This is a genomic window from Mesorhizobium sp. B2-4-7 (assembly GCF_006442685.1).
Lineage (GTDB): Bacteria > Pseudomonadota > Alphaproteobacteria > Rhizobiales > Rhizobiaceae > Mesorhizobium.
Genome location: NZ_VFVH01000006.1, coordinates 224,260 through 327,618, shown reverse-complemented (window position 1 = coordinate 327,618; position 103,359 = coordinate 224,260). Strand labels below are relative to the sequence as shown.

At 63.5% G+C, this 103,359-nt stretch carries 83 protein-coding genes, 1 other RNA gene and 1 pseudogene (1 of these 85 only partly in view); 60 read left to right on the top strand and 25 right to left on the bottom strand.

Features of this window, described 5'->3' with window-relative positions:
• Positions 1 to 101: 101 nt before the first annotated feature.
• The 3 genes from FJ946_RS18940 to FJ946_RS18920 form a co-directional block, all read right to left on the bottom strand.
• Entirely contained in the window at positions 102 to 1,127 is a 1,026-nt protein-coding gene (locus tag FJ946_RS18940; RefSeq protein ID WP_140567445.1) for a sulfate ABC transporter substrate-binding protein, read from the bottom strand.
• 559 nt (positions 1,128 to 1,686) lie between these two features.
• A complete protein-coding gene (gene pbpC / locus FJ946_RS18930) occupies positions 1,687 to 3,780 on the bottom strand; it encodes a penicillin-binding protein 1C (RefSeq protein ID WP_140567442.1) in 2,094 nt (697 codons plus the stop codon).
• A 212-nt stretch (positions 3,781 to 3,992) separates the two neighbouring features.
• Positions 3,993 to 9,491: an alpha-2-macroglobulin family protein gene (locus FJ946_RS18920; RefSeq protein ID WP_140567440.1), complete on the bottom strand. Its 5,499-nt coding sequence runs from the start codon at positions 9,489 to 9,491 to the stop codon at positions 3,993 to 3,995.
• Positions 9,492 to 9,764: 273 nt separating this feature from the next.
• Between FJ946_RS18920 and FJ946_RS18915 the strand changes: the two genes are divergently transcribed.
• The 6 genes and pseudogenes from FJ946_RS18915 to FJ946_RS18890 form a co-directional block, all read left to right on the top strand.
• The gene (locus tag FJ946_RS18915) at positions 9,765 to 11,690 is read left to right on the top strand and encodes an autotransporter assembly complex family protein (protein WP_140567437.1); all 1,926 of its coding nucleotides are present in this window, start codon (positions 9,765 to 9,767) and stop codon (positions 11,688 to 11,690) included.
• Between the two features lie 2 nt (positions 11,691 to 11,692).
• On the top strand, positions 11,693 to 17,746 hold the full coding sequence (locus tag FJ946_RS18910) for a translocation/assembly module TamB domain-containing protein (RefSeq protein WP_140567435.1): 6,054 nt from the start codon (positions 11,693 to 11,695) through the stop codon (positions 17,744 to 17,746).
• Positions 17,747 to 18,008: 262 nt separating this feature from the next.
• Positions 18,009 to 19,667, top strand: a complete 1,659-nt coding sequence (locus FJ946_RS18905) for an ABC transporter substrate-binding protein (RefSeq protein WP_140567433.1) — start codon at positions 18,009 to 18,011, stop codon at positions 19,665 to 19,667.
• A gap of 151 nt (positions 19,668 to 19,818) precedes the next feature.
• Complete coding sequence (locus tag FJ946_RS18900) at positions 19,819 to 20,853, top strand: ABC transporter permease (protein ID WP_140521245.1); 1,035 nt, start codon at positions 19,819 to 19,821, stop codon at positions 20,851 to 20,853.
• Positions 20,854 to 20,865: 12 nt separating this feature from the next.
• Complete coding sequence (locus FJ946_RS18895) at positions 20,866 to 22,023, top strand: ABC transporter permease (protein ID WP_140495091.1); 1,158 nt, start codon at positions 20,866 to 20,868, stop codon at positions 22,021 to 22,023.
• A gap of 53 nt (positions 22,024 to 22,076) precedes the next feature.
• Positions 22,077 to 24,278 (top strand): annotated as a pseudogene (locus FJ946_RS18890) (ABC transporter ATP-binding protein); the annotation flags it as partial.
• Positions 24,279 to 24,822: 544 nt separating this feature from the next.
• On the opposite strand, the gene FJ946_RS18885 reads toward FJ946_RS18890, so the two are convergent.
• Both FJ946_RS18885 and FJ946_RS18880 read right to left on the bottom strand, forming a co-directional pair.
• Positions 24,823 to 25,413 (bottom strand): transglycosylase SLT domain-containing protein, encoded by a 591-nt coding sequence (locus tag FJ946_RS18885; protein ID WP_140495095.1) that lies wholly within the window; start codon positions 25,411 to 25,413, stop codon positions 24,823 to 24,825.
• Between the two features lie 16 nt (positions 25,414 to 25,429).
• The gene (locus FJ946_RS18880; protein ID WP_140516680.1) at positions 25,430 to 25,633 is read right to left on the bottom strand and encodes a hypothetical protein; all 204 of its coding nucleotides are present in this window, start codon (positions 25,631 to 25,633) and stop codon (positions 25,430 to 25,432) included.
• Here FJ946_RS18880 and FJ946_RS18875 point away from each other — a divergent pair.
• Positions 25,632 to 27,170, top strand: coding sequence for a trimethylamine methyltransferase family protein (locus FJ946_RS18875; RefSeq protein ID WP_140516678.1), 1,539 nt, complete (start codon positions 25,632 to 25,634; stop codon positions 27,168 to 27,170). The two genes, FJ946_RS18880 and FJ946_RS18875, sit on opposite strands and share 2 nt — an antisense overlap.
• Positions 27,171 to 27,236: 66 nt before the next feature.
• A complete protein-coding gene (locus tag FJ946_RS18870; protein ID WP_140567428.1) occupies positions 27,237 to 29,663 on the top strand; it encodes an FAD-dependent oxidoreductase in 2,427 nt (808 codons plus the stop codon).
• Between the two features lie 21 nt (positions 29,664 to 29,684).
• Here FJ946_RS18870 and FJ946_RS18865 read toward each other — a convergent pair whose 3' ends face one another.
• Positions 29,685 to 30,077 carry a DoxX family protein gene (locus FJ946_RS18865; RefSeq protein ID WP_140516674.1) on the bottom strand — a complete coding sequence of 131 codons (393 nt, stop codon included), beginning with the start codon at positions 30,075 to 30,077 and terminating at the stop codon, positions 29,685 to 29,687.
• A gap of 198 nt (positions 30,078 to 30,275) precedes the next feature.
• Here FJ946_RS18865 and FJ946_RS18860 point away from each other — a divergent pair, with 198 nt between their 5' ends.
• Positions 30,276 to 30,764 (top strand): hypothetical protein, encoded by a 489-nt coding sequence (locus FJ946_RS18860; protein ID WP_140516672.1) that lies wholly within the window; start codon positions 30,276 to 30,278, stop codon positions 30,762 to 30,764.
• A gap of 72 nt (positions 30,765 to 30,836) precedes the next feature.
• On the opposite strand, the gene FJ946_RS18855 is transcribed toward FJ946_RS18860, so the two are convergent.
• A complete protein-coding gene (locus FJ946_RS18855; RefSeq protein ID WP_140567426.1) occupies positions 30,837 to 31,613 on the bottom strand; it encodes a VOC family protein in 777 nt (258 codons plus the stop codon).
• Between the two features lie 300 nt (positions 31,614 to 31,913).
• Between FJ946_RS18855 and FJ946_RS18850 the strand changes: the two genes are divergently transcribed.
• The 5 genes from FJ946_RS18850 to FJ946_RS18830 all read left to right on the top strand — a co-directional run bounded on the left by FJ946_RS18850 (position 31,914) and on the right by FJ946_RS18830 (position 36,139).
• Positions 31,914 to 33,278 carry an NAD(P)-dependent oxidoreductase gene (locus FJ946_RS18850; protein WP_140516668.1) on the top strand — a complete coding sequence of 455 codons (1,365 nt, stop codon included), beginning with the start codon at positions 31,914 to 31,916 and terminating at the stop codon, positions 33,276 to 33,278.
• Positions 33,279 to 33,280: 2 nt separating this feature from the next.
• Positions 33,281 to 34,594 carry an NAD-dependent dihydropyrimidine dehydrogenase subunit PreA gene (gene preA, locus FJ946_RS18845; protein ID WP_140567421.1) on the top strand — a complete coding sequence of 438 codons (1,314 nt, stop codon included), beginning with the start codon at positions 33,281 to 33,283 and terminating at the stop codon, positions 34,592 to 34,594.
• 109 nt (positions 34,595 to 34,703) lie between these two features.
• Positions 34,704 to 35,222, top strand: a complete 519-nt coding sequence (locus tag FJ946_RS18840; RefSeq protein ID WP_140495111.1) for an Rrf2 family transcriptional regulator — start codon at positions 34,704 to 34,706, stop codon at positions 35,220 to 35,222.
• An 11-nt stretch (positions 35,223 to 35,233) separates the two neighbouring features.
• Positions 35,234 to 35,692 (top strand): carboxymuconolactone decarboxylase family protein, encoded by a 459-nt coding sequence (locus FJ946_RS18835; RefSeq protein WP_140495113.1) that lies wholly within the window; start codon positions 35,234 to 35,236, stop codon positions 35,690 to 35,692.
• 69 nt (positions 35,693 to 35,761) lie between these two features.
• Positions 35,762 to 36,139 (top strand): DoxX family protein, encoded by a 378-nt coding sequence (locus tag FJ946_RS18830; protein ID WP_140516666.1) that lies wholly within the window; start codon positions 35,762 to 35,764, stop codon positions 36,137 to 36,139.
• Between the two features lie 9 nt (positions 36,140 to 36,148).
• On the opposite strand, the gene FJ946_RS18825 is transcribed toward FJ946_RS18830, so the two are convergent.
• Positions 36,149 to 36,871, bottom strand: a complete 723-nt coding sequence (locus FJ946_RS18825; RefSeq protein ID WP_140495115.1) for an SDR family oxidoreductase — start codon at positions 36,869 to 36,871, stop codon at positions 36,149 to 36,151.
• A complete protein-coding gene (locus FJ946_RS18820; protein WP_140567419.1) occupies positions 36,868 to 37,710 on the bottom strand; it encodes an SDR family NAD(P)-dependent oxidoreductase in 843 nt (280 codons plus the stop codon). Before FJ946_RS18820 ends, FJ946_RS18825 begins: the two co-directional genes overlap by 4 nt.
• A 101-nt stretch (positions 37,711 to 37,811) precedes the next feature.
• Between FJ946_RS18820 and FJ946_RS18815 the strand changes: the two genes are divergently transcribed.
• Complete coding sequence (locus FJ946_RS18815; RefSeq protein ID WP_140495117.1) at positions 37,812 to 38,684, top strand: helix-turn-helix transcriptional regulator; 873 nt, start codon at positions 37,812 to 37,814, stop codon at positions 38,682 to 38,684.
• A gap of 15 nt (positions 38,685 to 38,699) precedes the next feature.
• Here FJ946_RS18815 and FJ946_RS18810 read toward each other — a convergent pair whose 3' ends face one another.
• Positions 38,700 to 39,335, bottom strand: coding sequence for a TetR family transcriptional regulator C-terminal domain-containing protein (locus FJ946_RS18810; protein WP_140495120.1), 636 nt, complete (start codon positions 39,333 to 39,335; stop codon positions 38,700 to 38,702).
• A 227-nt stretch (positions 39,336 to 39,562) separates the two neighbouring features.
• On the opposite strand from FJ946_RS18810, the gene FJ946_RS18805 reads away from it, so the two are divergent.
• From FJ946_RS18805 to hydA, 4 genes are all read left to right on the top strand, one after another.
• Complete coding sequence (locus FJ946_RS18805; RefSeq protein ID WP_140521238.1) at positions 39,563 to 40,891, top strand: aspartate aminotransferase family protein; 1,329 nt, start codon at positions 39,563 to 39,565, stop codon at positions 40,889 to 40,891.
• A 112-nt stretch (positions 40,892 to 41,003) separates the two neighbouring features.
• On the top strand, positions 41,004 to 41,444 hold the full coding sequence (locus FJ946_RS18800) for an endonuclease domain-containing protein (RefSeq protein ID WP_140521237.1): 441 nt from the start codon (positions 41,004 to 41,006) through the stop codon (positions 41,442 to 41,444).
• The gene (locus FJ946_RS18795) at positions 41,445 to 42,695 is read left to right on the top strand and encodes a Zn-dependent hydrolase (RefSeq protein WP_140567416.1); all 1,251 of its coding nucleotides are present in this window, start codon (positions 41,445 to 41,447) and stop codon (positions 42,693 to 42,695) included.
• 64 nt (positions 42,696 to 42,759) lie between these two features.
• Complete coding sequence (hydA, locus tag FJ946_RS18790) at positions 42,760 to 44,211, top strand: dihydropyrimidinase (RefSeq protein WP_140567413.1); 1,452 nt, start codon at positions 42,760 to 42,762, stop codon at positions 44,209 to 44,211.
• 328 nt (positions 44,212 to 44,539) lie between these two features.
• Here hydA and FJ946_RS18780 read toward each other — a convergent pair whose 3' ends face one another.
• The gene (locus FJ946_RS18780; RefSeq protein ID WP_140495129.1) at positions 44,540 to 44,944 is read right to left on the bottom strand and encodes a cupin domain-containing protein; all 405 of its coding nucleotides are present in this window, start codon (positions 44,942 to 44,944) and stop codon (positions 44,540 to 44,542) included.
• Positions 44,945 to 45,074: 130 nt separating this feature from the next.
• Between FJ946_RS18780 and FJ946_RS18775 the strand changes: the two genes are divergently transcribed.
• From FJ946_RS18775 to FJ946_RS18750, 5 genes are all read left to right on the top strand, one after another.
• Complete coding sequence (locus tag FJ946_RS18775) at positions 45,075 to 45,866, top strand: ABC transporter ATP-binding protein (RefSeq protein WP_140516662.1); 792 nt, start codon at positions 45,075 to 45,077, stop codon at positions 45,864 to 45,866.
• Positions 45,867 to 46,233: 367 nt separating this feature from the next.
• Positions 46,234 to 47,112 (top strand): ABC transporter permease, encoded by an 879-nt coding sequence (locus FJ946_RS18765; RefSeq protein WP_140495135.1) that lies wholly within the window; start codon positions 46,234 to 46,236, stop codon positions 47,110 to 47,112.
• Positions 47,109 to 48,263 (top strand): ABC transporter permease, encoded by a 1,155-nt coding sequence (locus FJ946_RS18760; protein ID WP_140567411.1) that lies wholly within the window; start codon positions 47,109 to 47,111, stop codon positions 48,261 to 48,263. The genes FJ946_RS18765 and FJ946_RS18760 overlap by 4 nt, the downstream gene beginning before the upstream one ends.
• Positions 48,264 to 48,301: 38 nt before the next feature.
• Positions 48,302 to 49,273, top strand: coding sequence for an ABC transporter substrate-binding protein (locus FJ946_RS18755; protein ID WP_140516654.1), 972 nt, complete (start codon positions 48,302 to 48,304; stop codon positions 49,271 to 49,273).
• Between the two features lie 184 nt (positions 49,274 to 49,457).
• On the top strand, positions 49,458 to 49,907 hold the full coding sequence (locus FJ946_RS18750; protein ID WP_140557483.1) for a CHRD domain-containing protein: 450 nt from the start codon (positions 49,458 to 49,460) through the stop codon (positions 49,905 to 49,907).
• 87 nt (positions 49,908 to 49,994) lie between these two features.
• Here the strand turns inward: FJ946_RS18750 and FJ946_RS18745 are convergent, their stop codons facing one another.
• From FJ946_RS18745 to FJ946_RS18735, 3 genes are all read right to left on the bottom strand, one after another.
• Positions 49,995 to 51,644: a thiamine pyrophosphate-binding protein gene (locus FJ946_RS18745; RefSeq protein ID WP_140495142.1), complete on the bottom strand. Its 1,650-nt coding sequence runs from the start codon at positions 51,642 to 51,644 to the stop codon at positions 49,995 to 49,997.
• Complete coding sequence (locus FJ946_RS18740) at positions 51,641 to 52,813, bottom strand: CaiB/BaiF CoA-transferase family protein (protein WP_140567409.1); 1,173 nt, start codon at positions 52,811 to 52,813, stop codon at positions 51,641 to 51,643. The genes FJ946_RS18745 and FJ946_RS18740 overlap by 4 nt, the downstream gene beginning before the upstream one ends.
• Before the next feature lie 80 nt (positions 52,814 to 52,893).
• Positions 52,894 to 53,826 (bottom strand): alpha/beta hydrolase, encoded by a 933-nt coding sequence (locus FJ946_RS18735; RefSeq protein ID WP_140567407.1) that lies wholly within the window; start codon positions 53,824 to 53,826, stop codon positions 52,894 to 52,896.
• Positions 53,827 to 54,013: 187 nt separating this feature from the next.
• Here FJ946_RS18735 and FJ946_RS18730 point away from each other — a divergent pair, with 187 nt between their 5' ends.
• The 4 genes from FJ946_RS18730 to FJ946_RS18715 all read left to right on the top strand — a co-directional run bounded on the left by FJ946_RS18730 (position 54,014) and on the right by FJ946_RS18715 (position 59,081).
• Positions 54,014 to 55,021 (top strand): ribonuclease, encoded by a 1,008-nt coding sequence (locus FJ946_RS18730; protein ID WP_140557505.1) that lies wholly within the window; start codon positions 54,014 to 54,016, stop codon positions 55,019 to 55,021.
• A 173-nt stretch (positions 55,022 to 55,194) separates the two neighbouring features.
• Entirely contained in the window at positions 55,195 to 56,844 is a 1,650-nt protein-coding gene (gene ettA / locus FJ946_RS18725; protein WP_140567404.1) for an energy-dependent translational throttle protein EttA, read from the top strand.
• Between the two features lie 82 nt (positions 56,845 to 56,926).
• A complete protein-coding gene (gene tam, locus FJ946_RS18720) occupies positions 56,927 to 57,742 on the top strand; it encodes a trans-aconitate 2-methyltransferase (RefSeq protein ID WP_140559508.1) in 816 nt (271 codons plus the stop codon).
• Positions 57,743 to 57,959: 217 nt separating this feature from the next.
• Entirely contained in the window at positions 57,960 to 59,081 is a 1,122-nt protein-coding gene (locus FJ946_RS18715; protein WP_140559509.1) for a beta-ketoacyl-ACP synthase III, read from the top strand.
• A 15-nt stretch (positions 59,082 to 59,096) separates the two neighbouring features.
• Here FJ946_RS18715 and FJ946_RS18710 read toward each other — a convergent pair whose 3' ends face one another.
• Positions 59,097 to 59,663 carry an isoprenylcysteine carboxylmethyltransferase family protein gene (locus FJ946_RS18710; protein ID WP_140557515.1) on the bottom strand — a complete coding sequence of 189 codons (567 nt, stop codon included), beginning with the start codon at positions 59,661 to 59,663 and terminating at the stop codon, positions 59,097 to 59,099.
• A gap of 180 nt (positions 59,664 to 59,843) precedes the next feature.
• On the opposite strand from FJ946_RS18710, the gene FJ946_RS18705 reads away from it, so the two are divergent.
• Positions 59,844 to 60,470: an MOSC domain-containing protein gene (locus FJ946_RS18705; RefSeq protein ID WP_140557517.1), complete on the top strand. Its 627-nt coding sequence runs from the start codon at positions 59,844 to 59,846 to the stop codon at positions 60,468 to 60,470.
• 48 nt (positions 60,471 to 60,518) lie between these two features.
• Here the strand turns inward: FJ946_RS18705 and FJ946_RS18700 are convergent, their stop codons facing one another.
• From FJ946_RS18700 to tsaA, 4 genes are all read right to left on the bottom strand, one after another.
• The gene (locus FJ946_RS18700) at positions 60,519 to 61,358 is read right to left on the bottom strand and encodes an SDR family oxidoreductase (protein WP_140557518.1); all 840 of its coding nucleotides are present in this window, start codon (positions 61,356 to 61,358) and stop codon (positions 60,519 to 60,521) included.
• Between the two features lie 135 nt (positions 61,359 to 61,493).
• On the bottom strand, positions 61,494 to 62,450 hold the full coding sequence (locus FJ946_RS18695) for an aminotransferase class IV (RefSeq protein WP_140567401.1): 957 nt from the start codon (positions 62,448 to 62,450) through the stop codon (positions 61,494 to 61,496).
• 131 nt (positions 62,451 to 62,581) lie between these two features.
• Positions 62,582 to 62,896 carry a DUF2293 domain-containing protein gene (locus tag FJ946_RS18690; RefSeq protein ID WP_140495859.1) on the bottom strand — a complete coding sequence of 105 codons (315 nt, stop codon included), beginning with the start codon at positions 62,894 to 62,896 and terminating at the stop codon, positions 62,582 to 62,584.
• Positions 62,896 to 63,417: a tRNA (N6-threonylcarbamoyladenosine(37)-N6)-methyltransferase TrmO gene (tsaA, locus tag FJ946_RS18685; protein WP_140516630.1), complete on the bottom strand. Its 522-nt coding sequence runs from the start codon at positions 63,415 to 63,417 to the stop codon at positions 62,896 to 62,898. Before tsaA ends, FJ946_RS18690 begins: the two co-directional genes overlap by 1 nt.
• Positions 63,418 to 63,596: 179 nt before the next feature.
• Here tsaA and FJ946_RS18680 point away from each other — a divergent pair, with 179 nt between their 5' ends.
• Positions 63,597 to 64,619, top strand: coding sequence for a metalloregulator ArsR/SmtB family transcription factor (locus FJ946_RS18680; protein WP_140567399.1), 1,023 nt, complete (start codon positions 63,597 to 63,599; stop codon positions 64,617 to 64,619).
• A complete protein-coding gene (gene metF, locus FJ946_RS18675) occupies positions 64,619 to 65,536 on the top strand; it encodes a methylenetetrahydrofolate reductase [NAD(P)H] (protein ID WP_140521221.1) in 918 nt (305 codons plus the stop codon). Before FJ946_RS18680 ends, metF begins: the two co-directional genes overlap by 1 nt.
• A 372-nt stretch (positions 65,537 to 65,908) precedes the next feature.
• Here the strand turns inward: metF and FJ946_RS18670 are convergent, their stop codons facing one another.
• The gene (locus tag FJ946_RS18670; RefSeq protein WP_140567395.1) at positions 65,909 to 66,838 is read right to left on the bottom strand and encodes a DMT family transporter; all 930 of its coding nucleotides are present in this window, start codon (positions 66,836 to 66,838) and stop codon (positions 65,909 to 65,911) included.
• Positions 66,839 to 67,046: 208 nt separating this feature from the next.
• Between FJ946_RS18670 and FJ946_RS18665 the strand changes: the two genes are divergently transcribed.
• Entirely contained in the window at positions 67,047 to 68,267 is a 1,221-nt protein-coding gene (locus FJ946_RS18665; RefSeq protein WP_140516626.1) for an alanine racemase, read from the top strand.
• An 81-nt stretch (positions 68,268 to 68,348) separates the two neighbouring features.
• Here the strand turns inward: FJ946_RS18665 and FJ946_RS18660 are convergent, their stop codons facing one another.
• Both FJ946_RS18660 and FJ946_RS18655 read right to left on the bottom strand, forming a co-directional pair.
• Entirely contained in the window at positions 68,349 to 69,527 is a 1,179-nt protein-coding gene (locus FJ946_RS18660; protein WP_140495174.1) for a lytic murein transglycosylase, read from the bottom strand.
• A gap of 185 nt (positions 69,528 to 69,712) precedes the next feature.
• Complete coding sequence (locus FJ946_RS18655) at positions 69,713 to 70,507, bottom strand: GH25 family lysozyme (protein ID WP_140495176.1); 795 nt, start codon at positions 70,505 to 70,507, stop codon at positions 69,713 to 69,715.
• 315 nt (positions 70,508 to 70,822) lie between these two features.
• On the opposite strand from FJ946_RS18655, the gene FJ946_RS18650 reads away from it, so the two are divergent.
• Complete coding sequence (locus FJ946_RS18650) at positions 70,823 to 72,202, top strand: serine hydrolase (protein ID WP_140567392.1); 1,380 nt, start codon at positions 70,823 to 70,825, stop codon at positions 72,200 to 72,202.
• A gap of 4 nt (positions 72,203 to 72,206) precedes the next feature.
• Here the strand turns inward: FJ946_RS18650 and FJ946_RS18645 are convergent, their stop codons facing one another.
• Complete coding sequence (locus tag FJ946_RS18645) at positions 72,207 to 72,872, bottom strand: class I SAM-dependent methyltransferase (protein WP_140567390.1); 666 nt, start codon at positions 72,870 to 72,872, stop codon at positions 72,207 to 72,209.
• A complete protein-coding gene (locus FJ946_RS18640; protein ID WP_246673034.1) occupies positions 72,869 to 74,116 on the bottom strand; it encodes a DUF3419 family protein in 1,248 nt (415 codons plus the stop codon). The genes FJ946_RS18645 and FJ946_RS18640 overlap by 4 nt, the downstream gene beginning before the upstream one ends.
• A 235-nt stretch (positions 74,117 to 74,351) precedes the next feature.
• On the opposite strand from FJ946_RS18640, the gene FJ946_RS18635 reads away from it, so the two are divergent.
• The 7 genes from FJ946_RS18635 to FJ946_RS18605 all read left to right on the top strand — a co-directional run bounded on the left by FJ946_RS18635 (position 74,352) and on the right by FJ946_RS18605 (position 78,333).
• Complete coding sequence (locus FJ946_RS18635; protein WP_140495184.1) at positions 74,352 to 74,561, top strand: hypothetical protein; 210 nt, start codon at positions 74,352 to 74,354, stop codon at positions 74,559 to 74,561.
• A gap of 155 nt (positions 74,562 to 74,716) precedes the next feature.
• Positions 74,717 to 75,436: a DnaJ family molecular chaperone gene (locus tag FJ946_RS18630; RefSeq protein WP_140495186.1), complete on the top strand. Its 720-nt coding sequence runs from the start codon at positions 74,717 to 74,719 to the stop codon at positions 75,434 to 75,436.
• On the top strand, positions 75,433 to 76,188 hold the full coding sequence (locus FJ946_RS18625; RefSeq protein ID WP_140516616.1) for an N-acetylmuramoyl-L-alanine amidase: 756 nt from the start codon (positions 75,433 to 75,435) through the stop codon (positions 76,186 to 76,188). The genes FJ946_RS18630 and FJ946_RS18625 overlap by 4 nt, the downstream gene beginning before the upstream one ends.
• 210 nt (positions 76,189 to 76,398) lie before the next feature.
• The gene (locus FJ946_RS18620) at positions 76,399 to 77,115 is read left to right on the top strand and encodes a transglycosylase SLT domain-containing protein (protein ID WP_140567385.1); all 717 of its coding nucleotides are present in this window, start codon (positions 76,399 to 76,401) and stop codon (positions 77,113 to 77,115) included.
• 65 nt (positions 77,116 to 77,180) lie between these two features.
• Positions 77,181 to 77,590: RNase P RNA component class A (rnpB, locus tag FJ946_RS18615), an RNA gene on the top strand.
• A 168-nt stretch (positions 77,591 to 77,758) separates the two neighbouring features.
• A complete protein-coding gene (locus FJ946_RS18610) occupies positions 77,759 to 78,034 on the top strand; it encodes a type II toxin-antitoxin system ParD family antitoxin (RefSeq protein WP_140495192.1) in 276 nt (91 codons plus the stop codon).
• Positions 78,031 to 78,333 carry a type II toxin-antitoxin system RelE/ParE family toxin gene (locus tag FJ946_RS18605; RefSeq protein ID WP_140567382.1) on the top strand — a complete coding sequence of 101 codons (303 nt, stop codon included), beginning with the start codon at positions 78,031 to 78,033 and terminating at the stop codon, positions 78,331 to 78,333. The genes FJ946_RS18610 and FJ946_RS18605 overlap by 4 nt, the downstream gene beginning before the upstream one ends.
• A gap of 8 nt (positions 78,334 to 78,341) precedes the next feature.
• On the opposite strand, the gene FJ946_RS18600 is transcribed toward FJ946_RS18605, so the two are convergent.
• Positions 78,342 to 79,457, bottom strand: coding sequence for a cystathionine gamma-lyase (locus FJ946_RS18600; RefSeq protein ID WP_140516714.1), 1,116 nt, complete (start codon positions 79,455 to 79,457; stop codon positions 78,342 to 78,344).
• 407 nt (positions 79,458 to 79,864) lie between these two features.
• Here FJ946_RS18600 and mraZ point away from each other — a divergent pair, with 407 nt between their 5' ends.
• From mraZ to ligA, 20 genes are all read left to right on the top strand, one after another.
• Positions 79,865 to 80,323, top strand: a complete 459-nt coding sequence (gene mraZ, locus FJ946_RS18595; RefSeq protein ID WP_140495198.1) for a division/cell wall cluster transcriptional repressor MraZ — start codon at positions 79,865 to 79,867, stop codon at positions 80,321 to 80,323.
• Complete coding sequence (rsmH, locus tag FJ946_RS18590) at positions 80,320 to 81,351, top strand: 16S rRNA (cytosine(1402)-N(4))-methyltransferase RsmH (RefSeq protein ID WP_140567380.1); 1,032 nt, start codon at positions 80,320 to 80,322, stop codon at positions 81,349 to 81,351. Before mraZ ends, rsmH begins: the two co-directional genes overlap by 4 nt.
• Positions 81,352 to 81,355: 4 nt before the next feature.
• A complete protein-coding gene (locus tag FJ946_RS18585; protein WP_140495202.1) occupies positions 81,356 to 81,751 on the top strand; it encodes a hypothetical protein in 396 nt (131 codons plus the stop codon).
• Positions 81,748 to 83,457 carry a penicillin-binding protein 2 gene (locus FJ946_RS18580; protein WP_140495205.1) on the top strand — a complete coding sequence of 570 codons (1,710 nt, stop codon included), beginning with the start codon at positions 81,748 to 81,750 and terminating at the stop codon, positions 83,455 to 83,457. Before FJ946_RS18585 ends, FJ946_RS18580 begins: the two co-directional genes overlap by 4 nt.
• A gap of 54 nt (positions 83,458 to 83,511) precedes the next feature.
• Positions 83,512 to 84,966, top strand: coding sequence for a UDP-N-acetylmuramoyl-L-alanyl-D-glutamate--2,6-diaminopimelate ligase (locus FJ946_RS18575; RefSeq protein WP_140567377.1), 1,455 nt, complete (start codon positions 83,512 to 83,514; stop codon positions 84,964 to 84,966).
• Entirely contained in the window at positions 84,963 to 86,444 is a 1,482-nt protein-coding gene (locus tag FJ946_RS18570) for a UDP-N-acetylmuramoylalanyl-D-glutamyl-2,6-diaminopimelate--D-alanyl-D-alanine ligase (protein ID WP_140567375.1), read from the top strand. The genes FJ946_RS18575 and FJ946_RS18570 overlap by 4 nt, the downstream gene beginning before the upstream one ends.
• 24 nt (positions 86,445 to 86,468) lie before the next feature.
• Positions 86,469 to 87,551 (top strand): phospho-N-acetylmuramoyl-pentapeptide-transferase, encoded by a 1,083-nt coding sequence (mraY, locus tag FJ946_RS18565; RefSeq protein WP_140495211.1) that lies wholly within the window; start codon positions 86,469 to 86,471, stop codon positions 87,549 to 87,551.
• Between the two features lie 9 nt (positions 87,552 to 87,560).
• Entirely contained in the window at positions 87,561 to 88,961 is a 1,401-nt protein-coding gene (gene murD / locus FJ946_RS18560) for a UDP-N-acetylmuramoyl-L-alanine--D-glutamate ligase (RefSeq protein WP_140495213.1), read from the top strand.
• Complete coding sequence (gene ftsW, locus FJ946_RS18555) at positions 88,961 to 90,112, top strand: putative lipid II flippase FtsW (protein ID WP_140516599.1); 1,152 nt, start codon at positions 88,961 to 88,963, stop codon at positions 90,110 to 90,112. The genes murD and ftsW overlap by 1 nt, the downstream gene beginning before the upstream one ends.
• Before the next feature lies 1 nt (position 90,113).
• Positions 90,114 to 91,241 carry an undecaprenyldiphospho-muramoylpentapeptide beta-N-acetylglucosaminyltransferase gene (murG, locus tag FJ946_RS18550; RefSeq protein ID WP_140567372.1) on the top strand — a complete coding sequence of 376 codons (1,128 nt, stop codon included), beginning with the start codon at positions 90,114 to 90,116 and terminating at the stop codon, positions 91,239 to 91,241.
• Positions 91,238 to 92,638 (top strand): UDP-N-acetylmuramate--L-alanine ligase, encoded by a 1,401-nt coding sequence (gene murC, locus FJ946_RS18545; RefSeq protein WP_140495219.1) that lies wholly within the window; start codon positions 91,238 to 91,240, stop codon positions 92,636 to 92,638. Before murG ends, murC begins: the two co-directional genes overlap by 4 nt.
• Positions 92,635 to 93,600: a UDP-N-acetylmuramate dehydrogenase gene (gene murB / locus FJ946_RS18540; RefSeq protein WP_140567369.1), complete on the top strand. Its 966-nt coding sequence runs from the start codon at positions 92,635 to 92,637 to the stop codon at positions 93,598 to 93,600. The genes murC and murB overlap by 4 nt, the downstream gene beginning before the upstream one ends.
• Before the next feature lie 301 nt (positions 93,601 to 93,901).
• Positions 93,902 to 94,828: a D-alanine--D-alanine ligase gene (locus FJ946_RS18535; protein ID WP_140567367.1), complete on the top strand. Its 927-nt coding sequence runs from the start codon at positions 93,902 to 93,904 to the stop codon at positions 94,826 to 94,828.
• Positions 94,816 to 95,757, top strand: coding sequence for a cell division protein FtsQ/DivIB (locus tag FJ946_RS18530; RefSeq protein ID WP_140495225.1), 942 nt, complete (start codon positions 94,816 to 94,818; stop codon positions 95,755 to 95,757). The genes FJ946_RS18535 and FJ946_RS18530 overlap by 13 nt, the downstream gene beginning before the upstream one ends.
• Positions 95,754 to 97,061 carry a cell division protein FtsA gene (ftsA, locus tag FJ946_RS18525; protein ID WP_140495227.1) on the top strand — a complete coding sequence of 436 codons (1,308 nt, stop codon included), beginning with the start codon at positions 95,754 to 95,756 and terminating at the stop codon, positions 97,059 to 97,061. The genes FJ946_RS18530 and ftsA overlap by 4 nt, the downstream gene beginning before the upstream one ends.
• A gap of 66 nt (positions 97,062 to 97,127) precedes the next feature.
• Positions 97,128 to 98,810 carry a cell division protein FtsZ gene (gene ftsZ / locus FJ946_RS18520; protein WP_140567364.1) on the top strand — a complete coding sequence of 561 codons (1,683 nt, stop codon included), beginning with the start codon at positions 97,128 to 97,130 and terminating at the stop codon, positions 98,808 to 98,810.
• A 282-nt stretch (positions 98,811 to 99,092) separates the two neighbouring features.
• Positions 99,093 to 100,043, top strand: coding sequence for a UDP-3-O-acyl-N-acetylglucosamine deacetylase (gene lpxC / locus FJ946_RS18515; protein ID WP_140495231.1), 951 nt, complete (start codon positions 99,093 to 99,095; stop codon positions 100,041 to 100,043).
• Between the two features lie 262 nt (positions 100,044 to 100,305).
• Entirely contained in the window at positions 100,306 to 101,175 is an 870-nt protein-coding gene (locus tag FJ946_RS18510; RefSeq protein ID WP_140567362.1) for an outer membrane protein assembly factor BamD, read from the top strand.
• A 13-nt stretch (positions 101,176 to 101,188) separates the two neighbouring features.
• The gene (gene recN, locus FJ946_RS18505; RefSeq protein ID WP_140567359.1) at positions 101,189 to 102,862 is read left to right on the top strand and encodes a DNA repair protein RecN; all 1,674 of its coding nucleotides are present in this window, start codon (positions 101,189 to 101,191) and stop codon (positions 102,860 to 102,862) included.
• Between the two features lie 211 nt (positions 102,863 to 103,073).
• Positions 103,074 to 103,359: the beginning of an NAD-dependent DNA ligase LigA gene (gene ligA, locus FJ946_RS18500; protein ID WP_140567357.1), read on the top strand. Its footprint extends 1,919 nt past the window's final position; 286 of the gene's 2,205 nt are visible here — the first part of the coding sequence; its start codon is at positions 103,074 to 103,076; its stop codon lies beyond the right edge, outside the window.

Genomic DNA, 103,359 nt, shown 5'->3' with positions numbered 1-103,359 from the left:
AAGCCGAGCGTCAATCCGAAACCCGGAATGACGCTCGGCTGTCGAAACCGCCAACCCGCCCGAGCGGGTGCTGTGATCATATCGTCCTGAATATCGACTGCTTACTGGGGCTTGTAGATCTGGTCGAATATACCACCATCGCCGAAATGGTAAGGCTGTGCTTTCTTCCAGCCGCCGAATTGTGGGTCGTCGATGGTGACCAGCTTGATCGGCGGTAGCTTGGCCAGGTCCTCTGCCGGCACCAGATCGGGCTTGGCCGGACGATAGTGGTTCTTGGCGATGATCGTCTGCGCTTCCTTGGAATAGAGCCAGCCCAGATAGGCTTCGGCGACCTTGCGCGTGCCCTTGGCATCGACATTGGCGTCGACCAAAGCGACCGGCGGCTCGGCCAGGATCGAGATCGGTGGATAGACGATATCGAAATTTTCGGCACCGAACTCGTCGAGCGCTAGATAGGCCTCGTTTTCCCAGGCAATCAGCACGTCGCCCAGGCCCTTTTGCGCGAAGGTCACCGTCGAGCCGCGCGCACCGGTATCGAGCACCGGAGCGTTGGCATAGAGCTTGCCGACGAACTCCTTCGTCTTGGCCTCGTCGCCACCGTCATTGGCGTTGGCATAAGCCCAGGCGGCGAGATAGTTCCAGCGTGCGCCGCCCGATGTCTTCGGGTTGGGCGTAATCACCTGGACGCCGTCCTTGACCAGGTCGTTCCAGTCGTGGATGCCCTTGGGGTTTCCTTTGCGGACGAGGAAGATGATGGTCGAGGTGTAGGGTGCCGAATTGTTATCGAATTTCGTGCGCCAGTCCGGATTGATCTTTTTCGACTTGGAGACGATGGCGTTGATATCGCCTTCGAGCGCCAGCGTCACCACGTCGGCGTCGAGGCCGTCGATCACGGCCCGGGCCTGTGCGCCCGATCCACCGTGCGACTGCTGTATGGTGACCGTTTCCCCTGTCTCGGCTTTCCAGTGAGCGGCGAAGGCCTCGTCATAGGCCTTGTAGAGCTCGCGTGTCGGATCGTACGACACGTTGAGAATGGTGGTATCGGCGAACGCGAAACCGAGCGTGCCGAACTGGACAGACGTGGCGACCAGTGCGCCGAGCAGTCTCCTGAAACGAGGTTTGGTCATTTCTGCCTCCGTTGAACCCGCGTCAAATCTACCGAATTGGTAGAATTTAGATGCATTAAATGTTGCCTTTTTTGTCGTTTTGGAGAAAATCTTGGACCTGATTTCGCGGTGCGGAGAAACATTTTCCCTCAAACGTCCGCTGGCGAATCCCCATCGACCTATCTAGGAACAAGCGGGGCCGAAGCAAGGCTGTGGCATTTGGTCGGCACGCTATCCGGCTGGACTGGGAAATCGAAGCGCTGCTTGGCGGAGGGATCGTGGTTCAGCGTGAAGGTGCCGCCATTCGCGTGCATAGTTCTTGAATCCGGCCGAGTGCATCGCGCCGAGCAGCGGCTTGCGGTTTGCCGTCGCTTCGCTTGCGGTACAGGAAAATTGTCCGTTCCGGCGTAACGGATATCCTGGCGGATCAAGGGGCCGGCAACGCGGACGAAGTCGGCGGGCAGGGCGTCGGCGCGGGCTGGGAGGAGATTGCGGGTAAAGGAACTAGCGTCGCGAGTATTGTCGCGAGGCGCCGTACCTCAGGCGAAGAAGCGCAATCCCCTGAATCGCTTGCGCAATCTTATTCAACAAACACCTTCACACTTGCCGCGCGTCCCGCCGCATCGATTACGGTCAAGGTCGAGTAGCCGGTGCCGTCCGGTTGCCATGTCGCGGTGCGCCGGCGGTCGATGCCGGTCAGCGGCTTGCCGTTGGCCAGCCAGCGGAACGGCGCGCGCCCGCCTTGCAGCTTCAGTACCAGCGGCGAGGCGTCGGCCGAGTTGGTGGCGAGATCGACGCGGGCGCCGTCGGGCGGAAAGATAATGGTCGGCGCGGGCTCTGTGGGGGTCGAGGCCTGAACCAGGCCGTCGGACCCGGCGCCGAAGCGGGCAAGCGTCACAGGCAGGTCGTTACGTCGAGGAGTGAAGGCGCCGGGGGGCTTGCCCGGCAGCGGCACGGTGGCGAGACCCGAGCGGACAAAGCCCTCGAACAGAATTGGGGCTGCCGACACATAGCCGGACAGGCCAGGCACCGCGCCTGCATCGGCCCGGCCGACCCAGACGCCCAGCACGTAACGGCCGTCGAAGCCGACCGACCAGGCATCACGGTAGCCATAGGAGGTGCCGGTCTTGTAGGCGATGCCGCGCTGCAATGCACCCTCGGGCGGCTTGACGCCCGACAGAATGTCGATGATCTGCCAGCTCGCCTGGTCGTCGAGGATGGTCGCGGTGGTGCGGTCGGCATCGGCCGGCTCGGTGCCATCATGCAGCGTGTGCGTCTTGCCGCCATTGGCGAGCCCTGTATAGAGCTGGACGAGATCGCGCAGCGTAATCCCAACGCCGCCAAGGCCGATGGCCAGGCCCGGCGCCTCGTTGACCGGCAGGATCGGGTTTACCCCAGCCTGGCGGAATCGGGCCGTCAGCCGCGCGGGACCGACCGCGTCGAGCACGCGGATCGCCGGCACGTTGAGCGACAGTTGCAGCGCCTCGCGGATGCTGACGTCGCCCTGGTAGCCCATATCGAAATTCTTCGGCCGGTAGCCGCCGAAATCGGCCGGGCTGTCCTCGATCAGCATTTCCTGCGCCACCAGTCCCTGTTCGAAGGCAAGACCGTAGATGAACGGCTTCAGCGTCGAGCCGGGCGAACGCACGACCTTGGTCATGTCGATCCAGCCGGAGCGGCTGGCGTCGAAGAAATTGGCCGAGCCGACTTCACCTAGAATATCGCCGGTGCGGGAATCGGCCAGCACCATGGCGACGGAGAGACGCGCCCCAAGCTTGGCGGCGGCGTCGCGCGCTACCTGTTCCAGCCCTTCCTGGACGCTCTTGCGGATCGTCAGCTTGAGCGGCTGGCCGGGAACCGCCTTGGGCAGCATCGCATAGGCGGCGTGCGCGGCGAGCGCCGGCAAGCTACGGCGCAGGCCAGACACATCGTCGAGCGCGGCGCGCGCGGCCTCGCGTTCGCCAAGCAGGCCAGCCGAGGCCATGCGGGACAGCACGCGGTCGCGGGCGGCGTGCGCGATCGCGAGATTGCGGTCGGGCCGGCGCTTTTCCGGCAGTTGCGGCAGGGCGACGAGAAGCGCGGCTTCCGAGACGGTGAGCCGCTTCGGCTCCTTACCGAAATAGGCGAGCGAAGCGGCGCGCACGCCTTCGAGATTGCCGCCATAGGGCGCCAGCGTCAGATAGCGTTCGAGAATCCCGCGCTTGGACAGCCGCCGCTCGATCTGGATGGCGCGCAGCATCTGCTTGAGCTTGGAGCCGAGGCTGCGGCTGTCGCGCGGCTCGATCAGGCGGGCAAGCTGCATCGACAGCGTCGAGCCGCCGGACACGATGTGGCCGCTGGTGGCGAACTGGCCGGCGGCGCGGGCAAGCGCCAGCACATCGACGCCTTCATGGTTCCAGAAGCGCTTGTCCTCATAGGTGACCAACATGTCGACGAACTGCTTGTCGACCTGGTTGAGGCGGGTTTCGAGCCGCCAATAGCCATCAGGCGTGGCGAAGGCGCGCAAAAGCTGGCCGTCGCGGTCCTGGACTTCCGTCGAGACGGTAAGCTTTTCAGGAAGCGGAGGCGGGAAGGCGCGGTCGAGCTGCCACAGGGTAGCGGCGGAAACAGCAATAACAGCCACCAAGGAGGTGCTAGCGATAGCCGCGCGGCGCAGGAATTTTCTTGAGGGCATGGCGCTGCCCCTCATCCGCCTGCCGGCACCTTCTCCCCGCATAGTGGCGGGGAGAAGGGAGCTGTCGCAATCGTCGGCGCCTTTTCTGTAACGTTGAAAATTGGCGAAAGCCTTGGTGCAGGCCCCTTTCTCCCCGTCACTAAACGGGGAGAAGGTGCCGGCAGGGCAATGAGGGGCAGCGCAAACTTCACGTTCATGTCCGCCGCGACACCTTACGGCGCCTTGACCTCCATCATGCCGGTGGCGGTACGGGCCGAATATTGCGGCCGGTACATATCCTCCACCGTTGCGGCCGGATGGGCGTAGATGCCCGGCGTCACGGCGCGCACGACATAGGCGAGCGTCAGATTGTGGTCGTGGTCGCCGTCGCTGGGGTTGAAGGCGGCGACGAAACGGTCGTCGCGGAATTCCAGATGCGCGGCGTCGGTCTGCGCCAGCCAGGAGAAGTTCGACAATTGCGCGCTGGAGACCAGGCCGGGATTGTCGATCTCGAAGCCGGCCGGCAAAAGGTCGGTAATCAAAAGGCGCGAAGGCCAGTTGTTCTGTTCGTTGACCTTGAGCACGACGACATAGCGTTCGTTCTGGGTTGCCTCCGTCACATTGGCTTCGGTGCCGTCGAGCTTGTAGTAGGTGCGCTCGATAGTGAAGCCGTCACCTCCCGCCGGCAAGGGCTGTACCGGCGACGCCACGGTGGTGACGACGGCCTGCAGCGGGGTCTTGCCGGTGTTGGCGATGGTGAGCGGGCTGTCGGCCAGATCGCTGCCGTTGACCTGGCTGGAATAGCCGCCGGAATGCGGCGCGCCATTGACGGAAAGCGTGATCGAATCATTGCCTTCCTTCAGTGCCCGGGCCGCCAGCAGCATCCAGGATTCATCCTGGGTGCTGGTCCAGCGGACCTCGGCGCGTTGTTTGGTCACCAGCTTGATCAATTCCGGCACGATCGTCGGCGCCGGTTTTGATTCCGCCGCCAGCGCCAGCATCGCGGCGCCGTCCCGCAGCGCCGAGCCATAGTCCGACCGATAATAGTCATAGTCCGTGCTCGACTTGGCGAGCCGCAGCGCCGTCTGGAAGGTCGCTTCCGAACGCTGGGCGTCGCCATAGAGCGCCAGGCTCGCCGCCAGCTGGGCGACAGCCATCGGGCTGGTGAAGGCCTCGAGCTGGGTGTCCGCGTAATAGCGCAGATCGCCGATCGAGGCCTTCTTGTTGCGGGCGAGCACATAGAGCGCGTAGGCGATCTCGCTGCCGCGGTCCTGGACGTCCTGATCGTACCCAAGCGAGTTCTGAAGATTGCCCAGTGCCTGGTTCATGGCGAGCGCCGGCACGTCGTATTTCTGCTCGCGCGCCCTGGTCAGGAAGTCGGTGACATAGGCGTCGAGCCACAGATCGCCGGAGCCCGGGCCCCACAGGCCGAAGCTGCCGCCCGAAGCCTGGTAGCTCAGCACCTTGTAGATCGCGTCCTGGATGCGGCCACGCAGCTCGGGATCGCTCTCCATGCCGACGCCCGAGGCCATTTCGTTGACATAGAGCAGGGGCATCGCCCGGCTGGTGGTCTGCTCGGCGCAGCCATAGGGATAGCGGTCGAGCGTCATCAGGAGCGAAGGCACATCGAAGGCCGCCGCCTGCGAAACGCCGACACTGACCGAAGCGCCGTCGAGCAGGCTTGCCGCCAAAAGCTCCTTGTCGACGCGCAGCGCGCCGCCATCGCCCTTGAGGTCGACCACCATGCGGGTGGTGACCGGCAGTTGTGCCGGACGGACCGGCACGTAGAGCGTCTGCTCGACCTTGGTGCCGTCGGCGTGCGCTAGCTTGATGGTGAGCGAGGCATTGCCTGCCGTCTGTGCGATCAGCGGCACGGTCAGGGTCTGGCGCTTGCCCTGCGCCAGCGTCAGTTTCTGGGGCAGGGGCTTGTCGCCCGTCGAGAGGTCCCCCGTCGTGTCGATCGACAGCGCATAGTCGCCGGCCGGACCGTCGGTGTCCGCAATGTCGAGCCGCATGACGGCGGCGTCGCCGGGCGCCAGGAAGCGCGGCAGGCCGGCGGTGATCACCACCGGATCGCGCACGATCACGTCCGACTGGGCGTGGCCGACCGCTTCCTTGGTCCAGGCGACGGCCATGACGCGAACCGTGCCGTTGAACTGCGGAATATCGAAGTCGACGCGTGCCTTGCCGTCGGCATCGAGCTGCACCGGGCCGGAGAAGAAGGCGACCAGCTTTTCGGTCGGCGGACTGCCCTGCGCCTGCATGTTGGCGCCGTCGCCGCCGGTCCTGAGCTTGCCCATAGTACCGAGAGAGCCGTCGATCAGGCGGCCGTAGAGATCACGGATTTCCATGCCCAGCATGCGCTGGCCGAAAAACCAATTCTCAGGATCCGGCGCCTTGTAGTTGGTCAGGTTGAGGATGCCGACATCGACGGCGGCGACAGTGACATAGGCGTTGCTGCCGGGCTCTACGCCGGCGACCGCGACCGGGATCGACAGCTGCTGGCGCGGCATGGTCTTGTCCGGCGGGGTAAGGGTGACGGCGAGCTTCTTCGAGCCCGGATCGACCTTCAGCCATTTCACGCCGATGGCGCGGGCCGGCATGCGGCTTTCCTGCGCGTCGCCAGGCCGGAACAGGGTTGCCGTGACATAGGCGCCGGCGCCCCAGTCGTCGCCGACCGGGATGTCGACCGTGCCGCCGCCGGCCGGCACCGACGCCGTGACGGTCTTCAACAGCTTGTCGGAACCGATGTTGACCAGAAGTTCGCCGGCAAAATGCGGCGAGACCTTGAGCCTGGCCACTTCGCCGGCGGCATAATTGCCCTTGTCGAGCGCGATCTCGAGACCATCAGGCGTTTCGGTGGTGGTGGAGGAGACATACCAGCCGCCATCGAACTCATAGCTGGTCGCGGGTCCTTCCGGATCCGCCGTCTCGACCTCGAGCCGGTAGCGGCCCCAGTCGACCGGGATCGACACTGTCGCCTCGCCGTCGGCGCCAAGGTCGACCTGGCCATTGGCGATCGATTTGGTGAAGGTGACGGGTTCGTAATTCCATGAGTTGTTGGAGCGGTACCACTGGTAATTGCGCTCGACCTTGACCAGCGACCATTGCGCACCTTTCAGCGCCTCGCGCTGGCCGTCGGGGTCGACGGCGATCAGGCTGAATTTCGCCGTGCCGCCCTGCGGCACTTCATCATCGGCAAAGTCCGGCCGGATGCCGATCATGTGGCCTTGCGGGCGGATGCCGATATTAAGCGAGCGCTCGATTGCGCGGCCGCCGGTCTCACGCATACGGACCGTCACCTTGGCGTCGATGAGCTTCGTGGTCGACGGCAGTTGCTCGACGGAGACCGGGAAGGTCGCCTTACCATCCTCGCCGACCACCGGAAGATCGGTGAACGGGGTGACGGTCGGTTCCGACGACTGCTCGTCGGCAAGGCCAAAGGAATAGCCGTTGAAGCGGTCCCAGTCACGCGCGGTCGACAGGGTCAGTTCGCCTTCGAGCGCGAGGCCAGCAGCCGGTGCGCCATAGAGAAAGCGGCCGTCGACGGTGATGTTGGCGGTTTCGCCCTGCGCGATCTCCTGCTTGTCGGCCTTCATGTCGAATTCGATGCGGTCCGGCACGAAATCCTCGACCAGGAACATCTGGCTGGCGACGGCCGGTTGCTTGGGATCGGTATAGATCGATACCGACCAGGTGCCGCGCATGGCGTTTGGCTGGAGCGGCAGATCGACGGCGTGCCCGCCGGCTGACGCGCCATCGCTGACGATGCGGCGATCCTCGACGCCGTCCGGGCGCGAGAAGATGAAGGTCAGCGGCAGGTTCTCGACCGCCTTGGCGGCGCCGTCACGGGCAAGAGCCGCAACATGCACCTCCTCGCCGGCGCGGTAGATGCCGCGCTCGGTCCAGGCGTAGACATCGAGCGCGCCCGGCGCTGCGCGTCCAGTGACGCCGCGGTCGGACAGGTCGAAACCGGCGCGGGCCATGTCGAGGAAGACAAAGTCGTTATCGCCCTGCCTGGCCATCAGCACGGCCGGCACCATGCCACCGTCGCCGCGCGTCAGGCCGGGATTGAACACGGCATGACCATCGGCATCCGAAGTCGCGGTGCCGAGGATCTCGTTGTTGCGGGCAACCAGCGTCAGTTCGGCGCCCGTTATCGGCTTGGCGCTGCCCAGCGAACGGGCATAGACATTGAGCCCGTCCTGACCGGTATAGGTCGAGAGGCCGATGTCGGAAACGACGAACCATTGCGTGGCCATCGAGTTGTAGTCGTCGCTCTTCTCGCTGACAGCCTGGGCAGTCAGCACATAGACGCCGGGCTTGCGCCGCGGCAGCGCCTCGTCGACCGAGAAGGAGGTGGTGACCTCCTTGTTCAGGTCGTTGGCGATGTCGAGCTGGCCTTCCCAGACCGGCTCGCCCATCTGCTCGGAAATGTTTGAGATGTCGTAGCTGTCGAGCTGATGCAGGAACTGGTAGCCGGACAGAAGCTGGGCCAGCGAGCGGTCGCCGATGCGATAGAGCTTCATCTCGGCGGCGTTCATGTTGACAGTGACGACGGGGATGCCACGGCGCGCGCCGGCCGGCAGCACGAAGCTGTCGCCGGTGAAGCGGGCCGAAGGCGCACGGTCCTGCACATAGATCGACAGCACGACGGGCGCGGCGGTCACTTCGCCGATGGCGGCTGGCAGGCCGGCGCGGAAGGTCACGTCATAATGCTTGCCGTGTTCCAGTCCTTCGACGCAAATCTGCTTGTCCTTGGCTTCAACGCCTTTGGGCGGCTGGTTGTCGACGGTGACGAATTGTGCGTAATCGACGCCGGTCTTGACCAATTCCTCGGAGAATTGGGCGCAGATGCGCGGTGCGCTGGTGTCGGCATCGACGGTGTGGTCGATGACGCGGAAACCCTTGCGAGCCTTGAGATCGGAATAGTCGGCCTGGACCGCAGGCGAGGGCATCAGGGCAAGGCTGGCTTCATAGGCCTGGAGGGCGGGGCGATAGAGGTCGCGCTTGTCGAGGCCGGAGCCGATGAGAGCCAGCGTCTCCGCGCGGGTCCTGGCTGTACGCAGGAGCTTGTAGGCATTGAAGGCGGCCGACGTACCGTTTGCCGGCAAGGTGGAGGCCTCGGATGTGTTGGCCGCCGCCTGCACGGCAAGCGTTTCGCGCGCCAGGTTGAGCCAGAGCTGGCCATCGTCGGGCATGACAGAGACCGCGGCCTCGTATTTCTGCATGGCAGTGCGATGATCGCCGGTGAGCACCGCCTGCTCGGCCGCCGTGGTCAGCGCGGCCATGCCCTCAGTCGGCCTGTCATAGGCCGGGCCGAGCAGCCTATTGCGGTATTGCTGGGCCTGGTCGGCCATCCAGTTGGGGACGAAGGCGAGTTCCGGCGGCGCGCCGATGTCGGGATCGCCGTCGATATTGACGACCTTGCCCGCGACCGCGCCGTTGAAGGGCTTCAACTGGTTATAATCGGATTTGAGGAAGCACCATTTGGCCTTGGTGTTATAGGTGAAGGCGCGGCAGGCGGGATCGCCCAGGCAGGTGGTCTTGCATTGATCGAGCGTGACGTTCTGGTCGGACCGGAGGTCGAAACCGAAATAGTCGGAATTGTCGGTCGTTGCGACTCGCCGTGCTTCGGCCGCTTGCGCGACGTTACCCCAGGCCAAGACATTGGCCCAGGCGAAGAAGAGAAGGATCAGGAAAGACAGACGACGAGCCGCGCGCATTGCCATAACACCCTCCAGACAATTTGCAGACGTCCGGGCATGTTCAAGCTTCACTCAGGCTTGTCAACATGAGGACGCGGCAGGGTTCCGCCTGCCAACGGTTTCCTTTCCGGCCAACAGCCGGTAGTACCTCCATAGGACAGGGGATCACGCATTCTTGCGGCAATGCAAAAGGTGTGAATTCCAAGCCCGTCCTATTTCAGACAATTGGATTGTGGCCCCTTTACGAGCGCTTCAGAACTTCATTCCAATTTTAGGTTTGTAAAGTAGGTTGTCTTAATGCCGGCGTATGAAAGGCAGATGTCAGGGGGTACCGAGCCAAAGCGCGTGCTTTCGCGCGCGCTGCTTCTGGCCGTGATCTGCTGCTCGCTGATCGCCGGGCTGGGACCGGCGGCCGCCTTCGAAATCTTCGGCATCAAGCTGTGGGGCTCATCGAGCGATGAGGATGCCGACATCGTCGATCCGATGCGCTACGCCGTGACCATCTCCGCGCCCGACGCCGACAAGGACCTGGTAAAAAAGCTCGAAAACGCCTCGGCGCTGAAGAGCGACGAAGACCATCCCGTCTCCGGCTCGCTCGGTCTGATGGCCAAGGCGCGCAGCGATCGAGAACAGCTTGTGGCGGCGCTCTACGCCGATGCCCGCTACGAAGGCGTGGTCACCATCACCATCGAGGGCAAGCCGCTGGACGAGTTGCCGCCGGACGCCGAATTCAAGGGTCCGCAGCCCATTCCCGTGGCCATCAACATCGCCGCGGGTCCCAAATTCACCCTCGGCGATATCCGGCTGGAGGGTGACGCCGCTGGACTGATGAGCGCCGATTACGGCCTGATATCAGGCGGCGACGCTGGGTCTGGCGCGGTGCTCAAGGCCGAGGCGCTGATCGTGCGCACGCTGAAGGAGCAGGGCAGGCCGCTGGCCGAGGTGACCAGCAGGCACATCGTCGCCGACCATGACACGTCGACCCTCGACGTGACGCTGACGGTTGCTGCCGGGCCAGTCGCCGGCTATGGCGCGACCACGGTGGAAGGCACCGAGAAGGTCGACCGCGACTTCACCGAATACATGGCCGGGCTGAAACGTGGCCGGCAGTACTCGCCTCAGGAGATCGACGATGCGCGCGACAGGCTGCTGGCGCTCGAGGTCTTCAACAGCGTGACTTTCAAGGAGGCCGACAAGCTCGATGCCGAGGGCAACATTCCGATCGGCGTCCAAGTCAGCGAGCGCAAGCCGCGTTATTTCGGACTGGGCGGCACCTTCTCGAATACGGAAGGGCTGGGGCTGGAGGGGTATTGGGGCCATCGCAACCTGTTCGGCCGGGCCGAGAAGCTGCGCATCGACGGAGCCATCAGCGGCATCGGCAGCAATGACCTGTCCGAATTGAACTACAATGCCGGCATCATGTTCGAGAAACCCGGCGTGATCGGGCCGGCATCTAAATTCTTCGCCGGCATCAAGACCGTGCTCGAACATCCCGACGCCTACGACCATTTCTCGGTCAAGGGCAACACCGGCCTGTCCTATGAACTGACCAAGAACCAAACCGTGTCGGCCGAGGTCGCGCTCGACTATTCACGCATCCACGATTCCTTTGGCAAACATAAATACCTGATCGCCAGCATCCCGCTGCAATATGTCTATGACAACAGGGACGTCAGGCTGAACCCGACCAAGGGCTTCAGGTTGCTGGCCTATGCCGAGCCGAGCTACGACATATTGAGCGGTGCCGCCTTCCTCAAGCTGAAGGGCGAGGGATCGGCCTATCAGTCGCTGGATACCGCTTCGAAATTCGTGCTGGCGGAACGTGTCGCACTTGGCTCGATCGTCGGCACCAGCCTGCAGAACGTGCCTGCTGACCGGCGTTTCTATTCCGGCGGCGGCGGCTCGGTGCGCGGCTATGCCTATCAAGGCATCGGCCCCAAGGATTTCACCGGCCAGCCGATCGGCGGCCTGTCCTTCTTCGAGACCTCGGTTGAGATGCGTATCGCCATCACCGACACGATCGGCATCGTACCGTTCGTCGATGCCGGCACGGTATCGACGAAGTCGTTCCCCGATTTTTCCGACGTCAAGGTGGGCGCCGGTGTCGGCTTGCGCTATGTGACGCCATTCGGGCCGCTGCGTATCGACGCCGCCGTGCCGCTCAACCGCGACCCAGGCGACCCTCATTTCGGCATCTATGCCGGCATTGGCCAAGCGTTTTGAACATGAAGACGGTCTGGCGCATCCTTCGCATTTTTCTCTACACGCTGCTGATCGTGGTAGCAGGCGCCATCGGCGCGCTTTTCGTGCTGACCAAGACCGAGCGTGGACGCGACAATCTCGCCGGCATCATTTCGCGCCTGGCCTCGAGCGACGAGCGTAAGGTCACCGTCAGCGGCATCGACGGTATCTGGTCGGGCGCGCTCAGTGTCGACCATGTCGTGCTGGAGGACCGCGAGGGCGCCTGGCTGGTGGCGCGCAAGGTGGCCATCGACTGGTCGCCGCTGGCACTGTTGTCCAAAAACTTCAGCGCCGACCGCATCGCGGCGGAGCGCATCGAACTTGCGCGTCTGCCGGTGGCCGGCACGCAGCAGCCGGCGCAAGGCGGCGCGACGACGCTGCCGGTTTCCATTGATATCAAGCAGATCGACTTGCCGGAAGTCGCGCTCGGCCAACAACTGGCCGGCAGCGGCATCGCCGAACTCGCCGCCAAGGCCTCGGTGAAGGCCGACGCCGCACCGCTGTCGGTCGAGACGGTGCTCAACATTACCCGCCATGACGGCAAACAGGGCAATGTCGACGCGCAGATCCATTTCGCGCCAGCGGACAACAAGCTCGACCTCAACCTCAAGGCGTCGGAACCGGCCGGCGGCATCATCGCCAATCTGCTCAATCTGCCGGACACGCCGCCGGTCGACATCGTCGTCTCGGGCACCGGGCCGCTGGCCAACTGGAGTGGCGTCGGTACCTTCCTTGTCGATCATCGGATCGTAACCCAGCTCACCGGCCGCCATCAGCTCACCGACAAGGGTAACTATCTCGAAGCCAAGGGCGACGGCGATTTCGCCCGCTTCCTGCCGGAGAACCTGAAACCATTGTTTGCCGGTAAGACCAGCTTCGATATGGCGGGCACTGCCACGACGGCGGGCGGGATCAGTGTCGACCGGGCCAACATCGACAGTGATGCCGTGCACGGCACCGCGACCGGTATCGTCGATCCCGCCGGAGCCAGCGATCTTTCGGTCGAACTCGCCGCCAAGGGGCCACCCGTGGTGGTTAGCGTCGGCAGCAAGGCGCAGCCGATCACGCTGGCGATCAAGAATGCCACCGCCCGGGCGTTCGGCGACGGCAAGGCGCCGGTCGTCGATATCGGCGCCTCCTTCGTTTCGATCGTCGTCGGCGGCACGCGGCTAGACGACCTGGCGGCGCAGATACACTCCGACGGTTTCGACATCCAGAACCGCACCGGGCCGGTTACCGTCAAGCTTGGGGCCGGTGGCCTGAAAACCGACGTCGCGACGCTGGCGCCGCTGGTCACTGGCAAGGTCGATGTCGGCCTGGCTGGTTCCCTCAGCAAGGACGCCATTGTCATCGATCAGGGCACGCTCCGGTCCGATGCGCTCAATGCCTCGCTGACGGCGACCGTGGCGCTCGCCGACCTGTCGATGCAGCTCAAGATGAATGCCGATGCCGTGGCGACCGCCTTCCCGCAGCAGATCGCCTCGGTGCTCGGCGGGCGGGTGAAGTTCTCGGCCACAGCGTCGCGCGATCCGCAGGGCTCGTTCGCCGCCAACTCGATCGAACTCACGTCCGGTTCGCTCAGCGCCAGCGGTACCGCCAGCATGCAAGGTACCGACATCCTGGCCGATATCAAAGGCCGGCTGGGTGATGTTTCGGTGCTGTCGCCGACGGTCGGCGTCCCGGTCGAGGGCGGTGTCGATTTCGCCCTGTCGGCAAGCGGCGCCATGACCGCGCCGGATTTCACGGTTTCCGCCGACAGCGATAGCCTGACGGCCTCGGGCCGCACGGTGAAGGCGATCAAGCTGACCGCGAGCGGCAAGGCCGACATTGCTAGCCCTTCCGCCAAGGTTTCGCTGACCGGCGCCGTCAACGACCAGCCGCTCGACATCAAGGCGGCGCTGGTGACGAGCGAAGGCAAGCGCTCGATCAATGGCTTTGCGGTGTCGCTGGGTGACAACAAGGTGTCGGGCGATCTGGCACTGGATGACAAGTTCATGCCGCTGGGCACGCTCATTCTTTCTGCGCCTGCAATCGATCAGCTTGCGGCGCTGGCCGGCCAGGCGGTGACCGGCGACATCAACGGCACCATTCGCTTTGCCAAGAGTGGCGACGTGCCCTCCGTTGCCATTGACGCGAAGAGCACGTCGATCGCGCGCGGCGAGGTGACGGCCAGCACAATCGCCGTCAATGCCTTGATTGCCAACTATCTCAAGGCGCCGGCGATTTCAGGCTCGATCAAGGCCGATGCTGTGACGTCGGGGACCACCCAAGTCGGCGGCATCATCGTCGATCTGAAGCGCGACGGAGACTGGACGAATTTTTCCGGCGGCGCCACCGTATCCGGCATTCCAGCGAAGGCGGCGGGGCGCGTGAAGATCGCCGATGGCGTCACCAGCGTCGAGATCGCCTCGGGCGAGGCTACGATTCGCGGCATCAAGGCGGCAATTGCCGAGCCATCTATGCTCAGTATCGCCGATGGCACCACCAGCATCGAAAAATTAGCGCTCGATGTCGGCGGCGGCTCGGTGGCGCTGTCCGGTACCGCCGGCCAGACGCTCGATCTCGCGGCAAAGGTCTCCGCCTTGCCGGCTGCCCTTGCCAACGGCTTTTCGCCCGGCCTCGATGCCGCTGGAACGCTTGATGGCAGCGCTGAGGTAACGGGCTCGCCGTCGGCTCCGGACGTCCGGTTCAATGTGCAACTGGCCGGTGTCGAAACAAGCCAAACCCGCCAGACTGGGCTTGGGCAGCTCGCAGTCGACGCGGCCGGCCGCTACACCATGGCCGGCGGCGTCGTCCTCGATCACGCGACGCTCTCCGGTGACAAGGTTTCCGGTCAAGCCGCCGGCACGATCAATCCGAACGGCGCCAGCGATTTCGCCCTTGACCTCGTCTCATCCGGTCCAAGTCTGCCGCTCACGGTCGGAAGCGCCGAGAGTCCCATCAAGATCGAGGTCCGGTCGCTGTCGGCAAAGGTGGCGGGCGAGAGCACGCGGGCCCGATTGGATATGTCCGCGATCCTGCCCTCGATCGCGACGAGACCGGCGAAGGTGGACGGACTGAGCCTGGCATTGCACTCGGATGCGTTCGATCTGAAGAACCGCGCCGGGCCGGTTTCGGGCACAGTTTCGGTGGATAGGGTTGGGCTCGACAATCCCACCATCGCGCCGCTGATCGCCGGCAAGGTCACGGCCGCGCTCAGCGGGCGCCTGTCAGCCGACGCTGTCGCCATCGACAGCGGCTCGCTCAAAAGCGACGCGCTCAACAGCCAGGTCGCCGGCCTGGTGTCGCTGCGTGACGGCGCCATCGACCTCAAGCTGAAGGCGGATGCTCCATCGTCGGCCCTGCCGGCCGCAGCACGCGGCATGCTTGGCGAACGGGCGCAGTTGAGCGCCACGCTGAAGCGCGAGCCCAACGGTAATATCGCCATAGGCGGATTGACGCTGGCCTCCGGCGCGCTGACCGCACAGGGGCAGGCGAGCCTTGCCGACAATACGCTGGCCGCCGACATCAAGGGCGTGCTGGGCGATGTTTCGCTGCTGTCGAAGGATGCCAAAGGCGCCATCGCCTTTGCGCTGAATGCGCAGGGCCCGGCGACCGCGCCGGATCTGTCGCTGACCGTCGACAGCGACAAGCTTTCGGTGGCGTCGCGCGAGATCACCGGGCTCAGACTAACCGCCACCGGCAAAGCCGACGCGGCCAAGCCGGCGGCCAATGTGCAGCTGACAGGCAATGTCGCGGGCCAACCCTTGCAAGGCAGTGCGGTGCTGGCGACCGCGGACGGCAAGAGCGCCATCAATGGCCTGCTTTTGTCGCTGGGCCAAAACAGGATTTCCGGCGACCTGGCGCTGGACGACAAGTTCATACCCGAAGGCACGATCTCTCTCGACCTGCCCGATATAGGACCGCTTGCCGCATTGGCGCTGGAAAAAGCGGAAGGCGATGTGCGCGGCACGATTGCGTTCTCGAAGAACGGTGCCGCACCGCAGGTCGCCATCAAGGCTACGACCGCCTCGGTCACGCGCGGCGATCTTCAGGCGAAGGCCGTGTCGATCGACGCATTGATCGCCAATTACCTCGCCGCTCCGGTCATCTCCGGAAAAATCCATGCCGACACCGTCACGTCGGGCGGCACGGTGATCGGCGGCATCGATGTCGACCTGAAGCGTGACGGCGACTGGACCGGCTTTTCCGGCGGCGCGACGGTGAAAGGAATTCCGGCGAGGGCCGCGGGCCGCGTGAAGGCGGCAAACGGCACGACGACCATAGAGCTTGCTTCCGGCGAGGCGACCGTCCAAGGCATAAAGGCTGCCATCGCGCAGGCTTCGACCGTCACCATCGCCAATGGCACGACGACGCTGGACAGGCTGGTGCTCAACCTGGGCGGCGGCACGGCGACGGTGACCGGCAAGATCGGGCAGGCGCTCGACATCAACGCGGCGCTGGCGCGGGTGCCGATCTCGCTTGCCAACAGTTTTTCGCGGGGTCTCGATGCCGCCGGTTCGATTTCGGGCACGGTGAAGGTCACCGGGGCACCAGCCAGCCCCAGTGCGGCGTTCAACCTCGATGCTGCCGGCGTCCAGACCTCCCAGACCCGCGGCGCGGGGGTCGGTGCGGTGAGTGTCTCTTCCTCCGGCACCTTTGCCGGCAACAAGCTGACCTTCAACGCCAATGTCAGCGATGGGGCCGGCCTTGGTCTCAAGGGGGGCGGCACGGTGACGACATCAGGCACGCCGGCGCTCGCGCTCGACTTCAATGGCGCCGTGCCGTTCGGCATCCTCAGTCAGAAGCTCGCCGCGCAAGGCCTGTCGCTGACGGGGACCGCGAGTGTCAATGTGCAGGTACGCGGTCCCGCGACATCGCCGGTCATCGGCGGCAGCATCAGCACGTCGGGCGCCCGCCTGCTCGACGCGCGTTCCGGGCTTGCGGTCAACGACATCGCAGCCGAAATTTCCATCGGCAATGGCGTCGCCAGGATCAACCGGCTGACCGGGACGCTGTCGACGCGCGGCAGCCTGTCGGCCAGCGGCACGGTCGGTATCAATCCGGCGCAGGGGTTCCCGGCCGATCTGTCGATCAAGCTCACCGACGGCCGCTACACCGATGGGCGGGTGGTCACCGCCAATCTTGGCGGCGACCTGACGATCAAAGGACCGCTGACGTCGGCGCCGGTGATTGCCGGCACCGTCAACCTTGCCAAGACCGTGATCACCGTTCCGGACAAATTGCCAGGTTCGCTTTCGGCGCTCGATGTCAAACACAAGAACGCGCCCGGCGCGGTGAGGGCGCAGGACAAGGCATTGCGCCCGGCCACGACCAGCGGCAAGACGGGTGGCAGCGGCCTTGTGCTGGATGTCACCGTCAACGCGCCGAACCAGATCTTCATCCAGGGCAGGGGCGTGGACGCCGAACTCGGCGGCTCGCTCAGGCTGACCGGTCCGGCCTCATCGCCGCAAGCGGTCGGCACTTTCACGCTGCAACGCGGGCGGCTGTCGATTCTCGGCAAGCGGCTGACCTTCACCGAGGGCACGGTCGGCTTTTCTGGCTCGCTGGTGCCCTATCTCAACCTGACCGCGACAACGACCACGAGCAGCGCAACCCTCACCATCGTGGTGTCGGGCGAGGCGACCAATCCGAAATTCACCTTCACCTCGGTGCCGGCGCTGCCCGAGGACGAGGTGCTGGCGCAACTGATCTTCGGGCGGTCCATGTCGAACCTGTCGCCGCTGCAGATCGCGCAACTGGCCGAAGCCGCCGGGCAACTCGCCGGTGTCGGCGGCTCGACGTCGCTGCTGGAAAACCTGCGCAGCGCGATCGGCGTCGACGATCTCGATGTCACCACCGACGAAAAGGGCGGCACGGCGGTTTCTGCCGGCAAGTACCTCAACGACCGCACCTATGTGACGATCCAGAAAGGCGACAAGCCGGGCTCGGGCAAGGCCACGATCGACCTCAACGTGGGACGTGGCGTCAAACTGCGCGGCGAGGCGACGGACGCCGGCGAAGCCAAGGGCGGCATCTTCTACGAGAAGGAATATTGAAGCGGAGACTTGGGCTGGCCCTCATCCTGGCGAGGGCTGGTCCTGTCGCAAACCGCGCCAATGTCTCAGTTTAATCGCCTGAAGAGATTTAGTGGAAATCCGTCGCGCACTAGCAATTTTGCGCCAAGACTGTCGCTATCACGCGAACCGCTCCCCCTCCAAAGTTGCACATTCGTCAATATGTTCCCAACCATGCCGTCTTTGACATCATGGCCTGGATGCGGAATGTTAATCGGCGGAAAGCCAACAATGGGAGTTAGTCATGACAATCTACAAGAGTAATGGCGATAGCGTTCCGGATCACATCCTGGCCATGGCCGAAGAGGCCAAGTCGGGTAAGGTCGATCGCCGCGAATTCCTCGCGGTCGCCAGCGTCTTCGGCGCTTCGACGGCCATGGCCTATGGCCTTCTGGGGCTCGCCGCCCCGACGCCGGCCAAGGCCGAGGACGTGCAGGGTAAGAAAGGCGGCGTGCTCAAGGTGGCAATGTCGGTCAAGGATCCCAAGGATCCGCGCACGGCCGACTGGTCGGAAATCTCCAATGCCGAGAGGCAGGCGCTCGAGCCGCTGGTGAAATACACCCACCAGTACACATTCGCGCCCTATCTCCTGGAAAGCTGGGACATCAATGACGACGCCACCGAGTACACGCTGCATGTGCGGCCGGGCGTCGAATGGAACAATGGTGACAAGTTCACCGCCGACGACGTGATCTACAATTTCACCCGCTGGGCCGACAAGGCCGCGGAAGGCAACTCCATGCCGGGCCGTCTCGGCAGCCTCGTCGATGACAAGACCAAGAAATTGCGCGAAGGGTCGGTCATCAAGGTCGACGACATGACCGTCAAGCTGAAGCTCACCAAACCCGATATCGCCATCATCCCCAACCTGACCGATTATCCGGCACTGGTGGTGCACAAGAGCTTCGACGAGAAGGGCGCCAACTTCAAGAACTGCCCGATCGGTACGGGTCCGTTCGAGCTCGTCTCCTACGACGTCGGCCAGAAGGTCGTCTACAAGCGCCGCGAGACCGGCAAGTGGTGGCAGGGCGAAGCCTTCCTCGATGGCGTCGAGTTCATCGATTACGGCACCGATCCGGCCGCAACGGTTTCGGCCTTCGAATCGGGCGAAGTTCAGACCAACCATGAGACGACCGCCGACTACGTCAAGATCATCGCAGACGTCGGCGCGCCGCCTTCCGAGGTCGTGACCGCCGCCACCGTGGTGTCGCGCTTCAACGTCAACGCCAAGCCTTATGGCGACCAGAAAGTGCGTCAGGCGATGTGTCTGGCCGTCGACAACTCGGTGGTGCTGCAGCTCGGCTACGGCAATGCCGGCACGCCGGCCGAGAACCACCATGTCGCGCCGATCCATCCCGAATATGTCGAGCTGCCCAAAATCAAGCGCGACATCGCCAAGGCCAAGCAGATGCTGACGGAAGCCGGCGTGATCGATTTCGAACACGAGCTGATCAGCAACGACGAGGACTACCACAAGAACACCACGGACGCGATCGCGGCCCAACTGCGCGAGGCTGGCATCAAGGTGAAGCGCACCGTGCTGCCGAGCTCGACCTTCTGGAACGACTGGACGAAATATCCGTTCTCGGAAACCAACTGGAACATGCGTCCACTTGGCATCCAGGTCATCGCCATCGCCTACCGCTCGGGTGAAGCCTGGAACGAGACGGCCTACGCCAATCCGGACTTCGACAAGAAGGTCAACGAGGCGCTCGGGATCGCCGACGCGGAGAAGCGCAAGGTGGTGATGAAGGACATCGAGCAGATGCTGCAGGATTCCGGCATCATCATCCAGCCTTACTGGCGCAAGCTCTACATCAACATCAAGCCCGAGGTGAAGAACCACTCGATGCACCCCACCTACGAGCACGACTTCGGCAAGGTCTGGCTCGATCAGGCGTGACCCACAGCCTGTCGGGAGCGGGGCGCCAGCGCGCCTTTCGCTCCCGCGGCATCGCCGCCGTTGCATTGGATGCAGCGGCGGCGTGACGTCACAAGGTTTTTGATACAGGGTTGAACCTATCTGACCCCAACCCGGCCGGCAGGGGGGTACAATGTTCTCATTCATCGCCAGACGCATCGGCACGATACTGCTCACGATGCTGTGCCTGACGCTGGTCGTCTTCTTCCTCGTCAATCTGGAACCCAACCTGAAGAAGCTGGCGATCAGCCAGACCGAGATGCACACCTCGGCCGAACAGCTGGAAAGCTGGCTGGTCAATCACGGCTACCGGCAGAACTTTTTCGTGCGCTACGGCCAGTGGCTCGGCGTCGTGCCCAAGCAGCCGGTAACCGATCCGGCGACCGGTAAGCCGGCGCAGCGCTTCTCTTTCTGCAATGATCCGGCCGAGCCGAAGTTCTCCGGCGTGCTCCAGGGTGATTTCGGCTGCTCGACCAAATTCAAGACCACGGTGGGGGCCAAGCTATTCCCTGCGCTCGGCGCCACGGGCATCCTGATGTTCTGTGTGCTGGCGGTGATGGTGCCGGTCTCGCTGCTGATCGGCATCCTGGCCGGCATGCGCGAGGGGTCGCGCACCGACCGGGTGCTGTCGGTCGCCTCGATCGCCTCGACGGCGACGCCCGAATATGTATCGGGCGTCATCTTTACCGTCATCTTCGCCTCCTGGCTTGGCTGGCTGAACGGATCCGCCGCATCGGCAAGCCAGGGCATCACCTTCTATAACTTCACGCTGCCGGTGATCACGCTGGCCATCTACGGCATCGGCTACATCGCGCGCATGACGCGTGCCTCGATGGTCGAGGTGATGACGCAGCAATATATCCGCACCGCCCGGCTGAAGGGTCTTTCCTTCAAAAGCGTGGTGGTCAAGCACGCGCTGCGCAACGCTCTGATCGCGCCCTTCACCGTGATCATGCTGCAGTTTCCGTGGCTGCTCACCGGCGTCGTCATCGTCGAGGTGATGTTCCGCTATCAGGGCTTCGGCTACACGCTGGTCGAGGCCGCAGGCAACAACGACATCGACCTTTTGCTCGGCTGCTCGCTGGTCTCGGTGTTCATCGTCCTGATCACGCAGCTCATTTCCGATGTCGGCTACGCGTTCCTCAATCCGCGCATTCGGGTCCAGTAGGGGAGACGGCGCATGCAAGCCCAATATATCGGCGCCTCCACCGTCGTCCTCGAAGTGCTCTGGCGCTTCTGGCCGGTCTGGCTCGCGCTTCTCATCGTCATGGGCGCGAGCTTCCTCTACAAGAAGAAGCTGGCTCTCTACGGCCAACTGTTCGACAGCGGCGTCGGCATAGCGGGTGTGGCCATCTGCCTGTTCTGGCTGTTCACGGCGATCTTCGCCTCGACCATTTCGCCTTTCGATCCGCTCGGCCAGATTCCCATCATGAAGGATACACTGCCCGGAGCCATCGAACCGCAATCGGGCCTCGCTTATCTATTCGGTGGCGACAAGCTCGCCCGCGATGTCTTTTCACGCATGGTCTATGGCAGCCAGATCGTCCTGATCATCGCGCCGGCGGCGACCGGCTTCGCGCTCATGGTCGGCATCACGCTCGGCCTGCCGGCCGGCTATTATGGCGGCAAGATCGATACCGTTTTGTCGTTCCTGGCCAATCTCGTGCTGGCCTTCCCGGTTATCCTGCTGTTCTACCTCCTGGTGACGCCGGGCATCATGGACACGCCGATCCCCTACGCGCTGGCCGGCGTTTTCTTCCTGTTCCCGATTATTTTCTTCTGCGTGCTGTTCTGGACGCGCTACAAGAACCGTTCCGACCGGATCTACATCCTGCTCGGACTGACGCTGGTGGTCGGCGGCTGGATCTATGCCGGCCTGGTGTTCGATGCCGACCCGCTGAAGATCGTGCATATCGATCCCAACCAGCTCAACATCTTCGTGGCGGTGGTGTTCGCCTCCAGCCCGGGCGTGTTCCGCATCGTGCGTGGCCTGACCATGGATATCAAGACGCGGGACTATGTGGCGGCGGCCCAGACGCGCGGTGAGTCGCCATGGTACATCATGCTGTGGGAGATCCTGCCCAATGCGCGCGGACCGCTGATCGTCGATGCCTGCCTGCGCATCGGCTACACAACCATCCTGCTCGGCACGCTGGGCTATTTCGGCCTCGGGTTGGCGCCGGAAAGTCCCGACTGGGGCACGGCGATCAAGGATGCCAGCCGGCTGCTGCGTTCCTTTATCCACCCGGCACTGCCGCCGACGATCGCGCTGATGTCGTTCGTACTGGGGCTAAACCTGCTCGCCGATTCCCTGCGCGAGCAATCGATGAAGGATTGATGGCGGGGTCCTCGACCCTACTTGCCCGGAAAAACCAAGGATTGGAGCGACCCATGAACGAGGCAGTTCGAAATCCGGCCAGGCCGAACAATGGGCCGATCATCGAGATCGAGAACCTGTCGATCTCCTTCTTCACCCGCAAGGGCGAGATACCGGCCGTGATGGATTTTTCCTGCACGGTCATGCCCGGCGAGGCGATGGGCATTGTTGGCGAATCCGGCTGCGGCAAGTCGACCGTGTCGCTCGGCATCATGCGTGATCTCTCCAACATCGGAAAGATCGTCGGCGGCAAGATCAAGTTCCAGGGAAAGGACATGGGCGAGCTCTCCGAGGAGGAGCTGCGCAGCATCCGCGGCAACAAGATCGCCATGATTTACCAGGAGCCGATGGCGAGTCTGAACCCGGCGATGAAGATCGGCCAGCAGCTAATGGAAGTGCCGCTGATCCACGACAAGGTGTCGAAGGAAGAGGCCTATAAACGTGCGCTCGAAATGGTGCGCTCGGTGAAGCTTCCCGATCCGGAACGCATGATGCGCTCCTATCCGCACCAGCTTTCGGGCGGCCAGCAGCAGCGCATCGTCATCGCCATGGCGCTGCTGTCGAAGCCGGCGCTGCTTCTCCTCGACGAGCCGACGACGGCGCTCGACGTGACGGTGGAGGCGGGCATCGTCGAACTGGTCAAGGGGCTGGGCGAGAAGTTCGGCACCTCGATGATCTTCGTGTCGCACAATCTTGGCCTGATCCTGGAGACCTGCGACCGCATCACGGTGATGTATTCGGGCGAGGCCGTCGAGACCGGCAAGATCAAGGACGTGTTCGACCGGATGCGCCATCCCTATACGCAGGGCCTTTTCCGCTCGATTCCACTGCCGGGCGCCGACAAGAACTCGCGGCCGCTGATCTCGATCCCCGGCCAGCTGCCCCTGCCGCATGAAAGGCCGAAGGGCTGTAATTTCGGTCCGCGCTGCCACCATTTCGTCGAGGGCGTCTGCAACGCCGCCGAAATCCCGATGATCGAAGTCGCGGGACATGAAGGTCATTTCTCGCGCTGCGTGCGCTTCAACGAAATCGATTGGGACGCCCTGCCGCCCGGCGCCAAGAAGGTCAATGAGAAGGTCGTGCCTGGCGCACCGGTACTCAAGATCGAGGATCTGAGAAAATACTACAAGGTTGGCGGCAGCGAGGTGTTCGGCTCAAGCGAGGGCCGCGTCGTCAAGGCCAACGAGACGATTTCGTTCACGGCGCGCGAATCCGAAACCGTCGCCATTGTCGGCGAATCCGGCTGCGGAAAATCGACGCTGGCCAAAGTACTGCTCGGGCTCGAGACGGCGAGCTCCGGCAAGGTCACGCTCGCCAACAAGGAAATCCAGTCGACCGGCATCGAGAGCCGCAGCGTCGACACGGTGTCGTCGATCCAGATGGTGTTCCAGAACCCGTTCGATACGCTCAACCCCAGCCATTCGGTCGGCTCGCAGATCATCCGCACACTGGAAAAGTTCAACGTCGGCAAGACCGTCGCCGACCGGCGCAAGCGCATGCTGGAATTGCTTGACCTGGTGAAGCTGCCGCGCGCCTTCGAGAGCCGCAAGCCGCGCCAGCTTTCGGGTGGCCAGAAGCAGCGCATCGGCGTGGCGCGCGCCTTTGCCGGCGATGCCAAGGTGGTGGTGGCCGACGAGCCGGTCTCGGCGCTCGACGTGTCGGTGCAGGCGGCGGTGACTGAGCTGCTGATGGACATCCAGCGCAAGAATAAGACGACGATGCTGTTCATCAGCCACGATTTGTCGGTCGTGCGCTATATCGCCGACCGGGTCGTCGTCATGTATCTCGGCTATATCGTCGAGCAAGGCACGACCGACCAGATCTTCGCGCCGCCCTATCATCCGTACACCGAGGCACTGCTTTCGGCGATCCCTATCGCCGACACCAGCGTGATCAAGAAGCACATCGTGCTGGAGGGCGACATACCCTCGGCAATGAACCCGCCGACAGGCTGTCCATTCCAGACGCGCTGCGGCTACAAGAGACTGGTGCCGGATAATCTCTGCGAAACCAAGGTGCCGCCGGTAAAGAACCTGGGCGACGGGCACATGAGCCTGTGCTGGCTCTCGGACGACGTTCTGGCGACGATGGAGCCGGTGATCAAGTTCGACAAGCAGCATGCCGACCATGAGGGCGTGCCGGACGACGCGCCGCATGGGGCCGGCCCGGGCTTTGCCGGTCAGCCACCCAACCGACCACATGGCAAGACCGCCAGTGCGGAAGCCAGCGCGGTGGGAGAGGACGCCGAGGAGACAGAAGCCGTGTGGCGAGCCCGCCGCCACGAGGTGCGCGACGAGGTCTCCGAAACAGGTGCACCGGCGACCGATGCCAACGCGACCTCCGCGCCTTTTACGCCGAGAACGCTTGGCGAGGGCCGCCAGGCAGAGAATGCGCGTGTCGCACCAATTAGCGGCCGTGCGGCCAGACCAGGCGCGGCGCGTGATGGCGCGGCCGACAGGAACCGACCCGCCGGCATCTCCAAGCCTGCCAAGCCGGACGACTTGAAATTGATATCCGGCGTGGGTCCGAAGACGGAAGCCATCCTCAATGGCCTCGGTATCTTCACCTACGCTCAAATTGCCTCGTGGAAGAAGGCCGAACGGGAGTGGGTCGACGACCATTTGAGATTCCAGGGCCGCATCGAGCGCGAGGACTGGGTCAAGCAGGCGAAGGCGCTCGCCAAGGGCGGCGAGGCGGAATACATCAAGGTGTTCGGCAGGAAGCCGCGCTGACAGATGCTGTCGTTGTAGCGGGAGCCCTTTAGCTGCCGCACTGCCTTAGCTGTTCGGCATAGTCGCGGGCCATCTTGTCGGTGGCCCGGGCATAGCTCTGGACGCCGGAATCGCCACGATTGCCGCGGCCATAGGCGGTCCAGCCGAGATAGTAGGCAAGGTAGAGATTGTAGGTGTCGTTGCGGGCGACGCCGTAGGTATCCGCTGTCTTGGAATGGTACCAGCCGACGAAATCGACGGCGTCGGAGAATTTGGTCCGGCGGGCCGCCCAGTTGCCCGTTTCGCTCTGATATTGCGACCAGGTCCCGTCCAGCGCCTGCGAGAAGCCGGTGGCCGACGAGACGTGCTTCCAGGGGATGAAACCGAGCAGTTTGGTGCGCGGCGGCCGGGCGTTGCTCTTGAAACCGGATTCCTTGCGCACGGTCGCCATCAGCACGGGGACGGGCACGCCGTATTTCTGCTCGGCGCGTTCGGCGGCCGACTGCCAATTGTCGAACCAGCCGTCATTCTGGTCGAAGACGGCGCAGACATTGTTGATGTGGCTGGGGGCCGTCGCACAGGCCGAAAGTGCCAGCAGCATACCAACCGCTACAATTTTACTAAAACTTGACCTACGCATCGGCAGAGCAATAGGCTCAAATCATAAAGGGAATCTTGCTGCCCTCGTTAACGGGCCGCCGATGCGGGCGCTTCAGAAAAATGCCATATTGATCACCCGACATATCTTGTCGCTTTTCATAAATCGATGTTTCGAAAATGCCGCCTCGGTTAAAATCGCGCCCGCAAACGGCGTATTTCTGACAGCTGGCGCGGTTTGCCGAGGCTTTGATGCCTGGCATGAACGAACCAAGACGCAAGCGCGGCGCCGAGCGCACCAGCAACCGGGGACCAGGGCCTATCCCGCAGCTGCCGGCGAGGCGGGTGACCAATCCTTATCCGCCGATGGCCTTGCTGTCGCCCGACCAGATCGAGGCGATCCACCAAGCGTCGATGCACATATTGGAGAATTTCGGCATCGAGGTGATGAGCCCGCGGGCGCTCTCGCTGTTCGAGCAGGCCGGTGCCAGCGTGGACCACGCGTCGGCGAACGTGCGCATTGACCGCGGCATGGTCGACGAGGCGCTGAAGACGACGCGGTCCAATTATTCCCTTACACCGCGCAATCCGGCCAACGCCGTTCATCTCGGCGGCAACACAATCAATTTCACGCTCGTTGCGGGGCCGCCCAATGTGCACGACATGGCGCGGGGCCGCCGCCCCGGCAATTTGCGCGACTATGCGGATCTGACCCGGCTGGCGCAGCATTTCAACTGCGTGCACATGCTCGGTAACCAGGTCTGCGCGCCGGTCGAATTGCCGGCCAATTCGCGCCATCTCGACACCTATTTCACCAATCTGACGCTGACCGACAAAAGCTTCCATGTCTCGGCGATCGGCCGGGGCAGGGCGCTGGACGGGATCGAGATGATGGCGATCGCGCGTGGGCTGACGCTGGACCAGTTGCGCGACGATCCCGGCATCGCCACCATCATCTCGGTCAACTCGCCGCGCCGTTTCGACGAGATGATGGCCGAGGGGCTGATGACGATGGCCGAATTCGGCCAGTCTGTGGCAGTCACGCCGTTCACGCTGATGGGCGCGATGAGCCCGGTGACGCTGGCGGGTGCGCTCGCGCAGCAGAATGCGGAAGCACTGTTCGGCGTAGTCCTGACGCAACTTGTGCGTCCGGGCGCGCCGGTCATGTATGGCGCCTTCACCTCCAATGTCGACATGAAGTCGGGCGCGCCGGCCTTCGGCACGCCTGAAAACACCAAGGCCAACATCGCGTCGGGGCAATTGGCACGGCGTTACGGGCTGCCCTACCGAACAACGCCGGGCTCGGCCTCCAACGCCGCCGATGCGCAAGGCGCTTACGAGACGTTGATGGCGCTGTGGGGCGCTGTGCTCGGCCACGGCAACCTCGTCTATCACGCCGCCGGCTGGCAGGAGGGCGGGCTGACGGCGTCGTTCGAGAAATTCATCATCGACGTCGAAATGATCCAGCACATGATGGAGTTTTTGCGCCCGATCGTGGTCGACGAGGCCGAGCTTGCCGTCGAGGCGCTGGGCACGGTGCCGACCGGCGGCCATTTCTTCGGCGAGCCGCACACGCTGGAACGTTATGCGACGGCCTTCTATCAGCCGATGCTTTCGAACTGGCAGAATTTTGAAGCCTGGCAGGAAGCCGGCGGCCTCGACGCAACCGCGCGCGCCACGCGGTTGTGGAAGAAGGCGCTCGAAGACTATGTCGAGCCGCCGATGGACGTCACCGTGCGCGAAGCGCTGGAGGCCTACGTGACCAAGCGCAAGGAAGCGATTGGGGCGGGCGAGCCGTGATGCGCCACGAACGTCCCGTTTTGAATCATCTAGCCCATCCAACTCACTGATATCAGAGAAGAACCCATGAAATCGCATGCAAAGGTCGTGGTCATTGGCGGCGGGGTTGTCGGGTGTTCCGTGCTGTTCCATCTCGCCCGCCATGGCTGGACCGACGTCGTGCTTCTGGAGCGAGACGAGCTGACTTCAGGCTCGACGTGGCACGCGGCCGGCGGCATGCACACGATCAATGGCGATCCCAACGTCGCCAAGCTGCAGAAATACACGATCAACCTCTACAAGGAGATCGAGGAGCTTTCCGGCCAGGCGACCGGCGTGCATCTGACCGGCGGCGTGCTGCTGGCGGCGACCGAGGCACGGCTCGACTGGCTGCGTGGCGTCGTCGCCAAGGGTCGCTATCTCGGCATCGATCTCGAAGAAATCTCGCCGAAAGAAGCGGCCGAACTGATGCCGCTGCTCGACCCCAAGCAGTTCGTCGGCGCTGTCCGCAACAAGGAGGACGGCCATCTCGATCCCTCCGGCGTCACCCATGCCTATGCCAAGGCTGCGCGTAAGCTGGGCGCCGAGGTCGAGCGCTTCACCAAGGTCGAGGACATCGTGCGGCGTCCCGACGGGCTGTGGCGCGTCATCACCAACAAGGGCGAGGTCGTAGCCGAGCATGTCGTCAACGCCGGTGGCCTTTGGGCGCGCGAGGTCGGCCGCATGGTCGGGCTCGAACTGCCGGTGCTGGCCATGGAGCACATGTATCTGATCACCGAGGACATGCCGGAGGTCGCCGCCTGGAACGCCAAGACCGGCACCGAGATCATCCACGCCGTCGATTTCGACGGCGAGCTCTATTTGCGCCAGGAGCGCGGCGGCATGCTGATGGGCACCTATGAGAAGGCCAACAAGGCATGGTCCGAGCACCAGACGCCGTGGAATTTCGGCCATGAATTGCTGGAGCCGGACATCGACCGCATCGCGCCGTCGCTGGAAGTCGGCTTCCGGCATTTCCCGGCCTTTCAGAACACCGGCATCAAGCAGATCATCAACGGACCCTTCACCTTCGCGCCTGACGGCAACCCGCTGGTCGGGCCGGTGCGCGGTTTGCCGGGCTTCTGGGTGGCCTGCGGCGTCATGGCCGGTTTCAGCCAGGGCGGCGGCGTTGGGCTCGCGCTGTCCAACTGGATGATCGAGGGCGATCCCGGCGCCGACATCTGGGCCATGGACGTGTCGCGCTATGGCGACTGGGCGACGATGGCCTACACCAACGCTAAGGTGCGCGAGAACTATTCCAGGCGCTTTTCGATACGCTTCCCCAATGAGGAATTGCCCGCCGGACGGCCGCTGAAGACCACGCCGGTCTATGACCTGCTGTCGGCCAAGGGCGCGCAATGGGGCGTGTCCTATGGGCTAGAAGTGCCGCTCTGGTACGCGCCCGAAGGCGTCAAGGACGAGTTCTCGTGGCGTCGCTCGAGCGATTTCGCGCATGTCGGCAGGGAGGTTGCAAACGTTCGCGGGGGCGTCGGCATCGCCGAGATTTCGAATTTCGCCAAATACGGCGTGACAGGCGAGGGGGCTGCTGCATGGCTCGACCGGCTGCTCGCCTGCAAGCTGCCGAGGCCAGGCCGCATGACGCTGGCGCCTATGCTGAAGGAGGACGGCAAGCTCATCGGCGATTTCACGCTGGCCAATCTCGGCGGCGAGGAGTGGTTCATCGCCGGTTCCGGCATTGCCGAGCAGTACCATATGCGCTGGTTCGAAAAGCATCTGCCCGCGGATGGTTCTGTCCGCATCGAGGCTTCGGGCGCGAAACTCACCGGCCTTGTCGTCGCCGGGCCGAAGGCGCGGGACGTGCTGGCCAAGGTCACGCGGACGGACGTCTCGAACGCCGCCTTTCCCTTCATGGCCATCGGCAAGATGGATATCGGCATGGCGCCGTGCCTGGTAGGCCGCGTCAGCTACACCGGTGATCTCGGCTATGAAATCTGGGTGGCGCCGGAATATCAGCGCGCGGCGTTCCAGGCGCTGATGGCGGCGGGCGAGGAGTTCGGCATTGGCCTGTTCGGCTCCCGTGCGCTGAACGCACTGCGGCTGGAAAAGAACTATGGCTCGTGGGCGCGCGAATACCGGCCGATCTACGGACCGCTGGAGGCAGGGCTCGACCGCTTTGTCGCCTATGGCAAGGAAGCCGATTTCATAGGCAAGACCGCGGCGTTGGCAGAGCGCAAGCAGGGCGGCAGGCTCAGGCTGCGCGCCTTCATCGTCGAGGCTGCCGACGCCGATGTCATCGGCGACGAGCCGATCTGGTTCGGCGGCACGGTGCGTGGCTGGGTGACGTCAGGCGGCTATGCGCATCATTCAAGGAAATCGGTGGCCATGGGCTACGTGCCGAAGGAGATCGCCGAGGAGAGCGAAGGCTTCGAGATCGAAATCCTCGGCAAGCGCCATGCCGCACGCATGCAGCCGGTGCCGCTGTTCGACGCCAATTTGGAGCGGATGCGGGCGTGAACAATCCGCATCCGGCTCGCATCAGGCAGCGCGGCGATTGTCGAGCGCAAAGGCGCCAGGGCCGGCGAAGAACAGATAGAGGAAGATGAAGCAGAACGAGATCGCCAAATCGCCGCCATTGTTGACCGGGAAGAAGCCGCGCGGCATGTGCGCCATGAAATAGGCGATCGCCATCTCGCCGGCCAAAAGGAAGGCGACTGGGCGGGTGAACAGCCCCAGCGCGAGCAGGATGCCGCCGGCGAACTCGAGAATGCCGGCTGTCAAAGTCAACCCGCTGAGGGCGTGGGGTTCGGCGCTTGCCGGGAAATTGAACAGCTTCTGGCTGCCATGCTCGATGAACTGCAGCGCGGTCATGATGCGCAGAACGCCGAGCGCCTGTGGCTGGTATCGGGCCAAGCCTTCAAAAAGCGCCATCTGAAACTCCGTTTTCCCCCCAGGTCCGGCCTAGATTATCGCCCCGAGATGGACCATTCACTTCCCGCTACCGGACATCAACAATCGGTGATGCGAGATGTTCCGCAACGCGTCGATATTTTCTCCCTAAGGTTGCATTATTATCCCTATGGTTGTATCGATCTGTAGATAGTTGAAATCGTTTGGGGGTCTCTCGCCATGAAAAAAGTCGTCATCAGCTTTTTCGCAATCCTTGCAGGTACCAGCTTCGCGATGGCCGGGGATGCCGGCTGTGAGGCTTTCAAATGGCCGGTAACGCGCGAGCAGGCGCTGTTCGCCGCGCCTCCTTCTGCTGCGTCGGGGACGACGCTGGCGGTCGGCGCTGCCGCCGATCTGGTTCTGGTGCCGGCCGAGACAGCGGAATTCGCCCTCCCGCCGGAACGTGCCCCGGCGCCTGGCACGTTCGGCGCTGTCGCCAGCATGGTTGTGCCGCCGGAAGGGGGCATCCAGATAAGCCTGTCGGGCGAAGCCTGGATCGATGTCATTCAAGACGGCCATACCGTGAAATTGGCCGGCTACAGCGGGGTCAAGACCTGTCCGGACATTCGCAAAAGCGTTCGGTTCAAGCTTGCGCCCGGCCCGGCCACCGTCCAGTTCAGCGGTGCAAAAAAGGCAGGCCTGAAAGTCGCGGTGCTGACGCCGGAATAGCTCGGCGCCAAGCGAGGACACGGCCCTCAATCTTACGATCAAAGGCCGTTCTCCTGTGCGACGTTGAGCCCCTTACCGTCCGGGCGCCATCAAGGCGAAATGGGCGCCTTGCGGGTCCTGGCATTGCACGATCCAGCTGCCGCCGGGGACCTCCATCGGGCCCATCAGGATCTTGCCGCCATTGTCGGTCACCCGTTTTGCCGCCGCGTCGATGGCGGTTACGTTGAAATAAAACTGCCAGACCGGCACCGGGATCTGTTCGGGTTTGTTCATGATGCCGCCACCGGATTCGGGGCCGGCCGCGAAGGTTTGATAGGTTCCCATCGGCCCCATGTCGAAATCGCCGGCATTGGTCCATCCGAACTGGCTGGAATAGAAGTCGAACGCAGCCTTCCAGTCGGTTGTGTAAAGCTCGTGCCAGCCGATATGGCCCGGCGTGCTGGCCGGCACGACCGGCTGGTCGGGCCCGTTCGGCTGCAGGAACATGAAGGTCGCGCCTTGCGGATCGGCGACGACGGCAAAGCGGCCGACGCCCGGAATGTCGTCGGGCTGGCGATGAACGGCGCCGCCGGCTTTCTGCAGCGACGCCGTGGCAGCATCGACATCCCTGGTGTGGATATAGCCAAGCCAGGCGGGAGGCATGCCCATCTTGGCGGCATCCTCAGGCATCGTCATCAGCCCGCCGACGCCACGCTCGCCGACATTCATGACGATGTAGCGCGGCATGCCGGGAGCCTTGTCGAAGGCTTGCGCGGTCCAGCCGACCACCTTGGTATAGAACGCCTCGGCGGCGTCGAGGTCTGATGTCATCAATTCGTACCAGAAGAAGGGCATTGGGGATTTCGGCATCGTCGGTCTCCTCACCTTTTGCGTCGATCGTCCTTCGATCCATCATAGGACGATCTTCGAGACGGAAATCCGACAGCGGAGGAAAAATTGCGGCTCGACAGGCATGCCATGATTGCGGCCTGCCGCTTAGCGGACCGTCCTTCCTCGAAAGTTCGACATTCGCGCATTATGATATTAAACGTGAACCAAATTATCATGTTTTATTCGAGCCTTTTCAGAGGCTTATGTAGAAAATTGACCAATTGATAAAAAAATAAAACGTGCTAGCCTTCCCTAAAACGAAAACAAGGGGAACTGACGATGGCAGAAGGCCAATTCAGGGAAGGCATTGCAGGCGGCCGGCTGCCTGCCGATCAGTATGCGGACAATTTTTCCGACCTGCATCCGCCGCTCGATCACCACGAGGCGCTGGTCGAAGCGGACCGCTGCTATTTCTGCTACGACGCGCCGTGCATGAACGCATGCCCGACCTCGATCGACATTCCGCTGTTCATCCGCCAGATCTCCACGGGCAATCCGATCGGCTCGGCCAAGACCATTTTCGACCAGAACATTCTGGGCGGCATGTGCGCCCGCGTCTGCCCGACCGAGACGCTGTGCGAGGAGGTCTGCGTGCGCGAAGTGGCGGAAGGCAAGCCGGTGCAGATCGGTCGGCTGCAGCGCTATGCCACCGATATCGCGATGAGCGAGAACAGGCAATTTTATCCACGTGCCGCACCGACAGGCAAGACGGTCGCCGTGGTGGGCGCCGGGCCGGCCGGCCTTGCCGCCGCACATCGGCTCGCCCGCCATGGCCACGACGTCACAATCCTGGAAGCGCGCGCGAAGGCGGGCGGGCTCAACGAATACGGCATCGCCGCTTATAAGAGCGTCGACAATTTCGCCCAAGCCGAGGTCGAGTACGTTACCTCGATTGGCGGGATTGATATCCAGAACGGTAAGGCGCTCGGCCGCGACTATCAGCTCTCCGACCTGATCCGCAATTATGACGCGGTGTTCCTGGGCATGGGGCTCGGCGGCGTCAATGCGCTGCGCGCCGATGGCGAGGCCGCCGTGGGCGTCACCAACGCCGTCGAGTTCATCTCCGAGCTGCGCCAAGCCAGCGATCTCTCCGGCCTGCCGGTCGGCCGCCGCGTCGTCGTCATCGGCGGCGGCATGACGGCGATCGATGCCGCGGTGCAGTCGAAGCTGCTTGGCGCCGAGGAGGTGACGATCTGCTACCGGCGCGGCCAGGAACATATGAATGCTTCCGAATTCGAGCAGGACCTGGCGGCCGCCAACGGCGTCGTCATCCGACACTGGCTACAGCCGAAGCGGGTGATTGCCGAAGGCGGCAAGGTCAATGCCATCGAGCTTGAATACACCGCCATGAACGGCGACAGTCTTGCCGGCACCGGCGAGACGCTGACCCTCGTTGCCGACCAGGTGTTCAAGGCGATCGGACAGAGTTTCGTCCCCGCTGCGCTCAACGGCAGCGGTGCTGCGATCGAGCTCGAGGCCGGGCGCATCAAGGTCGATGCGGAAGGGCGCACCTCGCTGGCCAAGGTCTGGGCCGGCGGCGACTGCATATTCGGTGGCGACGACCTGACCGTCTCGGCCGTGGCGCAAGGGCGTGATGCGGCGGAATCCATTCACCGGGCACTGACCTCGAACGGGAGGGCATGAGCATGGCAGATATCAGGAATAATTTCGTCGGCATCAAATCGCCCAATCCGTTCTGGCTGGCCTCGGCGCCGCCGACCGACAAGGCCTACAATGTCGTGCGCGCCTTCAAGGCCGGTTGGGGCGGTGTCGTCTGGAAGACGCTGGGCGAAGAGGGCCCGCCGGTGGTCAACGTCAATGGCCCACGCTACGGCGCGATCTGGGGCGCCGACCGCCGTCTGCTCGGCCTCAACAACATCGAGCTGATCACCGACCGCGACTTGCAGACCAATCTGCGTGAGATGAAGCAGGTCAAGATGGAGTGGCCCGACCGGGCGCTGATCGCCTCGATCATGGTGCCTTGCGTCGAGGAAAGCTGGAAGGCGATCCTGCCGCTTGTCGAGGAAACCGGCGCCGACGGCATCGAGCTCAATTTCGGCTGCCCGCACGGCATGTCGGAGCGCGGCATGGGCGCCGCCGTCGGCCAGGTGCCGGAATATATCGAAATGGTTGTGCGCTGGTGCAAGCAGTACACGCGCCTGCCCGTCATCACCAAGCTGACGCCCAACGTCACCGATATCCGCAAGCCGGCGCGAGCAGCACATGCCGGCGGCACCGACGCGGTGTCGCTGATCAACACCATCAACTCGATCACCGGCGTCGATCTCGACAGCTTCGCGCCGATGCCGACCATCGACGGCAAGGGCTCGCATGGCGGTTATTGCGGCCCTGCGGTGAAGCCGATCGCCATGAACATGGTGGCCGAGATCGCGCGCGACCCCGAAACGCAGGGGCTGCCGATCTCCGGCATTGGCGGTATCACCACCTGGCGCGACGCTGCCGAGTTCATGGCGCTCGGCGCCGGAAACGTGCAGGTGTGCACGGCCGCGATGACCTACGGTTTCAAGATCGTGCAGGAGATGATCGCCGGTCTCGAAAACTGGATGGACGAGAAGGGCCATCGCTCGCTCGACGACATCATCGGCCGTGCCACGCCCAATGTCACGGACTGGCAGTATCTCAACCTCAACTATGTCGCCAAGGCGCATATCGACCAGGATGCCTGCATCAAATGCGGCCGCTGCCACATCGCCTGCGAGGACACCTCGCATCAGGCGATCACCAGCATGGTCGACGGCGTCAGGCATTTCGAGGTGATCGAGGCCGAATGCGTCGGCTGCAATCTTTGCGTCAATGTCTGCCCGGTTGACAACTGCATCACCATGGAGCCGCTGGCCGCCGGGGTGATGGACCAGCGCACCGGCATGCCTGTGTCGCCGGTCTACGCCAACTGGACCACGCACCCGAACAACCCAATGGCCAAGGTGGCGGCGGAGTAGGGCGGAACAATCAAGGAAAAAGCGGCGTCCTCGGGCGCCGTTTTCATTTTGCTATTGCAGATACAAAATATCCAGGATATAAGTTATCCATGTATTGGAGATTGGTATCATGAAACTCGGCGATGGCGTCGAAGCGGCCATCCACTGCGCGGCGACGCTGGCTGGCGTCGATGGCGACAGCACCATGCCAGGTGCGGCCCTGGCGGAGGCGTTTGGCCTGTCGCCGAGCTATCTCCTGAAACATCTCAACATGCTCACTGCTGCGCGCATCCTGGAATCCGTTCCTGGGCCGGCGGGCGGCTACCGGTTGGCGAAACCGGCCGAACGCATCACGCTGCTGGACATCGTGCTGGCGGTCGAAGGGCGCGAGCCGGCTTTCCGATGCGGCGAAATCCGCCAGCGCGGCCCGACGAAACTCGATGCATCGGCCTATGTCAGGCCGTGCGGCATCAATGCTGCGATGCTGAAGGCGGAGCGCGCCTATCGCGCGGCGCTGGCCGAGGTCAGGCTGTCCGACATCGTGTCGGACTTCATGAAAGGCGCCGATCCGCGGTCGGTCGCGGCAAGCTGCGCTTTCACCGAGCGCCACCAGCGGCAGCAGAAATCCAGTTCAACCAAGCAAGCATGAAAGGAAAGATGATGAGACAGAGGCTCCAGTTCTTCGCCAAGGCGCCCGAGATCATGAAAGCGGTGTCGGCGCTCAATAAGGCGGTCGACGAATGCGGGCTCGAGGAAAGCCTGCTGCACCTGATCAAGCTCAGGGCCTCACAGATCAATGGCTGCTCCTTCTGTGTCGAGATGCACAGCCGTGAGGCGAGGCGCGACGGCGAGACCGAACAGCGGCTTTATCTGGTTTCGGCCTGGAAGGAATCGCCGCTGTTTTCGGAGCGCGAGCGCGCCGCTTTGGCCTGGACCGAGGCCGTGACGCTGATCGCCAACAATGGTGTTTCGGACGAACTCTATGCCCGCACGCTGGAACATTTCTCGGAAGAGGAGTTGGTCAAGCTCTCCGTGGCGCTGGGCATGATCAATACCTGGAACCGGCTTTGCATTCCGTTCCACGCCATTCATCCGATGCCTGCCGCCAAGGCCGCCTGATTGTTCGATCACGATCGGAGCGCCGCCAAGGGAGGCGGCGCTCCCATTATTTCAAAGGGAGAGCGTTTGATGCTTGCCGATTTACCCGCCGCCTTGTTGGTTCTCGGCCGGCTGTTGCTTGGCGGCGGGTTTGTCTTCGCCGGCTTGCGCAACATCCAGAACGCGGGCTTCTTGACGGGGCTGATGGTCGCGCGCGGTGTGCCGCAGGCGCGGCTGGCACTTTGGGCCGGCATCGTGTTGCAGATCGTCGCCGGCGTGCTGGTGGTGACGGGCTTCTGGACCGCCACTGCCTGTGCGGTGCTGGTGCTGTTCCTGATCGTCGCCACGCCGATGTTCCACAATTTCTGGGATCATCAGGGACAGGAGCGTGCGTCGCGTATCAATGGTTTTGTTGGCAATGTCGCGCTGAGCGGCGGCTTCCTGACACTGATCGCCCAGTCGCTTTGACAGTTGCAGCTAGGCCGCGAACCGCAAACCACCATCGCAGGTTAATACCTGGCCGGTCATGAAGCCGTTGGAGACGAGGAAGGCTATGGCCGAGGCGACGTCCTCGGCGCGGCCGATGCGGCCGACCGGTGTCTTGCCGGCATAGTCGGCAAAGATCGCCTGCCGCTGCTCGTCCGGCAGAAAGTCCCACCAGGGCGTGTCGATGACGCCGGGCGCCACGACGTTGACGCGCAGTGGCTTCAGCTCGACGGCCAGGATCGGTGCCACCGTCAGGAGCATGCCATTGACGGCGCCGATGCCGGCGACGCCCGGCGTGGCGAGCTGGGCGGATACCGCCGAGATGAAGGTGACCGATCCTGATTTGTCCAGCGTTGGCAAGGCCGCCTGCAAGCAGGATAATTGCGGCCGCACCTTTTCGTCGACGCCGCCAGCGATATCGGCAAGGTCGAGTGTTTCGAACGGGCCAAGGCCCTTGCCGCCGCTCGCCGCCAAAACGAGATGGTCGAACGGGCCGATGCGCTCGAAGAATTGGCGCACCTCGTCGGGCTTGGCGGCATCGAACGCCGCCTTGTCGACGGCGCCACCGAGACTTTTCCATGCGCTGACGAGCTTGTCCTGATTGCGCCCGGTGATGGTCACCTTCATGCCGGGGCCGAGCAGTTTGCGCGCGGTCGCCAGGCCGATCCCGGACGAGCCACCGATGACGACTGTATGTTCGATCTTGCTGGTCATGAACGCTCTTCCTTCTTCACTGTAGCCTGCCCGACTAGGTCGAGGCTCAAGTCGCGCAATTGTTGTCTTGCTCTGGCGTCGTAAGCCTGGGCGTCGGCGCGGGATTCGCGCAGGCCGTCGAAATAGAGGCCGCTGCGCGCTTCGAGCGCGGGGGAGGTGGCGAGATTGACAATGGCCTCGGCGCCGGTCTCCACCGAGCTCCATGGCGTGACGCCTGCCTGGCGGACCATCGTGGTGTTCATGTAGCTCGCCGGGTGCAGGGCGTTCACAGTAACCCCGCTGCCCTTGAGCTGCTCGGCGAGATCGATGGTGAACAGGATCTGCGCCAGCTTGCTCTGGCAGTAGGCGCGCACGCTGCTGTAGCCATGGGTAAGCATGACGTCGCTAAAGTCGATGGCCTGCTGGCCCGCCGAGGCGACGTTGACGATACGCGCCGGCGCGCTGGCCTTCAGCAGGGGCAGCAATCCCTCCGTAAGCAGGAAGCCGGCGAGATAGTTGACGGCGAAGCGCAGTTCATAGCCGTCGGCGCTGACCTGCCTTTTGGCGTTTTGGCCAACCGTGCCGACACCGGCATTGTTGATGAGGATGTCGAGCCGAGCGGTTTTTTCACGCACGGCCTCGGCGAGCCGGCGCACCTGGGCCAGCGAGGCGAGGTCGGCTGCGAAGAACTCGGCCTTGCCGCCGGCCGCCTCGATGTCCGCGACCGTGGCCTTGCCGCGCGCCGCGTCGCGTCCGTGCACCAGCACCCGGGCGCCACCTGCGCCCAGCCGTTGCGCGACGACCTGGCCGACACCGTCGGTCGAACCGGTGATCAGGATTGTCTTGTCTTTCAGGTCCATGTTTGAGCCTCCATTCGTTGCTCTCGACAGAAGATGGGGCAGCGGGTGCGCGCCAAACAGTTCAAACTTTATCCTGGTATCGGTACTGCTATAATAGGGTCATGGATGCTCCTTCCCATTCCGCTGAAGACAGCCGCCGGCGCGAGCTCGGCGCCTTCCTGCGCTCGCGCCGCGAGAGGCTTTCGCCACAGGCCGCCGGCATTGCCTGCGGCGCGCGGCGGCGCACGCCGGGCCTGCGGCGCGAGGAGGTGGCGATGATCGCCGGTGTCGGCACCACCTGGTACACCTGGCTGGAACAAGGCAGGGATGTCAGGCCCTCGGTGGAGGTGCTGGCGGCGCTCTGCGAGGCGCTGCGCCTCGACGCTGTCGAGAAGCGGCATTTGTTCATCCTCGCCGGCCGCCAACAGCCGGAGCGTCGTGGGGCAACGCCCGAAAAGGTCGACGGGCCGTTGCTGCACATGCTGCAAAGTCTTGTGCTGCAACCCGCTTATGTGGTTGGCCGGCGCTGGGACGTGCTCGCCTGGAACCCGGCAGCCGTCGCGGTGTTCGGCGATTATGGCTTGCTGGAAGGCGACGCCCGCAACATCGTCCACATGGTGTTTACAAGCCCGCAGCACCGTCGCCTGCTCGTCGACTGGGAAGAGCTTGCTCGCGTGGTGCTCGCTTCGTTTCGCGCCGAAAGCGCCAAATATGTCGGTGATCCCGATTTCGACCGGCTGATCGCGCTGATGATGCGCTCGAGCCCCGAGTTCCGCGATTGGTGGCCCCGACGTGACGTAGCGCGAAAGCTGACGGGTCTGAAGCACGTCCGCCATCCGACGGCCGGCGCCATGGCCTTCGAGCATATGAGCCTGTCGATTGACGATGGATCCGACATGCGGCTGGTCGTCTACACGCCGCTGGCCGAGCAGAACTCGATCGCCAAGCTGCAGAGCTTGCTTGATGCACTGCCGGCCGAGCGGCGCAGCGCCTGAGCCTTCAGCGCAGGGTCAGGCCTTCGGCTTCAACCCGTCGAGAAATAATTGCTCCAGGAATCTCGCTGCGTCCTCGAAGCGGCCGTCGCCGCCGCGGTTCGGGCCGAGCACGGCGCGGACCTGGACGTCGAAATCGGCATAGTGCTGGGTCGTCGCCCATATCGAGAAGATCAGGTGCCAAGGATCCGTCCTGGCGATCTTGCCGGCGCGCATCCAGCCCTTGATGACGGTTGCCTTCTCGTCGACCAGCGTCTTCAGTTCGCCGGTCAGCAAGGGCATGATGCGTGGTGCGCCCTGCAGAATCTCGTTGGCGAACAGCCGGCTCTCGCGCGGAAAATCGCGCGCCATTTCAAGCTTGCGCCTGATGTAGCTCCTGAGCTCGGTCAGGGGATCGCCGATGTCGTCGAGTTCTCTGAGCGGCGCCAGCCATGTGTCGAGCAGGCGCTGCATCAGCGTCTCGTGAATGTCTTCCTTGCGGCGAAAGTAATAGAGCAGGTTGGGCTTCGACATCCCAGCGGCTTCGGCGATCTGGTCGATGGTCGAGCCGCGGAAGCCATTGGTGGAGAACACCTCGAGCGCGGCTTCGAGAATGAGTTCGCGCTTCTCCTGCTGGATGCGGGTGCGGCGAGGGGCTTCCGTGCTGGTGTTCACCGTTGCGCGCCCTCGTGTTGAAAGCGGTCTGGCCCAATTCTCTGGACCAGTTTTTCCCCGGCCTGTGGAACGCACTTCAGGAGCCGCATTTCCGCTAGTAATCCCTTGACCGCCGACAGGGCGGTGCTAACGTTTGTCCAATCGGTCAAAAATTTGCGTAGCACGAAAGCGCGGCAAAGACCAAGCGTTGGACGTACCGAAACAGGTTACAAGGGGAAGTCTTGGTCATGTCCAACCGGCTGAAAGTCACGCCGAACGATCTCAGTGCATTCTGGATGCCGTTCACGGCAAACCGGCAGTTCAAGCAGGCGCCGCGCATGTTCGTGTCCGCCAAGGACATGCACTACACGACCAGCGACGGCCGCAAGGTGCTGGACGGCACCGCCGGCCTCTGGTGCGTCAATGCCGGCCATTGCCGGCCCAAGATCACCGAGGCGATCCAGCAGCAGGCCGCCGAGCTCGACTACGCTCCGGCCTTCCAGATGGGCCACCCGATCGTGTTCGAACTGGCCAACCGCCTGGTCGACGTCGCGCCGAAGGGCATGGATCACGTGTTCTTCACCAATTCCGGTTCGGAATCGGTCGAGACCGCGTTGAAGATGGCGATCGCCTATCACCGCGTGAAGGGCGAGGGCTCGCGCACCCGCCTGATCGGACGCGAGCGCGGGTATCACGGCGTCAATTTCGGCGGCATTTCGGTCGGCGGCATCGTCACCAACCGCAAGATGTTCGGCACGCTGCTCGGCGGCGTCGACCATATGCCGCACACGCACCTGCCCGAGAAGAACGCCTTCTCCAAGGGCGTGCCGGAACATGGCGCAGAGCTCGCCAACGAGCTGGAGCGCATCGTGGCGCTACATGACGCCTCGACCATCGCGGCCGTTATCGTCGAGCCGGTCGCCGGCTCCACCGGCGTCATCCTGCCGCCCAAGGGCTATTTGCAGAAGCTGCGCGAAATCTGCACCAAGCACGGCATCCTGTTGATCTTCGACGAGGTCATCACCGGCTTCGGCCGTCTCGGCGCGCCGTTCGCGGCCGACTATTTCGGCGTCACGCCTGATATCATGACCACCGCCAAGGGCGTTTCCAACGGCGTCATCCCGATGGGCGCGGTGTTCGTGAAGAAGGAAATCCACGACGCCTTCATGACCGGCCCCGAGCACATGATCGAGTTCTTCCACGGCTACACCTATTCGGGCAATCCGATCGCCTGCGCCGCGGCGCTCGGCACGCTCGACACCTACAAGGAAGAGGGCCTGCTCACCCGCGGCGAGGAACTGGCGCCCTATTGGGAAGACGCGCTGCATTCGCTGAAGGGCGAGCCGCATGTCATCGATATCAGGAACATCGGCCTGATCGGTGCGATCGAGCTGGCGCCGATTGCCGGCAGCCCGACCAAGCGGGCCTTCTCGGCCTTCGTCAAGGCGTTCGAGCGCGGCGCGCTGATCCGCACCACCGGCGACATCATCGCGCTGTCGCCGCCGCTGATCATCACCAAGGGCCAGATCAACGAACTGATCGATCATGTGCGTGAGGTACTGAGGTCGATCGATTGAAGAACTGGGCGCGGATATCTCTCCCCCTCGAGGGGAGGGTGGCCGCGAAGCGGTCGGGTGGGGTCGGTGCGACGGGGTGCCGACCTGATCTGTTGCCGCGAGGCTGCCGTTGATGCCCCGCACTCGCGTGAGCTACGAAATGCGCCAAAAGGCGCGCGCGCTTCGAGTTCACGCAACCAGGGGTGAATCCTTGCTCTGGTATGAACTGCGCGAGCTGAAATCGGCCGGCATCAAGTTTCGTCGTCAGTGTCCGATCGGGCCTTATATCGTTGACTTTGCCTGCCTCGCCGTGAAGCTGATCGTTGAAGTTGATGGCGATCTGCACGAACACGAGAAGGGCAAGCGGCATGATGCCGTTCGTGATGCCTATCTGCGCTCGCTCGGCTTTGATGTCTTTCGCGTCGATGAGCCCGATGTCATAAACAACCCTTGGCATGTTGCGCAGGTGGTCAAAGGGAAGGTCGAGCGCATGTCCGGCGACCCCACCCGACCGCTTCGCGGCCACCCTCCCCTCGAGGGGGAGGGGAACGCCACGCAATTGGAGAGGTTTTGAATGGCCGCACCCGGCGAGAATCTGCGAATCAATTCAGACCGTTTGTGGGATTCCATCATGGAGATGGCGAAGATCGGCCCCGGCATTGCCGGTGGCAACAATCGCCAGACCGTGACCGACGAGGACGGCGAGGGCCGGCATCTGTTCAAGCGCTGGTGCGACGCGGCCGGGCTCGAAATGGGCGTCGACGAGATGGGCACCATGTTTGCCAGGCGCGAAGGCGCCGATCCCAGCCTGCCGCCGGTCTATGTCGGCAGCCATCTCGACACGCAGCCGACCGGCGGCAAGTATGACGGCGTGCTCGGCGTGCTCGGCGGCCTGGAGATCGTCCGCTCGCTCAATGATCTCGGCATCAAGACCAAACATCCGATCGTGGTCACGAACTGGACCAACGAGGAGGGCTCGCGTTTTGCCCCGGCGATGATGGCGTCCGGCGTGTTCGCCGGTGTGCTCGACCAGGCCGACGTCTACGAGCATACGGACAAGAACGGCAAGAAATTCGGCGAGGAACTGGAGCGTATCGGCTGGAAGGGCACGGAGAAGGTCGGCGATCGCAAGATCCACGCGTTTTTCGAACTGCATATCGAGCAAGGGCCTATCCTCGAGGACGAAGGCATCGACATCGGCGTCGTCACCCATGGACAGGGGCTGAAATGGCTGCAGGTGACGCTGACCGGCAAGGAGGCGCATACCGGCTCGACGCCGATGCCCAAGCGCCGCAATGCCGGGCTCGGCATGGCGCGCGTGATCGAACTGGTGCACGAGATTGCCATGGACTACCAGCCGGACGCCGTCGGCGCGGTCGGCCACATGGAAGTCTATCCGAACTCGCGCAACATCATCGCCGGGCGCACGGTCTTCACCATCGACATCCGCTCGCCGGAGAAGGAAGTGCTCAACGCCATGGATGGGCGCATCCGCGAAGGCATCGACACGATATGCGAGGCGCTCGACATCCAGTACAAGATCGAGCAGGTCGGCCATTTCGATCCGGTCACCTTCGACAAGGGTTGCGTCAAGGCGATCCGTGATGCCGCCGACCGGCTCGGCTACACACACCGCAACATCGTCTCGGGCGCGGGCCACGACGCCTGCTGGATCAACCGCGTCGCGCCGACCGCCATGGTGATGTGCCCCTGCGTCGACGGTCTCAGCCACAACGAGGCCGAGGAGATCTCCAAGGAATGGGCGGCGGCAGGAGCCGACGTGCTGTTCCATGCCGTGGTGGAGACGGCGGTTATCGTGGAGTAAGCTGGAAAGCTGGTTTTCCAAACGCTGCTCGCAAGAAGCGCGAAGGAACAAGGGAACGAGAAAAATGACCAAAGTCATCAGAAACGGCACCATCGTTACCGCCGACCGCACCTGGAAGGCCGACGTGCTGATGCAGCACGGCAAGATCGTCGCCATTGGCTCCGACCTACACGGCGACCATGAGTTCGACGCCACCGGCTGTTATGTCATGCCAGGTGGTATCGATCCGCATACTCATCTCGAAATGCCGTTCATGGGCACCTATTCGGCCGACGATTTCGAGTCCGGCACGCGCGCGGCCCTAGCCGGCGGCACGACGATGGTGGTCGATTTCTGCCTGCCGTCGCCGCAGCAGTCGCTGCTCGAGGCCTTGCAGATGTGGGACAACAAGACCTCGAAGGCGTCCTGCGACTATTCCTTCCACATGGCGATCACCTGGTGGGGCAAGCAGGTGTTCGACGAGATGGCCACCGTCGTCGACAAGGGCATCACCTCGTTCAAGCATTTCATGGCCTACAAGGGCGCGCTGATGGTGGACGACGACGAGATGTATGCGTCGTTCCAGCGCTGCGCCGAGCTCGGCGCGCTGCCGCTGGTGCATGCCGAGAATGGCGACGTGGTTGCGGCGCTCTCGCAGAAGCTGCTTGCCGCCGGCAACAATGGCCCGGAGGGGCACGCCTATTCGCGCCCGCCGGAAGTGGAAGGCGAGGCGACCAACCGCGCCATCATGATCGCCGACATGGCCGGCGTGCCGCTCTATGTCGTGCATGTTTCCTGCGAGCAGGCGCACGAGGCCATCCGCCGGGCGCGTCAGAAAGGCATGCGGGTGTTCGGTGAGCCACTGGTCCAGCACCTGACGCTGGACGAGAGTGAGTATTTCGACAAGGACTGGGACCATGCGGCGCGCCGCGTGATGAGCCCGCCCTTCCGCAACAAATTACACCAGGATTCGCTGTGGGCCGGCCTGCAGGCGGGATCGTTGCAGGTGGTGGCGACCGACCACTGCGCCTTCACCACGGACCAGAAGCGCTTCGGCGTCGGCAATTTCACCAAGATCCCGAACGGCACGGGCGGCCTCGAGGATCGCATGCCGGTGTTGTGGACCAGGGGCGTCAACACCGGGCGGCTGACAATGAACGAATTCGTCGCCGTAACCTCGACCAACATCGCAAAGATCCTCAACATGTATCCGAAAAAAGGCGCCATTGTCGAAGGCGCGGATGCCGACATCATCGTGTGGGATCCCAAGCGCAAGAAGACGATTTCTTCGAAGAAGCAGCAGTCGGTCATCGACTACAATGTCTTCGAAGGCGTCGAAGTGACAGGCCTGCCGCGCTATGTCTTCTCGCGTGGCGAATTGTCGATCGAGGAGACCGAGGTGAAGGCCAAGCCTGGCCATGGCCAGTTCGTCGGCCGCGAGCCGAACGCGGCGGTTAACCGGGCACTGTCGACCTGGAAGGAGATCACCGCGCCGCGCAAGGTGGAGCGGACAGGCATTCCGGCGACTGGGGTTTGAGCTTGGGCAGCTCGAAAAGCGCCAAGAAACTGATGATCGCCGACAAGGACGGCACCGTCTGCGGGGAAGTTTCCGGGTGCCGATGATTGCCGAAGTTGGTGCTGCCCCTCATCGCCCTGCCGGCACCTTCTCCCCGTATAGGGACGGGGAGAAGGGAACTGAACGCAATCTTGGCGCCCTTTCCGGCAACGCTGGAAATCGGCGAAATCCTTCGCGAAATCGTCCTTCTCCTCGTCCCTATACGGGGAGAAGTGCCCGGCAGGGCGATGAGGGGCAGCGCAAACCTCAAGCAATTGGCCGATGGGCGCTTAGCCCCGCAAGGCCGGCTTCAGGCGACCAATGCATCCAGTTCCGGCAGCAGGACGACGCTTTCCTGCTCTTTGGGATCGGTGCGGGCAATGACGGCCGAAGACGGGGCCCCACTCAGATTGGCGGGCAGATGCGGCACGCCGGCCGGAATGTAGAAGAGGTCGCCGGCTTTGGCGACGATGTGGTTCTCAAGCCGGTCGCCGTACCAGGTATGGACCTCGCCGGAGAGCACGTAGATCGCCGTTTCATGGTTCTCATGCAGATGCGCCTTGGCGCGGGCGCCGGGCGGCATGGTGAGCACATGCATGCAGATACCAGATGAGCCGACCGACTCGGTGGCGATACCGGCGAAATAGGTCAATCCCTGCTTGCCTTCATAAGAGCTTTCAGGGCGGATAAGATGGCAAGTGGGTTGAGGCGACATCGGGGAAACTCCGGGCGTCGAATGAGTGGAACAAGACCAATGGGACTGGGCGAGTGGAAAACAACATCGCGATAAAAGCAATCGGAATCGGGCCGGCACTAAAGGGGCAGGAACAGGCAGGCCGCGGCCGATGACGGGGATTTCGCCAGCCGTCGTCGCGGCAAGCAAGCTTGGCCTGACCTTCCAGACAAATGACGGGCCGGTACAGGCGCTGTCCAATGTCGACCTGACCATCGGCAAGGGTGAGTTCGTTTCCTTCATCGGGCCGTCGGGCTGCGGCAAGACGACCTTGCTGCGGGTCATCGCCGATCTTGAGAAGCCGACCTCGGGGACCATTTCGGTCAACGGCATGACAGCAGAACAGGCGCGCGAGAAACGCGCCTACGGCTATGTCTTCCAGGCCGCCGCCCTGTTTCCCTGGCGCACCATCGAGCGCAACGTCGCGCTGCCGCTGGAGATCATGGGTCTGTCCGGGGCGGAGCAGGGAGAGCGGATCAGGCGCACGCTCGATCTCGTCAACCTTTCCGGCTTCGAGAAGAAGTATCCTTGGCAGCTTTCCGGCGGCATGCAGCAGCGCGCCTCGATCGCTCGCGCGCTCGCCTTCGATGCCGACCTTCTGTTGATGGACGAGCCGTTCGGCGCGCTGGACGAGATCGTGCGCGACCATCTCAACGAGCAATTGCTGCAATTGTGGGCGCGCACCAACAAGACCATCTGCTTCGTCACGCACTCCATTCCCGAGGCGGTGTATTTATCGACGCGCATCGTCGTCATGTCGCCGCGCCCGGGCCGCGTCAGCGACGTCATCGAATCGACGCTGCCGAAGGAGCGGCCACTCGACATCCGCGAGACGCCGGAGTTCCTGGCGATCGCCGCACGGGTGCGAGACGGCTTAAGGGCAGGGCACAGCTATGATGATTGAGCGGGGGCAGGATGGACTCGCGGCAGCGCCCCGAAAGGCGCCTCCACCTCACGAAGGAGCGGCCACCTACGCCTTCGTCATTCTAGGGCGGAGTAGCCGCGAAGCGGCATACGTAGACCCTAGGATCCATGCCGTGACGCCTGCCGAAAGGCGCAAACAGTCGAGAATATTCGGCAGGCTAAGCGGCGCGGAGGGAGCCATATTCCGAATGGTCGCGGAGCGGAGAGGTAACGGCATGGATTCTAGGGTCTGCGCCGCGTCGCTTCGCTCCTTGCTTCGCCCTAGGATGACGAAGGCAAGGGCCCCCGACCTCCGCTTCGCTCCGGCCACCCTCTCCCCGGTGGGGAGAGGAGAAGGGCGGCGCTAGATGGACACCTTCCGCTCAAAGGTCATCCCGGTAACCTCCATCCTCGCCGGCGTGGTCGTACTCTGGTACGTCTTCGCCGTCATACTCAACACGCCGTTCCAGCGCGATCTCGACCAACGTGCCAACGAAACGCCCGGCACCGTCGAGTTCATCGGCAAGACGCTCTCGCAGCCGAAGCCGACGCTGCCGGCGCCGCACCAGGTGGCGGTGAACTTTTTCGAGAACACGTTCCTGCGCAACGTCACTTCGAACCGCAGCCTGGTCTACAATGCCTGGGTGACGCTGTCCTCGACGCTGCTGGGCTTTGCCTTCGGCACGGCGCTCGGCATCATCATCGCGGTGGGCATCGTACATGTGGCGACGCTCGACCGCAGCCTGATGCCATGGATCATCGCCTCGCAGACCATCCCGATCCTGGCGGTGGCGCCGATGATCATCGTGGTGCTGGCGGCGATCGGCATCACCGGCCTGATCCCGAAGGCGATGATTTCGACCTATCTGTCGTTCTTCCCGGTGACGGTTGGCATGGTGAAAGGCCTGCGCTCGCCCGAGATCATGCATCTCGACCTGATGCACACCTACAATGCCAGCCGTGCACAGACCTTCTGGAAGCTGCGCGTGCCGGCCTCGGTGCCGTTCCTGTTCACCTCGATGAAGGTGGCGGTGGCGGCCAGTCTGGTCGGCGCCATTGTCGGCGAACTGCCGACGGGCGCCGTCGCCGGCATCGGCGCCAAGCTGCTCGCTGGCGCCTATTACAGCCAGTCCATCGACATCTGGTCGGCGCTTGTCGCGGGCTCGATCGTGGCCGCGCTGCTGGTCATGGTGGTCGGCATTGCCGGGCGCCTCGTCGACCGCGCCATGGGCGGGAGGCCGGCATGAACCGGCTGAAGCCTTCCTGGCAGGCTGTGCTGGCCATCGTGCTGTGCCTGATGGCGGTCGCACTCGGCGCCATGTCGAAGCCGGAAGCGGCGGCGCTAGCGGACCCGACAACCAGCGCCAACTATCCCTATCTCGGAACGAAGGGCCTGATGTTTGGCCTTGCCATGCTGACGGCCCTGGTCTCGATGATCAGGATTTCGCCCTTTGTGGAAGCGGTCGTACTATTTGTCGGCGCCCACCTCGTCGCCTGGCTGCTGATCTCAGGTATCGCTGGTTTCGAAGGCATGGCACTGGCGCCGTATTTCGTGCTGCTCACGGCCGCCTGGCTGCTTGGCTGGCGCTGCGTCGCGGTGCTATCGGGACTGCACCCCACCGCAAGCTGGATGCGCACGGCGCTGCGCCTGATCATCCCCGCCATCTTCGGCGCCTGGATCCTGATCATCTGGGAAGCGGTGACGCGTGGCGCCGGCATCCCGTTCATCCTGTTGCCGCCGCCGAGCGCCATCGGCGCGCGCATCGCCAGTTCGCTGCCGATCCTTGGCGCCGATGTCCGGCAGACCATCTTCAAGGCTGTTATCTTCGGCTATATCGTGGGCAGCGGCGCCGGCTTTGTCACGGCCATTCTCGCCGACCGGGTGCCGTTCCTGCGGCGCGGCCTGCTGCCCATCGGCAACATGGTCTCGGCGCTGCCGATCATCGGCGTGGCGCCGATCATGGTGATGTGGTTCGGCTTCGACTGGCAGTCCAAGGCGGCTGTCGTCATCATCATGACCTTCTTCCCGATGCTGGTGAACACCGTCGCCGGTCTGGCCGCGTCCGGCCATATGGAGCGCGACCTGATGCGCACCTATGCGTCGGGCTACTGGCCGACGCTTATCAAGCTCAGGCTGCCGGCCGCCGCTCCCTTCATCTTCAACGCGCTGAAGATCAACTCGACGCTGGCGCTGATCGGCGCCATCGTCGCCGAGTTCTTCGGCACGCCCGTCGTCGGCATGGGCTTCCGCATCTCGACCGAAGTCGGACGGATGAACATCGACATGGTCTGGGCCGAAATCGCAGTTGCAGCCCTTGCGGGTTCGGTCTTTTATGGTGTGGTCGCTCTTGTCGAAAGAGCCGTCACGTTTTGGCATCCCTCTGTCCGTGGTGGATAGGGGCGGTGGGTTTGGGCACTAACTCCAGAGGGAAAAAAATGAAAAGACTGATTGTTCCTGTACTGGCCGGCGCGATGTCGCTGGCCGCGTTCCAGGCAATGGCCGCCGACAAGGTGACGTTGCAGCTGAAATGGGTCACGCAGGCCCAGTTTGCCGGCTATTACGTCGCCAAGGCGAAGGGCTTTTACGAGGCCGAGGGTCTCGACGTCGACATCAAGCCGGGCGGTCCCGACATTGCGCCCGAGCAGGTGATCGCCGGCGGCGGCGCCGATGTTATCGTCGACTGGATGGGCGGGGCGCTGGCAGCCCGCGAAAAGGGCGTGCCGCTGGTCAACATCGCCCAGCCGTTCAAGAAGGCCGGCATGGAACTGGTCTGTCCGAAAGACGGCCCGATCAAGACCGAAGCCGACTTCAAGGGCCACACGCTCGGCGTCTGGTTCTTCGGCAACGAATATCCGTTCTACGCCTGGATGAACAAGCTTGGCCTAAAGACCGATGGCGGCCCGGACGGCGTCACCGTTCTCAAGCAGAGCTTTGACGTGCAGCCGCTGATTCAGAAGCAGGCGGATTGCATCTCGGTCATGACCTACAATGAATTTTGGCAGCTGATCGACGCCGGCTACAAGCCGGAGCAGCTCACCGTGTTCAACTACTCGGCGATGGGCAACGACCTGCTCGAGGACGGGCTTTATGCCTCGGAGGATAAGCTCAAGGATCCGGCCTTCGAGGACAAGATGGTGCGTTTCGTGCGCGCCTCGATGAAGGGTTGGAAATACGCCGTCGACAACAATGACGAAGCGGCCGAGATCGTCATGGATGGTGGCGGCCAGGACGAGAACCACCAGAAGCGTATGATGAGCGAAGTCGCCAAGCTCATCGACAATGCCGACGGCAAGCTCGACCCGGCGACCTATGAGCGTACCGCCAAGGCGTTGCTCGACCAGAAGATCATCACCAAGGAGCCGAAGGGCGCCTATACCACCGCGATCACCGACAAGGCGATCAAGTAGGCCTCAAAGCGGCCTCGTGACGGGGCTTGATGGACGATGTTGGAGGGGCGGGCGACCGCCCCTTTTTCATGCGGCCAAATCACAAAAGCGTGTGCCTGGATACATTGGGGCGGCCGAGCGTTGCGTCGGAGGCATGCGCGTGCGGGGAGCCACGGCGGATGCTACAGCCAATCGGAGGTTCTTCATGCGCACACAGACCGTCTTGCCGACGCTTTCGGCGCTGGCCATTTCGACCGCTTTCCTGTTCGCGTCGCCGGCCCTGGCCGACATGATGAAGTTCAAGGCGACGCTCGATGGCAGCCAGCAGAGCCCACCCGTTACCACCAAGGGCAAGGGAACCGCCACATTCACCTTTGACACCGCCAAGAAGAAACTCAGTTGGAACGTCAAATACTCCGGCCTCAGCGGGCCGGCGACGGCCGCACATATTCATGGCCCGGCCGCGAAGGGGGAAAATGCGGACCCCGTAATCCCGTTCAAAAAACTCAAGAGCCCGATCAAGGGATCGGCGACATTGACCGATACGCAGGTGACCGATCTGGAAGCCGGCAAATATTACGTCAACATACACACCGCGGCCAACAAGGACGGCGAGATCCGCGGTCAGATCGAAAAGGCGGCGGCGTCGATGTAACGCGACGTCGCTCGGGGCGCGCGCCCGTATTTGCTTGCGAAAGCTTTGCGGGACAGCGCCGCCCTTTCTCCTGCCGGAAACCGACTTTCAGGCCTTGTCTCTTATCTGCGTCATCGTTCGGGTCGGGGTGATTGCCTCCGGATCGAGCCGGATTTCGACGATTGCCGGCTTGCCGCTGGCGCGAGCACGCTCGAAGGCAGGGGCGAAGTCGGCGGTTTTCTCCACCGTTTCGCCATGGCCACCATAGGCACGCGCCAGGGCGGCGAAGTCCGGATTCTTGAGGTCCGTGGCCACCACCCGCCCGGGGTATTCACGCTCCTGGTGCATGCGGATGGTGCCGTAGATGCCATTATTGACGACGATGACGATGATCGGCAACCCGTATTGTACGGCGGTGGCGAATTCCTGCCCGTTCATCAGGAAGCAGCCGTCGCCGGCGAAAGCGACTACGGTGCGATCCGGATAAAGCGCCTTGGCCGCTACCGCCGCCGGCGTTCCGTAACCCATCGAGCCTGAGGTCGGCGCGCCCTGTGTGGCAAAGCGGCGGAAGCGATGGAAGCGGTGCACCCACGTGGCGTAGTTGCCGGCGCCGTTGGTCAGGATGGCATCGTCGGGCAGCACCGTTTCGAGATAGGTCATGATCGGCCCCATCTGGACGGCGCCCGGACCGCTTTCCGGTGGGGTCGACCAGTCGAGATAAGCGGCATGGAGCTTTGCCGTCTCCGCCGCCCAGCCCGGCGATGCCGGTCCCTTCCGGTTGGCGAAGGCGCGCACGAAGGCGGCGGGCGAGGCGTTGATCGCAAGCGTTGGACGGTAGACGCGGCCTAGTTCGCCGGCATCGGGGTGGACATGGACCAGCGTCTGGTCAGGGTAGGGGCTCTTCAGCAGCGTATAGTCCGAGGACGGCATCTCGCCCATGCGGCCGCCGATCAGCAGCACCAGATCGGCCTGCTTGATTGCTGTCGCCAGCTTCGGGTTGATGCCGATGCCGACATCGCCGGCATAGTTCGGGTGCAGATGATCGAACAGCATCTGGCGGCGGAAGGAGCAGCCGACCGGTAGCGACCACGCCTCGGCGATGCGGGTGATTTCCTGAACAGCCTGGAAATCCCAACGTGTGCCGCCCAGGATCGCGATCGGTCGTTTGGCGGCATTGAGCAGCGCCTCGAGCCGGTCGAGTTCGGCTTCGGCGGGGCTGGTCTCGACCGGGGTGTAGGCGATCGCGGCCGGTGCATCGACGACACTGGTCAGCATGTCTTCCGGCAGCGAGATGACGACGGGACCTGGGCGTCCGGAGGTCGCCACGGCAAAGGCGCGGGTGACGAATTCGGGAATACGCGACGCATCGTCGATCTCTACCACCCATTTTGCGATGTCGCCAAAGAACCTGACATAGTCCACTTCCTGGAAGGCCTCGCGCTGCTTGGCGTGGCTGGCGACCTGGCCGATGAACAGGATCACGGGAACTGAATCCTGCATGGCGATATGGATGCCGGCGGAGGCATTGGTGGCGCCGGGGCCGCGGGTGACGAAGCAGATACCGGGTTTGCCGGTCAGGCGGCCTTGGCAGTCGGCCATCATGGCGGCGCCACCCTCCTGGCGGCAGACGATGGTGCGGATCGCCGAATCGTGCAGCGCGTCGAGCACCGCGAGGTAGGATTCGCCTGGCACGCAGAAGATACGGTCGGTGCCGTTGGCCTCGAGCGCGTCGACGATCAATTGTCCGCCGGTTTTCATTTTGCTCTCTCCAGTTCGGCAAGGATTTCGTCAGTATGTTCGCCCAGGCGGGGCGAGGGGCGCTCATAGACGAGCGGTGTTTCGGACATGATCATCGGTGCGCGAACCGAGGGCAGAAGATTGCCATGGCCGTCGTCGAGATCGAGCCGCATGCCGCGCGCGATCGCCTGCGGGTCGGCGAACATCTGTCCGATCGTGTTGATCGGGCTCGCCGGCACGCTGGCCGCTTCCAGCTTGGCCAGCAGCGGGTCGCGATCCTTGGTCTTCAGCGCCTCGACGATCCGCTCGCGTAGCGCCGCCCGGTTGGCGACGCGGGCCGGATTGGTGGCGAAATCGGGATTGCCGGGCAATTCGTCCAGCCCGACCACCGCGCAGAACCTGGCGAACTGGCCGTCATTGCCGACCGCCAGGATGATGTGACCGTCCCGGACCGGCAGCACCTCGTAGGGAGCGATGTTCATATGCGCGTTGCCTATCTGCACAGGCGACTTGCCGGAGACGAGATAGTTGAGGTTCTGATTGCCGAGCGCCGAGATTTGGGTGTCGAACAATGCCATGTCGATGTGCTGGCCTTCGCCGGTTTTTTCGGCGTGGCGAAGGGCCGCCTGGATGGCGATGACGGAATAGAGGCCAGTGAAGATGTCGGAGATGGCGACGCCGGCCTTCTGCGGCTCGCGCCCCGCCTCGCCGGTGATCGACATCATGCCGGCCATGCCCTGGATGATGAAATCGTAGCCGGCGCGCGGCGCGTACGGACCGTCCTGGCCGAATCCGGTGATCGAGCAATAAACGAGGCGCGGATTGATCTTGCGCAGGCTGTCATAGTCGAGTCCGTATTTCTTCAAACCGCCAAGCTTGAAGTTTTCGATCAGCACGTCAGACGTTGTCACCAGCCGGCGCACGGTTTCGGCGCCCTGCGGTGTCGAAAAATCAATGGCGATGGAGCGCTTGCCGCGATTGCAGGAATGGTAATAGGCGGCCGACAGGTTCTCGCCATCCTTGCCCATGACGAAGGGCGGGCCCCATTTGCGGGTGTCGTCGCCGCCATCAGGGCTTTCGACCTTGATGACGTCGGCGCCGAGATCGGCAAGCAACTGCCCGGCCCAGGGCCCGGCAAGGATGCGGGCGAGTTCGACGACGCGGACGCCTTTCAGCGGGGGCTCAGCCATAGATCACCAGAATTGGTCGGAACCGAAGCCTCTATCAACAGAGATTGCCGCTGTCACGGCTCTTGCGATGGGCCAACGCTTCATCGCTTCAAGGCGGTTTCGGCCCACGCTGCGAAATCGTCCATGACGATGTCGCGATTCACCTCGTTCAAGCTTTCGTGGCGGGTCTCGCTGTAAACCTTTGAAACGAGATTCGAAAAGCCCATTTTGCGCATGCGTCCGGCAAGCTGGATGATCCCCTTGCCATAATCCGAGGCAGGGTCTTTTTCGCCCCCCACGACGCTGACGGACAGGTCGCGCCGAACGCCGACGAAACCGGCGTCCCTGCCGCCATTGAGCGCCATCTGGACGACATCGCGCCACATCGACACCGAGGCGTCCCAGCCGCATAGCGGGTCGGCGATGTATTTGTCGACCTCGGCCCCGTCGCGTGACAGCCAGTCGAACAAGGTCCGGTGGTTGGGCACCGCCTTGCCCCAGGCCTGGAAGGTGAGCTTCGGCAGCAGGCGCGATGGGACGTCCGAGCCGAGCCGCATCCTTTCCCATGCAAGGATGCCGAGCGCCACCTGCCCGAGCAGGCCAGCTGAAAAATTGCCATTCCAGATGGCGGCGGCGTGAACGCGGTTCGAATGGGCCAGGAGAAAGTTCAGCGCCACGGACGCGCCCATCGAATGGCCGAACAGGATGACGGGCAGGCCCGGCTGCTCCCCGGCGATGAGATCATGGATGGCGCCGACATCGGCGATGACCTTGGCGGGGCCGTCCTCATGCGCGAACCTGCCCAGCGGTGCGTCGGGTGCCTTCGTTGTGCCATGGCCGCGATGATCGTGAACATAGACACTAAAGCCGCGCGCGCCCAGGAATTCGGCAAAACGATCATAGCGCGCCGCATGCTCTGCCAGCCCGTGATTGATCTGGATGACGGCGCGCGGATGGCCGTCGGCCTGCCGGACCAGAAGATTGAGGTCGGCGCCGGTCGGCGAACGGACCATGCGCTGCTGGCTGAATGACATTCAGTGATTTCCACCCTGGCCCGCCTCGGTGGCGCCGGCCTTGTTTGCGCCGGGGCCGGTTCAGCGTCAATCCGCCATTCCGGATTTCTCGCGATGATGTTTCTTGCATCTGGCCGGTGGAATATCGCAATTCTGACATGGAGACAGCTTCAGTCTGTCGCCCACCTTTTTCATCCAGGGATTCCCCATGCGCATTGCTGTTGTTTTCGGATTGGCCATGTTGGCGGCATCGTTAACGGGTGCGGCCCATGCCGACGTCAGGATGAGTGGCACCTTCGTTGCCGACGCCTCCTGTCCGGCGACGCAAGCCATCAAGAACGGCAAGAATCCCGGCAATGTCTCGACTGATGCCGGACAGAGCTATCAACTGCTGGCGGGCAACAAGGATGCGCCGACGCACTATCTCATTCTGGTGCCGGGCGCAGATCCGGATCGGCGCTGGGTGAAGGTCAGTTGCGGACATCTCTCCGGCAGCAGCGCAGCAACGCTGCCGGCGACCCCCGGCGGGCAGGGCAAGCCGGCGGCGTCGGGAAAACCCGAATATGTCTTCGCGCTGAGCTGGCAGCCGGCTTTTTGCGAGACCAAGTCCAGCAAGAGCGAATGCAAGGCACAAAACCCGAATGAATTCGATGCCAGCAACTTCACCTTGCACGGCCTGTGGCCGCAGCCGAACGGGAACTTCTATTGCCAGGTACCGGCCAGCGACAAGGCCAACGACAGTCCGGCGCACTGGAAGGATCTTCCGCCTGTCAATTTGGACGCCGGCACGCGCGCGGAACTCGACAAGGTTATGCCGGGCACCGCTTCGCAGTTGGAGCGGCATGAATGGATCAAGCACGGCACCTGCTACGGCAAGAACCAGCAGGAGTATTTTTCCGACGCACTCGGCCTGATGCGCGCGGTGAACGGCTCAGCGGTGCGCGATCTCTTCGCCAAGAACATCGGCGGCAAGCTGACGGCGGACCAGATCCGCGGCGCCTTCGACCAGGCCTTTGGCGCCGGCGCCGGCGATCGCGTGCGCGTCTCCTGTGTCATCGATCCGTCGAGCGGCCGGCGGCTGATCGGAGAGTTGACGCTTGGCCTTGCCGGTCCGATCGGCCCAAACAGCTCGCTCAAGGACCTGCTGCTGGCCTCGGTGCCGACCAACAAGGCCGGTTGCCCGACCGGAACCGTCGACGCAATCGGGTTCCAGTAGGTCCTGAGCTCATTCCAGCCGGCAGGCAGGCCGGGGCGCCAACGCCCGTTGTTGTGCGGCCTGTGATCGGTTCGATGCGGCGAAAGCGATTGCCGTTCGGCTCCGCATCGCCTACATAGCGGCCAACCTCCATTCAGATCGACAAATCAGTCAGTTTTTCAGGGAAAGCGCGCGTGGCACGCCAGTTCATCTATCACATGTCAGGCCTGTCAAAGGCCTACGGCACCAAGAAGGTGCTCGATAACGTTCATCTGTCCTTCTACCCGGACGCCAAGATCGGCATTCTCGGTCCTAACGGTTCGGGTAAGTCGACCATCCTGCGCATCATGGCCGGGCTCGACAAGGAGTTCCAGGGCGAGGCGTGGCTGGCCGAAGGCGCCACGGTCGGCTACCTGGCGCAGGAGCCGCAGCTCGACAACAGCAAGACCGTGCGTGAAAACGTCATGGACGGCGTCGGCAGGAAGACCGCCATCATCGAGCGCTACAACGAATTGATGATGAACTATTCCGACGAGACGGCAGACGAGTCGGCCAAGCTCCAGGACGAGATGGATCGGCTCAACCTTTGGGACCTCGAGCAGCAGGTCGAGATGGCGATGGACGCGCTGCAGTGCCCGCCGGCCGATTCCGAGGTGACCAATCTGTCGGGCGGCGAGCGCCGCCGCGTGGCGCTGTGCCGGCTGCTCCTGGAACAGCCCGACCTGCTTTTGCTCGACGAGCCGACCAACCATCTCGACGCCGAGACCACGGCGTGGCTCGAAAAGCACCTGCGCGACTATCCGGGCTCGGTGCTGATCATCACCCACGACCGCTACTTCCTCGACAATGTCACGGGATGGATTCTCGAGCTCGATCGCGGCCGTGGCATCCCTTACGAGGGCAACTACACCAAATATCTCGACGCCAAGGCCAAACGCCTGATCCAGGAAGGCCGCGAGGACGACGCCCGCCAGAAGTCGATCTGGCGCGAGCGCGAGTGGATCCAATCCTCGCCGAAGGCGCGCCAGACCAAGTCCAAGGCCCGTATCAAGGCCTATGAGGAACTGGTCGAGCAGTCGCAGAATCGCAAGCCGACCGACACGCAGATCGTCATTCCGTCGGGCGAGCGCCTCGGCAATGTCGTCATCGAGGTTGAAGGGCTCACCAAGGGCTTCGGCGATGAGCTTTTGATCGAGGACCTGTCGTTCAGGCTGCCGCCGGGCGGCATTGTCGGCGTCATCGGCCCGAACGGCGCTGGCAAGACGACGCTGTTCAAGACCTTCACTGGCCAGGAAAAGCCTGATGCGGGGTCGATCCGCATCGGCGAGACGGTCAAGCTCGGCTATGTCGACCAGAGCCGTGACGCGCTGGACCCGAACAAGACGGTGTGGGAAGAAATCTCCGGTGGCGCCGAAGTCATCAAGCTTGGCAAGCACGAGGTCAACAGCCGCGCCTATTGCTCGTCCTTCAACTTCCGTGGCGGCGATCAGCAGCAGAAGGTCGGCAACCTTTCGGGCGGCCAACGCAACCGAGTGCATCTGGCCAAGATGCTCAAAGGCGGCGGCAATGTGCTTTTGCTCGACGAACCGACCAACGACCTCGACACCGAGACGCTGAGCGCGCTCGAAGACGCGCTGGAAGCCTATGCCGGCTGCGCTGTCATCATCAGCCACGACCGCATGTTCCTCGATCGCATGGCGACCCACATGCTCGCCTTCGAGGGCGACGCGCATGTCGAATGGTTCGAAGGCAATTTCGAGGAGTATGAGAAGGACAAGGTTCGCCGCCTGGGCGCGGAGGCGGCGGCCCCGCACCGCATGACGCATAAGAGGCTGACGCGGTAAGGGCCGTTATTGCAGTGGCGGTTCCGGGTCGGCGACGACGGGATCGTCATCCAATTGGGATAGCCGGCTTGTCGCGCCGGTCATGGAAGGTGGCAACCGCCGCGAGGTCTTACCGTTGAACAGCCCAGCAAAGCCCGATTGGTCCGCCGCCCAATATTTGAAGTTCGAGGACGAGCGCACGCGTCCTGCGCGCGACTTGGTGGCGCAGGTGCCGGTCGACTTCCCCCGCAGGGTTGTCGACATAGGCTGCGGGCCGGGCAATTCGACGGAGCTTCTGGTCGCGCGCTGGCCGGATGCACAGGTGAGCGGCTTCGACACGTCTCCCGACATGATCGAGAAGGCTAGGGCACGCCTGCCCAATGTCAGCTTCGACCTTGCCGATGCCTCGACATGGGCGCCGGCTCAACCGGTCGATGTGATCTTCGCCAATGCCGTGTTCCAGTGGCTGCCGGAACATCCTGATGTCTTCCAGCGGCTGATGGGGTTTCTTGCGCCCGGCGGCGCGCTCGCCGTGCAGATGCCAGACAATATGGGCGAGGATTCCCACAGGCTGATGCGCGAGACCGCCGCCGAAATGCCGTTCGCAGCCAAGCTGAAAGGGGCGGCGCGCGCGCCGCTGCCGCCGGTGTCGTTCTATTATGATCTGTTGTCGCCACTCTCGGACCGGCTCGACATCTGGCACACGGTCTATAACCATCCGCTGGCCGACGCCGGGGCGATCGTGGAATGGGTGAAGTCGACGGGCTTGAAGCCTTTTGTCGACCCGCTCGATGCGGACGAGAAGATGCTGTTCCTCGAAAGCTACACGGCCAGGATCGCCAAGGCCTATAACAAGACCGCAAATGGCAAGGTGCTGTTGCGTTTCCCGCGCATTTTCATTGTCGCCAAGCGGGCTTGAACGACAACGTCGATGAGGAGCCGGGGCAGTTCGTGTGCAGCCGCGACGGTGCATGCTGGAACAACTCACAGACTAACACCAAACTGTGCGCATGGTGAGGGGACGTGGGAACCGGTTTAAGCTGGCATAAACCGGCTCAATGCGACAAGGGTTGCGCCGGGCCTCCCTTACGCCCACATCAAAGCCCCTGAACGCCTGCGGATGGGACGGACTGGACATGCATCGCGTCATCATCAGCGGTATCGGCGTCGAAATCCCCGAGCCAGAGATCAGCAATGAGGAACTGGTCGCCAGTTTCAACAGCTGGGTCGACACGGAAAACGCGCGCCGGTCGGGCACGGACCAGCCGCTGCTGCAGAAATCGGACAGCGACTTCATCGTCCACGCCTCGGGCGTGCGCAGCCGTCATGTGATCGAGCGCGAAGGCATACTCGACCCGACCCGTATGGCGCCGCGCATTCCCGCACGGCCGGACGATGCGCTGTCGCTGGAGGCCGAGTTCGGCATCGCTTCGGCCCGCAAGGCGCTTGACCATGCCGGGTTGCTGCCCTCCGATATCGACCTAGTGATCTGCTCGGCCTCGCACCACCAGCGGCCCTATCCTGCGATCGCCATCGAGATGCAGCAGGCCCTGGGCACCAAGGGGGCGGGCTTCGACATGGGGCTCGGCTGTTCCTCTGCCGCGGCAGCATTGCACATGGCGGTCAATCTCGTGCGTGCGGGCGCCCACAAGCGCATCCTAGTGACGACGCCCGAGATCATCACCGGCCATCTCAATTTCCGCGACCGGCAGACGCATTTCATCTTCGGCGACGCCTCGGTGTCGATGGTGGTCGAAGGGCTGGCACTCGGCGAGAAACGGCCGGGACGTTTCGAAGTGCTCGACACGCGCATCTGGACGCAGATGTCGAACAACATCCGCACCAATCTCGGCTACCACACCCGCACCGCACAGGACGATCCCTACAGGATCGATCTGGAGGGCAATCTGATCAAGCAGGTCGGCAACAAGGTGTTCAAGGAAGTCACCGTCGCTGGGCACAAATTCATCGTGGAGTTCCTGGCCGAGCACGGCCTGACGCCGCAGGCGGTGCGACGCTTCTGGCTGCACCAGGCCAATGCGCGCATGAACGCCATGATCCTGAAACTCTCATTCGGCCACGAGGTCGATCATGACCGCGCGCCCATGGTGCTGGAGCGTCTCGGCAACACGGCGGGCGCCGGCGCCATCGTCGCGCTGTCGGAGAACCATGCCGACATGAAGGCGGGCGACTTCGGGCTGATCTGCGCTTTCGGCGCGGGGTATTCGATCGGCGGCGCGCTGCTGCGGATGCTGTAGGACGCGCTTGCCGCTTCAGGCCGGCGAAAAGGGAACGAGCATCGGCACGCGGCGCGCGTAATCGTCATAGGCGGGCCCAAGCTCGCCGCGCAGGAAACTTTCCTCCAGCCTCGCCTTGATGACGATCCCGACAAGCAGCAGGGCGGCGCCCGCGACGCCCCATACCGTGCCCTTGACGGCCATGGTGGCGAGGACCGAAAGCAGCAGGCCGGTATAGATCGGATGACGGACAAGCGCGTAAGGGCCGGTGTCGATGATGCGATGATCGGCCTTGGCCGTTACCGTGCTGGACCACAGCCGGCCGAGATGCAGGCGGGCCCACCATGCACAGGCGATGCCGATGGCGATCAGGGCGACGCAAATCCAGGCTTGGGTGAGCGTCGGCGTCCAGAGCCGAAGCCGACCCACATAGCCGTGCGCCGGAACGAACAGCAGGACGGTACCGGCGAGCCAGAGAACCCGATATCGCGCCTCCGCCCTGAAATCCGCCCGCTTGCGCACGGGATCGGCCCATGATGCGGCAAGGATCCACGATACCAGCCAGAACAACCAGAGCGCGGCAACGGCGTGTCCCACCTGCATGACCCGAACCTCCTCCCGATCTGGCGCCATCGTCTATGCCCGCGGCGCGGCGGCAATGCGGCGCGCTGAGGACGGCAACGGCGTTTCCGGTAAGAAAGTCGTGATCGGCATCAAACGGCGTGATCGGATCATCAGCGCTTTCGACTGGACCGCATTGCGGAGGGCCTCTAGACGAGACTGATGCAGGAAACCAACCTCGACCTTTTTCCGGCGGACCTGACGGTCGACATCGTGCCGGGCCGCAAGCTGGCGGCAAGAGCGGCGGCGCTCTATGCCGCTCCGTTCGACCATTTCGAAACCAAGGCGGTCGAGGAATTGCAGTTGGGCTTCGACGGCATAGCGGGCGATTTTCATGCCGGGATAACGCGACGCTCCGGCGGGCGCGAACCCTGGTATCAGCGCGGCACCGAGATGCGCAACGAGAGACAATTGTCGCTGGTGTCGGCGGACGAACTCGCGCTGGTCGCCGAACGCATGGGCCTCAAGGAGATCAAGCCTGAGTGGATCGGCGCCAATTTGCTGATCGAAGGGATACCGCATCTTTCGATGCTGCCATCCGGCTCGCTGCTGTTCTTCAAGGGCGGCGTGACGGTCAAGATCGATGCCCAGAACAAGCCATGCCGCGTCGCCGGACACTCGATCTCCGAGCATGTCCGGGCGGCGGACCGCGACGCCACCGCGCTGCTCTTCCCGAAAGCCGCCAAGCGGCTGCGGGGCCTTGTCGCCTGGGTCGAGAAGCCCGGCGTCGTCAGGTCCGGCGAGGAAATCTCCGTGCGGGTGCCCGAGCAGTGGATTTATCGCGCCTGACGAGGCAGCCACGCCGCCGCTCGAAACGGCGTGGGCTGAGTGATCCGACTAGGCGTTGCGGTTCTTGTTGGCGCCTTGCGCCATGACCGAGACGTGGTCCCACTTTTCCCACGTGGCGATGCGATTGGCGTATTCCTGTTTGATCATCGGCAGCCCGCCGTCGCCAAAGAATACCCTGAGAGGCGGCTCGGCCGCGTCGACGATGGCCAGCATCGCCGGTCCGGTGGCCTCGGGATCGCCGGCCACGGCGCGACTGCGGCGCTCCGCCATGGCGGCGCGGACGGGCGCATAAGCGTCAAGCGCTTTCGAGACCTTTGCAGACGGACCGGCCCAGTCGGTGGAGAAGCCGCCGGGCTCGACCAGCGTGACATGGATGCCGAACTCGGCGACCTCGAGGCTCAGCGACTGGCTGAAAGCTTCCAGCGCCCATTTCGAGGCGTGGTAGAGGCCAAGCGAGGCGAAGGCATTGACGCCGCCGATCGAAGAGATCTGGATGATGTGGCCGGAGCGCTGCGCCCGCATGATCGGCAAGGCGGCCTGGGTGACCCACAGCGCGCCGAACACATTGGTTTCGATCTGGTCGCGGGCTTCCTGCTCGCTGACCTCCTCGATGGCGCCGAAATGGCCATAGCCGGCATTGTTGACGACGACGTCGAGCCGGCCAAAGCGCTTGTGCGCCCCGGTGATTGCGGCATCGACGGCTTTCTTGTCGGTGACGTCGAGCTTTATCGCCGCGATGTTGTCGCCATACTTCTCGACGAGATCGGCGAGTGTGCCGGCATCGCGGGCGGTTGCCGCGACGCGGTCGCCGCGAGCGAGCGCGGCCTCGGCCCAGACCCGGCCAAAACCTTTCGACGATCCGGTGATGAACCAAACCTTGTTTGTCATGATGAAGTCCTTGCCCGTGCAAGCTGGAATTTTTTCAGAGATAAGTGGAGGCCTCTCCGCTTTGTGCCATATACGGTGCGTCCCGCGACTTTCCAGAGGCGGTGGCGGAATTATTTGGACGGGAGCGGCGACCGGTCAGGGGTAGCGTACAGCGCTCGACCAGGCCGGATCCTTATGCTTGTCCCAATAGAGCGCCATCAGTCGGCCGGTAATCGCGCCGGGCCTGCCGTCCGCGACTGGGCTGCCGTCGATCATCGTGACCGGCATGATGCCGCCGGCGGTAGAGGTGATGAAGACCTCGTCGGCCTCGCGCAATGCCGCGACACTGACGTCCGCCGGGGTGGCGAAGAGGCCTTCCAGCGCACAGAGATCGAAGACAGTGCGGCGGGTTATGCCGGGTAGCACGCCGATCGCCGGCGTCGAGAGCTTGTTGTCCTTGATACAGAAGACGTTGAAGCCCGGACCTTCGGCGACATTGCCATTGAAGTCGAGAATGAGCGCTGTCTCGGCGCCGCGGTCATAGGCATCGTAAAGGCCGTGCACCAGGTCGAGCCAGTGGTAGTTCTTGATCGCCGGGTCGATCGAGGCCGGCGGAATGCGCACCTTGTCGCTGATGGCGACATTGAGGCCGCGCTGTAACTGCTCGGGATTGGCGACCGAGCCGAACGGCACGGCAAACGCCATGAAGCGGTTGATCGCCTGGCGCGGATCGCGGCTGAAAATAGGGGAAGCGCCGCGCGTGCACAGCATTTCGACATAGGCGGCGCTGTGTCCCGACAGTGCCACGCAATTGTGCAGGATCTCCGTCACGCCATCGCGGTCGAACGGGATCGTCATGCGCAATTTCTCCAGTCCGCCGAAGAAGCGGTCGAGATGCAGGTCAAGCCGGAAGAAGCAGCCGTTCCAGACATGCACCGTGTCGTAAGTGGCATCGGAATGCAGGAATCCCCAATCCAGCACCGAGATCTTGGCCTGCGACATCGGCAGGTACTGGCCGTCGAGGAAGGCGATGCCGTCGGGATAAGCATGCGGGTCGACGTGGCGGTCGCTCACCACAGGCAGCGGCCGTGTATCCTGTGCGGTCTGGCTCATCGGCACCTCCTTGCATCACAGGCTATCGGTGTCAGGCAGAGGGCATAGAGCCAGTCATCCGGCGTCGTTCGTCCTCGAAGTGAAAAGCTGCCAGCCATGCTACCGAGCGCCGTGCCGGACCGGCAACAGCTTCAATCATCCTCGTCGTCGGCGTCGAGCAGGCGGGTGGCGCGCCAGCGGGTAAGTACGACATTGGTCTGCTCGATGACGAAGAAACGCGCCGAGTCGCGGTCATAACCTTCGGCGAGCAGCTTTTCGTAGTCGGTATGGGCGTGGCGGATATGGGCAACCGTCGCCAGCCACACGGCAATGGTCGGCGGCAAGGTCTTCATGTGGACGGAGCCGGCATCCGCTCGGATCTTCTCCATATCGGCATAGGGCGCCAGCGGCAGAAGCGCGGTCAACGCCTTGGCGACGGCGCGCCGACGGCCGGTCGGCGCCTTCATCATTCGTCGCGCCCTTCGATGGTCGCCTCGGCAAAGGCATCGGTCGATGCGAAATAGGGTTTTATGTCGACCACCGGGGTGCCGTCGAGCACGTCGATGGCGTCGATCTCGATGCGCCCGGTGGCGAGGTCGAGCGCAACCAGTTTCGCCACATGCAGGCCGATCGGGTTCGGTCGGGCAGGGGAGCGCAGGCCGAATACGCCTTTTGCTTCAGCCGCATGGCGCGGTTTCTGCACGATCAGAGTCCGCGGCGCGTGGTGGAGCCACGACAGGATGACGAGATGGCTGGTGCGCTCCAGCCCTTGCAGGCCGGCGCGGTAGGGCGGGTCGATCGTCAGTGCTGCCGGCTGCCCGGTCTCGCGCGCCGCGCGCATGTTCTTGGGGCAGGTTTCGCGCGTCGTCCATGGTGAGGCGATACGGCCGATGAAGACGACGCCGCCATCCGCCGGCATCAGCGCCGGATCGATCTCGAGCCTTTTTTCACCCTCCCGCACCTCAAACATCTCACGCCGCCCGGTCATTTTATCCATCTTTTTGTTGACGCATGTCTTGCCCTGAAACCGCTACACATTTTTAGGCGCGACATGCACCGAGAAATCACGCCTGCGGCATTTTCTTGTTCGGAAGCGACATAGCGCTTGCAAGGCTGTGAAAATCGACATAAACATATGTTTATATCTTTTTCAAAGAGAATACGCTGATGCATGTCGCGCTCGACACCATGGTGGACACATTGAAGGCGGCGGCCGAATCGAGCCGCTTGCGCATACTGGCGCTGCTGTCGCGCGGTGATCTCACCGTGTCCGATCTTACCGAGATTCTCGGCCAGTCGCAGCCGCGCGTGTCACGCCACCTGAAGCTGCTCCTGGAGGCCGGGCTGATCGGCCGTTACCAGGAGGGGTCGTGGGCCTTCTTCCGGCTGTCGGATACGGATTCCGCGCGCGACTTCGTGCTGCGGCTGGTCGCCGGCATTCGCGGCGCCGATCCGCAGGTCGAGCGCGATCTCGAGCGGCTGGCCTCGGTCAAGCGCAAGCGGCAGGACCGCGCGGCGGAGTATTTTTCGCAGAACGCGGCAAGCTGGGACCATATCCGCTCCCTGCACGTGCCTGACCGTGCGGTCGAGGCAGCGCTCATGAAGCTCGTCGGCAAGCGGCCGTTCCAGTCGATGCTCGATCTCGGCACCGGCACCGGACGCCTCTTGGAGATATTCTCGCCGCTCTACCGGCGCGGCATCGGCATCGACATGTCGCGCGAGATGCTGACCGTCGCGCGCGCCAACCTCGACAAGGCCGGCGTCTCCAATGCTCAGGTGCGGCAGGGCGACATCTTCTCGCCGCCGGTCGAGCGCGACGCCTTCGATCTCGTCACCATCCATCAGGTGCTGCATTATCTCGACGATCCTGCGCGCGCCGTCCATGAGGCGGCGCGGCTGCTGCGCCCTTCCGGACGGCTGGTGATCGTCGATTTCGCGCCGCATACCCTGGAATTCCTGCGCGACGAGCACGCGCATATGCGCCTCGGCTTTTCCGACCGGCAGATCGGCGAGTGGTTCTCCGAAGCGGGCCTTGATCTCGAAGATGCCCAGGAGTTCGAGCCGCGCGGCGGCACCGAGGCCAGGCTCACGGTCAAGCTCTGGCTTGGCCGCGACCGGCGCCTGCTGATCGCCGATCCTGCCAATGACAGCCAGCAGACCAAAGTGAGTTCGATAGGGGAAATCGCCTGATGAACCAGTTCCGCTTTTCCCGCCGCCCCGACATTGGCGACAAGGTCAGGGTTTCCTTCGAATTCTTCCCGCCAAAGTCCGACGAGATGGAAGCGAGGCTGTGGGACACGGTCACCCGACTGGAACCGCTGAAGCCGAAATTCGTCTCGGTGACCTATGGCGCCGGCGGTTCGACTCGGGAGCGCACGGCACGCACCGTAGGCCGCATCCTGAAGGAGACCAGCCTGACGCCGGCAGCGCACATGACCTGCGTCGACGCCCCGCGCCCTCAGGTCGATGCGGTGATCCAGGAATTCGCCGAGATGGGTGTGAAGCGGTTCGTCGCTCTGCGCGGTGATCCGGCCGCGGGCGTCGGCACCGCCTATCGTCCGCACCCGGACGGCTATGCCAATGGCGCCGAGCTGGTCGGTGCGCTGAAGAGCGCCGGCGATTTCGACATCTCGGTCTCGGCCTATCCGGAAAAGCATCCGGAAAGCCCCGACTTCGCCACCGACATCGACATGCTGAAGCGCAAGGTCGATAATGGCGCGACGCGGGCGATCACCCAGTTCTTCTTCGACAACGATCTCTACGAGCGCTATGTCGAGCGCGCGCGTCGAGCCGGCATCTACATTCCGATCGTGCCGGGCATCCTGCCGGTGCACAATTTCACCCAGGTCGCCAATTTCTCGGCACGTTGCGGCGCGCTGGTGCCGGCATGGCTGGCCGAACGTTTCGACGGCCTGCAGAATGATCCGCAGACGCATGCGTTGGTCGCGTCGGCGGTGGCGGCCGAGCAGGTGCTGGACCTGGTCGAGCGGGGCGTGGGCGATTTCCACTTCTATACGATGAACCGGGCCGACCTCGTCTTTGCCGTCTGCCACATGATCGGCATCCGCTCGCATGAGGCGGAAGTGGCTGGCTCCGCAGCCGCCTGAACCGGGCTTGAGATGCAGAAAGGCCGGGTAAAAACCCGGCCTTTCAAACTGGTTGATTATTGGGTGCTGGTCTTCCCCGTTTTTGGCGGGTTCAGGGAAGAACGCCTATAATGAGGGCGCCGATGAATGCAAACGCAGCACAGATCATCAATGCGTTGATTGGCCTCGTAAGTCCCATGACATAGCCTCCTCTTAAAGAGCTATGCCCGGAGTCTAGGGTCATTTGTGCCACAGGCAAGCGGAAAATGTGCTGCATTGCGACGCGATTGTGGAGTTTGCGACCTCATTTTCGCCGTTAGGCGTTGAAACTTCTAGGCAAAAAGCAGATACGAACCTGTGAATAAATTATGGCGGCTTCGTGTCGTTGGCATGTCATGGCAGCGCTACCCTGCGGATGAACAGGCGCCCGTCTATGATCACCAGGCCGAGACCGATCAGCATCATGCCGCCGATTTCGAACAATTCCAGCCGCTCGCCGAGGAACAGGAAACCGAGCAGCATGGCACTGACCGGCACGATCAGCGTCACCAGGGAGGCGTTGGTGGCGCCGGCCGAGGCGACGAGGTTGAAATAGAGGATATAGGCGAAGGCGGTGGACAGCAGCGCCAGCGCCAGCACCGCCGCCCAGACGGGCGGGGAGGCCGAGAATAGGCCGGCGGGACCGTGCGCAAGCAGCACGACCGGGATCATGATGATGGTCGAGGCGGTCAGCTGCCCGGTGGCAATGACCGGCGAGGGCACGCCCTTGAAGCGACGGGCGACCATCAGTGCGACGCCGTAGGACAACGATGCTCCGATCAGCGCGAATTTGGCCCAGACCGGGCCGCCGAGGCCGGCAACCAGGCCGGGGCCGATCATCACAGCCGTGCCGGCGACGCCAAGCGCAATGCCGGCCAGCTTGTTCCAGGAGAGCTTCTCGTCCGATGTCAGGGCGTTGGCGAGGATCAGCGTCCAGAACGGCGTGGTCGCATTGAGCACCGAGGCGACGCCGGCGCCAAGCTCGGTCTGGCCGGCGAAGATCAGCGAAAAAGGCACGACGTTGTTGGTGAAGGCCAGTAGGAAGAACAGTCCTGCATGAGGAAGGGCAAGGCGGGAGGATGGGCCGCGCAGGAAGAGATAGAGCTGTAAAGCGAGTGCCGCGATGGCGACGCGAAACAATACCAGCACCAGCGGGTGAAGCTCCGCCACGGCAATGCGGGCGAAGAAAAAGGAGCCGCCCCAGATCGCGCCGAGCAGCAGAAGCTGCGCCCACTCCTTGAGCGCCATCGGTCCGCGCGGTGCTGATGTCGCGGCTATTGCCATGTGATGCGTCCTCCCCGGACGGCCGAATGCAGGCAGCCAGACAGAAGCCATATCGGGTTCGCAGGCAAGAACCACCCGAAACCTGCCCGATGGCCTGTCTCCCCCGACAAAGCCTAGCGCCCTGCCGCCAGGCGCAAGAGACACAGAATTGTTTTCATTGGCCGCTAGCTTGGATTAATTGTGCGCAGGCTAGGTCAAGGATTCGTCCATGCAGCGATTCGAGAATGCCCGCGAGGCGGCACTGGCGCTTCGCCCGGACGATCCGGTCTACTGCTTCCGCCCGCAGGTGCTGAAGGCCGATGCCTTGCAGTTCATGGGCATGTTCCCCGGCAAGACGGCCTATGCGGTCAAGACCAATGGCGAGCAGATCGTGCTGAAGACGCTGGTCGAGGCCGGCGTCTCCGCCTTCGACGTGGCCTCGCCCGGCGAGTTCGCCGCCGTGCGCGCGGTCTCGGCCGATGCCGAGATGCTCTACATGCATCCCGTCAAGGCGCAGTCGGACATCAAGCTGGCGCTGGAGAAATACGGCATCCGCGTCATTGCGCTCGACCACGAAGACGAGATCACCAAACTGACGCGGGTGGTCAGGGCACTCGACATTGACCCGGGCGCAATCAGCGTGTTCGTTCGAGTGCAGACCAAGGGCCATGCGGCTTACGAGCTGTCGAAGAAGTTCGGCGCCGGGCCGGCCTATGCGGTCGAGCTCGCCGAGCGGCTGAACCGTACCGGCTACAAGGTCGGCCTGTGCTTCCATGTCGGCAGCCAGATCGAGGACCCCGACACCTACGAAAGGGCATTGGCTTCCGCCGATTGGGTGCGCAACCGGCTGACCTTCGACCTGGCCGGTCTCGATGTCGGCGGCGGTTTTCCGGCCGAATACGGGCATGATCCCAACCGCAAGCAAGTCGCGATGCCGTCGCTCGGTCAGATCATGTCGCGGCTTTCTGGAGACCTCAAGGAATACCAGTTCGACCAGATGCCGCTGGTGGCCGAGCCCGGCCGGGTGATCGTGGCGCGCTGCCTGTCGCTGATCGTGCGGGTGCTTTTGCGCAAGGGCAAGCGGCTCTACATCAATGACGGCATCTGGGCGTCGCTGTCGGATTCATGGACCGGCAAGATCACGCTGCCGGCGCGCTTCATTCCCGATCCGGCGATCCGCACGCGCAATGGCGACGAGAAAACCATCGTGCCGTTCAAGGTCTGCGGCGCGACCTGCGATTCCGTCGACATATTGTCGCGGCCGTTCTGGCTGCCGGAAACCGTCGACACCGGCGACTGGATCGAGATCGGCCATATCGGCGCCTATTCGCTGTCGCTGAGAACCCGTTTCAACGGCTTCTATCCCGACACTTTCGTCGAGGTGGCGACGTCCTTCGACGAAGGCGACGCGCCGGTGGGATTGGCGAGTCTGGAGACGATGGCGGATTAAGCAGGGAGTAGGGAGTAGGAAGTAGGAAGTAGGAAGTAGGGAAATGGCCTCCGTCACTACTTACTACTTACTACTTACTACTCACAGCTTCGCTAAAAGCTCCGGCGTCGGCCAGCCGTCCACGGGCAGTCCCAGCCGCGTCTGCTCCTTGCGGATCGCTTCGCGGGTGTTGGTGCCCAAGATCCCGTCGACCGTGCCAACATCGTAGCCCTTGGCTTCCAGCTTGGTCTGCAGCGCCTTCATCTGCTCGTTGTTGAGCCCCGGTTCGGGATTGCGCGGGTCGATCGGCGGCGCGCCGGCCAGCCGCGCGGCAAGATTGGCCGCGGTCAGCGCGTAGGTGAAGGACTGGTTCCATTCGAGATAGACGTCGAAATTTTCGTAAGTGAGGAAGGCCGGCCCCTTGCGGCCCATGGGCAGCGCCAGCCCGGCCTTCAGGCCCTTGTCGACCAGCGGCGAGCCGTCGGGATTGGTAACACCCCACTGCGTCCACTGTGTCAGCGGCAATTTGTTTGTGCGCCCGGTCTGTTCCCATGGCATCTCGTCGGGCACGCGCACTTCCTGGATCCAGGGCTCGTCGCGTTTCCAGCCGCGCGACAGCACCTTGTTGGCCGTCGTCATGATCACGTCCGGCACGCTGCCCCGCAGGTCGATCTTGCCGTCGCCGTCGCCGTCGACGCCACGGGCAAGATAATCCGAAGGCAGGATCTGCGTCTGGCCGATCTCTCCAGCCCAGGCGCCGTTGACGTCGGCCGGCAGCACGCCATGGTCGATCAATTCCAGCAGTGGCACCAACTGCTGCCGGAACAGCTGCGGGCGGCGGCAGTCATGGGAAAGCGTCACCAGCGCGCTGAGCGTATGGAAATCGCCCTGCACGGCGCCGAAATCGGTCTCCAGCGCCCAGAAGGCGGTGATGACCGGCGCCTGGACGCCGAACTGCTGGTCGGCGCGGGCGAAGATATCGGCATATTTCTTCATGTTCGCCGCGCCCTGCTTCAGCCGGTAGGCCGAGATCATCCGGTTGGAGAATTCGATGAAGGTCTGGGTGAAGACACCCTGCGCACGGTCGCGCGCCAGGGCTCTCTCATCGAAGCTGGCATCCTCGAGCGCTTCGAGGCCGACAGCGCCGACACCCGCCGCCTTGGCTTCCGCAGCCACGCCCTGCTTCCAGGTTTCGAAGTCGCCGCCACATTCCTGCGCCATTGCCGGCAAGGCCGTGGCGCACAGGAACAGCACCGCGAGGGCTTGGGGACGCAGTCGCATAGACTTCCTTTCGACATTCAGGATTCCGGGCGGCCTGGCTGTCCATCTGGATGCGCGTCGCCCCGGAATACCGGCGGTTGCACTCTTGGCCGCCGGCCGTGTCGAAAGCAGGCGGCAGGCCCGGTGTCAACGGGTGTTCTGCAGCAACCCTTCCTCCGGGCGGCCTGGCTGCCGTTGACACGGTGTCAACGGGTGTTCTGCCTCAACCATTTGTCCCAGGCGGCTTGGCTGCCGTTGAAGACGTTTATATCGGACTTGCCGATCATGCCGGGAACGATGCCGGTTCCCGTATACTGCCAGAAGGTGAAGGGGTGGCTGCCATATTTCTGACGCGGGTGGCCGGCGACGGAGCGTAGCCAGTAGGGATAACCGCGGAAGGTCGACAGCTCGTTGTCTTCAAAGAAGTCTACCGACGTGTAGATGATCGGCTTCTTGCCGTAATGCCGCTCGACGATTTCGAGGAAGGTGGTCATCTCCGCGCGCACGGTGGCCGGGTCGGGGCGCAGCCTGCAGGTCGGCGATTTCGGGTTCCATTCCATGTCCAGCACCGGCGGCATGGCCGAACGGTCGACGGGGACGTTGCGGATGAACCAGCGCGCCTGTACCGCCGCCGGAGTGCAGAAATAGAAGAAATGATAGGCGGCACGAGGAACGCCGGCGGCTTTGGTGCGCGCCCAATGCTCGTTGAAATAATCATCGAAACGGTCGCCGCCCTCCGTCGCCTTGATGAAAGCGAAGGAAATACCGCTGGCCTTGGCGGTCGGCCAGTCGACCGAGGTCTGGTATTTTGAGACGTCGGTGCCGTGAACTGCGTAATTCCAGGGCGCGCCGCTGTCCCATTCATGCGGCTTGGAATCGGCGAAGCGGGGCGCGCGCACCGTAACCGAAGGGGTGCTGGATGGCGACAGTGGCGACAGATCCTCCACGGTCGAGCAGGCGCCCAGCAGCGTCAGCATGAAAAGGGCCGCGAGACGGCGCATTGCAACTCCCGAGCCGGTTGCAGCCGGTCGCTGATGGGTCTGTGCACTGATGGCCGGCGCTTGGTCTGGCCCCCGCCGGGACGATCGCCCCACAGCATCGCCCGGTATATCGTCAAAGCGCGCATTTTCGGCGCGCTTTGATTTTGTTTCCTGCCGTGATCCCAAAAACGCGGCGCGCTGTTGGGCGACATGCACCTGTGATAGCCGATCATGGTTGATATCTGGTTGACGACGCTCGACAAGGCCCATGATTTTGCGGAAGCAATGGCGGCAAATCGATGACATGGATCGAGCCTGGATTCGGGGGCGGGAAAGATGCGGATTATTGCCAAGATCGTCAAATGGCTCCTCGGCCTGGTGGTGCTGGCGGTTGTGGCGCTGTTTGGGTGGCTTTATTTCGCGCCGCCCGAACTGATCCGGGTCGGCTCGGGCTATTCGGCAAAGATCGTCTGCTCCAACGTTTTCATCGCCGGGCGCGACGCCAACGAGGTGCTTGCCATCGACGTGCAGGCGCCCGGTCATCCCTTGCTCAAGCTGATGCGGGTCTCGGTCGACAAGAACCGGGGCACAGTCTCCGCCGGCCTGCTTGGCTTCCTCGGCAAGAGCATCGCGGTTTTCCGCGACGGGCTGGGCTGCGCCTCGGTCCCGGATGGCGATGTCGGCAAGGCGCGGCGCACGGCGATCCATGTCGAACCCTCGGCGACAAGACAGGACGCGCTGTGGCCGGAAGGCGAGCGGGTCGAAGCCTCGCAGAACCCGGAGGTGGTGAAGATCGTCGACGATGCCGCCATGACCGGCGCCGGCATGCGCGCCGTGGTGGTGGTCAAGAACGGCCGCGTCGTCGCGGAACGCTATGGCGAGGGCTTTTCCGCCCGGACGCCGTTGCTCGGCTGGTCAATGACCAAGACGGTCAATGCCGCCATAGTCGGCACGCTGGTCAAGAACGGCAAGATGGCGATGACCAACCAGGGCCTTTTCGCGCCGTGGAAGGCCGATGGCCGCGCCGCGATCAGCCTTGCCGACATGATGGCGATGTCGAGCGGGCTGGAATTCAACGAAGACTATGGCGACGTCGCCGACGTGACGCGCATGCTCTATCTCGAACCCGACATGGCGGGCTTTGCCGAAGCCAAGCCGCTCACGGGCGAGGTGGGCAAGGTGTTCTCCTATTCGAGCGGAACGGCGGTGATGCTGTCGCGGCTCTGGCAGGATGCGGTCGGCGACAAGGCCAAGGCGTTGACGTGGCCGCGCACCGCGCTGTTCGAGCCGCTGGGCATGCACAGCGCCGTGCTCGAGACCGACGAACAGGGCACGTTCGTCGGCTCATCCTATCTCTACGCCACCGCCTATGACTGGGCCCGCTTCGGCCAGTTCCTGCTGCAGGGCGGGGTCTGGAACGGCAACCAGATACTGCCGGCCGGTTTCGTCGACTGGATGCGCGAACCTGCGTCGGCCTCGAAAGTCTACAGCAAGGGGCAATTGTGGATCGAGGCGCCGGGCGACGAGGAAAACCCCGGTGCCGGCGTGGCGGCGGGCCTGCCCAAGGACACCTATTGGATGGAGGGGCATGATGGGCAGACCGTCGCCATCATTCCATCCGAGCAATTAGTGGTGGTGCGGCTCGGCCTGACGCCGGCCAAGCTGGGCTACAGGCCGCAGACCATGGTCGGGGCATTGGTGAAGGCGCTGCGCTAGCCAATCAGCTGCTCGGCCGGACCACCGCCAGCCAGGCGTAGCCGCGATAAAGTGTGCGGAAACGGAAGGTTGCGCCGATTTTTCGCGATTCCGATTCCAGCACCTCGCGCAACATTTCACGGGGCGTGACGCGGAATTTTCTGAGCCAGCCGCGAAGCAGGGTCCGAAACCAGTCCGGCAGGCCTTCCTGCTGGCCGAAGTCGACGATGTGCAGGGAACCGCCCGGAGCGAGCGTTGCCAGCGCGGCGGAGACCGTCTTTTCCCAGCCTGGGATCATCGACAATGAATAGGAGACGAAGACACGGTCGAAGCTGTCGCGGCCGAACAGCGCCTTTACGTCGAACTCCGTGGCGTCGCCCCTTGCCAGCATGACGCGATCGGACAGGCCTTCGCGGGCAATCGCGGTGCCCGCGGTCTCCAGCATCTCTGCCGAAATGTCGAGGCCATAGAAGCGCGCGCCGGGAAAGCTGCGGGCGGCGAGGATGATGTTTCGCCCGGTGCCGCAGCCGAGCTCCAGCACCGTGCCGCCCGGCGGAACGTCCAGCCCTGATATCAGCCGGTCGCGGCCGAGCAGATAATATTTGCGGGTCAGGTCGTAGATGTGACGCTGCCAGCGGTAGACACCGTCCATCAGTTCGGCGTGATTGGCCGGCAGCTCGGTAGTGCTCATGAAGCGCGCTTCACGTACAGATGAAAGCCGCCATAGATTGCCGAGCGGTCGCGGGTGGAGAATTCGCGCGAGGCATCGCTCTCGTAGCTCCACTGGTCGAGCAGGGAAGCGGAGACGCGGCCCGGCAGCAGACTTGGCTCGGCCGCAGTGCGGAAGATGACACGCGCGCCGGCGGAGGCGGTGCGGGTGATTTCCGACCACAGCGCATTGAGCTGGTCGTCGGTCATCCAGTCCTGCGCGTCGAGCAGGATGAAACGGTCGACGGAACCCGCGTCCTTGCCTGCCAGGAATTCGATCAGATTGGCATGATGAATGGCGACGCGGTCTACATTGCCGCGAATGGCCTCATAGTTCTGCCTTTCAAGATAGGCGGGCAGGGCGGCTTCGCCGGGTTGGGGGTAGCGCCTGGCAAAGGCTTGCCAAGCGAAATAGTTGTTTTTCAATGGAAAATCGCAGGCGAGCTTTTCCAGCCGGGCTTTCAGCACACTGGCCATGGTGCCGTCGCCGGACGTGATGAGAGAGTCATATTGCGCCGGCGGGATGCCGAGGCCGAACAGCGAGGCCTTGCGCGAGGTCGCCCATTTCAAAAGCGGCTTTTCGAACACCGGGGCCAGCTCCTGGTGGAAGAAGCGGCGCTGCTCGCCAATGTTCCTGGCCTGCATGATGCCGGCGGGGTCGACGCCGAAGAATTTAGCCGTGCGGTGGCCCATGGCGATGAACAGGCCAAGCAGGCCGGTCTGGTAGAAATTGCGGTCGAAGACGGCGATGCGCCTGATGCCGCGCCAGTTGCGGCGCTCCCAATAGTGGCGGCTGACCGGATCGAGATGCGGCGCGATGAAGCGGTCGTAAGCCTGAGAATTGTGGTCGTTGCCGGCGGCACCGAAGAAGCGAAACAGGTCGCCCTGCGAAGGCAGGTGGCGCACCGCCTCCAGCTTCATGCGGTTCAGGGCTATGTGAGCGGCATTGAGATCGACGGCGTCGATCCTGGCCGGCGACCGGGTGAGATAGGCCAGGATATTGCAACCGCCGGAGGCAATAGTGACGACGCGGTGGCCTTCGCCAAGCTGCATTGCGTCCATGTCGACATCGGGATCTTCCCAGATCTGCGGATAGACCAGGCCCGAAAACAGGAAGGCGAACAGCCGTTCGGAAATTCCTGCCTTCGACAGGGGGCGGTTCTGGTAGACGGCTTTTCCAACTTCCTTGCCACGGCGAGAGATCAGATCTGCGGAAACGTCCGTCATGGCAAGGTGATTCCCCATTTGCTTTGCCGCAAGCGGGTAACGCCCGGCTATGACAGGTGGATGACAGCGATCCGCACAGGGGAGCGCAAAGCTGTTTCACCCCCGGGGAGGCGCAAGGGGAGGATGCGAGCGATGTTACATGCGGAAACGCATCGTTACGAAACCCATGGCTGAGTGATGCATTTCCTTCTCGACCGTTCACTGCAACGTGAGCGTGTGTTGAAGGAGAGATATCATGAAAAAACTCATTCTTGCGTCGGTGTCCGCGCTTGCGCTGCTCGGCGTCGCTGCATGCAGCGACAGCGGCACGGGGACGGATAACACCACCACCCAGAGCACCAATCCGCCGGCCGAGCAGCCAATGAAACCTGCGGCGCCCGCGGATAATTCGACCAAGCCTGCCGAGCCGGCTCCGGCAACGCCCGCTCCTGCGCCCGCGCAGTAGTCCATTAGTACCTGTGTTCTGGCGAAGGGCCGGCGTCTTGCCGGCCCTTCGCCCAGGCGGGTAGTGGTTCCGACACGAGATCGATTGTCGTCGGAGGTATGATGCCGGCCGTTATTGGCTTGATAGCGGGGACCGGTTGGCTCTAAGAAGCGGCCATGTCGATTTGGGACCGCCTCGGCGACTTCATCACGCGGATTTCGTCCTCAGCCTCGTCGGGCGTCGCCGACGTGGTCGAGGCTGTACGCACCGTTTTTTCCGGCGATGCGGATTTGCGCCGTCGCGTCGCTTTCTCGGTGGCGATGATTGCGCTCTCGGCCAAGATGGCCAAGGCCGACGGGGTCGTCACCCAGGATGAGATACGCGCCTTCCAGGAAATATTCGAGGTGCCGCCAAAGGAGACGCGCAACGTGGCGCGGCTCTATGATCTGGCCAAACGTGACGTTGCCGGCTTCGAGACCTATGCCGAGCGCATGGCGCAGCTTTGTGGCTCCGGCCATTCGAACTGCATGATGCTGGAGGATATACTCGATGGCCTGTTCCACATCGCCAAGGCCGACGGGCTGATCCATGAGCGTGAAGGCCAGTTCCTGCACCGCATCGCCGAAATCTTCCGCATAGACGAGGTGCACTACGAGGCGATCCTTGCCAGGCACGTCAATCTTGGTGCGGCCGACCCCTATGTCGTGCTCGGCATCGAGCGCGGCAAGCCTTTCGAGGAGGTCAGGAAACGTTACCGCAAGCTGGTTTCCGACAATCATCCCGACCGGCTGATCGCGCGCGGCCTGCCGCAGGAATTCATCAAGATCGCGACGACGAGGCTCGCGGCGATCAACACCGCCTACGAGATGATCGAGCGGGGCCTGCGGCACGCATGAGCGGCTTCCTGCCCGACGAGCCGAGCGCCGAGGTCAGGGTATCGCCGAATTTCGGGCCACGGCGCGAGACGCTGAAGCCCGACATGATCGTGCTGCACTATACCGGCATGCCGACAGGCGCCGGGGCCGAGGCGTGGCTGTGCGACCCGGCCAGCGAAGTCTCCTCGCACTATCTGGTGCATGAGAACGGCCATATCGTGCAGATGGTCCGGGAAAGCGACCGCGCCTGGCACGCTGGGAAGAGTTCGTGGTTCGGACGCACCGACATCAACTCCTGTTCCGTCGGCATCGAGATCGTCAACCCGGGGCATTCATTGGGTTATCCCGGTTTTCCCAAGCGACAGATCGATGCGGTGATCGGCTTGTGTGCCGGAATTGCCAGCCGGCATGCGATTGCCCCCCAGCGGGTGCTGGCGCACTCCGACGTGGCGCCGGGGCGCAAGATCGATCCGGGCGAGAAGTTTCCCTGGCGGGCCCTGTTCGAGGCCGGCGTCGGCCACTTGGTGGCGGCGGCACCGATCAGGCGCGGCGCCGTGCTGAAGACCGGCGACGCTGGCGCCGATGTCGAGGCGCTGCAATCGATGCTGGCGCTCTACGGCTATGGGGTCGAAATATCGGGTGTTTTCGACCAGCAGACGCGGGTCGTGGTCGAGGCTTTCCAGCGTCATTTCCGGCCACGCCGGATCGATGGAGTGGCGGACGGATCGACGATACGCACGCTTCAACGGCTGCTCGCTTCCCCCGGAACTTGACCTTAGGTCAGGATGCCGTCCAAGTAATGCTTTTCCGACATTAGGTTACAAACTGTCACTTAAAGTGAATTGCCCCGCCTTCATTGCGCGCAATTCGGGCCTCAAAGGGCAATCCGTACAGTTTGTCGGGCGTCTAACCCCCGGATGATCCGACATTAATCAAGCAATGCCGCGCGGAGATCTTCGCGCGTTCAGACAGAACAGGATCACATGCAGAAATTGACCGTTGTAACGGCAGCTCTTGCTGTCGGCGTAATGACTTTTGCCTTCGGGGCGGCGAGCGCCGCGCCGCTGAGCCCACGGGCCGATCAGGGGCTCGTCGCAGCGACCGCCAAGGGCAAGGCCATTTCGGCCAAAAGCAGCAAGGATGTGAGGGCGGCGAAGCGGTCTTCCGCGAAAGTGGAGAAGGCGAGCTGGACCAAGGCCAAGAAGCCGAGCACAAAACAGAAGACCAGGCGAGGCCGCAAGGCCGTTGATAAAACGACGACGGCATCGATCGGGATCAAGGAAGCAGTGGCCTCGACGGCAGCGGTGGCCAGTGGCGATCAGTATTCGGCCATCGTGGCGCGTTACGCCGCAAGCTATGGCGTGCCGGCGTCGCTCGCTCACGCCGTGATCAAGATCGAGAGCAACTATCGGCCGAACCTCGTCGGCGGCGCCGGCGAAATCGGCTTGATGCAGATCAAGCCGGCGACGGCGCGGATGATGGGCTATAGCGGCTCGGCCAATGGGCTCTTCAATCCGGACACCAACATCAAATACGGCATGAAGTATCTTGCCATGGCGCGGGATCTCGGCGGCGGCACGACGTGCGGCACGATCCTGAAATACAATGCCGGCCACGGCGCCACCCGAATGAACCCGGTCTCGGCCGCCTATTGCAGCAAGGTCAAGGTGCAACTGGCGGCTGTCGGGTCGCCGGCGTGACAAGAACCGGTCGTAACCGGCTTTTTTGGTTGCGTTTTGTGGCGTGAACCCCTTTATACGCCTGGCCAGCTGGCCGGGCGGCCGCACCAGCAAAAGCCGAAAGGCCGCGGGTGAGGAAAGTCCGGGCTCCATGGAGACACGGTGCCGGCTAATGGCCGGCGGGGGCGACCCCAGGGAAAGTGCCACAGAAAGCAAACCGCCACGACTTGGCTTTGCCGGGTCGGGGCAAGGGTGAAAGGGTGGAGTAAGAGCCCACCGCGCGACTGGCAACAGGAGCGGCACGGTAAACCCCACCGGGAGCAAGACCGAATAGGGGCGGTGCGAGGGGAAACCCTCGAGGGCTGTTTCCGGCTCACCGTCCGGGTAGGTTGCGTGAGGCGCATGGCAATATGCGCCCAAGATGAATGGCCGCCACGTTCTCGCGCCGCAAGGGGCGAGGGCCATACAGAACCCGGCTTATAGGCCAGCTGGCAGTTTTTAAGCTGCCCGAGAAAGTTCTTTGAGATCAGCAGGTTGCGCCCTCCGGCGCGCCTGTCGATTCAAGCTGGCAGGCCGTTCGCCAGCCAAGTGATATCCCCCGTTGCTTGAAGCTGGTACGATTAAATCGTACCATAGGCAACCAATAGCATTTGGGAATCTTATCATGGGACAGGTCGACAAACGCAGCATCACCCTCTCGCCGGAACTGGCGGCGGCGGTCGACGATGTGGTCGCCGCTGGTGAATATGCTTCGGCTAGCGAGGTGATCCGCGATGCGCTCCGGCAATGGAAGGATCGGCGCGACCTCTTCGGCTATACGGTCGAGGAGTTGCGGAGGTTAGTTCAGGAAGGGATCGACAGCGGACCGGGACGATTTGAATCGATGGACGAAATCAAGGCCGAGGCGCGGAGACGCCTGCGATCTGACGACGCAGGATGAATTTGCTCCCCATCGTCCGGAACGCGCGCGCCGAAGACGATCTGATCATGATCTGGCTGCATATTGCGAGCGACAGCGAGGCCGCAGCCGACCGGCTGCTCGACCGCATCGAGGCGCGGTGGCAGCAACTGGCTACCTATCCTTTCTCAGGCGCGCCACGAGACGATATCGCACCGGGTGTTCGCCATCTGCTCGTCGGCAATTATCTCACCCTGTATCGAGTCAGGGGCGATGCGATCGAAATCCTTCGCGTGCTGCACGGCCATCGCAACTTCGAAACCGACGACCTCGGTTCGTAACCGATTTGTCAGTCGCCGATCCTGTCCAGCGACGCCTCGATCGCCGCCCAAAGCTCTTCAACTGGTTCGCAGCCGACTGAGAGGCGGACGAAGCCGGCTGGAACCGCATCGCCTCGTTTCGAACGCCGCTCAGCGGAGGTGTGGACGCCGCCGAAGGATGTCGCGGCCTGCATCAATTCGCAGTTGTTGATGAAATCCTCGGCCTTCTGCTCCGAAGCGAGTTCGAAGGAAACAAGGAAGCCGAAGCGTTCCATCTGGGCACGGGCAAGATTGTGCGAAGGATCGCCTTCCAGGCCGGGATAGCGCAGGCCCGTGATCGCCGGGTGACCTTGCAGGCGCCGCGCGATCACTTCCGCCGAGGAGCACATGCGGTCGAAGCGCACATCGAGCGTTTCGAGGCCACGATGCACAAGCCACGCTTCGAACGGCCCTGGAATGCCGCCGGACGTTTCGCGCCAATCCGTCACCGCGGCGATGATGTCGGCGTTGCGGCTCGCGACGTGGCCGAACAGCACGTCGGAGTGGCCGTTGGGCGCCTTAGTGTCCGCGGCGATGACAATATCCGCGCCATGGTCGAGCGGGCGCTGGCCGAAAGGCGTCATGGTCGTATTATCAACGACAAGCAGTGCGCCCGCTTTGTGTGCGGCCGCGGCCACCGCCGCGATATCGCATATGTCCAGCCCCGGATTAGCGGGCGTCTCTACGAAAGCGAGACGATAGCCTTCGAAACCGCCATCGAGGAAGGTCGAGGTTGGCCTCACATCGTAGGCGATGCCGAGTGGTTTCAAGAAGCGTTCGGCCAGTGCCCTTGTCGTGTGATAGCCATCCGAAGGCAGAAGAATGCGGTCGCCGGTCTTGAGGACAGCGAAAAATGCCGCCGAAATCGCCGCCATTCCGGAAGGAAAGGCGACGCAGGGCGCGTCTTCCAGATGCGCCAGCATATGTTCTACCGCATCCCAGGTCGGATTGCTGAAACGGCCATACTGGTTGAAACCGGTGGCGTCGCCAGGCGCGTGAAAGATGGCAGCCATGGTGAGTGGCAGCGGGATGGAATCGCCGACGGCAAGTGCGTTGCGACGGAGGTGGGCAAGAGCCGCGGCGCGCGACCGTGCTGTTTCAGACATCGACATTCAACCCTCTTGGTGACCCTGGACGTGTGGTGAGACGCTATGCCCGGCAACAGCTCGCGACAAGGCGCGTCCGGTTGGGCCAAGCGGCTCTAAACGCTTCGTTAGGCTTAATGATCCATAAAGACGAGACGTGTTTTCAAAGCCGCTTCTATCGGTCGCGACGGCATGTTGTGAAGCCTGTTCCCGTTGACGCCCATAATACCCCATGATATCCCATATCGATACCAAAGCCTTCGTTCCGCGTCAGAGTGAAGCGTACGCCAATCGGGCTGCCGCGGCGGCTGCGCGTTTGCCGGTTTTCGCCCCTGTCACGGAGGCGGGTTCAGGGCAGGGAACGCGTAGCGGTGGCGCGTGTAACACGACGAAGAGGGGTGCGGCGGCGCAAGCGGCTGTGACGTGTGATGGACCGGTTTCTGTCGAACACGGTGAGCAGGATCGATGCGAAGGGGCGGGTGTCCGTTCCTGCGCATTTTCGCGCCGTCGTTCAGAAACGCGGCTATTCGGATCTCTACGCGCTGCGTTGCCTGGATCTGCCAGCCATGGATGTCGGCGGGCCCGACCTGCTCGACCGCTACGAGCAGCGCATCGCGCTCGAGGATCCGTTCCAGCAGACGGCGGACGACATGTCGTTCTTCTGCCATGGCGACGGAACATTCCTGAAGCTGGACCAGGATGGTCGCATCACGATCAGCGACTTCATCCGCGAACATGCCGGCCTTTCGGCGGAAGTAGCCTTTGTCGGGCGCGGCAATTTCTTTCAGATCTGGGAGCCGGGACGGCTTGCGGCCTACGGAGCGCAGGCGCGGGCCCGGCTTTTGCAGCTTCGGCAGGGGACGAAGCCTGGGGAGCGACCGGAATGACGGTGGGCCACGGCGATGATATCAACGCCGTTGGCGGACCGGCCCGCCACATTCCGGTCCTCCTTGCCGAAGTGTTGCAGGCGCTCTCGCCAGCGGAAGGGGACGTCATCGTCGACGGCACGTTCGGCGCCGGCGGCTACACCAAGGCCATCCTGGCGGCCGGCGCGTCCGTGGTTGCCATTGATCGCGATCCGGATGCCATAGCGGCTGGTCGCAATCTCGAAGCCCAATCAGGCGGCCGCCTGCGATTGGTGCAGGCGCCATTCTCGATGCTGGACCAGCATGTCGAAAGTGCCGACGGCGTCGTGCTCGACATCGGCGTTTCCTCGATGCAGCTCGACCAGGCGGAGCGCGGGTTTTCGTTCCGCGTCGATGGGCCTCTCGACATGCGCATGGCGCAGGCGGGCCTCAGCGCCGCAGATGTCGTCAACAACTTCAAGCCGGGCGATCTTGCCCGCATCTTCGGCTTCCTCGGGGAGGAGCGCCACGCCGGGCGCATCGCGCGCATGATCGAAGCGCGTCGCGAAAAGCGTCCGTTCGAGCGCACGCTGGAGCTTGCCGACGCCATCGAGACGCATATCGGCCGGGCGCCGAAGGACAAGATCCATCCCGCCACCCGCGTCTTTCAGGCGCTGCGCATCTTCGTCAATGACGAGCTCGGTGAGTTGGCCAAGGCGCTGTTCGCCGCCGAGCGGGCGCTGAAGCCGGGCGGACGACTTGCCGTGGTGACATTCCATTCGCTGGAGGACCGCATCGTCAAGCGCTTCATTGCCGATCGCTCCGACGCCGCGAGCGGCTCGCGCCACATGCCGGAGGCACGGGCACGCAGTGCCACCTTCAGCAAGTCCGGCGGCGGCGTGACGCCGGGTGATGCCGAGACTGCGGCCAACCCGCGCGCCCGCTCGGCAAGGCTGCGCGCCGCCATCCGCACCGATGCGCCGGCGCGTGCCGTCGATTTTTCGATTTTCGGCCTTCCAAAACTTCCCGGCCCAAAACTTCCCGGCATCGAGCGGCCGGGGGAGAGGTAAGCACGTGTTTCGTTCCAGCGACATCGTCCTCATCGCCGTCATGGTCTCGGCGGCGGCCCTGACCTACAAAACCAAGCGCGAGGCCGAGGACCAATTGGCTGCAGTGCAGAAAATCCATGCTGAGATACGCTACGAGGAGGACACGATCGACCTGCTCAAGGCCGACTGGAGCCTGCTCACCCAGCCATCGCGGCTACAGAAGCTCGCCGAGCTCTACAAGTCGCAGCTTGAACTGGAGCCGGTCAGCGCGCACCAGATCGTCGGCCTCGGCGACCTGCCAGCCAAAACCCTCGACATCCAGGACATCCTGAACGGGCGCCAAGGCGGCATGGCAGACAATTCCGGCAACACACCCTCGGACGGCAAGGATCCCATCGTGACCGGAGGCATCGCCCAATGATCGGCAAACTGCTGAAACGTCGCCCCAGGGCCAGCGAAGACGGTTCAATCGTGGTCGATGGCGCCCGCAAGGCGACCGGAGGCAAGGGCAAGGCGCGCATCGTCATGACGATGGCGGTGTTCTTCGGTATCTTCTCGATCATTTCCGGGCGGCTTGTCTATCTCGGCTTCCAGACCCCCGACATGTCGGGCGGCCCGCAGAGCCGGGTGACGGCCTCGCGACCCGACATTGTCGACCGCAACGGCGAGGTGCTGGCGACGGACATCAAGACGGCATCGCTGTTTGCAGAGCCGCGCCGCATCGTCGACGCCGACGAGGCGATCGAAAAGCTGTCGACGGTGCTGCCGGAGATCGATTACGAGCAGACCTACCATAAGCTGAAGAGCGGCGCCGGCTTCGTCTGGCTGCAGCGGCAGCTGACGCCCAAGCAGCAGGCCGACATCATGCAGCTCGGCATTCCCGGTTTCGGCTTCCGCACCGAGAAGCGCCGTTTCTACCCCAGTGGTGAAACCTCGTCCTACATTGTCGGCCTGACCAATATCGACAATCAAGGCATCTCCGGCATGGAGAAATATATCGACGAGCAGGGCCTGAGCGATCTGCAGGCGTCGGGCCTGGCGGTGGCGAAGGATCTCAAGCCGGTGAAGCTCTCGATCGATCTGCGCGTCCAGCATGTGGTGCGCGACGAGATTGCCGCCGGCCTGGAGCGCTATCGCGCCATGGGCGCGGGCGCCGTCGTGCTCAACGTCAAGACCGGCGAAGTGGTGGCCATGGCCTCGGTGCCGGATTTTGATCCGAACAATCCCTACAATGCACAAGACAAGGACCGGCTGAACCGGATGTCGGCGGGGCTCTATGAGATGGGCTCGACCTTCAAGAGCTTCACATCGGCCATGGCGCTCGATTCCGGCAAGGCGACGATGGCGAGCCGCTTCGACGCTTCGCATCCAATCCGGGTCGGCCATCAGGCCATTCACGATTTCCACGGCAAGAACCGCGTGCTGTCGTTGCCGGAGGTGTTCCTCTATTCATCCAACATCGGATCGGCCAGGGAGGCCGAACTGGTCGGCATCGAGGCGCACCGCGAATTCCTGCATCGTCTTGGCATCTTGGACAAGATGCAGACCGAACTGCCGGAAGTTGCCCGTCCGACTGAGCCGAAGGTCTGGAAACAGGTCAACTCGTTCACCATCGCCTTCGGTCATGGCGTGTCGACGACGCCGTTGCAGGCGGCTGTCGGCTGCGCGGCGCTGATCAATGGCGGATATCTGATGGAGCCGACATTCCTGGTCCGCAGCCAGCAGGACGCGATGGCGGCGGCCAAGAAAGTGGTAGCCGACAAAACGGTCGAGGGCATGCGTTATCTCTACATGCTCAACGCCGAGAAGGGCTCGGCCAGAAATGCCAGGGTCCCCGGCTACCGCGTTGGCGGCAAGACCGGAACAGCCGAGAAGGTCATCAATGGCCGCTACTCGAAGGAGTTGAATTTCAATACGTTCGTCGCCGCATTCCCGATGGACGATCCGCAATATCTCGTGTTTACGATTGCCGATGCTCCGCACCCGGAAAAGCCGGGCATGACGGACGTCGCGGCCGCGAATGCCGGGGTCATGGCCGGCAATATCATCAGGCGTTCCGCGGCCATGCTTGGCGTGAAGCCAGATTTCAGCCATGAAAATGGTGCAACGCTGGTTTCCTATCAATGATTCTTAGGGCGCGCCGGCAACTGCGCGCTATTTTGTTGCGGTGAACGGAACTCGATGAAGCTCAAAAATCTAACCGGTATCCTGCCAGTCGAAGGAACAGCTTCCGCCGATCTGGAGGTTACCGGCATCTCTTCGGATTCCCGCCAGGTAAAACCCGGCGTCGTCTTTTTCGCGCTCGCTGGAAGCAAGGCGGATGGCGCCGCCTATGCCGCGGACGCCGCCGCACGAGGGGCTGCCGCCATCGTCGCGGGCAAGGACAGCGCCCTTGGGGGACTGCCGGTTCCAGTGTTGGCCGTCGATGACCCGCGCCTGGCGCTGGCCCTGAGCGCGGCCCGTTATTTCGGCAAACAGCCGCAGACGATGGTGGCCGTCACCGGCACCAGCGGCAAGACCTCGGTCGCCGCTTTCGTCAGGCAGATCTGGGAGCAGGCCGGCTTTGCCGCGGCCTCGATCGGCACCACCGGCGTGGTGGCGCCGGGCCGCAACGATTATGGCTCGCTGACGACGCCAGATCCCGTCGCCTTGCATCAGCTGTTGCTTGAACTGGCGGACGCCGGCGTCACCCATGCCTCCATGGAGGCCTCCAGCCATGGTCTCGACCAGCGCCGTCTCGACGGCGTCAGGCTGGCCGCCGGCGGCTTCACCAATCTCGGCCGCGACCACATGGACTACCATCCGACGGTCGAGGACTATCACCGGGCCAAGCTGCGTCTGTTTGATGCGCTGCTGCCGAAGGGCGCGCCGGCCGTGATCTTCGCCGACGATCCGTGGTCGGCGCCAACCATCCAGGCGGCGAAGGCCGCAAGGCTCGACGTGCTGACGGTCGGCCGCCACGGCGATTTCCTGACGCTGAAACGGGTCGAGCATGAGCGCCACCGCCAGCGTGCCGAGGTCGAGGCCGACGGGATGCTCTACGAGATCGACCTGCCGCTGGCCGGCGATTTCCAGATAGCCAACGCGCTGGTTTCGGCCGGGCTTGCCATCTCCACGGGAACGCCAGTCGCCAAAGCCTTGAAGGCGTTGGAGAAACTCAAGGGCGCACCCGGCCGGCTCGACCTTGTCGGGACGACTGCAAACGGCGCGCCGGTCTATGTCGATTATGCGCATAAGCCGGACGCGCTGGAAAACGTGCTTGCCTCGGTGCGCCCGTTCACCACCGGCCGGGTCATCGTCGTGTTCGGCTGCGGCGGCGACCGCGATCGCGGTAAGCGGCCGATCATGGGCGAGATCGCGACGCGGCTCGCCGACGTCGTCATCGTCACCGACGACAATCCGCGCTCGGAAGTGCCGGAGACGATCCGTGCCGCGATCCTTGCCGCCGCTCCCGGCGCGATCGAGATCGGTGACCGGCGCGCGGCGATCCACGAGGCCGTTTCCATGTTGCATGCCGGGGACACGCTGATCGTGGCCGGCAAGGGTCATGAGGAAGGCCAGACGATCGGCACCGAGACCCTGCATTTCTCCGACCACGAAGAAGTCCGTGCCGCGCTACTGGAGCGTGCCGCATGAATTTGCTGTGGACATCCGAGACGCTGGTCGCCGCCATGGACGGGCGACCGATCGGGCCGATGCCGGACGGCATATCGGGCATTTCGATCGACAGCCGCAGCCTTCAGCCGGGCGACGCTTTCTTCGCCATCAAGGGCGAGGCGATGGACGGCCATGATTTCGCGACCGCCGCCATCAAGGCCGGAGCCGGGGTGCTGGTCGTGGCCGAAGGCAAGCTGCCGTCGCTTGGCCGGCTGACGGCGCCGATGATCGTCGTCGAGGACGTGCTGGTGGCGCTGGAAAAGCTCGGTGTCGCATCGCGTGACCGTTCCCGGGCCAAGATCATCGCGGTGACCGGTTCGGCGGGCAAAACGACCACCAAGGAAGCGCTGCGCCACGTGCTGTCGGCGGGCGGCAAGGTGCATGCCTCGGCGCAGTCGTTCAACAACCACTGGGGCGTGCCGCTCACCTTGGCGCGCATGCCGGCCGATTGCGACTATGCAGTGTTCGAGATCGGCATGAACCATCCCGACGAGATCAGGCCGCTGGTCAAGATGGTACGGCCGCATGTCGCCATCGTCACCATGATCGCGGCGGCGCATCTCGGCTTCTTCCGCAATCTGGACGAGATCGCCAAGGCGAAGGCCGAGATTTTCGAAGGGCTGGAACCCGGCGGCGCGGCGATCCTCAACCGCGACGACGCGCGTTTCAAGCTTCTCGACAAGATGGCGCACGCCGCCGGCGTCGAGCATGTCTATGGGTTCGGCGAGAACGCGCGCTCAACCTTCAGACTGGTCAAATGCGAAGTCCATGCCGATCATTCCGACATTGCCGCCAGGATCGGCGGTCACGAGGTGACGGCTCGCATCGGCGCGCCCGGCCGCCACATGGTGCAGAACATTCTGGCGGTCCTCGGCGCGGCCCGTCTGGTGGGCGCCGATCTCGACAAGGTTGCCCTGGCGCTGGCCGATCTCTCGGCCGAGCGCGGCCGCGGCAAACGCTATGTGCTGCGTCATCCCGGTGGCTCGACTTCGAGCCATCCCGGTGGCCCGACTTCAAGCCACCCCGGTGGACCGATCACGCTGATCGACGAAAGCTACAACGCCAACCCCGCCTCGATGGCGGCCGCCATGGCGCTGCTCAACGCGACGCCGGTGACGGGCGAAGGCCGCCGCATCGCCGTGCTGGGCGATATGCTCGAGCTCGGCGAGTATTCGGCCAAGCTGCATGCTGCACTTGCCGGTCTCATCGTCGGCACCGGCACGCAGACCGTCTTTCTCGGCGGTCCGGAGATGCGGGCGCTGGCGGAAGCGCTGCCGGGCGAGATCAGGACAGAATACCGCGCCAACGTCGAGGAATTGAAGCCGGTTCTGTTTGCCGCACTGAAGCCAGGCGACGTGGTGATGATCAAATCGTCGAAGGGCATCGGCTTTGCAAAGCTGGTCGATGCGTTGCTGGGCAAGTTCCCGGCTGAAACGACAATCGGCAAACAGACCTAGGGTCAAGTCGGGGACGAAAAGCGCATGTTCACACTGCTCGTCGATTTCGCGGACAAGATCTCGGTCTTCAATGTCTTCCGCTACATCACCTTCCGCACGGGCGGGGCGCTGATCACCTCGGCGCTGATCGTCTTCATCTTCGGGCCGACCATCATAAATTCGCTCAGGTTGCGCCAGGGCAAGGGTCAGCCGATCCGCGCCGACGGGCCGCAGACCCATTTCAAGAAGGCCGGCACGCCGACCATGGGCGGCCTGATGATCCTGTCCGGCATCATCGGCTCATCGTTGCTATGGGCGAACCTGTCGAGCATCTATGTCTGGGTGGTGTTGCTGGTGACGCTGGGCTTCGGCTCGATCGGCTTCTACGACGACTATCTGAAGGTGACGAAACAGTCGCATCTCGGCTTTTCCGGCAAAGCACGGCTGGCACTCGAATTCGTCATCGCCGGCATTGCCGCCTGGGCGATCATGCATAATGGCCAGGCGCCGTTCTCCTCGTCGCTGACATTCCCCTTCGCCAAGGAATTCCTGATCAATCTCGGCTGGTTCTTCGTTCCGTTCTCCTGCTTCGTCATCGTGGGAGCGGGCAATGCGGTGAATCTCACCGACGGTCTGGATGGCCTGGCGATCGTGCCGATCATGATCGCGGCGGCGTCCTTCGGCGTCATCGCCTATCTCTCCGGCAATGCGGTGTTCGCCGAATATCTGCAGATCCATTTCGTGCCCGGCACCGGCGAACTGGCTGTTGTGCTAGGCGCGGTCATCGGCGCCGGCCTCGGCTTTCTCTGGTTCAACGCGCCGCCGGCGGCGATCTTCATGGGCGACACCGGCTCGCTGGCCATGGGCGGGCTGATCGGCACCGTTGCGGTCGCCACCAAGCACGAGATCGTGCTGGTCATCGTCGGCGGGCTGTTCGTGGTCGAGATCCTGTCCGTCATCATCCAGGTCGGCTACTTCAAGATGACCGGCAAGCGTGTGTTCCTAATGGCGCCGATCCATCACCACTTCGAAAAGCTCGGCTGGACCGAAAGCCAGGTGGTGATCCGCTTCTGGATCATCGCCGTCATCCTGGCGCTGGTCGGCCTTTCCACCCTCAAGCTCAGATAGGCGCGCCCCGTGATTCCCGCCGCATCCTTCGCAGGCAAGCGTGTTTCGCTCTTCGGGCTCGGCGGCTCGGGGATCGCGACCGCGCACGCGCTGATCGAGGGCGGGGCTGAGGTTCTGGCCTGGGACGACAATCCCGACAGTGTCGCCAAGGCGGCAGCCGCCGGGATTGCAACCGGCGACCTGCACACAGCCGACTGGGCCACGTTCTCCGCTTTCGTGCTGTCGCCCGGCGTGCCGCTGACGCATCCCAAACCGCACTGGACGGTGGAACTGGCGCGCGGTTCGGGTGTCGAGATCATCGGCGACGTCGAGCTTTTCTGCCGCGAGCGGACGCTCGGCGCGCCAGCCGCCCCATTCATCGCCATCACCGGCACCAACGGCAAGTCGACGACCACGGCGCTGACGGCGCATATATTGAAGGCTTCCGGCCGCGATACGCAGATGGGCGGCAATATCGGCCGCGCCGTGATGACACTCGATCCGCCGCAACCCGACCGGCACTATGTCGTCGAATGCTCGTCCTACCAGATCGACCTCGCACCATCGATCAATCCGACGGCCGGCATCCTGCTCAATTTGACGCCGGATCACCTCGACCGTCACGGCACCATGCAGCATTACGCTTCGATCAAGGAGCGGCTGGTTGCCGGCAGCGAGACCGCGATCGTCGGCATCGACGATTCCTGGTGTGCGCAGATTGCCGAACGGCTGGAGCGGGCGGGGCGGCACGTCATCCGCATTTCGAAGCGGCTGCCGCTGACCGACGGCTATTTCGCCGATGGCACCAATTTGATGGAAGCGGTGCATGGCCGCTACAGCCGGGTCGCCTTCCTCGAAGGCATCGGCTCGCTGCGCGGGCAGCACAATGCGCAAAACGCGCTTGCCGCGGTGGCCGCCTGCCTCAAGGTCGGGCTCGACCTCGGCGAGATCCAGTCCGGACTGGAAAGCTTTCCGGGCCTGGCGCATCGCATGGAGCAGGTCGGCCGCAAGGACCACGTGCTGTTCGTCAACGATTCCAAGGCGACCAACGCCGATGCGGCGGCACCCGCGCTGTCGAGCTTTTCACGCATCTACTGGATCGCCGGCGGCCTGCCCAAGGAAGGCGGCATCGAGCCGCTGCGCGGCTTCTTCCCGCGTATCGCCAAGGCCTATCTGATCGGCGAGGCAGCGCCGGCCTTTTCGGCGACGCTGGGCGAGGCGGTGCCGTATGAGATATCGGGCACGCTTGCAGCCGCGGTCGAGCATGCCGCGCATGATGCGGCCAAGGACGATGGCGGCGAGGCGGTGGTACTGTTGTCGCCGGCCTGCGCCAGTTTCGACCAGTTCAAGAATTTCGAGGTCCGCGGCGAAGCCTTCAGGCAAGCTGCGAATGCTATCGAGGGCGTCAAACCCATCGGAGGGGCACGATAATGCAGAGCCGTCTCGACAAAAGCCCGGTTGCGACCTGGTGGTGGACCATCGATCGCTGGTTCCTGGCGGCGTTCCTGTCGCTGATGGGACTGGGCATAGTCTTGTCCTTCGCCGCAAGCCCCGCGGTCGCCGAACGCATCGGCCTCGATAGTTTTCACTTCGCGACCAGGCAGATCATCTTCACCGTGCCGGCGCTCGGCGTGATGCTGGCGGTGTCCTTCCTCGATTCCAGAGAGATCCGGCGCATGGCGCTGATCATGCTGTGCCTGATGCTGGTGCTGATGGTGGCGGTGCTCTACATCGGCGTCGAGGTGAAAGGCGCGCGGCGCTGGGTGTCGCTTGCCGGCCTGTCGATCCAGCCCTCGGAGTTTTTGAAACCCGCCTTTGTCATCATGTGCGCCTGGCTGTTCGCCGAACACAAGCGCCAGCCCGACATTCCGGGCAATCTCTTCGCCATGTTGCTCTTGGTGCTGGTCGTGTCGCTGCTGGTGGCGCAGCCGGACCTCGGCCAGACCATGCTGACGACCGGCACCTGGGGCATCATGTTCTTCATGGCGGGGCTGCCATGGCTGTGGATCGTCGTGCTCGGAGCGGCCGGCGTCGGTGGCGTCTTTGCCGCCTATACGGTGTTTCCGCACGTCGCCCTGCGTATCGACAAGTTCCTCACTGGCGAAGGCGACACGTTCCAGGTCGATATGGGCCGCGACGCATTGATCAATGGCGGCTGGTTCGGCGTCGGACCGGGCGAGGGCACCGTCAAGCGGGTCATCCCCGACAGCCATGCCGACTTCGTCTTTTCGGTCGCGGGCGAGGAATTCGGACTGATCATGTGTTTCTTCATCATGTCCATCTTCGCCTTCATCGTGCTGCGCGGCCTCAACACGGCGCTGAAGGAGCATGACGATTTCACCCGCTATGCGGTCGGCGGCCTCGTCACCGTGTTTGGCCTGCAGGCAGTCATCAACATGTGCGTCAACCTGCAGCTGGTGCCGGCCAAGGGCATGACGCTGCCGTTCATCTCCTATGGCGGCTCTTCGCAGATTGCCATCGCCATCTCGATGGGAATGGTGCTGGCGCTGACGCGCAAGCGACCGGAAAAGCGCAAGCAGGTGGGCTTTGCCTTGCCACAGCGCGCCATGCCGGCGGAGTGACATGGCCAGAGGCGTTATCCTTCTCTCGGCGGGCGGAACCGGCGGACATCTGTTTCCGGCCGAGGCACTGGCGCATGAGTTGAACGCGCGTGGCTGGACGGTGCATCTGGCGACCGACGACCGCGCTGAGCGCTTTGCCGGCCACTTCCCGGCCGCCGCCATCCACCCGATCCAGTCCGCGACGCTGGGCTCCAAAAATCCTGTTGCCCTGCTTGGCGCTTTCTGGAAAATCTGGCGCGGCGTGCGCCAGGCGTCCGCCATCATCGGCAGGATCAAGCCCGATACCGTGGTCGGCTTTGGCGGCTATCCGACCTTGCCGCCGCTCTACGCCGCGACGCGGCGCAAGGTGCCGACGCTGATCCACGAGCAGAACGCGGTGATGGGACGCGCCAACCGGGCGCTGGCCAGCCGCGTCGATGCGATTGCCGGTGGCTTCCTGCCGCAAGACGAAAGCGCCGTCGGCGCCAAGACGGTGACGACAGGCAATCCGGTCCGCCCACAGGTGCTCGAAGCCGCAAAGACCGCCTACGCCGCCTCGGCCGGGAACGATCCCTTCCGCCTGCTGGTGTTCGGCGGCAGCCAGGGCGCGCAGTTCTTCTCCGATGCGGTGCCGGCGGCCGTCGCCTTGCTCCCCGACGCACTCCGCAAGCGGCTGGTGATCACGCAGCAGGCTCGGGCCGATGATGTCGGGCGGGTGAAGGCGGCCTATGCAGCGCTCGGTGTCGTTGTCGAGGTCTCGCCCTTCTTCAGCGACATGGCGGCGCGTATAGCGGCCGCACAGCTGGTTATGTCGCGCTCCGGCGCGTCGACCGTCTCGGAAATCGCCGTCATCGGGCGACCGGCGCTGCTGGTGCCCTATCCCTATGCGCTCGATCACGACCAGGCCGCGAACGCAGCCGCTCTTGCGGCCGCCGGCGGTGGCGAGGTGGAGCCGCAATCCTCACTTTCGCCCGAGCGCATCGCGGCGTTGATCGGCGCCCTGATGGCCGAGCCCGAACGGCTCACGGCAATGGCTGCCGCGGCGAAGTCGGTCGGCAAACCGGATGCCGCACGGTTGCTCGCCGATCTCACAGAGGCTATTGCGTCCCGCAAAACCGTTTCGGATTTCAGGAAGGGGGCGCACCCATGAAGATGCCGCAGACCATAGGCCTCGTGCATTTCATCGGCATTGGCGGCATCGGCATGAGCGGCATCGCCGAAGTGTTGCACAATCTCGGCTACAAGGTGCAGGGGTCCGACCAGGCCGACAGCGCCAACGTGCAGCGGCTGCGCGACAAGGGGATCGAGTGCTTTGTCGGCCACAGGGAAGAAAACCTCGGCGATGCCGAAGTGGTGGTTGTCTCGACGGCTATCAAGAAATCCAACCCCGAACTGAAGGCGGCACGGGAGAAATTGCTGCCGATCGTGCGCCGCGCCGAAATGCTGGCCGAACTGATGCGCTTCCGCCAGGCAGTGGCGATCGGCGGCACGCACGGCAAGACGACGACGACCTCGATGGTAGCGACGCTGCTCGAAGCCGGCGGGCTCGACCCGACCGTCATCAATGGCGGCATCATCAACGCCTATGGCACCAATGCGCGCATGGGGGACGGCGAGTGGATGGTGGTCGAAGCCGACGAGAGCGACGGGACCTTCCTCAAGCTGCCGGCCGATATCGCCGTCGTCACCAATATCGATCCCGAACATCTCGATCACTACGGCAGTTTCGAGAAGGTGCGCGAAGCCTTCCGCCAGTTCGTCGAGAACGTGCCGTTCTACGGCTTCGGCGTCATGTGCACCGACCACCCGGAGGTGCAGGCGCTGGTCGGCCGAATCGAGGATCGCCGCGTCATCACCTATGGCGAGAACGCGCAGGCCGACGTGCGCTTCACCAACCATCGCATGGCCGGCGCGACCTCGGAATTCGACGTGGTGATCCGCGACCGCAAGGGACGCGGCCAGACGACGATATCGGATCTGCGCCTGCCGATGCCCGGCCGCCACAACGTTTCCAATGCGACGGCGGCGATCGCGGTGGCGCATGAGCTCGGCCTGTCGGCCGAGGCGATCAAGAAAGGCCTGTCGTCCTTCGCCGGCGTCAAGCGTCGCTTCACCCAAACCGGCTCCTGGAATGGCGTCGAAGTGTTCGACGATTACGGCCACCATCCGGTCGAGATCGCTGCGGTGCTGAAAGCCGCGCGCAGCGCCACCAAGGGCCGCGTCATCGCCATTGCCCAGCCGCACCGTTTTACCCGGCTGCATGATCTGTTCAATGAGTTCTCCGCCTGCTTCAACGACGCCGACACGGTGATGGTGGCGCCGGTCTACGCCGCCGGCGAGGAGCCGATCGAAGGCGTGACCTCGGATGCGCTGGTGTCGCGCATTCGCGCCGGGGGCCATCGCGACGCGCGCTACATCGAGGGTCCGGAAGCAATAGCGCCTGTTGTCCGTGATCTGGCCAGGCCCGGCGACTTCGTCGTCTTCCTCGGCGCCGGCAACATCACGCAATGGGCCTATGCGCTGCCCAAGGAGCTGGCCGTCTCATGATGCAGGGCCAGGTGCTGATCGACAGACTTGGCGGCCGGCTTGCCGGCCTGCGCGGCCGCATCACGCCGAATGCCGAGATGGACAAGATCACCTGGTTCCGCGCCGGAGGACTGGCCGAGGCGCTCTTTCAGCCAGCGGACGAGGCGGATCTCGCTGCTTTCCTGAAAGCGGTTCCCGAAGAGATACCGCTGACCATAGTCGGCGTCGGCTCGAACTTGCTTGTGCGCGATGGGGGTATTCCGGGTTTCGTCATAAGGCTGTCGGCCAAGGGGTTCGGTGAAACCGAAATTGTTTCGCCGACATCGATCAAGGCTGGCGCGGCCACGCCCGACAAGCGCATCGCCGCGGTGGCGCTGGAAGCCGGCATCGGCGGCTTCCATTTCTACCACGGCATACCGGGCGCCATCGGCGGGGCGCTGAGGATGAACGCCGGCGCCAATGGCGTCGAGACGCGCGAGCGCGTCGTCGAGGTGCGTGCGCTCGACCGCAAAGGCAACGTCCAGACGCTGAGCAATGCCGATATGGGCTATGCCTACCGGCACTCGTCGGCACCGTCCGGGCTGATCTTCACCTCGGCGATTTTCGAGGGCTTTGCCGAGGACAAGGCAGTGATCAAGGCGGCGATGGACGCGGTGCAGAACCATCGCGAGACGGTGCAGCCGATCCGCGAGAAGACCGGTGGCTCGACCTTCAAGAATCCTGAAGGCACCTCAGCCTGGAAAGAGATCGACAAGGCAGGGTGCCGCGGCCTGCTGATCGGCGGCGCGCAGATGTCGCCCATGCACTGCAATTTCATGATCAACACCGGGACAGCGACCGGCTACGAACTCGAATATCTCGGCGAAACAGTGCGCACGCGGGTGCTCGAACATTCCGGCATCCGACTGCACTGGGAGATCAAGCGCATCGGGGACTTCCGCCCCGGACACGCCGTGCAGGAGTTTCTTGGGCAGTTGCTATAGCCATCGTTGAAGTTCAGGTGATGCATGAATTTCAACCGGTCAGGAATGACCGCGCGACCGTTGCTCCAAAGACTCAACAGCACGGTTTTCGCATCCATTTTCTCAGAAAGTGAATCTCTCGGAATCATAAGCACTTGCCAGTGAATCAACTCTCTGATTCTCTGCTCCAAAGCGTTTCCTGATTTGAGTCGTTCGACGCGTTTCCCGCGTTTTCCGTCTGGGGGGCAACCTGCCGGGAGACTCGGACTCAATGTTGCGGAAATCTTGGTTTTTGATCCGCCGTGAGAGGGGATGACGGGGAATGAAAAACAAGCATGTGGCCGTCCTGCTGGGTGGTTTCTCGTCCGAGCGGCCCGTGTCCCTGTCTTCGGGGAAGGCCTGTGCCGGTGTGCTTGAGACGGAAGGCTATCAAGTCACGCGCGTCGATGTCGGGCGCGACGTCGGCTCCGTGCTTGCCGATCTCAGGCCCGATGTCGCCTTCAATGCGCTGCATGGTCCTTTTGGCGAGGACGGCACCATTCAGGGCATTCTCGAATATCTCGGCATTCCCTACACCCATTCCGGCGTGCTCGCCTCGGCGCTTGCGATGAACAAGGAGCAGTCGAAGAAAGTCGTGAAATTGGCCGGTGTCCCCGTCGCCGAATCGAAGGTCGCCAATCGCTTCGCCATTCAGAACAACCATCCGATGAAGCCGCCTTATGTGGTGAAGCCGGTCAATGAGGGGTCGAGCTTCGGCGTCGTGATCGTGCATGAGGGGCAGTCGCATCCGCCGCAGGTCATCGGCTCGTCCGAGTGGAAATATGGCGATACCGTCATGGTCGAGCGTTACATCCATGGGCGCGAGCTGACCTGTGCCGTCATGGGCGACGTGGCGCTTGGCGTCTGCGAGATCATCCCGACGGGCCATTCGTTCTATGACTACGATTCAAAATATGTCGCGGGCGGATCAAAACACGAATGCCCCGCAAAAGTTTCACCGAATATTTACCAAAAAATACAGACACTGGCGCTCAAGGCTCACCAAGCTGTCGGCTGTCGGGGCGTTTCCCGGTCGGACTTCCGTTATGACGATCGTCACTCCGAAAATGGCGAGGTTGTATGGCTCGAGGTCAATACCCAGCCGGGCATGACGCCGACGTCTCTGGTGCCTGAAATCGCCGCCCAGGCAGGGCATTCGTTCGGCGATCTGTTGAGTTGGATGGTGGAGGACGCTTCGTGTCTGCGTTGAAATGGGGGCAGGGCAAGGGGAAGGGCGTGGCCGGGCCGGCGCTGTTCAGCCTGCCATTGTCGTTCGACCATTTCGTGCTGCCGCGCGTGCTTCGCCGCCCGGTGCGTATCCTGGCGCGCCTGGGCGAGGGCGAATTCCAGGCGCCGCGCTTCTCCGCCGCGATCATGTCGGCAGTGCTCATTGCCTCGAGCGGCGCCTATGGCGCCTATCTCGGCGGTCATGCCGACGGCATCGTCCAGAGCATCACTGCCCGGACCGGCTTTGCCGTCGACCAGGTCAAGGTGGTCGGCAATCGCCAGACGTCCGAGATCGATATTCTCGACAGGCTCGAGCTCGATGGCTGGACGTCGCTGATCGGCTTCGATGCCGAGGCGGCGCGGGAACGCATCGCCACCTTGCCCTGGATCGAGGTCGCCGCGGTGCGCAAGGTCTATCCGCACACGTTGGAGGTGCGCGTCGAGGAGCGTCAGGCGTTCGCGCTTTGGCAGCAGGGCAGCGATCTCTCCGTCATCGAAAAAGACGGTGCCGTTATCGCACCGTTCTCGGGTGGCAAGCAGGTGCTGCTGCCATTGCTGATCGGAGCCGGCGCGCCGGCCAAGGCGCCGGAATTCCTGGCGAAGATCGAAAAATACCCGGATCTCGCGACCCGCATCAGGGGCTATGTCCGTGTCGGCGATCGGCGCTGGGACCTGAAGCTCGACAACGGCATCACTGTCAAGCTTCCCGAGGATGGCGAGGATCAGGCACTCGCCGAACTCGTCGGCATGGACCATGACAAGGGGCTGTTGTCGCGCGACATCGCCGCCGTCGACATGCGGCTGTCCGACCGGCTGGTCGTGCAACTGACGCCGGAGGCGGCGACCCAGCGCGAAGCCGCGCTCAACGAGAAGCCGAAAATGCTGAAGCGCAAGCCGGAGACGAAGATATGAGCTGGCTTGGCGGTTCAAGCGATGCCTCGTCGCGCCGCTCCGGCACCTTGACGGTACTGGATGTCGGTTCGAACAAGGTCTGCTGCATGGTGGCGAAGCTGAAGCCATGCGATGACGGCAAGCTGCTGCGCGGACGCTCGCACCGCATCCAGGTGATCGGCATCGGACACCAGAAGTCGCAGGGCGTCAAATCGGGCGTCGTCATCGATCTCGACCGTGCCGAACACGCCATTCGCCTCTCCGTCGACGCCGCCGAGCGCATGGCCGGGCTGACGGTCGATTCGCTGATCGTCAACATGACCGCCGGCCGGCTGAAGAGCGAAGCCTTCTCGGCTACCATAAACCTCGGTGGCCATGAGGCCGACGAGGCCGACATCAAGCGGGTGCTCGGTGCCGGCGCCAAGCAGGCGCTGAAGACCGAGCGCGAGGTGGTCCATTCGCTCCCCGTCGGCTTCTCGCTCGACGCTGAGCGCGGCGTGCGCGATCCGCGCGGCATGGTCGGCGACACGCTTGGCGTCGACATGCATGTGCTGACCGGCGACGCCGCTCCGATGCGCAACCTGGAGCTCTCCATCAACCGCTCGCATCTTTCGGTCGAGCGCATGGTGGCGACGCCCTATGCCAGCGGGCTGGCGGCATTGGTCGACGACGAGCTGGAACTGGGCGCCGCCTGCATCGATATGGGCGGCGGCACGACGACGATCTCGGTGTTTTCGGAAGGCAAGTTCGTCCATGGCGACGCCATCGCCATCGGCGGCAACCACGTCACGCTGGACATGGCCAAGGGACTGTCCACCTCGCTCGATGCCGCCGAACGGCTGAAGGTGATGCACGGTTCGGCGTTGCCCGGCAGCGCCGATGACCGCGACCTGGTCTCGATCCAGCCGATCGGCGACGAGGGCGAAGTGCCGCTCCAGATTCCGCGCTCCGTCATGACGCGCATCGTGCGTGCCCGCATCGACGAGACGCTCGAGCTTTTGCGCGACCGGCTGAACAAGTCCGGCTACGGCAATGCGGTGGGCAAGCGCGTGGTGCTGACCGGCGGCGCCAGCCAGCTTGCCGGCCTGCCGGAAGCGGCGCGCCGCATCCTGGGGCGCAATGTGCGCATCGGCCGCCCGCTCGGCGTGGCGGGCCTGCCCGAAGCGGCGAAGGGGCCGGCCTTCTCGGCGGCCGTCGGCTTGTTGATCTACCCGCAGATGGCGAGCTTCGAGAGCCATCCGGCGAAAGGAATTTCCGGTCTCAGAATGACCGGAACGGGCGGAAAACTGCATCGCATGAGTCAGTGGTTGAGAGACAGTTTCTAATTGACGGGGACAGCCCCATAAGTGGCCGCGGCGGCGAAGCGGCAGGAAAGGCAAAGGACGGAGACAATGACCATCAATCTGCAAAAGCCGGACATCACCGAGCTTAAGCCACGCATCACCGTGTTCGGCGTCGGCGGCGGCGGCGGCAACGCCGTCAACAACATGATCACCGCCGGTCTGCGCGGCGTCGAGTTCGTTGTCGCCAACACCGACGCGCAGGCGCTGACCATGTCGAAAGCCGACCGGCTGATCCAGCTCGGCGCGCATGTCACCGAGGGGCTGGGCGCCGGATCCCAGCCTGAAGTGGGCCGCGCGGCAGCGGAAGAATGCATCGACGAGATCATCGATCACCTGTCCAACACCCATATGTGCTTCGTCACCGCGGGCATGGGCGGCGGCACGGGCACGGGAGCGGCGCCGGTCGTGGCGCGCGCCGCCCGCGAGAAGGGCATCCTCACTGTCGGCGTCGTCACCAAGCCGTTCCATTTCGAAGGCCAGCGCCGCATGAAGACGGCGGATTTCGGCATCGAGGAGCTGCAGAAATGCGTCGACACACTGATCGTCATCCCTAACCAGAACCTGTTCCGGCTGGCCAATGACAAGACCACCTTCGCCGACGCGTTCGCCATGGCTGACCAGGTTCTCTATTCGGGTGTAGCCTGCATCACCGACCTGATGGTCAAGGAAGGCCTGATCAATCTCGACTTCGCCGACGTTCGTTCGGTGATGCGCGAGATGGGCAAGGCGATGATGGGCACCGGCGAGGCATCGGGCGAGGGCCGCGCGATGGCGGCCGCGGAAGCCGCGATCGCCAACCCGCTGCTCGACGAGACCTCGATGAAGGGCGCCAAGGGCCTGCTGATCTCGATCACCGGCGGCCGCGACCTGACGCTGTTCGAAGTCGACGAAGCGGCGACCCGCATCCGCGAGGAGGTCGATCAGGACGCCAACATCATCCTGGGCGCCACTTTCGACGAGGAGCTCGAAGGTGTCATCCGCGTCTCGGTTGTTGCCACCGGCATCGACAAGTCGGCGGCCGAAATCGCCGCCGCTCCGATCTCGATCCGCACCGCGCCGCAGAAGCCGGCCGCCCGCCCGGCCGTTGCCGCGGCGGAAAGCCGCCCCGCGCCGGTCCAGCAGGCTGCGTACGAGCCGCGCGCCGCCGATCCGGTCGCGGAAGCGATCCAACTGGCCGAAGCAAACGCCGCGGCGATGGCGCAAGCCCGTCCGGCGCCAATTGCCCATGCGGATGATTTCCGTCCGCAGAGCAAGATCTTCCAGGCTCCGCCGGCGCAGCCGCAACCGATGGTGCAGCCCGTGGTCCAGCAGATGCAGCCGGCGCCGCAACCGCGCGAGATCCTGCGCGAAGTCCAGCAGCCGGTCGCGATGGCTCCCCAGCGCATGCCGCGCGTCGAGGACTTTCCGCCTGTCGTGAAGGCCGAGGTCGACGCCAAGAGCCGCCCGGCCGACCATGAGAACAGCGGACCGATGGGGCTCTTGAAGCGTCTGACCAACGGCCTGACGCGCCGCGAGGAAGAGCCTGCACGCCTGCAGCCGGCGCAGCCGCGGGAGCCCAAGCTGCGTCAGGCCGCACCGGAAGTGCGCCGTCTGGCAAGCCAGGACGCGCAGCTCTACGCGCCTCGTCGCGGCCAGCTCGACGACCAAGGCCGCCTGACGCCGCAGGCCAGGGCGACTCAGGAGGACGACCAGCTGGAAATTCCGGCGTTCCTGCGTCGCCAGGCCAACTGAGCGGTTAACGGGCTGTAACAATTGTTAACAGGCAAGCAAGGAATTGCTTGCCTGTTAACGTTTAAAAGAATGCAAATTCAAGCACTTAAGAGGCTATCCATACGTCGGTTGCGGTTACAAAGAGTAAGAAACCGTGATTTGGACTATCCCTGACGGGACATTATCTTCATTGCCTACCGTCGTCGGTTTGCCGGGATTTCGGGGGAAGTGACCTGGCCTGCCGATTTTTACAAGAGAGCCGCGCCCTCGGGCTGGAGAAGCGGACCTAGGCATTTCGGGCTTATGGGGATTGTCTTGCACGACTATCAGACGACAGTGAAGACGCGCGCGTCGCTTACGGGCACCGGCGTTCACAGCGGCAAGGAAGTTTCCATCAGCTTTCTCCCGGCGGATGCCGACACCGGCATCGTTTTCCAGCTTTTTAGTGAGAACGGGCAAGGTCGCGAGTTCCGCGCCCTGTTTTCCGAGATCGGCGCAACCGACCTGTGCACCATGCTCGGTGATCCCTCTGGCGAGCACATCGCCACGGTCGAGCACATCATGGCGGCGCTGTTCGGGCTCGGCATCGACAATGTCATCATCGAGATCGACGGCCATGAGGTCCCTATCCTCGACGGCAGCGCCATGGCGTTCGTCGAGGCCATAGACCAGGCCGGCATCGAAACGCTGTCGGTCAAGCGGCGCTACATCCGGATCGTCAAGCCGGTCCGCATCGAGAACGGCGCCTCCTGGGCTGAGTTCAGGCCCTATGACGGCACCCGCTTCGAGGTCGAGATCGATTTCGAAAGCCCAGCGATCGGCCGGCAGCTGTTCGCGTCCGACATCAATGCGGACATTTTCCGCCGCGACATCGCGCGCGCCCGCACCTTCGGCTTCATGAAGGACGTCGAGCGGCTGTGGGCCGCCGGCTATGCGCTGGGATCCTCGCTTGAGAATTCGCTGGTCATCGGTGACGACAACCGCGTCATCAACATGGGCGGCTTGCGCTACCCCAACGAGTTCGTACGCCATAAGACGCTGGACGCCATGGGCGACCTGGCACTGGCCGGGGCCCGCTTCATCGGCTGCTTCCGCTCCTATCGTGGCGGCCATAGGCTGAATGCGGCCGCCTTGCGGCGCGTGCTGTCGGACCGTACCGCGTTCGAGATCGTCGAAACGACCCGCCGCGAGCGCGGCCGTGCGGCCGAGATGAGCGCCGTCAACGCGCCTCTCTATGCGCCCTGGATGATCTGAGTCGCCGCCACTTTCCGGATACCATCGCAGCTCGCTGGTGTTGCATGAATGCATCATTTGCCGGCGAAATCGCAGGGATGCTCCGGCGCGGCCCGGCCGCCACAAAAATGTTCGATTGCCTAGACATAGCGTTGCCGGGCAAGGCGGTTATGGTTTATGGCTGCTGCCTTCGATAGTGCATGTCGCCTGGAAGTGGGGACCAGTTTTGGGGAAACGATATGCAACAGGCACTGAAATAACGCCGAAAGGGCGCAGTCCAATCATGTTCTTCAAGCGAGTCGGTCAATTGAAAGCGCCGCAGCGGTCCGTTTTCCTGGCGCTTTCGGTGGTTGTTCCATCGCTCTTCCTGTCTGCTTGCATGTCGTCGGAAAAAGATATCGACCTGTCGACCTATGTCGATCAGACCGAACCGGCCGACGTTCTCTACAACCAAGGGCTCGCCAATCTGAATGCCGGACGCCTCGACGAGGCGAGCAAGAAGTTCGACGCGGTCGACCGCCAGCATCCTTATTCGGAGTGGGCCCGCAAATCGATGGTGATGGGCGCGTTCGCCGACTATCGCCAGGGCAGCTACGACGAAGCGATCTCGTCGGCCAAGCGTTATCTGACGCTGTATCCGTCAACGGATGACGCGGCTTATGCGCAGTACATCATCGGCCTTAGCTACTACCGCCAGATCAAGGACGTGACGCAGGATCAGAAGGAAGCGCGCCAGACCGTGCAGACCATGCAGGATCTCGTGACGCGCTGGCCTAATTCAGAATATGTCGATGACGCCAAGGAAAAGATCCGCTTCGCCAACGACCAACTCGCCGGCAAGGAGATGCAGATCGGCCGCTATTATCTCGAACGCCGCGAATACATCGCCGCGGTCAAGCGCTTCCGCAATGTGGTCGAGAATTATTCCAACACCCGGCATGTCGAGGAGGCGCTAGCGCGCCTGACCGAGAGCTATTATGCGATGGGCCTGACCTCGGAGGCGCAGACCGCCGCCGCCGTTCTCGGCACCAATTATCCCGACAGCCCATGGTACAAGGATTCCTACAAGCTCCTGCAGAGCAACGGGCTTGCGCCGCGCGAGAATGCCGGCTCGTGGATATCCAAGGCCGGGAAACTGATCACCGGCGCCTGATGCAGGCGTAACGATGCTTTCTAGGCTGTCGATCCGCGATATCGTCCTGATCGAGAAGCTGGATATTGACTTCCAGCCCGGTCTCTCGGTGCTGACGGGCGAGACCGGCGCCGGAAAATCCATCCTGCTCGACGCCCTGTCGTTGGCGCTTGGCGCTCGCGGTGACGCTTCCCTGGTGCGCCACGGCGCGGCACAGGGCCAGGTGATTGCCGTGTTCGACGTGCCGCGCAACCATCCGGTGCGCGCGCTGCTCGCCGAGAACGCCATCGAGGACGACGGCGACATCATCCTGCGCCGCTTGCAGACGGCAGACGGCCGCACCCGCGTCTTCGTCAACGACCAGCCGTCCAGTGTGACGCTGATGCGCGACGTCGGCCGCGCGCTGGTCGAGATCCACGGCCAGCACGACGAACGCGCCCTTGTCGATCCCGGCGCGCATCGCGACGTGCTCGACGCCTTCGGCGGCCATCTCGGCGCCGTCCGGTCGACGGGCGAGGCCTGGCGGCACTGGCGTGCCTGCGAGCAGGAGCTTTCGCGCCATCGTGCCAAGGTGGCGGCGGCGGCGCGCGAAGCGGACTACCTGCGCGCAGCGGTCACGGAGCTGACCAAGCTCGATCCGCAGCCGGGTGAGGAGACTGAGCTTGCCGACTTGCGCGCCCACATGATGCGGGCCGAGAAGATCGCCTCCGAAATCCACGACGCGCAGGACGTGCTTTCGGGTCCATCCTCGCCCTTGCCGCAACTGGCCAGCCTGCTCAGGCGGTTGCAGCGCAAGGCCGGCGAGGCCCCCGGGCTGCTCGACGAAGTGGTCAAGTCGCTGGATGAGGCGATGCTGTCGCTCGACGCGGCGCAGTCGGGTGTCGAGGCGGCTTTGCGCGCCACCGAATATGATCCACAGCGGCTGGAAAAGGCGGAAGAGCGATTGTTTTCGCTGCGCGCGGCAGCGCGCAAGCACAGCGTTGCCGTCGATGATTTGGCGCAATTGCGCGACACGATGGTTGCCGATCTTGCCGATCTCGATGCCGGCGAGGAGCGCCTTCATGGGCTGGAAAAGCAGGCGGCCGCAGCGCGCGAAGCCTATGATATCGCCGCCGCGCAGTTGTCCTCGCTTCGCCATGCCGCGGCGGTCGGGCTGACCAAGGCGGTGATGGCCGAACTGCCGGCGCTTAAGCTCGAACGCGCCGCCTTCATCGTCGAGATGAAGAGCGAGGCCGAGAGCCGCATGGAAGAGGGCATCGACCAGATCGAGTTCTGGGTGCGCACCAATCCCGGCACGCGACCCGGGCCGATGATGAAGGTTGCTTCCGGCGGCGAGCTTTCGCGCTTCCTACTGGCGCTGAAGGTGGCGCTGGCCGACCGGGGCTCGGCGCCAACGCTGGTCTTCGATGAAATCGACACAGGGGTGGGCGGCGCCGTCGCGGATGCCATCGGCCAGCGGCTGGCAAGATTGTCCAGGCGCGTGCAGGTGCTCTCGGTCACCCATGCGCCGCAGGTGGCGGCCCGCGCGGCGACGCACTTCCTGATCTCCAAGTCCGGCAGCACCGACAAGGTCGCGACCGGCATCGCCGAAATGGACCGGGCGGCGCGCCAGGAAGAGATCGCGCGCATGCTGGCCGGCGCCACCATCACCGACGAAGCGCGCGCGGCCGCCGAGAGATTGCTGCGGGAGAATACGGCGGCTGCCTGAAAGCTCGTTTCCCGTGAAGGCGAGTCAGGATATGGCTGCATCCTGCTGTTCAGGAATGATTTTTTCGCAGGCCGGCTCCCTCCTGCCAAATCCTGATTTATAGTGGCGCCCAACCAAAGTGCGCTGCGCCTTGGTTATTGTTTTGTGCATGTCGTTGCCCCAAAATCGCACCATATTTTGGGCGGCGTGCATTGGTCAGGGAAGCCGTGCGATGTCTGAAAGACCAGTCGATTCACTCAGTGAGAGCGAAGCCGAAGCGGAGCTGAAGCGCCTGGCGCAGGAGATCGCGGAGCACGACCGCCGCTACCATACCGAGGACGCGCCTGTTATCACCGACGCCGCCTATGATGCGCTGACCCGGCGCAACCTCGCCATCGAGCAGCGCTTTCCCGCCCTGGTGCGCGAGGATTCGCCATCGCGCAGGGTCGGTGCCGCGCCGGCGGAAGGCTTTGCCAAGGTGCGTCATGCCGTGCCCATGCTCAGCCTCGCCAAGGCCT

Bases quoted from the DNA above. Each gene is read 5' to 3' on its own strand.
- FJ946_RS18940 (WP_140567445.1), bottom strand. From the start codon at position 1,127: ATGACCAAACCTCGTTTCAGGAGACTGCTCGGCGCACTGGTCGCCACG.
- pbpC (WP_140567442.1), bottom strand. From the start codon at position 3,780: ATGCCCTCAAGAAAATTCCTGCGCCGCGCGGCTATCGCTAGCACCTCC.
- FJ946_RS18920 (WP_140567440.1), bottom strand. From the start codon at position 9,491: ATGGCAATGCGCGCGGCTCGTCGTCTGTCTTTCCTGATCCTTCTCTTC.
- FJ946_RS18915 (WP_140567437.1), top strand. From the start codon at position 9,765: ATGCCGGCGTATGAAAGGCAGATGTCAGGGGGTACCGAGCCAAAGCGC.
- FJ946_RS18910 (WP_140567435.1), top strand. From the start codon at position 11,693: ATGAAGACGGTCTGGCGCATCCTTCGCATTTTTCTCTACACGCTGCTG.
- FJ946_RS18905 (WP_140567433.1), top strand. From the start codon at position 18,009: ATGACAATCTACAAGAGTAATGGCGATAGCGTTCCGGATCACATCCTG.
- FJ946_RS18900 (WP_140521245.1), top strand. From the start codon at position 19,819: ATGTTCTCATTCATCGCCAGACGCATCGGCACGATACTGCTCACGATG.
- FJ946_RS18895 (WP_140495091.1), top strand. From the start codon at position 20,866: ATGCAAGCCCAATATATCGGCGCCTCCACCGTCGTCCTCGAAGTGCTC.
- FJ946_RS18885 (WP_140495095.1), bottom strand. From the start codon at position 25,413: ATGCGTAGGTCAAGTTTTAGTAAAATTGTAGCGGTTGGTATGCTGCTG.
- FJ946_RS18875 (WP_140516678.1), top strand. From the start codon at position 25,632: ATGAACGAACCAAGACGCAAGCGCGGCGCCGAGCGCACCAGCAACCGG.
- FJ946_RS18880 (WP_140516680.1), bottom strand. From the start codon at position 25,633: ATGCCAGGCATCAAAGCCTCGGCAAACCGCGCCAGCTGTCAGAAATAC.
- FJ946_RS18870 (WP_140567428.1), top strand. From the start codon at position 27,237: ATGAAATCGCATGCAAAGGTCGTGGTCATTGGCGGCGGGGTTGTCGGG.
- FJ946_RS18865 (WP_140516674.1), bottom strand. From the start codon at position 30,077: ATGGCGCTTTTTGAAGGCTTGGCCCGATACCAGCCACAGGCGCTCGGC.
- FJ946_RS18860 (WP_140516672.1), top strand. From the start codon at position 30,276: ATGAAAAAAGTCGTCATCAGCTTTTTCGCAATCCTTGCAGGTACCAGC.
- FJ946_RS18855 (WP_140567426.1), bottom strand. From the start codon at position 31,613: ATGCCGAAATCCCCAATGCCCTTCTTCTGGTACGAATTGATGACATCA.
- FJ946_RS18850 (WP_140516668.1), top strand. From the start codon at position 31,914: ATGGCAGAAGGCCAATTCAGGGAAGGCATTGCAGGCGGCCGGCTGCCT.
- preA (WP_140567421.1), top strand. From the start codon at position 33,281: ATGGCAGATATCAGGAATAATTTCGTCGGCATCAAATCGCCCAATCCG.
- FJ946_RS18840 (WP_140495111.1), top strand. From the start codon at position 34,704: ATGAAACTCGGCGATGGCGTCGAAGCGGCCATCCACTGCGCGGCGACG.
- FJ946_RS18835 (WP_140495113.1), top strand. From the start codon at position 35,234: ATGAGACAGAGGCTCCAGTTCTTCGCCAAGGCGCCCGAGATCATGAAA.
- FJ946_RS18830 (WP_140516666.1), top strand. From the start codon at position 35,762: ATGCTTGCCGATTTACCCGCCGCCTTGTTGGTTCTCGGCCGGCTGTTG.
- FJ946_RS18825 (WP_140495115.1), bottom strand. From the start codon at position 36,871: ATGACCAGCAAGATCGAACATACAGTCGTCATCGGTGGCTCGTCCGGG.
- FJ946_RS18820 (WP_140567419.1), bottom strand. From the start codon at position 37,710: ATGGACCTGAAAGACAAGACAATCCTGATCACCGGTTCGACCGACGGT.
- FJ946_RS18815 (WP_140495117.1), top strand. From the start codon at position 37,812: ATGGATGCTCCTTCCCATTCCGCTGAAGACAGCCGCCGGCGCGAGCTC.
- FJ946_RS18805 (WP_140521238.1), top strand. From the start codon at position 39,563: ATGTCCAACCGGCTGAAAGTCACGCCGAACGATCTCAGTGCATTCTGG.
- FJ946_RS18800 (WP_140521237.1), top strand. From the start codon at position 41,004: ATGCCCCGCACTCGCGTGAGCTACGAAATGCGCCAAAAGGCGCGCGCG.
- FJ946_RS18795 (WP_140567416.1), top strand. From the start codon at position 41,445: ATGGCCGCACCCGGCGAGAATCTGCGAATCAATTCAGACCGTTTGTGG.
- hydA (WP_140567413.1), top strand. From the start codon at position 42,760: ATGACCAAAGTCATCAGAAACGGCACCATCGTTACCGCCGACCGCACC.
- FJ946_RS18780 (WP_140495129.1), bottom strand. From the start codon at position 44,944: ATGTCGCCTCAACCCACTTGCCATCTTATCCGCCCTGAAAGCTCTTAT.
- FJ946_RS18775 (WP_140516662.1), top strand. From the start codon at position 45,075: ATGACGGGGATTTCGCCAGCCGTCGTCGCGGCAAGCAAGCTTGGCCTG.
- FJ946_RS18765 (WP_140495135.1), top strand. From the start codon at position 46,234: ATGGACACCTTCCGCTCAAAGGTCATCCCGGTAACCTCCATCCTCGCC.
- FJ946_RS18760 (WP_140567411.1), top strand. From the start codon at position 47,109: ATGAACCGGCTGAAGCCTTCCTGGCAGGCTGTGCTGGCCATCGTGCTG.
- FJ946_RS18755 (WP_140516654.1), top strand. From the start codon at position 48,302: ATGAAAAGACTGATTGTTCCTGTACTGGCCGGCGCGATGTCGCTGGCC.
- FJ946_RS18750 (WP_140557483.1), top strand. From the start codon at position 49,458: ATGCGCACACAGACCGTCTTGCCGACGCTTTCGGCGCTGGCCATTTCG.
- FJ946_RS18745 (WP_140495142.1), bottom strand. From the start codon at position 51,644: ATGAAAACCGGCGGACAATTGATCGTCGACGCGCTCGAGGCCAACGGC.
- FJ946_RS18740 (WP_140567409.1), bottom strand. From the start codon at position 52,813: ATGGCTGAGCCCCCGCTGAAAGGCGTCCGCGTCGTCGAACTCGCCCGC.
- FJ946_RS18735 (WP_140567407.1), bottom strand. From the start codon at position 53,826: ATGTCATTCAGCCAGCAGCGCATGGTCCGTTCGCCGACCGGCGCCGAC.
- FJ946_RS18730 (WP_140557505.1), top strand. From the start codon at position 54,014: ATGCGCATTGCTGTTGTTTTCGGATTGGCCATGTTGGCGGCATCGTTA.
- tam (WP_140559508.1), top strand. From the start codon at position 56,927: ATGGAAGGTGGCAACCGCCGCGAGGTCTTACCGTTGAACAGCCCAGCA.
- FJ946_RS18715 (WP_140559509.1), top strand. From the start codon at position 57,960: ATGCATCGCGTCATCATCAGCGGTATCGGCGTCGAAATCCCCGAGCCA.
- FJ946_RS18710 (WP_140557515.1), bottom strand. From the start codon at position 59,663: ATGCAGGTGGGACACGCCGTTGCCGCGCTCTGGTTGTTCTGGCTGGTA.
- FJ946_RS18705 (WP_140557517.1), top strand. From the start codon at position 59,844: ATGCAGGAAACCAACCTCGACCTTTTTCCGGCGGACCTGACGGTCGAC.
- FJ946_RS18700 (WP_140557518.1), bottom strand. From the start codon at position 61,358: ATGACAAACAAGGTTTGGTTCATCACCGGATCGTCGAAAGGTTTTGGC.
- FJ946_RS18695 (WP_140567401.1), bottom strand. From the start codon at position 62,450: ATGAGCCAGACCGCACAGGATACACGGCCGCTGCCTGTGGTGAGCGAC.
- FJ946_RS18690 (WP_140495859.1), bottom strand. From the start codon at position 62,896: ATGAAGGCGCCGACCGGCCGTCGGCGCGCCGTCGCCAAGGCGTTGACC.
- tsaA (WP_140516630.1), bottom strand. From the start codon at position 63,417: ATGACCGGGCGGCGTGAGATGTTTGAGGTGCGGGAGGGTGAAAAAAGG.
- FJ946_RS18680 (WP_140567399.1), top strand. From the start codon at position 63,597: ATGCATGTCGCGCTCGACACCATGGTGGACACATTGAAGGCGGCGGCC.
- metF (WP_140521221.1), top strand. From the start codon at position 64,619: ATGAACCAGTTCCGCTTTTCCCGCCGCCCCGACATTGGCGACAAGGTC.
- FJ946_RS18670 (WP_140567395.1), bottom strand. From the start codon at position 66,838: ATGGCAATAGCCGCGACATCAGCACCGCGCGGACCGATGGCGCTCAAG.
- FJ946_RS18665 (WP_140516626.1), top strand. From the start codon at position 67,047: ATGCAGCGATTCGAGAATGCCCGCGAGGCGGCACTGGCGCTTCGCCCG.
- FJ946_RS18660 (WP_140495174.1), bottom strand. From the start codon at position 69,527: ATGCGACTGCGTCCCCAAGCCCTCGCGGTGCTGTTCCTGTGCGCCACG.
- FJ946_RS18655 (WP_140495176.1), bottom strand. From the start codon at position 70,507: ATGCGCCGTCTCGCGGCCCTTTTCATGCTGACGCTGCTGGGCGCCTGC.
- FJ946_RS18650 (WP_140567392.1), top strand. From the start codon at position 70,823: ATGCGGATTATTGCCAAGATCGTCAAATGGCTCCTCGGCCTGGTGGTG.
- FJ946_RS18645 (WP_140567390.1), bottom strand. From the start codon at position 72,872: ATGAGCACTACCGAGCTGCCGGCCAATCACGCCGAACTGATGGACGGT.
- FJ946_RS18640 (WP_246673034.1), bottom strand. From the start codon at position 74,116: ATGACGGACGTTTCCGCAGATCTGATCTCTCGCCGTGGCAAGGAAGTT.
- FJ946_RS18635 (WP_140495184.1), top strand. From the start codon at position 74,352: ATGAAAAAACTCATTCTTGCGTCGGTGTCCGCGCTTGCGCTGCTCGGC.
- FJ946_RS18630 (WP_140495186.1), top strand. From the start codon at position 74,717: ATGTCGATTTGGGACCGCCTCGGCGACTTCATCACGCGGATTTCGTCC.
- FJ946_RS18625 (WP_140516616.1), top strand. From the start codon at position 75,433: ATGAGCGGCTTCCTGCCCGACGAGCCGAGCGCCGAGGTCAGGGTATCG.
- FJ946_RS18620 (WP_140567385.1), top strand. From the start codon at position 76,399: ATGCAGAAATTGACCGTTGTAACGGCAGCTCTTGCTGTCGGCGTAATG.
- FJ946_RS18610 (WP_140495192.1), top strand. From the start codon at position 77,759: ATGGGACAGGTCGACAAACGCAGCATCACCCTCTCGCCGGAACTGGCG.
- FJ946_RS18605 (WP_140567382.1), top strand. From the start codon at position 78,031: ATGAATTTGCTCCCCATCGTCCGGAACGCGCGCGCCGAAGACGATCTG.
- FJ946_RS18600 (WP_140516714.1), bottom strand. From the start codon at position 79,457: ATGTCTGAAACAGCACGGTCGCGCGCCGCGGCTCTTGCCCACCTCCGT.
- mraZ (WP_140495198.1), top strand. From the start codon at position 79,865: ATGGACCGGTTTCTGTCGAACACGGTGAGCAGGATCGATGCGAAGGGG.
- rsmH (WP_140567380.1), top strand. From the start codon at position 80,320: ATGACGGTGGGCCACGGCGATGATATCAACGCCGTTGGCGGACCGGCC.
- FJ946_RS18580 (WP_140495205.1), top strand. From the start codon at position 81,748: ATGATCGGCAAACTGCTGAAACGTCGCCCCAGGGCCAGCGAAGACGGT.
- FJ946_RS18575 (WP_140567377.1), top strand. From the start codon at position 83,512: ATGAAGCTCAAAAATCTAACCGGTATCCTGCCAGTCGAAGGAACAGCT.
- FJ946_RS18570 (WP_140567375.1), top strand. From the start codon at position 84,963: ATGAATTTGCTGTGGACATCCGAGACGCTGGTCGCCGCCATGGACGGG.
- mraY (WP_140495211.1), top strand. From the start codon at position 86,469: ATGTTCACACTGCTCGTCGATTTCGCGGACAAGATCTCGGTCTTCAAT.
- ftsW (WP_140516599.1), top strand. From the start codon at position 88,961: ATGCAGAGCCGTCTCGACAAAAGCCCGGTTGCGACCTGGTGGTGGACC.
- murG (WP_140567372.1), top strand. From the start codon at position 90,114: ATGGCCAGAGGCGTTATCCTTCTCTCGGCGGGCGGAACCGGCGGACAT.
- murC (WP_140495219.1), top strand. From the start codon at position 91,238: ATGAAGATGCCGCAGACCATAGGCCTCGTGCATTTCATCGGCATTGGC.
- murB (WP_140567369.1), top strand. From the start codon at position 92,635: ATGATGCAGGGCCAGGTGCTGATCGACAGACTTGGCGGCCGGCTTGCC.
- FJ946_RS18535 (WP_140567367.1), top strand. From the start codon at position 93,902: ATGAAAAACAAGCATGTGGCCGTCCTGCTGGGTGGTTTCTCGTCCGAG.
- ftsA (WP_140495227.1), top strand. From the start codon at position 95,754: ATGAGCTGGCTTGGCGGTTCAAGCGATGCCTCGTCGCGCCGCTCCGGC.
- ftsZ (WP_140567364.1), top strand. From the start codon at position 97,128: ATGACCATCAATCTGCAAAAGCCGGACATCACCGAGCTTAAGCCACGC.
- lpxC (WP_140495231.1), top strand. From the start codon at position 99,093: ATGGGGATTGTCTTGCACGACTATCAGACGACAGTGAAGACGCGCGCG.
- FJ946_RS18510 (WP_140567362.1), top strand. From the start codon at position 100,306: ATGTTCTTCAAGCGAGTCGGTCAATTGAAAGCGCCGCAGCGGTCCGTT.
- recN (WP_140567359.1), top strand. From the start codon at position 101,189: ATGCTTTCTAGGCTGTCGATCCGCGATATCGTCCTGATCGAGAAGCTG.